114 protein-coding genes and 1 pseudogene (1 of these 115 cut by a window edge) are annotated in these 109,474 nt (G+C 73.2%); 58 read left to right on the top strand and 57 right to left on the bottom strand.

The window, feature by feature from the left end; all coding sequences use genetic code 11:
• Together ASG32_RS07430 and ASG32_RS07425 are read left to right on the top strand one after the other, a co-directional pair.
• Window positions 1–505 carry the 3' portion of a DUF1206 domain-containing protein gene (locus ASG32_RS07430; protein WP_056524065.1) on the top strand. It extends 347 nt beyond the left edge of the window, so 505 of the gene's 852 nt are visible here — the last part of the coding sequence; its start codon lies off the left edge, out of view; it ends in the stop codon at window positions 503–505.
• Window positions 506–603: 98 nt separating this feature from the next.
• Window positions 604–2,604 (top strand): SDR family NAD(P)-dependent oxidoreductase, encoded by a 2,001-nt coding sequence (locus ASG32_RS07425; RefSeq protein ID WP_056524061.1) that lies wholly within the window; start codon window positions 604–606, stop codon window positions 2,602–2,604.
• A gap of 43 nt (window positions 2,605–2,647) precedes the next feature.
• Here ASG32_RS07425 and ASG32_RS07420 read toward each other — a convergent pair whose 3' ends face one another.
• Entirely contained in the window at window positions 2,648–3,673 is a 1,026-nt protein-coding gene (locus ASG32_RS07420; protein ID WP_056524058.1) for a cyclase family protein, read from the bottom strand.
• Window positions 3,674–3,998: 325 nt separating this feature from the next.
• On the opposite strand from ASG32_RS07420, the pseudogene ASG32_RS34925 reads away from it, so the two are divergent.
• The 10 genes and pseudogenes from ASG32_RS34925 to ASG32_RS07375 form a co-directional block, all read left to right on the top strand.
• A pseudogene (locus ASG32_RS34925) lies at window positions 3,999–4,358 on the top strand (ABC transporter substrate-binding protein); the annotation flags it as partial.
• A 1-nt stretch (window position 4,359) separates the two neighbouring features.
• On the top strand, window positions 4,360–5,358 hold a 999-nt coding region (locus ASG32_RS07415), incomplete at its 5' end, for an ABC transporter substrate-binding protein (RefSeq protein WP_244491838.1).
• Between the two features lie 18 nt (window positions 5,359–5,376).
• A complete protein-coding gene (locus ASG32_RS07410; RefSeq protein ID WP_020095281.1) occupies window positions 5,377–6,252 on the top strand; it encodes a branched-chain amino acid ABC transporter permease in 876 nt (291 codons plus the stop codon).
• A 205-nt stretch (window positions 6,253–6,457) separates the two neighbouring features.
• Window positions 6,458–7,378 carry a branched-chain amino acid ABC transporter permease gene (locus tag ASG32_RS07405; protein WP_056524055.1) on the top strand — a complete coding sequence of 307 codons (921 nt, stop codon included), beginning with the start codon at window positions 6,458–6,460 and terminating at the stop codon, window positions 7,376–7,378.
• Window positions 7,375–8,880, top strand: coding sequence for an ATP-binding cassette domain-containing protein (locus ASG32_RS07400; RefSeq protein ID WP_056524052.1), 1,506 nt, complete (start codon window positions 7,375–7,377; stop codon window positions 8,878–8,880). The genes ASG32_RS07405 and ASG32_RS07400 overlap by 4 nt, the downstream gene beginning before the upstream one ends.
• Window positions 8,881–9,079: 199 nt before the next feature.
• Complete coding sequence (locus tag ASG32_RS07395; protein ID WP_056524049.1) at window positions 9,080–10,321, top strand: acyl-CoA dehydrogenase family protein; 1,242 nt, start codon at window positions 9,080–9,082, stop codon at window positions 10,319–10,321.
• Window positions 10,318–11,376 (top strand): phosphotransferase family protein, encoded by a 1,059-nt coding sequence (locus ASG32_RS07390; RefSeq protein WP_056524046.1) that lies wholly within the window; start codon window positions 10,318–10,320, stop codon window positions 11,374–11,376. The genes ASG32_RS07395 and ASG32_RS07390 overlap by 4 nt, the downstream gene beginning before the upstream one ends.
• A gap of 2 nt (window positions 11,377–11,378) precedes the next feature.
• Entirely contained in the window at window positions 11,379–12,155 is a 777-nt protein-coding gene (locus ASG32_RS07385; protein ID WP_056524043.1) for an SDR family NAD(P)-dependent oxidoreductase, read from the top strand.
• Window positions 12,156–12,303: 148 nt separating this feature from the next.
• Complete coding sequence (locus tag ASG32_RS07380) at window positions 12,304–13,074, top strand: SDR family oxidoreductase (RefSeq protein ID WP_056524039.1); 771 nt, start codon at window positions 12,304–12,306, stop codon at window positions 13,072–13,074.
• Window positions 13,071–14,843: a class I adenylate-forming enzyme family protein gene (locus ASG32_RS07375; RefSeq protein ID WP_056524038.1), complete on the top strand. Its 1,773-nt coding sequence runs from the start codon at window positions 13,071–13,073 to the stop codon at window positions 14,841–14,843. Before ASG32_RS07380 ends, ASG32_RS07375 begins: the two co-directional genes overlap by 4 nt.
• Here ASG32_RS07375 and ASG32_RS07370 read toward each other — a convergent pair.
• Window positions 14,810–15,424, bottom strand: a complete 615-nt coding sequence (locus ASG32_RS07370) for a hypothetical protein (protein ID WP_056524034.1) — start codon at window positions 15,422–15,424, stop codon at window positions 14,810–14,812. The two genes, ASG32_RS07375 and ASG32_RS07370, sit on opposite strands and share 34 nt — an antisense overlap.
• A gap of 270 nt (window positions 15,425–15,694) precedes the next feature.
• On the opposite strand from ASG32_RS07370, the gene ASG32_RS07365 reads away from it, so the two are divergent.
• The 4 genes from ASG32_RS07365 (at window position 15,695) to ASG32_RS07350 (ending at window position 19,809) form a co-directional block, all read left to right on the top strand.
• The gene (locus ASG32_RS07365; RefSeq protein ID WP_020095273.1) at window positions 15,695–15,940 is read left to right on the top strand and encodes a ferredoxin; all 246 of its coding nucleotides are present in this window, start codon (window positions 15,695–15,697) and stop codon (window positions 15,938–15,940) included.
• A complete protein-coding gene (locus ASG32_RS07360) occupies window positions 15,940–17,211 on the top strand; it encodes an FAD-dependent oxidoreductase (RefSeq protein WP_056524031.1) in 1,272 nt (423 codons plus the stop codon). The genes ASG32_RS07365 and ASG32_RS07360 overlap by 1 nt, the downstream gene beginning before the upstream one ends.
• A 105-nt stretch (window positions 17,212–17,316) precedes the next feature.
• Window positions 17,317–18,570: a cytochrome P450 gene (locus ASG32_RS07355; RefSeq protein WP_056524028.1), complete on the top strand. Its 1,254-nt coding sequence runs from the start codon at window positions 17,317–17,319 to the stop codon at window positions 18,568–18,570.
• Window positions 18,571–18,720: 150 nt separating this feature from the next.
• Window positions 18,721–19,809: a phytanoyl-CoA dioxygenase family protein gene (locus ASG32_RS07350; RefSeq protein WP_056524026.1), complete on the top strand. Its 1,089-nt coding sequence runs from the start codon at window positions 18,721–18,723 to the stop codon at window positions 19,807–19,809.
• A 37-nt stretch (window positions 19,810–19,846) separates the two neighbouring features.
• Here the strand turns inward: ASG32_RS07350 and ASG32_RS07345 are convergent, their stop codons facing one another.
• From ASG32_RS07345 to bchO, 5 genes are all read right to left on the bottom strand, one after another.
• Complete coding sequence (locus ASG32_RS07345; protein WP_056524024.1) at window positions 19,847–21,586, bottom strand: methyl-accepting chemotaxis protein; 1,740 nt, start codon at window positions 21,584–21,586, stop codon at window positions 19,847–19,849.
• A 218-nt stretch (window positions 21,587–21,804) separates the two neighbouring features.
• Entirely contained in the window at window positions 21,805–22,431 is a 627-nt protein-coding gene (locus tag ASG32_RS07340; protein WP_056524020.1) for an urea carboxylase-associated family protein, read from the bottom strand.
• 41 nt (window positions 22,432–22,472) lie between these two features.
• The gene (gene gntA / locus ASG32_RS07335; protein ID WP_056524017.1) at window positions 22,473–23,225 is read right to left on the bottom strand and encodes a guanitoxin biosynthesis heme-dependent pre-guanitoxin N-hydroxylase GntA; all 753 of its coding nucleotides are present in this window, start codon (window positions 23,223–23,225) and stop codon (window positions 22,473–22,475) included.
• 296 nt (window positions 23,226–23,521) lie between these two features.
• A complete protein-coding gene (locus tag ASG32_RS07330; protein WP_056524014.1) occupies window positions 23,522–24,307 on the bottom strand; it encodes a gamma-glutamyl-gamma-aminobutyrate hydrolase family protein in 786 nt (261 codons plus the stop codon).
• Between the two features lie 83 nt (window positions 24,308–24,390).
• On the bottom strand, window positions 24,391–25,299 hold the full coding sequence (bchO, locus tag ASG32_RS07325; protein ID WP_056524011.1) for an alpha/beta fold hydrolase BchO: 909 nt from the start codon (window positions 25,297–25,299) through the stop codon (window positions 24,391–24,393).
• Between the two features lie 210 nt (window positions 25,300–25,509).
• Between bchO and ASG32_RS34390 the strand changes: the two genes are divergently transcribed.
• Complete coding sequence (locus ASG32_RS34390; RefSeq protein ID WP_020095264.1) at window positions 25,510–25,656, top strand: hypothetical protein; 147 nt, start codon at window positions 25,510–25,512, stop codon at window positions 25,654–25,656.
• Between the two features lie 31 nt (window positions 25,657–25,687).
• Here the strand turns inward: ASG32_RS34390 and ASG32_RS07320 are convergent, their stop codons facing one another.
• The 16 genes from ASG32_RS07320 to bchF all read right to left on the bottom strand — a co-directional run bounded on the left by ASG32_RS07320 (window position 25,688) and on the right by bchF (window position 44,486).
• Window positions 25,688–27,376, bottom strand: a complete 1,689-nt coding sequence (locus ASG32_RS07320) for a magnesium chelatase subunit D (protein WP_056524009.1) — start codon at window positions 27,374–27,376, stop codon at window positions 25,688–25,690.
• Window positions 27,377–27,694: 318 nt separating this feature from the next.
• Window positions 27,695–28,711, bottom strand: a complete 1,017-nt coding sequence (bchI, locus tag ASG32_RS07315; RefSeq protein WP_056524006.1) for a magnesium chelatase ATPase subunit I — start codon at window positions 28,709–28,711, stop codon at window positions 27,695–27,697.
• A gap of 183 nt (window positions 28,712–28,894) precedes the next feature.
• Complete coding sequence (hemA, locus tag ASG32_RS07310; RefSeq protein ID WP_020095261.1) at window positions 28,895–30,112, bottom strand: 5-aminolevulinate synthase; 1,218 nt, start codon at window positions 30,110–30,112, stop codon at window positions 28,895–28,897.
• 112 nt (window positions 30,113–30,224) lie between these two features.
• Window positions 30,225–31,019, bottom strand: a complete 795-nt coding sequence (gene puhE, locus ASG32_RS07305; protein WP_056524002.1) for a putative photosynthetic complex assembly protein PuhE — start codon at window positions 31,017–31,019, stop codon at window positions 30,225–30,227.
• Between the two features lies 1 nt (window position 31,020).
• Window positions 31,021–32,109 (bottom strand): magnesium-protoporphyrin IX monomethyl ester (oxidative) cyclase, encoded by a 1,089-nt coding sequence (gene acsF / locus ASG32_RS07300; RefSeq protein ID WP_056523999.1) that lies wholly within the window; start codon window positions 32,107–32,109, stop codon window positions 31,021–31,023.
• Window positions 32,106–32,402, bottom strand: a complete 297-nt coding sequence (locus tag ASG32_RS07295) for a hypothetical protein (RefSeq protein WP_020095258.1) — start codon at window positions 32,400–32,402, stop codon at window positions 32,106–32,108. Before ASG32_RS07295 ends, acsF begins: the two co-directional genes overlap by 4 nt.
• Window positions 32,402–32,896: a photosynthetic complex assembly protein PuhC gene (gene puhC, locus ASG32_RS07290; protein WP_091682490.1), complete on the bottom strand. Its 495-nt coding sequence runs from the start codon at window positions 32,894–32,896 to the stop codon at window positions 32,402–32,404. The genes ASG32_RS07295 and puhC overlap by 1 nt, the downstream gene beginning before the upstream one ends.
• An 11-nt stretch (window positions 32,897–32,907) precedes the next feature.
• The gene (gene puhB / locus ASG32_RS07285) at window positions 32,908–33,558 is read right to left on the bottom strand and encodes a photosynthetic complex putative assembly protein PuhB (protein WP_020095256.1); all 651 of its coding nucleotides are present in this window, start codon (window positions 33,556–33,558) and stop codon (window positions 32,908–32,910) included.
• On the bottom strand, window positions 33,555–34,334 hold the full coding sequence (gene puhA, locus ASG32_RS07280; RefSeq protein WP_020095255.1) for a photosynthetic reaction center subunit H: 780 nt from the start codon (window positions 34,332–34,334) through the stop codon (window positions 33,555–33,557). The genes puhB and puhA overlap by 4 nt, the downstream gene beginning before the upstream one ends.
• Before the next feature lie 18 nt (window positions 34,335–34,352).
• Window positions 34,353–35,780: a BCD family MFS transporter gene (locus ASG32_RS07275; RefSeq protein WP_020095254.1), complete on the bottom strand. Its 1,428-nt coding sequence runs from the start codon at window positions 35,778–35,780 to the stop codon at window positions 34,353–34,355.
• Entirely contained in the window at window positions 35,777–36,526 is a 750-nt protein-coding gene (gene bchM, locus ASG32_RS07270) for a magnesium protoporphyrin IX methyltransferase (RefSeq protein ID WP_056523997.1), read from the bottom strand. Before bchM ends, ASG32_RS07275 begins: the two co-directional genes overlap by 4 nt.
• Window positions 36,527–36,542: 16 nt before the next feature.
• The gene (gene bchL / locus ASG32_RS07265; RefSeq protein ID WP_020095252.1) at window positions 36,543–37,436 is read right to left on the bottom strand and encodes a ferredoxin:protochlorophyllide reductase (ATP-dependent) iron-sulfur ATP-binding protein; all 894 of its coding nucleotides are present in this window, start codon (window positions 37,434–37,436) and stop codon (window positions 36,543–36,545) included.
• Complete coding sequence (locus ASG32_RS07260) at window positions 37,433–41,137, bottom strand: magnesium chelatase subunit H (protein ID WP_056523994.1); 3,705 nt, start codon at window positions 41,135–41,137, stop codon at window positions 37,433–37,435. Before ASG32_RS07260 ends, bchL begins: the two co-directional genes overlap by 4 nt.
• Window positions 41,112–42,704: a ferredoxin:protochlorophyllide reductase (ATP-dependent) subunit B gene (gene bchB, locus ASG32_RS07255; protein ID WP_056523991.1), complete on the bottom strand. Its 1,593-nt coding sequence runs from the start codon at window positions 42,702–42,704 to the stop codon at window positions 41,112–41,114. The genes ASG32_RS07260 and bchB overlap by 26 nt, the downstream gene beginning before the upstream one ends.
• A gap of 4 nt (window positions 42,705–42,708) precedes the next feature.
• Window positions 42,709–43,983 (bottom strand): ferredoxin:protochlorophyllide reductase (ATP-dependent) subunit N, encoded by a 1,275-nt coding sequence (locus tag ASG32_RS07250; protein ID WP_020095249.1) that lies wholly within the window; start codon window positions 43,981–43,983, stop codon window positions 42,709–42,711.
• Window positions 43,980–44,486 carry a 2-vinyl bacteriochlorophyllide hydratase gene (gene bchF, locus ASG32_RS07245; protein WP_020095248.1) on the bottom strand — a complete coding sequence of 169 codons (507 nt, stop codon included), beginning with the start codon at window positions 44,484–44,486 and terminating at the stop codon, window positions 43,980–43,982. The genes ASG32_RS07250 and bchF overlap by 4 nt, the downstream gene beginning before the upstream one ends.
• A 317-nt stretch (window positions 44,487–44,803) precedes the next feature.
• Between bchF and ASG32_RS07240 the strand changes: the two genes are divergently transcribed.
• The 9 genes from ASG32_RS07240 (at window position 44,804) to ASG32_RS32225 (ending at window position 53,770) form a co-directional block, all read left to right on the top strand.
• The gene (locus ASG32_RS07240) at window positions 44,804–45,694 is read left to right on the top strand and encodes a cobalamin B12-binding domain-containing protein (protein ID WP_056523988.1); all 891 of its coding nucleotides are present in this window, start codon (window positions 44,804–44,806) and stop codon (window positions 45,692–45,694) included.
• Window positions 45,695–45,723: 29 nt separating this feature from the next.
• Window positions 45,724–47,169 carry a transcriptional regulator PpsR gene (gene ppsR, locus ASG32_RS07235; protein ID WP_020095246.1) on the top strand — a complete coding sequence of 482 codons (1,446 nt, stop codon included), beginning with the start codon at window positions 45,724–45,726 and terminating at the stop codon, window positions 47,167–47,169.
• A gap of 353 nt (window positions 47,170–47,522) precedes the next feature.
• Complete coding sequence (chlG, locus tag ASG32_RS07230) at window positions 47,523–48,407, top strand: chlorophyll synthase ChlG (RefSeq protein WP_056523985.1); 885 nt, start codon at window positions 47,523–47,525, stop codon at window positions 48,405–48,407.
• Window positions 48,407–49,738: a BCD family MFS transporter gene (locus ASG32_RS07225; RefSeq protein ID WP_056523982.1), complete on the top strand. Its 1,332-nt coding sequence runs from the start codon at window positions 48,407–48,409 to the stop codon at window positions 49,736–49,738. The genes chlG and ASG32_RS07225 overlap by 1 nt, the downstream gene beginning before the upstream one ends.
• A gap of 4 nt (window positions 49,739–49,742) precedes the next feature.
• Window positions 49,743–50,969: a geranylgeranyl diphosphate reductase gene (locus ASG32_RS07220; protein WP_056523979.1), complete on the top strand. Its 1,227-nt coding sequence runs from the start codon at window positions 49,743–49,745 to the stop codon at window positions 50,967–50,969.
• Window positions 50,966–51,463: a TspO/MBR family protein gene (locus tag ASG32_RS07215; protein ID WP_056523976.1), complete on the top strand. Its 498-nt coding sequence runs from the start codon at window positions 50,966–50,968 to the stop codon at window positions 51,461–51,463. The genes ASG32_RS07220 and ASG32_RS07215 overlap by 4 nt, the downstream gene beginning before the upstream one ends.
• Complete coding sequence (locus ASG32_RS07210; protein ID WP_020095241.1) at window positions 51,463–51,834, top strand: hypothetical protein; 372 nt, start codon at window positions 51,463–51,465, stop codon at window positions 51,832–51,834. Before ASG32_RS07215 ends, ASG32_RS07210 begins: the two co-directional genes overlap by 1 nt.
• A gap of 78 nt (window positions 51,835–51,912) precedes the next feature.
• Complete coding sequence (locus ASG32_RS07205; protein WP_056524103.1) at window positions 51,913–53,472, top strand: c-type cytochrome; 1,560 nt, start codon at window positions 51,913–51,915, stop codon at window positions 53,470–53,472.
• 124 nt (window positions 53,473–53,596) lie between these two features.
• Window positions 53,597–53,770 carry a YqaE/Pmp3 family membrane protein gene (locus tag ASG32_RS32225; RefSeq protein WP_012318839.1) on the top strand — a complete coding sequence of 58 codons (174 nt, stop codon included), beginning with the start codon at window positions 53,597–53,599 and terminating at the stop codon, window positions 53,768–53,770.
• Window positions 53,771–53,774: 4 nt separating this feature from the next.
• On the opposite strand, the gene ASG32_RS07200 is transcribed toward ASG32_RS32225, so the two are convergent.
• Window positions 53,775–55,286: a murein L,D-transpeptidase family protein gene (locus ASG32_RS07200; RefSeq protein WP_056523973.1), complete on the bottom strand. Its 1,512-nt coding sequence runs from the start codon at window positions 55,284–55,286 to the stop codon at window positions 53,775–53,777.
• Window positions 55,287–55,727: 441 nt separating this feature from the next.
• Between ASG32_RS07200 and ASG32_RS07195 the strand changes: the two genes are divergently transcribed.
• Entirely contained in the window at window positions 55,728–55,979 is a 252-nt protein-coding gene (locus tag ASG32_RS07195; protein WP_056523970.1) for a DUF1640 domain-containing protein, read from the top strand.
• Window positions 55,980–56,036: 57 nt separating this feature from the next.
• Here ASG32_RS07195 and ASG32_RS07190 read toward each other — a convergent pair whose 3' ends face one another.
• The 5 genes from ASG32_RS07190 to ASG32_RS07170 form a co-directional block, all read right to left on the bottom strand.
• Window positions 56,037–56,768, bottom strand: coding sequence for a papain-like cysteine peptidase (locus ASG32_RS07190; protein WP_056523967.1), 732 nt, complete (start codon window positions 56,766–56,768; stop codon window positions 56,037–56,039).
• Window positions 56,765–57,727, bottom strand: a complete 963-nt coding sequence (locus ASG32_RS07185) for an acetyl-CoA carboxylase carboxyltransferase subunit alpha (protein WP_020095236.1) — start codon at window positions 57,725–57,727, stop codon at window positions 56,765–56,767. Before ASG32_RS07185 ends, ASG32_RS07190 begins: the two co-directional genes overlap by 4 nt.
• A gap of 137 nt (window positions 57,728–57,864) precedes the next feature.
• The gene (locus tag ASG32_RS07180) at window positions 57,865–59,073 is read right to left on the bottom strand and encodes a DUF2252 family protein (RefSeq protein ID WP_082557778.1); all 1,209 of its coding nucleotides are present in this window, start codon (window positions 59,071–59,073) and stop codon (window positions 57,865–57,867) included.
• Between the two features lie 131 nt (window positions 59,074–59,204).
• Window positions 59,205–60,578 carry a PleD family two-component system response regulator gene (locus tag ASG32_RS07175; RefSeq protein ID WP_056523964.1) on the bottom strand — a complete coding sequence of 458 codons (1,374 nt, stop codon included), beginning with the start codon at window positions 60,576–60,578 and terminating at the stop codon, window positions 59,205–59,207.
• Between the two features lie 170 nt (window positions 60,579–60,748).
• Window positions 60,749–61,120: a response regulator gene (locus ASG32_RS07170; RefSeq protein WP_007560977.1), complete on the bottom strand. Its 372-nt coding sequence runs from the start codon at window positions 61,118–61,120 to the stop codon at window positions 60,749–60,751.
• A 74-nt stretch (window positions 61,121–61,194) separates the two neighbouring features.
• Here ASG32_RS07170 and ASG32_RS07165 point away from each other — a divergent pair, with 74 nt between their 5' ends.
• Window positions 61,195–61,497, top strand: coding sequence for a DUF3572 domain-containing protein (locus tag ASG32_RS07165; protein WP_307188484.1), 303 nt, complete (start codon window positions 61,195–61,197; stop codon window positions 61,495–61,497).
• A 9-nt stretch (window positions 61,498–61,506) separates the two neighbouring features.
• On the opposite strand, the gene ASG32_RS07160 is transcribed toward ASG32_RS07165, so the two are convergent.
• Window positions 61,507–62,406: a cell envelope integrity EipB family protein gene (locus tag ASG32_RS07160; protein WP_056523962.1), complete on the bottom strand. Its 900-nt coding sequence runs from the start codon at window positions 62,404–62,406 to the stop codon at window positions 61,507–61,509.
• An 85-nt stretch (window positions 62,407–62,491) separates the two neighbouring features.
• Complete coding sequence (locus tag ASG32_RS07155) at window positions 62,492–64,396, bottom strand: ABC transporter ATP-binding protein (RefSeq protein WP_082557777.1); 1,905 nt, start codon at window positions 64,394–64,396, stop codon at window positions 62,492–62,494.
• Window positions 64,397–64,797: 401 nt separating this feature from the next.
• Between ASG32_RS07155 and ASG32_RS35770 the strand changes: the two genes are divergently transcribed.
• From ASG32_RS35770 to ASG32_RS07140, 3 genes are all read left to right on the top strand, one after another.
• Window positions 64,798–65,109, top strand: coding sequence for a helix-hairpin-helix domain-containing protein (locus ASG32_RS35770; protein WP_056523958.1), 312 nt, complete (start codon window positions 64,798–64,800; stop codon window positions 65,107–65,109).
• Window positions 65,110–65,270: 161 nt separating this feature from the next.
• Window positions 65,271–65,513, top strand: coding sequence for a type II toxin-antitoxin system VapB family antitoxin (locus ASG32_RS07145; protein WP_056523954.1), 243 nt, complete (start codon window positions 65,271–65,273; stop codon window positions 65,511–65,513).
• A gap of 11 nt (window positions 65,514–65,524) precedes the next feature.
• Window positions 65,525–65,920 (top strand): type II toxin-antitoxin system VapC family toxin, encoded by a 396-nt coding sequence (locus ASG32_RS07140; RefSeq protein WP_056523951.1) that lies wholly within the window; start codon window positions 65,525–65,527, stop codon window positions 65,918–65,920.
• 63 nt (window positions 65,921–65,983) lie between these two features.
• On the opposite strand, the gene trpB is transcribed toward ASG32_RS07140, so the two are convergent.
• Window positions 65,984–67,225, bottom strand: a complete 1,242-nt coding sequence (trpB, locus tag ASG32_RS07135) for a tryptophan synthase subunit beta (RefSeq protein ID WP_056523948.1) — start codon at window positions 67,223–67,225, stop codon at window positions 65,984–65,986.
• Window positions 67,226–67,367: 142 nt separating this feature from the next.
• Here trpB and msrA point away from each other — a divergent pair, with 142 nt between their 5' ends.
• The gene (gene msrA, locus ASG32_RS07130; protein WP_056523944.1) at window positions 67,368–68,096 is read left to right on the top strand and encodes a peptide-methionine (S)-S-oxide reductase MsrA; all 729 of its coding nucleotides are present in this window, start codon (window positions 67,368–67,370) and stop codon (window positions 68,094–68,096) included.
• Between the two features lie 147 nt (window positions 68,097–68,243).
• Here the strand turns inward: msrA and ASG32_RS07125 are convergent, their stop codons facing one another.
• Window positions 68,244–69,203, bottom strand: a complete 960-nt coding sequence (locus ASG32_RS07125) for a prephenate/arogenate dehydrogenase family protein (RefSeq protein WP_056523940.1) — start codon at window positions 69,201–69,203, stop codon at window positions 68,244–68,246.
• The gene (locus tag ASG32_RS07120) at window positions 69,196–70,311 is read right to left on the bottom strand and encodes a histidinol-phosphate transaminase (RefSeq protein WP_056523938.1); all 1,116 of its coding nucleotides are present in this window, start codon (window positions 70,309–70,311) and stop codon (window positions 69,196–69,198) included. Before ASG32_RS07120 ends, ASG32_RS07125 begins: the two co-directional genes overlap by 8 nt.
• Window positions 70,312–70,502: 191 nt before the next feature.
• On the opposite strand from ASG32_RS07120, the gene ASG32_RS07115 reads away from it, so the two are divergent.
• From ASG32_RS07115 to cysC, 7 genes are all read left to right on the top strand, one after another.
• A complete protein-coding gene (locus tag ASG32_RS07115) occupies window positions 70,503–70,796 on the top strand; it encodes a hypothetical protein (RefSeq protein WP_056523934.1) in 294 nt (97 codons plus the stop codon).
• A 171-nt stretch (window positions 70,797–70,967) separates the two neighbouring features.
• A complete protein-coding gene (locus tag ASG32_RS34380) occupies window positions 70,968–71,135 on the top strand; it encodes a hypothetical protein (RefSeq protein WP_020095222.1) in 168 nt (55 codons plus the stop codon).
• 121 nt (window positions 71,136–71,256) lie between these two features.
• A complete protein-coding gene (locus ASG32_RS07110; protein ID WP_056523931.1) occupies window positions 71,257–71,436 on the top strand; it encodes a hypothetical protein in 180 nt (59 codons plus the stop codon).
• A 162-nt stretch (window positions 71,437–71,598) separates the two neighbouring features.
• Complete coding sequence (locus ASG32_RS07105; protein WP_020095220.1) at window positions 71,599–72,804, top strand: homoserine O-acetyltransferase; 1,206 nt, start codon at window positions 71,599–71,601, stop codon at window positions 72,802–72,804.
• Between the two features lie 29 nt (window positions 72,805–72,833).
• The gene (metW, locus tag ASG32_RS07100; protein ID WP_056524095.1) at window positions 72,834–73,553 is read left to right on the top strand and encodes a methionine biosynthesis protein MetW; all 720 of its coding nucleotides are present in this window, start codon (window positions 72,834–72,836) and stop codon (window positions 73,551–73,553) included.
• Between the two features lie 550 nt (window positions 73,554–74,103).
• Window positions 74,104–75,225, top strand: a complete 1,122-nt coding sequence (locus tag ASG32_RS07095; protein WP_056523928.1) for a hypothetical protein — start codon at window positions 74,104–74,106, stop codon at window positions 75,223–75,225.
• 163 nt (window positions 75,226–75,388) lie between these two features.
• On the top strand, window positions 75,389–76,048 hold the full coding sequence (cysC, locus tag ASG32_RS07090) for an adenylyl-sulfate kinase (protein WP_056524092.1): 660 nt from the start codon (window positions 75,389–75,391) through the stop codon (window positions 76,046–76,048).
• Window positions 76,049–76,244: 196 nt separating this feature from the next.
• Here the strand turns inward: cysC and ASG32_RS07085 are convergent, their stop codons facing one another.
• Genes ASG32_RS07085 through ASG32_RS07075 form a run of 3 tightly spaced genes read right to left on the bottom strand, consistent with a single transcriptional unit; the run spans window position 76,245 to window position 78,592 of the window.
• Complete coding sequence (locus ASG32_RS07085; protein ID WP_056523925.1) at window positions 76,245–77,600, bottom strand: sensor histidine kinase; 1,356 nt, start codon at window positions 77,598–77,600, stop codon at window positions 76,245–76,247.
• Entirely contained in the window at window positions 77,597–78,265 is a 669-nt protein-coding gene (locus ASG32_RS07080) for a response regulator transcription factor (RefSeq protein ID WP_056523923.1), read from the bottom strand. The genes ASG32_RS07085 and ASG32_RS07080 overlap by 4 nt, the downstream gene beginning before the upstream one ends.
• Before the next feature lie 12 nt (window positions 78,266–78,277).
• On the bottom strand, window positions 78,278–78,592 hold the full coding sequence (locus tag ASG32_RS07075) for a PepSY domain-containing protein (protein WP_056523920.1): 315 nt from the start codon (window positions 78,590–78,592) through the stop codon (window positions 78,278–78,280).
• Between the two features lie 112 nt (window positions 78,593–78,704).
• Here ASG32_RS07075 and ASG32_RS07070 point away from each other — a divergent pair, with 112 nt between their 5' ends.
• Together ASG32_RS07070 and ASG32_RS07065 are read left to right on the top strand one after the other, a co-directional pair.
• Window positions 78,705–79,283 (top strand): thermonuclease family protein, encoded by a 579-nt coding sequence (locus tag ASG32_RS07070; protein ID WP_056523917.1) that lies wholly within the window; start codon window positions 78,705–78,707, stop codon window positions 79,281–79,283.
• A gap of 88 nt (window positions 79,284–79,371) precedes the next feature.
• A complete protein-coding gene (locus ASG32_RS07065; RefSeq protein ID WP_056523914.1) occupies window positions 79,372–79,626 on the top strand; it encodes a hypothetical protein in 255 nt (84 codons plus the stop codon).
• 59 nt (window positions 79,627–79,685) lie between these two features.
• Here ASG32_RS07065 and ASG32_RS07060 read toward each other — a convergent pair whose 3' ends face one another.
• The gene (locus tag ASG32_RS07060; RefSeq protein ID WP_056523911.1) at window positions 79,686–80,672 is read right to left on the bottom strand and encodes a catalase family peroxidase; all 987 of its coding nucleotides are present in this window, start codon (window positions 80,670–80,672) and stop codon (window positions 79,686–79,688) included.
• A 197-nt stretch (window positions 80,673–80,869) separates the two neighbouring features.
• The gene (locus ASG32_RS07055; RefSeq protein WP_056523908.1) at window positions 80,870–83,218 is read right to left on the bottom strand and encodes a transglycosylase SLT domain-containing protein; all 2,349 of its coding nucleotides are present in this window, start codon (window positions 83,216–83,218) and stop codon (window positions 80,870–80,872) included.
• 200 nt (window positions 83,219–83,418) lie between these two features.
• Here ASG32_RS07055 and dapA point away from each other — a divergent pair, with 200 nt between their 5' ends.
• From dapA to ASG32_RS07040, 3 genes are all read left to right on the top strand, one after another.
• Entirely contained in the window at window positions 83,419–84,318 is a 900-nt protein-coding gene (dapA, locus tag ASG32_RS07050) for a 4-hydroxy-tetrahydrodipicolinate synthase (protein ID WP_056523905.1), read from the top strand.
• Between the two features lie 15 nt (window positions 84,319–84,333).
• Window positions 84,334–84,807: an SsrA-binding protein SmpB gene (gene smpB / locus ASG32_RS07045; protein ID WP_020095208.1), complete on the top strand. Its 474-nt coding sequence runs from the start codon at window positions 84,334–84,336 to the stop codon at window positions 84,805–84,807.
• Between the two features lie 218 nt (window positions 84,808–85,025).
• Window positions 85,026–85,595, top strand: coding sequence for a peroxiredoxin (locus tag ASG32_RS07040; protein WP_056523902.1), 570 nt, complete (start codon window positions 85,026–85,028; stop codon window positions 85,593–85,595).
• A 4-nt stretch (window positions 85,596–85,599) separates the two neighbouring features.
• Here the strand turns inward: ASG32_RS07040 and ASG32_RS07035 are convergent, their stop codons facing one another.
• The 3 genes from ASG32_RS07035 to rpoZ all read right to left on the bottom strand — a co-directional run bounded on the left by ASG32_RS07035 (window position 85,600) and on the right by rpoZ (window position 89,492).
• Window positions 85,600–86,241, bottom strand: coding sequence for an NYN domain-containing protein (locus ASG32_RS07035; protein ID WP_020095206.1), 642 nt, complete (start codon window positions 86,239–86,241; stop codon window positions 85,600–85,602).
• Window positions 86,242–86,602: 361 nt separating this feature from the next.
• On the bottom strand, window positions 86,603–88,876 hold the full coding sequence (locus ASG32_RS07030) for a bifunctional (p)ppGpp synthetase/guanosine-3',5'-bis(diphosphate) 3'-pyrophosphohydrolase (protein WP_056524087.1): 2,274 nt from the start codon (window positions 88,874–88,876) through the stop codon (window positions 86,603–86,605).
• A 205-nt stretch (window positions 88,877–89,081) separates the two neighbouring features.
• Window positions 89,082–89,492: a DNA-directed RNA polymerase subunit omega gene (rpoZ, locus tag ASG32_RS07025; protein ID WP_010685409.1), complete on the bottom strand. Its 411-nt coding sequence runs from the start codon at window positions 89,490–89,492 to the stop codon at window positions 89,082–89,084.
• A gap of 313 nt (window positions 89,493–89,805) precedes the next feature.
• Between rpoZ and fabD the strand changes: the two genes are divergently transcribed.
• From fabD to fabF, 4 genes are all read left to right on the top strand, one after another.
• Entirely contained in the window at window positions 89,806–90,750 is a 945-nt protein-coding gene (gene fabD / locus ASG32_RS07020) for an ACP S-malonyltransferase (protein WP_056523899.1), read from the top strand.
• 30 nt (window positions 90,751–90,780) lie between these two features.
• Window positions 90,781–91,518 carry a 3-oxoacyl-[acyl-carrier-protein] reductase gene (gene fabG / locus ASG32_RS07015; protein WP_056523896.1) on the top strand — a complete coding sequence of 246 codons (738 nt, stop codon included), beginning with the start codon at window positions 90,781–90,783 and terminating at the stop codon, window positions 91,516–91,518.
• A 332-nt stretch (window positions 91,519–91,850) separates the two neighbouring features.
• Window positions 91,851–92,090: an acyl carrier protein gene (locus ASG32_RS07010; protein ID WP_007559070.1), complete on the top strand. Its 240-nt coding sequence runs from the start codon at window positions 91,851–91,853 to the stop codon at window positions 92,088–92,090.
• 183 nt (window positions 92,091–92,273) lie between these two features.
• Complete coding sequence (gene fabF, locus ASG32_RS07005) at window positions 92,274–93,536, top strand: beta-ketoacyl-ACP synthase II (RefSeq protein WP_056523892.1); 1,263 nt, start codon at window positions 92,274–92,276, stop codon at window positions 93,534–93,536.
• Window positions 93,537–93,844: 308 nt separating this feature from the next.
• Here the strand turns inward: fabF and ASG32_RS07000 are convergent, their stop codons facing one another.
• From ASG32_RS07000 to ASG32_RS06985, 4 genes are all read right to left on the bottom strand, one after another.
• Entirely contained in the window at window positions 93,845–94,558 is a 714-nt protein-coding gene (locus ASG32_RS07000) for a YidB family protein (RefSeq protein WP_056523891.1), read from the bottom strand.
• 75 nt (window positions 94,559–94,633) lie between these two features.
• Window positions 94,634–94,834 (bottom strand): hypothetical protein, encoded by a 201-nt coding sequence (locus ASG32_RS06995; protein ID WP_020095200.1) that lies wholly within the window; start codon window positions 94,832–94,834, stop codon window positions 94,634–94,636.
• An 84-nt stretch (window positions 94,835–94,918) separates the two neighbouring features.
• A complete protein-coding gene (locus ASG32_RS06990) occupies window positions 94,919–95,188 on the bottom strand; it encodes a hypothetical protein (protein ID WP_020095199.1) in 270 nt (89 codons plus the stop codon).
• A gap of 97 nt (window positions 95,189–95,285) precedes the next feature.
• A complete protein-coding gene (locus ASG32_RS06985; RefSeq protein WP_244491837.1) occupies window positions 95,286–97,301 on the bottom strand; it encodes a BON domain-containing protein in 2,016 nt (671 codons plus the stop codon).
• 199 nt (window positions 97,302–97,500) lie between these two features.
• Between ASG32_RS06985 and ASG32_RS06980 the strand changes: the two genes are divergently transcribed.
• The 3 genes from ASG32_RS06980 to ASG32_RS06970 all read left to right on the top strand — a co-directional run bounded on the left by ASG32_RS06980 (window position 97,501) and on the right by ASG32_RS06970 (window position 99,337).
• Window positions 97,501–98,490 (top strand): hypothetical protein, encoded by a 990-nt coding sequence (locus ASG32_RS06980; RefSeq protein ID WP_056523885.1) that lies wholly within the window; start codon window positions 97,501–97,503, stop codon window positions 98,488–98,490.
• A gap of 79 nt (window positions 98,491–98,569) precedes the next feature.
• Window positions 98,570–98,818, top strand: a complete 249-nt coding sequence (locus tag ASG32_RS06975; RefSeq protein WP_020095196.1) for a hypothetical protein — start codon at window positions 98,570–98,572, stop codon at window positions 98,816–98,818.
• A gap of 162 nt (window positions 98,819–98,980) precedes the next feature.
• Entirely contained in the window at window positions 98,981–99,337 is a 357-nt protein-coding gene (locus ASG32_RS06970; protein ID WP_056523883.1) for a hypothetical protein, read from the top strand.
• Window positions 99,338–99,364: 27 nt separating this feature from the next.
• Here ASG32_RS06970 and ASG32_RS06965 read toward each other — a convergent pair whose 3' ends face one another.
• The gene (locus ASG32_RS06965) at window positions 99,365–99,592 is read right to left on the bottom strand and encodes a hypothetical protein (protein WP_056523877.1); all 228 of its coding nucleotides are present in this window, start codon (window positions 99,590–99,592) and stop codon (window positions 99,365–99,367) included.
• Window positions 99,593–100,026: 434 nt separating this feature from the next.
• On the opposite strand from ASG32_RS06965, the gene ASG32_RS06960 reads away from it, so the two are divergent.
• The gene (locus ASG32_RS06960) at window positions 100,027–100,278 is read left to right on the top strand and encodes a hypothetical protein (RefSeq protein ID WP_056523875.1); all 252 of its coding nucleotides are present in this window, start codon (window positions 100,027–100,029) and stop codon (window positions 100,276–100,278) included.
• Between the two features lie 51 nt (window positions 100,279–100,329).
• On the opposite strand, the gene ASG32_RS06955 is transcribed toward ASG32_RS06960, so the two are convergent.
• The 3 genes from ASG32_RS06955 to ASG32_RS06945 all read right to left on the bottom strand — a co-directional run bounded on the left by ASG32_RS06955 (window position 100,330) and on the right by ASG32_RS06945 (window position 101,155).
• Window positions 100,330–100,572: a hypothetical protein gene (locus tag ASG32_RS06955; protein ID WP_020095193.1), complete on the bottom strand. Its 243-nt coding sequence runs from the start codon at window positions 100,570–100,572 to the stop codon at window positions 100,330–100,332.
• Window positions 100,573–100,654: 82 nt separating this feature from the next.
• Window positions 100,655–100,876, bottom strand: coding sequence for a hypothetical protein (locus ASG32_RS06950; RefSeq protein WP_056523872.1), 222 nt, complete (start codon window positions 100,874–100,876; stop codon window positions 100,655–100,657).
• A gap of 99 nt (window positions 100,877–100,975) precedes the next feature.
• Window positions 100,976–101,155: a hypothetical protein gene (locus tag ASG32_RS06945; RefSeq protein ID WP_056523869.1), complete on the bottom strand. Its 180-nt coding sequence runs from the start codon at window positions 101,153–101,155 to the stop codon at window positions 100,976–100,978.
• 124 nt (window positions 101,156–101,279) lie between these two features.
• Between ASG32_RS06945 and ASG32_RS06940 the strand changes: the two genes are divergently transcribed.
• Entirely contained in the window at window positions 101,280–101,471 is a 192-nt protein-coding gene (locus ASG32_RS06940) for a hypothetical protein (protein WP_020095190.1), read from the top strand.
• A gap of 95 nt (window positions 101,472–101,566) precedes the next feature.
• Here ASG32_RS06940 and ASG32_RS06935 read toward each other — a convergent pair whose 3' ends face one another.
• The 5 genes from ASG32_RS06935 to ASG32_RS06915 all read right to left on the bottom strand — a co-directional run bounded on the left by ASG32_RS06935 (window position 101,567) and on the right by ASG32_RS06915 (window position 104,002).
• Window positions 101,567–101,866, bottom strand: coding sequence for a PilZ domain-containing protein (locus ASG32_RS06935; RefSeq protein ID WP_020095189.1), 300 nt, complete (start codon window positions 101,864–101,866; stop codon window positions 101,567–101,569).
• A 242-nt stretch (window positions 101,867–102,108) separates the two neighbouring features.
• The gene (locus tag ASG32_RS06930) at window positions 102,109–102,291 is read right to left on the bottom strand and encodes a hypothetical protein (RefSeq protein WP_020095188.1); all 183 of its coding nucleotides are present in this window, start codon (window positions 102,289–102,291) and stop codon (window positions 102,109–102,111) included.
• Window positions 102,292–102,574: 283 nt separating this feature from the next.
• Window positions 102,575–102,949 (bottom strand): hypothetical protein, encoded by a 375-nt coding sequence (locus ASG32_RS06925; RefSeq protein ID WP_056523868.1) that lies wholly within the window; start codon window positions 102,947–102,949, stop codon window positions 102,575–102,577.
• An 86-nt stretch (window positions 102,950–103,035) separates the two neighbouring features.
• A complete protein-coding gene (locus tag ASG32_RS06920; protein ID WP_026605251.1) occupies window positions 103,036–103,311 on the bottom strand; it encodes a hypothetical protein in 276 nt (91 codons plus the stop codon).
• A 223-nt stretch (window positions 103,312–103,534) separates the two neighbouring features.
• Window positions 103,535–104,002, bottom strand: coding sequence for a MucR family transcriptional regulator (locus ASG32_RS06915; protein ID WP_020095185.1), 468 nt, complete (start codon window positions 104,000–104,002; stop codon window positions 103,535–103,537).
• Between the two features lie 318 nt (window positions 104,003–104,320).
• Here ASG32_RS06915 and ASG32_RS06910 point away from each other — a divergent pair, with 318 nt between their 5' ends.
• From ASG32_RS06910 to ASG32_RS06890, 5 genes are all read left to right on the top strand, one after another.
• A complete protein-coding gene (locus ASG32_RS06910) occupies window positions 104,321–104,527 on the top strand; it encodes a hypothetical protein (RefSeq protein ID WP_026605250.1) in 207 nt (68 codons plus the stop codon).
• 33 nt (window positions 104,528–104,560) lie between these two features.
• Complete coding sequence (locus tag ASG32_RS06905) at window positions 104,561–104,746, top strand: hypothetical protein (RefSeq protein WP_012318898.1); 186 nt, start codon at window positions 104,561–104,563, stop codon at window positions 104,744–104,746.
• A gap of 52 nt (window positions 104,747–104,798) precedes the next feature.
• Window positions 104,799–105,053 carry a hypothetical protein gene (locus ASG32_RS06900; protein WP_020095183.1) on the top strand — a complete coding sequence of 85 codons (255 nt, stop codon included), beginning with the start codon at window positions 104,799–104,801 and terminating at the stop codon, window positions 105,051–105,053.
• A gap of 141 nt (window positions 105,054–105,194) precedes the next feature.
• Window positions 105,195–105,428 carry a hypothetical protein gene (locus ASG32_RS06895; RefSeq protein WP_026605249.1) on the top strand — a complete coding sequence of 78 codons (234 nt, stop codon included), beginning with the start codon at window positions 105,195–105,197 and terminating at the stop codon, window positions 105,426–105,428.
• A 39-nt stretch (window positions 105,429–105,467) separates the two neighbouring features.
• A complete protein-coding gene (locus ASG32_RS06890; protein ID WP_056523866.1) occupies window positions 105,468–105,893 on the top strand; it encodes a hypothetical protein in 426 nt (141 codons plus the stop codon).
• Between the two features lie 16 nt (window positions 105,894–105,909).
• On the opposite strand, the gene ASG32_RS06885 is transcribed toward ASG32_RS06890, so the two are convergent.
• Complete coding sequence (locus tag ASG32_RS06885; protein WP_056523861.1) at window positions 105,910–106,884, bottom strand: sensor domain-containing diguanylate cyclase; 975 nt, start codon at window positions 106,882–106,884, stop codon at window positions 105,910–105,912.
• Window positions 106,885–107,193: 309 nt separating this feature from the next.
• Entirely contained in the window at window positions 107,194–109,221 is a 2,028-nt protein-coding gene (gene thrS, locus ASG32_RS06880) for a threonine--tRNA ligase (protein ID WP_056523858.1), read from the bottom strand.
• Window positions 109,222–109,474: the final 253 nt, after the last annotated feature.

Below are 109,474 nucleotides of genomic sequence, written 5' to 3'. Positions count from 1 at the left end.
GGCCTCGCTCAGCCTCGGCCTGGGCATGAGCGGCGGCGACGGCGTGCATGACGGTACCGCGTGGCTCCTGAGCAAGCCCTTCGGCCGCTGGCTCGTGGCCCTCGTCGGCCTCGCGGTCGTGGCGGGCGGATTCGGCTTCCTCGGCAAGGCGTGGCGCGGGGACGTCACCGACCGGCTCGCCCTCGACGCCCGGGCCCGGGACCGCTGGGCCGGCCCGATCGGCCGCTTCGGCTACGCGGCGCGGGGCCTCGCCTTCCTGATCATCGGCGGGTTCCTCGTGGCCGCCGCGTGGCACCAGCGCTCCTCGGATGCCAAGGGTCTGGCCGAGGCCTTCGCGCTGCTGCGCGCCCAGCCCTACGGCTGGATCCTCCTCGGGCTCGTGGCGGCCGGCCACGCCGCCTTCGGGGCCTTCGGGCTGATCCAGGCCCGCTACCGGCACATCGACGCCCCCGACATCGACCGGGTGGACGACGCGGCCGGTGCGGCGGCCCGGGCGCTGGGCTGAGGCCGGCGCCGCCTCCGGCCCCGCCTCCGGCCCTGGGCGGGCCGCGTTGACAGGGCCGGTGCCGCGGCGGATACCCCCGGGATCCCATCCGGCTCCCGATGCAGCAGCGCCTCTACAAGACCGCGGTGATGGTGACCCACGACCTCGCGGCGACCGCTGCCGCCGTGGTGCTCACCTTCCTGTTCCGCTTCCAGGGCGGCATGCTGGCCGAGCGTCTGCACGCCCTGCCCCTGCTGCTGCCGCCGTTCCTCGTCCTCGCCGGCCTCGTCTACGGCCGCTTCCGGCTCTACCGGACCAAGTGGCGCTTCGCCTCGTTGCAGGACCTCGCCGGCATCGTCCGGGCGGCCAGCGTCCTGGCCCTGGCGCTCCTGGTGATCGACTGGGTGCTGGTCTCGTCCGACCTCTACGGCTTCTACTTCTTCGGCAAGATCGCGATCCTGCTCTACTGGGTCCTGCAGATCTTCTTCCTGGGCGGTACGCGCCTGGCGTTCCGCTACCTGAAAGACACCCGCTCCCGGCAGTCGAGCGCGCGGGCCGCCACCGTCCCGACCCTGCTCCTCGGGCGCGGCGCCGACATGGACGTGCTGATCCGGGCGATCGAGGCGGGCTCGGTGCGCAAGCTCGCGCCGCGGGGCATCCTGTCGCCCCGGGCGGACGAGCGCGGCCAGTTCATGCGCGGCGTGCCGGTGCTCGGCGGCTTCCCGGATCTCGAGCGCGTGGTCGCCGACCTCGCCGCCCGCGGCGAGCCGGTGCGGCGGCTCGTGGCCGCCCCGAGCGCCCTGGTGCCGGAGGCGGCGCCCGACGACCTGATCGCCCGCGCCCGGCGCCTCGGCCTGCCCCTCGCCCGCGTGGTCGGCCTCGGCGAGGGCGTGCAGGGGCCGGAACTGGCGCCGCTGGAGATCGAGGACCTGCTGCTGCGGCCGACCGTCGCCATCGACCGGCCGCGCCTGGAGGCGTTCCTCGCCGGCCGCCGGGTCGTGGTGACCGGCGGCGGCGGGTCGATCGGCTCGGAGATCTGCCTGCGGGCCGTGGCCTTCGGGGCCGCGGCCGTGCTGGTGCTCGAATCCTCCGAGCCGGCGCTCCACGGCATCCTCAGCCACCCCGCGATCCTGGCCGCCGAGACCGCCGTGACGGGGGTGCTGGCCGATATCCGCGACCGTGAGCGGACGCACGCGGTGATCGCGGCGTTCCGGCCCGACTACGTGCTCCACGCCGCCGCGCTGAAGCAGGTGCCCTACCTGGAGCGGGACTGGCAGGAGGGCATCAAGACCAACGTGTTCGGCTCGATCAACGTCGCCGAGGCGGCGGTGGCGGCGGGCGCGCGGGCGCTCGTGATGATCTCCACCGACAAGGCGATCGAGCCGGTCTCGCAGCTCGGCGTCACCAAGCGCTTCGCCGAGATGGTCGCCCAGGCCCTCGACGCCGCGCAGTCGGCGCGGCCGGACCACCCGACCCGGCTGATCGCCGTGCGGTTCGGCAACGTGCTGGGCTCCGTGGGCTCGGTCGTGCCGGTCTTCAAGGCGCAGATCGCCCGGGGCGGCCCGGTCACCGTCACCCACCCGGACATGGTCCGCTACTTCATGACCGTGCGCGAGGCCTGCGACCTCGTGCTGACGGCCGCCTCGCACGCCGACGGCGAGGCCCGGACGGGCGCGGAGCGCGCCGCGGTCTACGTGCTCAAGATGGGACAGCCGGTGCGGATCGCCGACCTCGCCGAGCGGATGATCCGGCTGGCCGGCTTCGAGCCCGGCACCGAGATCGAGATCGCCTATACCGGCGCCCGGCCCGGCGAGCGGCTCAACGAGATCCTGTTCGCCCGCGAGGAGCCCCGGATCGCCCTGCCGGGCATCGACGGGGTGATGGCGGCGCGGCCGGTCTTCGCCGATCGGGACCGGCTCGACGCCTGGGTGGCGCGGCTGCGCGACGCCGTGGCGGCCGGCGACCGGGCGGCCGCCGAGGCCGTGTTCGAGGCGGCCATCCCGCATTTCCGCGAGCGCGCCGTCCTCCGCCCCGGGCCGCCCCAGGGAGTCGCGGAACCGGCCGCGGAGCCGGTCGGCGATCCGCCGCGCGCCGACGCCGCGCCCGTCGCGCTCGGCTGATCCGGGCGACCCCGGGAGCGCGCCGCGGGGCCGTTCCCGATCGTCACACCGTGGCGATCGGCGTCGTCGGCGAGCCGACGGCGCCGGGCAGGCGCAGCGGCGGGGCGGTGAGCAGGAAGCGGCTGCGGCCGCGGGCCCGCAGCCAGTCGGCGAGCGGCGTCAGGTGCCACAGCTCGCCGAGATTGACCCCGAGCTTGAACAGGCAGTGCTCGTGGAGCGGCAGCGTCGCGCAGCAGGCGGGGCCGGGGCCAGCCGGGTAGGCCTCCACCGCGTAGTTGTCGGCGATCAGCGCGCAGAGCCCGGTGCGGGTGATCCAGTCGAGGAGGCGCGGGTCGCGCCCGTCGAGGCCGGCGCAGAGGGTGTGGACGAGCTTCGGGTCCGGCGCGCCGCCCATGGCGATCAGCCGCTCGGCGAAGCCCGTGTGCAGGCAGACCATGTCGCCCGGCTCCACCACGACGCCGTCGGCCTCCAGGATCCGGGCGAGCTCGTCGTAGCCGACGCGTGTCCTGGCGTCGCCGAGATGGGCGCGCAGGTCGATCATCACGGCGCGGCCCTGCATGCCGGTCTCGGCGAGGCGCTCGATCCCGAGGCGCTTCGCCCGGGACGGCTCATCCGCCGCCTCCGGCGCGCTCGGCCCGACGATGTCGCGGCCGCCGCGGAACCCGTTGTAGAAGGTCGGCGCGGCGCCCGCCCCGTCCGCGTCGAACAGCGAGCCGACATGGGCGAGCGAGTCCCACTGCGTCGAGTATTGCAGGTGGATCAGCGCGCGGTCGTCGCAGATCACGTCGGTGGCGCCGTCGACCTCCTCGCAGACCGGGAAGTTCATGTTCGGCCGGCCGTTGGCGCGGCGCGTCGGGGTGATCTGCGGCGGGTGGCGGCGCGGGTTCAGGACGTTGCCGCCCGGCAGGTCCAGCGGCAGGCTGAGGCAGAAGGTGACCCCTTCGCGCACCTCGGCGACGCCCTGCAGCACCTTCTCGGGGGTGAGCAGGTTCAGGCGTCCCAACTCGTCGTCGGGGCCGAAATCCCCCCAGGTCGAGCCCTCGGGCCGCCGCGTCCAGCGCAGGGTCATGCCTGTGGTTCCCCTGGCCGTGCCGGCCGCGGAGCGGGCCGCTTCCCGAGGCTCCGGGGCCGCGGTCCGGGGCGAACCCCGGCCGCGGCCGAGCGTGCGTTCCTCACCGGACCGTGCCCTTCTTCGAGGCCGCCGGGCCCGCGCTTCGCAGGGCCGCGGCGAGCCTAGGATGCGGCGGCGCGCGGCGATACCCCGGGCGGAAAACGACTCGGTGCAAACGTCACCGGCCGGTCCCGACCGGCCCCTTGTGATCCGTCGGAGCGCGGGTACAGTCCGGGCCAAGCCCGCGAATATAAAATTCGGGCACTGGGATGAGGGAACGCCGATGTCCGAGACCGTGCGCGCCGCCGCCCGGGTTGCCCCGATTCGGCGCACGCTGCCCGCGCTGATCGCCGCGGGGCTGGTCGCCGCCGGGCCCGTCCGGGCCGCGGACCCGATCAAGATCGGGGTGATCGCCGAGGCGCAGTCGGTGGCCGGGGCCTCGATCCCGCAGGCCGTCCAGCTCGCCGCCGACGAGATCAACGCCAAGGGCGGCATCGACGGGCGCCAGATCCAGGTCGTCACCTACGACGACAAGTCCTCCGCCTCCGACGCGGTCCGCGCCTTCCAGCGGGCGGTCTCCGAGGACAAGGTCAACCTCGTCATCGCCAGCTACATCTCCGAGGTCGTGCTGGCGCTGATGCCCNTCCGACGCGGTCCGCGCCTTCCAGCGGGCGGTCTCCGAGGACAAGGTCAACCTCGTCATCGCCAGCTACATCTCCGAGGTCGTGCTGGCGCTGATGCCCTGGGCGGCCCGGCTCAAGACGCCGATGATCACGCCCGGCGCGGCCTCGAACGAGATCAGCGTCGCGGTCCACAAGGACTACGCCCGCAACAAGTACACCTTCCACGGCTACCTGACCTCGCACGCCCTGGCGCAGGCGGTGTGCGACTCGGCCAAGGAGGTGCTGGTCGAGAAGCTCAAGGCCAAGACCGCCGCGATCATGAGCGAGGACGCGGCCTGGACCCGCCCGCTCGACGCCGCCTACCAGGAATGCCTGCCGAAATCCGGGCTGAAGGTGGTCGAGCACGTCCGCTTCTCCCCGGACACGGGCGACTTCACGCCGATCTACAACAAGATCGAGGCGGCCAAGCCCGACCTGATCGTCACCGGCATCGCCCATGTCGGCGTGCAGCCGACCGTGCAGTGGCAGAACCAGCAGGTGCCGATCGCCATGACGGGGATCAGCGGCCAGGCGACCTCCTCGACCTTCTGGGCCAACACCAACGGCGGCACGCAGGGCGTGCTGTTCGACAGCGTGGCGGTGCCGGGCGTGGCGCTCACCGAGAAGACGATCCCGTTCGCCGAGGCCTTCACCAAGCGCTTCGGCGGCGCGCCGTCCTACGCGGGCTACATGGCGTACGACGCCACGCACTACGCGGCGGAGGCGGTCAAGCGGGCGGGCTCCACGGAGGCCGACAAGCTCGTCGACGCCCTGGAGAAGACCGACTACGTCGGCACCGTCGGGCGCCTGAAATTCTACGGCAAGGACGAGCCGTTCACGCACTCGATCCAGTACGGGCCCGGCCTCATGACCAGCGTTCTCGGGCAGTGGCAGAACGGCAAGCAGGTGGCGATCTGGCCGGCCACCACCGCCAACGGGACCATGATCCTGCCCCCTGCGGTGAAGGCGGCGGGACGGTAACCGGGCGGGGAGAGCGCGATGATCGGCCTCCAGATCCTCGTCGACGGTTTCGCGATCTCGTCCCTCTACGCGCTCGGCGCGATGGGCTTCACCCTGATCTTCGGGGTCTCGGGCGTCCTCAACCTGACCCACGGCGCCCTGATGGTCATGGCCGCGGTGGCGGCCTGGGCGGCCTCGGCGCTGTTCGGGCTCGGCTCCTACGCGGGCGCGGTGATCGGCATCCTGTGCGGGCTCGCGGGCGCGCTGGTCACCTACTTCGCGGTGGTCGCGCCGATCGAGCGCAGCCGGGCCATCCCGCGAGAGGAGAAGGAGATCTTCGTGCTCACGGGGACGCTGCTCTGGGGGATCATGATCCAGGAGCTGGTGGCCTACTTCTTCACCGACAACCCGAAGACCGTGCTGCCGATCGTCGAGGGCGTCTTCGAGATCGCCGGGGTGCGGACGCCGAGGAACCAGGTCTTCACCGCGGTGATCTGCTGGGTGGTGATCGGCCTGCTCTGGCTGTTCGTGAACCGGGCGCGGGCCGGCAAGGTCCTGCTCGCCGCCTCCATGAATCCGCGGGGCGTCACGCTGCTCGGCCACGACATGGGCAAGATCTACGTGGCGGTCTGGGCGATCTACGGCCTGCTCGCCGGCACCGCCGGGGTGCTGCTCGGGATGTTCCTCGGGGTGTCGTCGTACTCGGTGGGGCCGCTCACCGCGAGCGCCTTCTCGATCGTGGTGCTGGGAGGCCTCGGGAGCGTCACCGGCTCGCTGATCGCCGCCTACGTGGTGGGCTACCTCGAGACCGCCACCGCCTACCTGATCTCGCCGGCCTACCGGGTGATCCCGGCGCTGCTCCTGCTGGTCGCCGTCATGTACCTGCGCCCGCAGGGCCTGCTGGGGCGGCGGTGATGGTTCTTTTTGCACCTCGGGTGTCCAGCCCGCGCCCTCATCCTGAGGTGCGGCGAAGCCGCCTCGAAGGAGCCCTCCAGCCGGCCGCGCGATCCCTGGAGGCCTCCTTCGAGGCCGCTGGCGCGGCACCTCAGGATGAGGGGCGTGGGTGGGAAAGGCCTCTGCGCCGAACGAGCCGGATCGCTGCCGTGTGCGAGGCCACCCCATGAAGCTCCTCACCACTCCCGGCTTCTGGATCGCGGTCCTCGCCGTCCTGGCCGCCGCCACCCTGCCCTGGTGGGTCTCCGGCTACATCCTCGGCCTCCTGACCATCGCCTACTATTTCGGCGTGTTCTCCATGGCCTGGGACCTGCTCTTCGGCTTCGCCGGCGAGGTGAATTTCGGACCGACCTTCCTGATCGGCCTCGGGGCCTACGGCGCCGGCATCCTCAACAACCGCTACGAACTGCCGATCCCCTACTGCCTCGCGGCCGGGACCGTGCTGGCCGTGGTCGGCGGCCTCGCCCTGGCGCTGCCGGCGCTGAAGGTCCGCGGCCCCTATTTCGGCCTGATCACCCTGGTGGCGGTGCTGCTCCTGCAGAACATGATCGTGGTCTTCTCCGGCCTCACCGGCGGCGAGATCGGCCTGACCGTGCCGGACGTCATCTCGATCGACGCCGACACCAATTACTGGCTGGCGCTCGGCTTCATGGCGGTCTCGGGCCTGATCCTCACGGCCATCGCCCGCTCGCCCGCCGGGCTGATCCTCCAGGCCGCCGGCCAGGATCCGGTGGTGACCGGGGCGCTCGGCTTCAACGTCGCCAAGCACAAGCTCGCCGCCTTCGCGGTCAGCGCCGCCTTCTCGGGCCTCGCGGGCGGGCTGGTGGTCTTCTACATGGGCACCGCCTCGGTCGGCACGCTGATCAACACGTCGGTGGGCGTGCAGGTGATCATCGCGGCGGTGCTCGGCGGCCGCCGCACCATCGTGGGCGCGGCGCTCGGTGCCGTGTTCCTGATCGCGGCGGGCGAGCTGCTGCGGCCGCTCGGCGGCCTCTCGACCTTCGTGGTCTCGGCGGTGGCGCTCCTCGTGATCCTGTTCGTGCCCTCGGGGCTGCTCGGCCTCGGATCGCTCCGGAGAGCCCGATGACCGTCGCCGTCGCGCCCCCGCCGGCCGTGTCGCCCGTCATGGCCGAGCCCTGCCTCACCGTGCGCGGCCTGACCAAGCGCTACGGCGGCCTCGTCGCCGTCAAGAACATCGACCTCGACCTGCGCCCGGGCGAGATCCTCGGGCTGATCGGCCCCAACGGCTCGGGCAAGTCCACCGTGATGAAGCTGATCATGGGGCTGGAGCGGCCGAGCGCCGGCTCGATCCGCCTCGACGGCACGGAGATCGGCGGCATGCCGGCCCACCGGGTCGCCCGCTCCGGGATCGGCCTCGTGTTCCAGCACGCGCGGCCGCTCCAGCGGCAGACCGTGCTGGAGAACATCAGCCTCGCGCTCCTGCCCGACAGCCTGATCCGGCTGGCGGCCGATCCCCACGTGGCGCGGCGGGCGCGGGAGATCGCCGAGCGCGTCGGCCTCGGCGCGGTCGTCGACCGGCGCCCCGGCACCCTGCCCTTCGCGGATCTCCGCCGGCTGGAGCTCGCCAAGGCCATCGCCCGCGACCCCCGAGTGGTGCTGGTCGACGAGCCCTTCGCGGGCCTGACCGGCGGCGAGGTCGCGGCCTTCTCCGAGCTGATCCGCGGCTTCCGCGACGAGGGCAAGGCCGTGCTCCTTGTCGACCACAACGTGAAGAGCGTCGCGGCCATCGTCGACCGGGTCTTCGCCATGTATCTCGGCGAGCGCATCGCCGAGGGCTCTGCCGAGTCCGTGATGGCCGACCCGACCGTGCGCCGGGTCTATCTCGGCGGCAGCATCGAGACGGCGGCCCGGCCCGAGGCGGCGTTCAAGCCCGACTCGCTGCTCACCGTCGAGGGCGTCGACGTGCTCTACGGCAAGGCGCAGGCCCTGCGCGCCGCCTCGATCCACGTCCACGAGGGTGAGTTCGTCTCGGTGGTCGGCCTGAACGGCGCCGGCAAGACCACGCTGTTCAACGCCATCTCGGGCCTCGTGCCGCACACGGGCACGATCCGGTTCGACGGCCGGGACCTCTCCCGGATGAAGCCCGCCGCCATCGCCCGGGCCGGCATCGTCCAGGTGCCCGAGACCCGGGAGCTGTTCGGCGACCTCAGCGTGCGCGAGAATCTCGACCTCGGCGGCCAGCATTTCCCGAAGGCCGAGAGCGCCAGGCAGCGCGACTGGCTCTACGAGCTGTTCCCGATCCTCAAGGACCGCGAGTCGCAGAGCGCCCGCACCCTGTCGGGCGGCGAGCAGCAGATGCTGACCATCGCCCGGGCGCTGATGATGCGCCCGCGCCTCCTGATCCTCGACGAGCCGACGCTGGGCCTCGCCCCGGTGATCCTGGAGCTGCTGTCGAAGGCGCTGGAGAAGCTGCGGCAGACCACGCCGATCACGGTCCTGCTCGGCGAGCAGAACGTCACCTTCGCGCTCCCCCACGCCGACCGGGTCTACGTGCTGGAGCAGGCGCGGATCGTCTGGGAGGGACCGCCGCAGCGCTTCGCCAGCGAGATGGGATCGGCCTATCTGTGAGGGGCGGTATCCAATCCACGCCCTCATCCTGAGGCGGCGGAGCGCAGCGTAGCCCTCGAAGGAGCCCTCCAGGGATCGCAGCGCTCTCTGGAAACCTCCTTCGAGGCCCGCTGGCGCGGGCACCTCAGGATGAGGGTCTGGATCGGATGGGCCTCATCCTCGAATTCGCGCTTGCAGCGGCCTGAGCGGAGCGGACGCCGTGGATTTCAATCTCTCCCAGTCCCAGACCCACTGGCTGACCCGCGTCCGCGCCTTCATCGCCGACGCGATCCTGCCGGCCGCCGCCGCGGTGTCGGCCGAGCGCGCCGCGAGCCGCGAACCCTCCCCCACGATGGAGCGGCTGAAGGAGACGGCCCGTGCCGAGGGCCTGTGGAACCTGTTCCTGCCGCCCTCCGCCGAGCACGACACCGACGCCTATCGCGGCGCCGGCCTGACCAACCTCGACTACGCCCTCTGCGCCGAAGAGATGGGCCGGGTCGGGATCGCCTCGGAGGTGTTCAACTGCGCGGCGCCCGACACCGGCAACATGGAGGTGCTGCACCGCTACGGCACCGCGGCCCAGAAGGGCCGGTGGCTGAAGCCCCTGATGGCGGGTGAGATCCGCTCGGCCTTCCTGATGACCGAGCCGGAGGTCGCCTCCTCGGACGCCACCAACATCAGCACGTCGATCCGCCGCGACGGCGACCACTACGTCGTCGACGGCCGCAAATGGTGGTCGACCGGCGTCGGCGACCCGCGCTGCAAGATCGCGATCCTGATGGGCAAGACCGACCCGGAGGCCCCCCGCCACCGGCAGCAATCGCAGATCCTCGTTCCCATGGACACGCCCGGGGTCCGGGTGGAGCGCCTGCTCCCGGTCTTCGGCTACGAGGACGCGCCCAAGGGACACGGCGAGGTGGTGCTGGAGAATGTCCGCGTGCCGGCCGGGAACCTGATCCTCGGCGAGGGGCGCGGCTTCGAGATCGCGCAGGGGCGCCTGGGTCCGGGCCGCATCCACCACTGCATGCGCACCATCGGGGCCGCCGAGGTCGCGCTGGAGGCCATGGCGCGGCGCCTCGTCTCCCGGGTCGCCTTCGGCAAGCGGATCAGCGAGCAGTCGGTCTGGGAGCAGCGGGTCGCGGAGGCGCGGATCGACATCGAGATGACCCGCCTTCTCTGTCTGAAGGCGGCCGATATGATGGACAAGGTCGGCAACAAGGGCGCCAAGCTCGAGATCGCCATGATCAAGGTGGCGGCGCCCCGGGTGGCGCTGAAGGTGATCGACGACGCCATCCAGGCCCATGGCGGGGCCGGCGTCTCGGAGGATTTCGGGCTCGCCAAGATGTACGCCCATATCCGCACCCTGCGGCTCGCCGACGGGCCCGACGAGGTCCACAACCGGTCGATCGCCCGGCTGGAATTCGGGCGCTACACCAACAGAAGCGAGGCGGAGCGCGCATGAGCGACGCCGACATCTTCTCCGGCGTGAAGCCGATCGAGCCGCGCCACCGGATCGACGAGGCGCGGCTCGCCGCCTGGATGGAAGGGCATGTGCGCGGCTACGCCGGGCCGCTCACCGTGCAGCAGTTCCGCGGTGGCCAGTCGAACCCGACCTACCGGCTCGACACGCCGGGCCAGGCCTACGTGCTGCGGCGCAAGCCCTTCGGCCCGCTCCTGCCCTCGGCCCACGCGGTGGAGCGCGAGTTCCGGGTGATCGGCGCCCTCTACGGCGAGGGGTTCCCGGTGCCGCGCCCCTTCGCCCTGTGCGAGGATCCCGACATCATCGGCGCGGCCTTCTACGTGATGGAGGCGGTGGACGGCGCCGTGCACTGGGACGGGGCGTTGCCCGGCCTCGATCCCCACGCCCGCCACCGGCACTATGCCGGCATGATCGCGACGCTCGCTCGGCTCCACGCCATCGACCCGGAGGCTGCGGGGCTCTCCGATTACGGCCGGCCCGGCAACTACTTCGCCCGGCAGGTCGACCGCTGGACCCGCCAGTACCGCGCCGCCGAGGACGGGCGCCTGGAGGATGTCGAGCGACTGATCGCGTGGCTGCCCCGGACGGTGCCGGAGCAGCAGGGCGCCTGCGTGGTCCACGGCGATTACCGTCTCGACAACCTGATTTTTTCCCGCGACGGCGGCGTCAGCGCGGTGCTCGACTGGGAGCTGTCGACCCTCGGCGATCCGCTGGCGGATTTCAGCTACCTGCTGATGCAGTGGGAATTGCCCGCCGACGGGCGCAGCGGGCTCGGCGGCCTCGACATGACGGCTCTGGGCATCCCCACCCGTGACGAGGCGGTGGCGCTCTACTGCCGGGCTGCGAACCGGAAAAACCTGCCCGACCTCGACTGGTACTTCGCCTACAACCTGTTCCGGCTGGTCGGCATCCTCCAGGGCGTGGCGGCCCGCGCCAAGGCCGGCAATGCCGCGAGCGAGCACGCCGCCGCCATGGCGGCGCGCGTGCCGAAGCTCGCCGAAGCGGCCTGGCGCTTCGCCGAGCGGGCGGGGGCCTGAAGATGGAGCTGTCCGGCCGCGTCGTCGCCGTCACCGGGGCCGCGAGGGGCATCGGCCGGGCGCTCGCGGTCGCGGCCAGGGCCCGGGGCGCGACGGTCGTGGCCCTCGACCGGGACGGGGCCGGGGCGCAGGCCGTGGCGGCGGAACTCGGCGGGCGGGCCTTCGCGCTCGACGTGGGCGACGCCGAGGCGGTCAGTGCGGTCCTGGCGCGCATCGAGGCCGAGACCGGGCCGATCGCGCTCTACTGTTCCAACGCGGGCATCCTGGAGCGCGACCCCGATCCGGATCTGGCCACCTCCGCCGACCCGGAGAGCTGGGCGCGCGCCTTCGCGGTGAACGTGATGGGTCACGTCCACGCCGCGCGGGTGCTGGTCCCGCTCTGGCGCGCCCGCGGCGATGGCGCGTTCCTCGGAACGGTCTCGGCGGCCGGGCTCTTGAGCCAGATCGGCAGCGCCACCTACGGGGCGACCAAGCACGCGGCGCTCGCCTTCCTGGAGCATCTAGCTATCGCCCACGCCGAGGACGGGATCCGGGTCGCGGCCCTGTGCCCGCAGGGCGTCGATACCGCCATGCTGGGGGAAGCCAGCGCCGCGTCGCGCGACGGCGTGCTGGCGCCGGAGGCCGTGGCCGAGGCCGCGTTCGACGGGCTGGCGGCGGGGCGTTTCCTGATCCTACCGCACCCGCAGGTGGCCGAGTACGCCCGCCGCCGGGCCGAGGACCCCGAGCGCTGGCTCACCGGCATGGCGCGCCTGCGCCGCTCGATGCGGGTGGGGGCGTGAGGATGGGCGGCGCCCGGCGACAGCGTCCGCGGCCGGATGCGGCGCGGGTGCCCTCTCCCGTGCGGGAGAGGGGGCGCGTCGCGACCTTCCTATCCTGTGGAACGAGGATCGAAGCCGTTCGCCGCTTCATCCAGCGCGGAGGCGAGCCATGTCGCTGTTCGACCTGACCGGCAAGACCGCCCTCATCACCGGCTCGTCGCGGGGCATCGGACGGGCGATCGCCCTGCGGATGGCCGAGCACGGCGCCCGGGTGGTGATCTCGTCGCGCAAGCGCGAGGCCTGCGAGGCGGTCGTGGCCGAGATCGAGGCCGCGCGCGGCGCCGGCCGGGCGGTGGCGATTCCGGCCAGCATCTCGGTGAAGGAGGAACTGGAAACCCTGGTCGCCGAGACCGAGAGCCGGCTCGGCCCGGTCGACGTGCTGGTCTGCAACGCCGCCAGCAATCCCTATTACGGGCCGCTCGCCGGCATCTCCGACGCGCAGTTCCGAAAAATCCTCGAGAACAACGTCCTGTCGAACCACTGGCTGATCCAGATGGTCGCCCCCGGCATGGTGGCGCGGCGGGACGGCGCGATCGTGATCGTCTCCTCGATCGGGGCGCTCAAGGGCTCGCCGGTGATCGGCGCCTACAACGTCTCGAAAGCTGCCGACCTCCAGCTCGCCCGCAACTACGCGGTGGAGTACGGGCCCGCCAACGTGCGGGTGAACTGCCTGTGCCCGGGGCTGATCCGCACCGACTTCGCCCGGGCGCTGTGGGAGGATCCCGAGATGCTGGCCGCCACCACGGACGCCGCCCCCTTGCGCCGGATCGGCGAGCCCGACGAGATCGCGGGTGCGGCCGTGTTCCTGGCCTCGGCGGCCGGCCGGTTCGTGACCGGCCAGGCGCTCGTGATCGACGGCGGCGTGACCATCGCCCGATGAGCCCCGATCCCCGCATCCCCGCCGGCTGGCCGGCCCTGCCCTTCCGCGAGGCCGAGGCGCGGCTCACCGCCTCAGGTGGGCCCTTCGCCATCGCCACGGTGCCGATCCGGGGTGTGCCGACCCGGATCTGGGAGAAGGCCCCGCCGACGCTGGGCGATCTGTTCCGGATCGCGCGCGGCCACGGGGACAAGACCTTCGTGGTCTACCAGGACGAGCGCGTGACCTTCACGGGCTTCGCCCGCGCCGCCACCGCCTTGGCCCGGGCTCTGGTCGAGGCCGGCGTCCGCAAGGGCGACCGGGTCGCCATCGCGCAGCGCAACCTGCCCGAATGGCCGGTGAGCTATTTCGGCGCGCTGCTCGCCGGCGCCATCGCCACGCCGCTCAACGCGTGGTGGACCGGACCCGAACTCGCCTACGGCCTGCAGCATTCGGGCGCGCGGGTGCTGATCGCCGACGGCGAGCGCTTCGACCGGATCGCCCCGCACCTGCGCGAATGCCCGGCCCTGGAGCGGGTGTTCACCACCCGGACCGCGCCGGACCTCCGGGCGACGCCCCTCGCCGACATCGTCGGGCCGGTCCGGGACTGGGGCGCCCTGCCCGACCTGCCCCTGCCCGAGATCGCCCTCGACCCGGAGGACGACGCGACGCTGTTCTACACCTCCGGCACGACCGGCAAGCCCAAGGGGGCGGTCGGCACCCACCGGGCGGCCGCCACCACGGTGATGGCCTACCCCTACTCGGCGGCGCGCAGCGCCCTGCGCCGGGGCGAGGCGCCGCCGAAGCCCGACCCGGCCGCGCCGCAGCGGGCGGCGCTGCTGGTGATCCCGCTGTTCCACGTCACCGGCTGCCACGCGAGCCTGGGGGCGGCCCTCTACGGCGGCCACCGGCTGGTGATGATGCACCGCTGGGACGCCGCCGCGGCCCTCGACCTGATCGAGCGGGAGGGCTGCACCAGCGCGGGCGGCGTGCCGACCATCGCGTGGCAGCTCGCCAACGCGGCCCGGGAGGCCGGCCGGCCGCTGCCGACCCTCGAGGGCGTCACCTACGGCGGCGCCCCGGCCGCCGGCGACCTCGTGCGGGCGCTGGGCGAGGCCCTGCCGCGGGTCGTCCCGGGCACCGGCTGGGGCATGACCGAGACCTCGGCGACCTTCACCCACCACCAGGGCGAGGATTACCTCGCCCACCCGGAATCCTGCGGACCGCCCCTGCCGGTCTGCGAGGTGCGGATCCTCGATCCCCTCGGGCAGGATCTGCCGCCGGGCAGCGTCGGCGAGCTGTGCGTGAAGGGCCCGAACGTGGTCCGCGGCTACTGGGACGACCCGGCCGCCACTGCGGAGGTCCTCTCCGAGGGCTGGCTGCGCACCGGCGACCTCGCCCGCGCCGACGAGGAGGGCTTCCTGACCATCGTCGACCGGATCAAGGACATGCTGATCCGCGGCGGCGAGAACATCTACTGCTGCGAGGTCGAGAACGCCCTCTACGCGCACCCGGACGTGATCGACGCCGTGGTGCTGCCGGTGCCCCACCCGACGCTGGGCGAGGAGCCGGGCGCCATCGTGGTGCTGGCCGAGGGCGCCGAGACCGACCCGGAGGCGATCCGCGCCTTCGCGGCCGAGCGGCTCGCGGCGTTCAAGGTGCCGGTGCGGATCGAGATCTGGGACGGGCTCCTGCCCCGCAATCCCGCCGGGAAGATCCTGCGGGCGCCCCTGCGGGCGGTGTTCGCGGCGGGCTCAGCTCAGAACGGCTCGCCCTCGTCGTCCGGGCGATAGACTCGCAGGGTCCGGCCGTCGGGGAACTGCACCGTCCGGCGGTGGACCACGACGTAGCCGGCGGCCTGGGCGCTGCTCAGGCGGTCGAGGCGGTCGTCGGTGTAGCCCTGGGTGTAGCCCTGGGCGTAACCCGGCTCGTAGCCGTAGCCCGGCCCGTAATTGTAGGCCCGGTAGCGGGCGTAGCCCTCCGGGGGCGGCGGCGCGGCGGCGACGGCCTGCGGGGCGGCCCGGACGGACCGGGCCGGCGCCGCGGCGACGCGGGCCCGGCGCGGCGCGGCGGCGATCCGCTTGGGCGCCACCGCCGCGCGGGCGGCCTTCCGCTCCGGCGCGCGCCGGACCGCCACGGCCTTCCGCCGGGCGGTGGCCGGCCGGGTCTCGGTCGCGGCGGCCGGCGTCCCGGGTGGAGTCGCGGCGGACGGTGCCGGCGGGGCGGCCTTCGTGTCCGTGGCAGGCGCCTTCGGGGACCCGGCCTTGTGGGCCGGCGGATCCGTCCATGTCGTGGCGACGGTTTCGGCGGAGGCGCCGCCGATCCCGAGGACCAGCATGAGGGCGGCGAGGCTCGTTCGCGCACCGTGCGGCATGGCGCCCTCCTGTCATCGCGGGGTTTCGGACAGATCCGCGGAGCAGCGCGACAATAGATCGAACCGCTGCGCAGGGGAATCGCGTCGCTGCATTTCCACCAGGATCGCCGAAACACGTTTAATACGGATGACGCTCGGCGCCGGACGCGGCCGAGCCGTCCGACGACCGGTCGCGGGGGACGGCGCGCGCCGTCCCCCGCGACGTCCCCCGCGACGTGCCCCGCGACGAGAGCCCGCGGAACCCGCGGCGCCGCGCGCGGTTGCCCCGCCATGTCCGCCCCTGCCGATGCGTCCTCCGGCCCCCCGCCCGGCCTGCGGGTGAGCGTCGATCTCAACCTGTGCCAGGCCTATGCCCAGTGCTGCTACGCGGCGCCGCGGCACTTCCGCATCGAGGGGCACGAGGCCCTGTTCTACGATCCCGCCCCCGCGGCGCGGGACCGGGACGACATCGAGCGGGCACGCGTCGCCTGCCCGGTCCAGGCGATCCGGGTCGAGGATCCGGAGCGGGGCGCCTGATGGCGCGCGATTCCGAGCGCGTCCTGATCGTCGGCGCCGGCCTCGCGGCCCTGCGCGGGGCCGAGGCCCTGCGCGAAGCGGGTTTCTCCGGCGCGCTGACGATCGTCGGCGACGAGCCGCACCGCCCCTACGACCGGCCGCCGCTCTCGAAGCACGTCCTCACCGGCGCGATCCCCGCGGAGGCCACGACCCTGCCGGGGGTCGGCGTCCTCGCGGCGGAGTGGCAGCTCGGCAGCGCGGCGCGGCGCCTCGACCGGCAGGCGCGCACGGTCGGCCTCGCGGACGGGCGGATCCTCCCCTACGACCGCCTGCTCATCGCCACCGGCACCCGCGCCCGGCCCTGGGCGAACCCGCACGAGGGCCGCCTCCCCGGCGTCTTCACCCTGCGCGGGCGGGAGGACGCCGCCGCCCTGCGGCGGGCGCTGGCCGCCGGCCCCAACCACGTGCTGGTGATCGGCGCCGGCTTCATCGGCTGCGAGGTCGCGAGCCTGTGCCGGCAGCTCGACCTGCCGGTCACCCTGGTCGAGCCCGGCCCGACGCCGCTGGCCCGCATCCTCGGCAGCACCGTCGGGGCGTTCATCGGCGCGATCCACGAGGGCCACGGGGTCGCGCTGCGCTGCGGCCGCGAGGTCGAGTGGCTGGAGGGTCGGGACGGCCGGCTGGTGCGCGCCCACTTGGTCGACGGCAGCAGCCTCCCGGCCGACGTCGCCGTCATCGCCCTGGGGGCCGTGCGCAACACCGAGTGGCTCGACGGGTCCGGCCTGTCGGCGGATCCGGGCGGGGTCGATTGCGACGCGCGCGGCCACGTCCTCGATACCGAGGGCCGGCCCGACCCGCGCATCGCCGCCGCCGGCGACGTGGCGCGCTTTCCCCACCCCCTCTACGACGGCCGGCGCGTCGCCCTGGAGCACTGGAGCCACGCGGCGGCGCAGGGCGTCCATGCCGGCCGGCTCCTCGCCGGCGCGGAGCCTGAAGTCCCTTACGGCGCCCTGCCGACCTTCTGGTCGACGCAGGGCGACCTCGTGGTGAAATCCGTCGGCCTGACCGAGGGCGCCGACGCGGTGGCGATCACGCAGGGCGATCCGGCGGCCGGCCGCTTCGTCGCCACCTACGGCCGCGACGGGCGCTGCATCGCGGCGGTCGCGGTGGATTCCGCCCGCTGGCTGCCGGCCCATGCCGAGCTCGTGGAGGCTCGCGCGCCGTTCCCGCCCGGGGACGCCGCGACCGACCGGCCGAAGCGCGTCACGGTCCACGAGCCGGGCTTTCCGTAACACGTCGGGAAACGGAACCGGCCCATCGGGCGAAGCCTTTGTCGTTGCAGCATCTTTCCCGAAGGCCGGTGGCCGCCATCCGGGTCGATGCGTGAAGGAGACCGCATGCCCGACGCCACCCTCCTCGACCAGGTCAAGGACTTCGCCAACCGGCCGAATCCCTATCCGGTCTACGCGAAGCTGCGGGAGAATCCTGTCTCGCGCCAGGACGACGGCACCGAGGCGGGCACCTGGGTGGCGGCGACCCACGGCACCATCGCGCGCCTGCTGCAGGACCCGCGGGTCAGCTCCGAGACCCTGCCCCCGGCCGACCGGCCGCGCACCGGCAACCCCCTCACCGACCTGATCGTCAAGCCGCTCAAGGACTGGATGATGGACCGGCACCGGGTCTTCATCTTCCGCGACCCGCCGGACCACGACGCCCTGCGCTCGGCGGTGATGCACCAGTTCTCCCGCGAGCGCGTCCAGGCGATGCGCGCCCGCTCCGACCGGCTGGTGGCCGACCTGATCAACGAGAAGTGCGGTGCCCGGGAGATCGACGCGGTCGACGACCTCGCCTACCCGCTGCCCGTGACGGTGATCTGCGAGCTGTTCGGCGTGCCCCGGGAGGACGAGCCGAAATTCCACGGCTGGGCGACGCAGCTCGCCACCGCGCTGGAGCCCGACAGCCTGTCCGACCCCGAGATCCGCGCCGCGAACAGCCGGACCTTCGACGCGATCGGCGGCTACATGGGCGACCTGATCAGGGAGAAGCGCAGGCACCCGCAGGACGACATGCTGTCGGGCCTCGCCAACCACGCCACCCCGGCCGGCGTGAAGATGGGCGATTACGACCTGATCGCCACCTCGATCCTGATGCTGGTCGCCGGGCACGAGACCACCGTGAACCTGATCACCAACGGCCTGCTGACCCTGCTGCGGCATCCGGACGAGCTGGAGCGCCTGCGGCAGGACCCGCTCCGGGCCCCGCGGCTGATCGAGGAGCTGCTCCGCTACGAGCCGCCGGTGCAGTTCCGGACGCGGCGGACGCTGTCGCCCATCGACATCGCCGGGGTCACGATCCCCGAGGGGGCCGATCTCGTGCTGCTGCTGGCCTCCGGCAACCGCGACGCGGCCGTCTTCCCCGATCCCGATCGGTTCGAGCCGGACCGCAGCGGGATCCGCCATCTCGGCTTCGGCGGCGGCCTGCACTACTGCGTGGGCGCGCCGCTGGCCCGGTTCGAGGCCGAGGCGGCGCTCACCGCCCTCGCCCGCCGGCTGAAGGCGCCGCGCCTGGTCGAGGACCCGCCACCCTACCGGCCGGGCGCCGCCCTGCGCGGCCCGGAGCACCTGCGGGTGGCGATCGACGGGATCGCCTGAGCCGCGGGCGGACCGGACGGCCAACCCGAGCATCGATGAGACCGCCGACGCGACGAAGACGAAAGTCCGTCGCCGTAAAGTTGTTTGCCTCGCTAAAGTCGCGATCGTCCGGCCTGGTTACGCTGGAGACGGAACCGGCGGGTTGAGACGATGGCTCAGGGGTTTGCGCGCGCTGCATCGCTGGCGCGCACGGTGGGGACCACGGTGCGCAACCTCGCCCTCGGGCGCGACGACGTCCCGCCCCTCGCGCCCCACCTGCCGCCCGCGCCGTCCCACACGGTCGACGCTGACATCCCGGTCGATATCGGCTGCATCAAGGTGTTCCGGGCCGAGAGCTTCCCGGAATCCGGGCCGAGCCCCTGGCTCGACCGGCCCGACGCCCTCGACATCGTCGCGCGCCGCGTCGCGCGCCGGGAGATCACGCCCCGGCAGGCCGAGATCTGCCGGTCCTGGGTGGAGCACGGCTACTACGTCCTGCGCGGCGCGATCGATCCCGACACGATCGACGAGGTCTGGGCCGCCTACGAGGCCGCGATCGCCGGCGGCGACCTGACTCTCGCCCCCGAGAAGGCGGCGCCGGACGATCCCCATCCGGGCCGCTACCTCAACCCGCACCTGAAGGTCGAGGCGATCGACCGGCTGCTGAAGCACCCCGTGCTGATGAACTTCAGCAGCATGGTGCTGGGCCGCCCCGCGATCCCGTTCCAGACCATCGCGTCCCACAAGGGCAGCCAGCAATTCGAGCACTCGGACTCGATCCACATGACGACCTACCCGCTCGGCTACCTGGCCGCCTGCTGGGTCGCCATGGAGGACATCCACGCGGATGCGGGGCCGCTGGTCTACTATCCCGGCACCCACCGCCTGCCGTACCTGTTCAGCCACGACGTCGGCATCACCACGGACGAGTTCCGCGAGCGCGGCTACGGTGCCTATTCCGAGCGCTACGAACCGGCGATCAAGCAGGAGATCCGGGAGCACGGGGCGACGCCGGCCTACTTCACGGCGCGCAAGGGCGACGTGCTGTTCTGGCACGCGAACCTGCTGCACGGCGGTTCCGCGCGGGCCGACATGCAGCGCTCCCGCAAGGCCCTGGTGCACCACTACTTCGCGGAAGGCTGCATCTGCTACCACGACCTCTCGGCGACGACGTCGGCGGTGCACGGCCCCGTCGAGAGCCTGCCGACCTGCGGCGCGTCGAGCCCCGACATCGCGGTGCGCGAGCGGATCAGCCTGTAAGGGTGCGGGGTCGCCGGGCGGTCCGGCGACCCCGCCCTCAGGCGGCCTTCACGGCGGCCAGGAAGGTCGTGACCTCCTGGCCGAGGCTCGTCGAGTAGCGGGCCAGCTCCTGCGCGGCGCTGAGCACCTGGTCGGAGGCCGCGCCGGTCTCGCGGGCCGCCTGCCGGACGTCGGCGATGTCGGTGCTCACCGCCTGGGTGCCCTGCGCTGCCTGGGTGACGTTGCGGACGATCTCGCTCGTCGCCGCGCCCTGCTCCTCCATGGCGGCGGCCACGCTGAGCGCCACCGTGCGCATCTCGTCGATCGTGCCGCCGATCGTCCGCATCGACTCGACCGCCTGGCGGGTCTCGTTCTGGATGGCGGCGATCTGCGTCGCGATGGTCTCGGTCGCCCGGGCCGTCTGCGAGGCCAGCGCCTTCACCTCGCCCGCCACCACGGCGAAGCCCTTGCCGGCCTCGCCGGCGCGCGCGGCCTCGATGGTGGCGTTGAGGGCCAGCAGGTTGGTCTGCCCGGCGATCCCGGCGATCAGGCCCATCACCTCGCTGATCTGGTCCGTGCCGCGGGCGAGCACCTGCATCAGGGCGTTGGTCTGGGCCACGTCCGTGCCGGCCCGGTCGGCCATCGCGGAAGACTGGGCGACGCGGGACGCGATCTCGTTGATCGAGGCGGCCATCTCCTCGCTGGCCGCCGCCACGGTCTGCACGTTGCTGGAGGTCTGCTCGGAGGTCGCGGCGACGCGCACCGACTGGTCGGTGGTCCGCGCGGCGGTGCGCGTCATCTCCCGGGCCGTGGCCTCCATCTCCACCGCGGCCGCCGACAGGCCCTGCGTCAGCGCGCTGACCTGCGCGTCGAACCGGGCGGTGACCGTGTCGAGCATCTGGGCGCGGCGCATCTTCGCGTCGTTCTCCGCGACGGCGGCCGCGTCGGCGTCGCGCTTGGCGATCAGGGCGTCCTTGAACACCTGGACGGCGCGCGCCATGGCGCCGACCTCGTCGCCGCGGCGCTGGTCGGCGACCGTCACCGCGAGGTCGCCGTCCGCGAGGCCGCGCATCGCCGCGGTCAGGCGGGTGATCGGGCGCGACAGGCCGTTGCCCACGAGCAGGAGCAGCGCCAGGATCGGCAGGGCGAGGCCGGCGGACCAGAGGCCGATGGTGATCGCGCGGTCGCGCACGGCCGCGTGGACGTCGTCCCGGTACAGGCCGGTGGCGACGATCCAGCCCCACGGCTTGAACATCTGCACGCTCGCGACCTTCTCCACCGGCACGGACCCGCCGGGGCGCGGCTTCATGTAGTCGACGAAGCCGGAGCCGTCGCGCTTGGCGGTCTCGACCATCTCGGCGAAGTAGCGCTTGCCGCCGGGGACGTCGGTCTGGTCCACCACCTGCTTGCCGACGTTCTTGGCGTTGAAGGCGTTGGCGATCAGGTAGCCCCGGTCGTCGAGGACGAAGAAGTAGTCCTCGCTGCCGAAGCGCAGGGCGGTGATCGCCGCGAGCGCGGCCTTCTGCGCGTCGGCGACGGGCATCTGGCCTGTCCGGGCCTGCGCCTCGTAGTGGACGAGCAGGCTCTGCGCGACCTCGGTCAGGCGCTTGGTCATCAGCGCGCGGTCCTCGAGCGCCGAGCCGCGCATGTCGAGGAAGCTCAGGGCGCTGAGGGCGCCGATGGCCAGGAGCACCAGGGCCATCACGGCCGCGAGCTTGTGGCGAAGCCGGAGATCGGCGAGGCGCTGCCACGGCGCGGCACGGCGGGCGGGCGGGCGGCTGGTCTGCGTGGGGGTCATCCGAGCACCGGAAGAGGGGGCCTGCGGCCGGCGGGGACTCGCCGTGGGCGCCGTACGGCCTCAACCTCGTGCATTCGGGTTAGTAAATCGCAAAGACCTGCGGCCGTTCGCCGGCAGTCAGTGGGCGAATATCGATGTCAAGTCATCGAATGCGATACAGTCTACAGCTTTACATGGATCAATATCCGGATCGGGCCGGGGCCTTTGAGGGCCCGCAGCTAGGCGCTCACGCTGTAGTGGATCGGCTTGAAGCTGCCGTTGTTCGACTGCAGGGCCGAGCAGGCGGTGAGCCCGATGATCAGGTCGGTCTCGGCCACGAACACGATCCGGTCCCCCGCCCGGCTGAGGGGCGGCGCCACGGTGAGCGCCCCGGTCGCGCCGTCGATCGGCACGTTCATGAAGCAGTTGAACGCCACCGGGATCGCGTCCGGCGCGATGCCGTAGGGTGCGAGCGCCGCCGCGAGGTTGCCGAAGCAGCCGCGATGCGGGTTCGCGTCGCCGTAGATGATGCGGAACGTGTCGGCCGAGCACGGCGTCAGCAGAAAATCGTGCCGGCCGACCGTATCCTCGAGGATCCGCAGCAGGATCTTCGAGCGGTTCGAGTAGAGCGGGTCTCCGGTGGTGAGGTAGATCCGGCTGGCGTAGTCGAGGGTCCGGCCCGACGAGATCACCTCTCCCGTATCGTGGCGGTTGAAGGCGAGGAGGTCGGCCACCTGCTCCCCGCACGGGTCGATCACCGTGAGGCGCTGGCCCCGGTCGAGGGTGAAGGCGACGCCGGAGCGCGGCGCGATCGTCTGCACGTCGGCCTGGCACAGGGTGGGTTGGCACAGGGTGGGTTGGCACATGGGGGTGGCTCGCTCCGTACTGGGGACCGGATCCGACCGGCTCAGGCGCCGCTGCCCGGCAGCCCGCAATCGAAGGGCAGGGCTGGCGGGTTCCAGTCCCGGGCCTCCGGGGCCGGTGCCGGCCGGCCCTTCATCGGGCAGCGCCAGTCCGCGTCGACCGCGCGGCCGCTGTACTGGCGCGCCTCCGAGGCCTCGCCGTGGCGCGCCAGCATCGGGTTCACGCTGCCGGCGAGGGCCTCGTCGCGCTCCAGGATCGCGGCGCGCAGCTTCTCGTAGCGTCCCTCCGCCCGCAACCGCTCGAACTGCGCGTGCAGGTTGAAGACCAGGACCGGCGACGAGAAGCGCCGCGCCGGCCGGCTCGCCTGCGGGTGCAGCCCGACCACGAAGAACGCCTCGCCGCCGAAGCTCAGGGAGAAGTGCGGGTTGTCGGGATCCTCGGCCACGCGGGCGTCGTGGGGCTGGCCGAGCCAGGCGTCCTTGTCGGTCAGGGATTGCGCGCGCGCCCAGAGGTTGTGCTCGAACGCCTCCTCCGAGAGGTCGCCCGGCCCCTCGAACACGACCGCGAAGCTCTGGAACAGGTCGGGCTCCGCGCGGTACTGCGCCACGAAGGCGAGCAGCGCCGGGTAGATCCGCATGTCGTCCCAGCCCGAGGTGATGTCCCGGGCCACCACGATCCGCATCCGCCCGCGGGACAGGGCCGACTTGGCGCCCACGCAGGGGAAGGGCGGGTTCCGGATGAAGTCGCGGAAGGCCTCGGCACGGGGGTGCTCTCGGTCGTCGCGGGGGAGATGCATGCAGGGCCTGCCCGGTCTCTGCGCGGCCGGCCTCGAGGCGAGGCCGCCGCTGTTCGGGACTCCGGCAACACCAGCGGGCAGACGCTGTTCCGTCCTGCGACAGGTCGTCCTGGGGACAAGGTGAATCCTGCTGAGCGCGGGACAGTCGTGTCCCACCGATCCACCAATATTCCGTGGATGAGCGACGCTGGATAAACATAGGTTAAGGCAGGAAAGACTCGCCGTGCCGGCGCCGCTGCGGCGCTGTGCTGCCGGGCGGGCCGCGTGGACTGGGCCGGTCCGCCGCGCGGGAGGCTTCAGCCCCGCCCGGCCATTCGCGCCCGGAACCGCGTCGCCGCGGCGGCCCCGAAGGCCTCGAACAGGGTGCGGTTGATCGGGTTGGTCGCCGGATCGTGCTCGGCGTGCCACTGCACGCCCAGCGCGAAGCCCGCCGCGTCGCGGACGCGGATCGCCTCGACCGTGTCATCCTCGGCGAGGCCCTCGATCACGATCCGGCCGCCCGGCTCCAAGATGCCCTGGCCGTGCAGGGAGTTCACCCGGATCGTCTCGCGCTCCAGGAGGCGGGCGAAGGCGCCCCCGGGCGTCAGCCGGACCTCGTGACGGTCGGCGAAGATCAATTCCAGGTCCGGGTGGATCTCGCCGTTCGCGAGGCGCGGCATGCGGTGGTTGAGCCGGCCCGGCAGATCGCGGATCTCCGGGTGCAGGCTGCCCCCGAAGGCGACGTTCATCTCCTGGAAGCCGCGGCAGATGCCGAACAGCGGCACGCCCCCCGCCACGCAGGCCTCGATCAGGGGCAGCGCCACGGCGTCGCGATCCTCGTCGTAGGGCTCGTGCGCCGCGCAGGGCTCGGTGTTGAAGCGCGCCGGATGGACGTTGGCGCGGCCCCCCGTGAGCAGGACGCCGTCCACGGTGTCGAGGAGGTCCCCGAGGTCGGTGATCGTCGGGACGGCGGCGAACATCAGCGGCAGGGCGCCTGCCACCGCGGCGACCGCCCGCATGTTGTTCTCGCCGACGATCTGCGCCGGGAAGCGGCTGTCGATCAGGCGCGCGTTGCCGATGACGCCGATCACGGGTCTCGCCATCGTTCCGGCCGCTCCTCGATCCTGCCCTGCCCGCCGCGGCAGGCTCTACGACCCACGCAAGGCCGGCGCCAGTCCCGTCCGGCTCACGGCGGCGACAGAACGCCCGCGTCCGAAGCCTCGGCGCGGAGCACCTCGGCCACGCGCTCCGGCGCCTCCTCGTGGGCGAGGTGGCCCAGCCCCCGGATCAGGCGGACGCGGGCGTCGGGCATGCGGTCGCGCAGGGCGAAGGCGGTGTCCGGCAGGATGGCCTTGTCGTCGCCGCCGACGATCAGCAGGGTCCGGGTGGCGAGGCCGGGCAGCGCCCGGTGCAGCCCGGCGAGATCCCAGTTCGCCATCATGCCCAGCGCCCCGCGGACATGGCCGGCCCGGGCGAAGAGCCGCCGGTAGAGGTCGACCCCCTCCGGGTCGAGGCGCGAGCCGGTCCCCTCGATCAGGCGCCTGGCCGCGGACCGGTCCGCCGTCCAGGCGAAGATCCGGGGGGTGAAGGGGTTGAGGAACAGGAGGCGCGCCATGCTGGGGAACAGCAGGTTCGCCGCCCCCGGCAGCGGCGCGAGAGCGCCGTTGAAGGCCGCCAGCAGCCGGGGCGCGATGGCGCCGTCGAGGCACATCCGCGCGAGGACGGCGGCGCCGGCCGAGTGGCCGGCCGCCAGGACCGGCGGCCGGCCGAGCGCCGCAACGAGGCCCGCCACGGCCCGGGCCATGCCGGGCAGCGACAGGTCGGCGTCGGGCAGCGGGTCCGTGAAGCCGTGGCCCGGCAGGTCCGGGGCGATCACGGAGAAGTCGCGCGCGAGGAGCGGCGCCAGCCCGCGCCACGAATGCGTGGCCGCCCCGGTCCCGTGCAGGAGCAGCAGCGTCGGGGCGTCCGGAGACCCGTATTCCTGGACGTGCCAGCGGAGGCCGGCCGCCTCCACGAAGCGGCTGGCCTCCCGATGGGGCCAGTCCCGGCCCTCCACGGCCCAGTCGGGCCGGTCCGCATCGAAGCCGGTCAGCATGCGCGCGTATCCTGCACTGCGGCATAGCCGGACGATCCGGGGGCGACGGCGGCGCTATCGTTCATGGCCGGAAGTATTTCGTAACACTGAACAATCCTATGCGGCGGCCGCATGCCACCGGTGAGCGGAGACCGATTGCTGCGCTGCAACAGCAGCGGCATATCTCGGGCGAGCAAGAACAAGACGCGTCCACCAACTCCGGAGAAGGTCATGATCCTCTTCACCTCGTCGACCCAGAACATCGCCGCTCCGGTCTCCGGCGGCTGGAGCCTCAAGGCCATCGTCCGCGAGATGCTGAGCTCCTGGCTCGCCCACCACCAGCGCCTCGCCGACAGCGGCATCGGCGGCGACCTCTGACACCCTGTCGCGGGGGTGACGGGCGCGGCGCTCAGAGCGCCGCCCGCACCGCCGCGCTGAGCTGGCCGGCCTCGGCCCGGGGCAGCTTCAGGTAGCGGGCGCCCATCGCGTCCGCCACCGAACGGGCCTCGTCGCCCCGCGTGCCGGTATCGACCACGAGGGCCGGCAGCCCGGCCGCACGCAGGGCTCGGGCCGCCTGCAGGGCCTCCGCGCCCGCCCGGGCCCGTCCCCCCTCCCCCGACCGCGCGACGTTGGCGCGCCCGTCGGTCAGCAGCACGATCGCCGGCCGGCTGCCGCCGCGGCGCACGCCCAGAGCCACCGCGACCGCGGCGTCGATCCCCGCCGCGAGCGGCGTCCCGCCCCCGCCCGGCAGTCCCGAGAGCCCGCGCTTGGCGCGGGTGAGCGACCGGGTCGGCGGCAGAACGAGATCCGCGCCGGCGCCGCGGAACGCCACCAGCGCCACCCGGTCCCGCCGGACATAGGCCTCTGCCAGCAGCAGCTCGACCGCGCCCTTGGCCTCCGCCAGCCGCTCCAGGGCGGCCGAGCCCGAGGCGTCCACGCAGAACACCGTGGTGGTCTCGGTCCGCTGCTTGAGGATCCGGATCCGCAGATCGTCCCGCCGCACCACGATGCGGCGCGTCTCCCCCTCTACTCTGCGGATGGCCTGCCAGGGCGCCGCCGCCCGCAGGGTGGCGAGCAGGTCGAGCCGTCCCCGCCGCGGGTCGCCCCGCCGGCTGCCCACGGGGCGGCCGGTGCGGGCCGAGGCCGCCTGCCCGACCCGGCCGGCCTTCGCGGCCGGGAGACGCTGCGCGCCCGCCAGAAGCTGGTCGAGGAGGTTCGGCGGGATCGCGGCGCGCACCGCCTCCAGCACGACGTCGTCGGGCGCCTCTGCGGCCGGACCCGACGCCTCCTTCGCGTCGTTCGGCTCGGGCGGCTCCGCCGGCGCCTCCGCGGTCTCGGGGACGGGCTGCTCCGGTGCGGGCAGGCGCGTCGCCCGCGGCGCCAGGACGAGGCGCCCGGCCGCCACGATCGCCCCCTGGCCGATCGGCCCCTCTCCCGCGAGGGCGCGCGCCACGCGCGCCGCCAGGATCGGACCGCGCAGCGACGCGATCCCGAAGGCCTCGGCCAGGGCGCAGAGGCTCCCGACCGGGTCGGACTCCGGCGCGCCCGGGGCGGGTTCCGGCTCGGCCGCCGCGGTGTCCGCGAGGCCGAGCCCGCTCAGGTCCAGCCGGAAGGCGAGGCGATCGGCCAGCGCCTCGGCGACCGTCTCGTCCGCCACGCCCTCATCGAGGAGGATCAGGCCGAACCGGGCGCCGCGGTCCGAGACCGTACCGGTGTCGAGGGCGGCGGCGAGCCGCGACGCGGTGCCCGGAGGCAGACGCTCGGCCATGGGGACGACGACGATCCCGTCATCGGCCTCCGCCAGCAGGCCGGCCCGCGCGACGGGGCGGCCCGCAGCCAGGGTCGCGGCGAGATCCAGGCCGCCGAGCAGGCCGTCGTCGCCGATGCCGGGCGGCAGGCGCCGCCAGGGCGTTCCCGGGGGCAGCGCCGCCCGCACGCTGTCGAGCCAGCGCTCGCGCACGGGCCCGGCGGGGGCCCGCAGCACCGCGCCGCCGAGCCCGTGCGGGTCCGCGGCGAGAAGCCGGGCGGCCAGGCGGGCATCGGCCCAGGCGCAGGTCGGTGTCCCTCCCTGCTCTGCGGGACGGCGATGTTCAGGCATCGGCTCGAGCGGGGCGCGACAGGGCCCCGCTTCCGAGCGGGTGCCGAGGGTCAGACACGTCCATCGGACCGCGACGCGGGCGACGGAGCGCGACCGGCCCCCTCTCCCGGGCGGGAGAGGGTTGGGGTGCGGGATGCGGAGTTCCAGGACTGAGCAGACGCGCGCGATGCGTTCGGGCCGAGCCTCGTCCGGCCGGTCCCCGTCCTCCACCCTGTCCCGCGCCCGCACGGGAGAGGGGCCCCGCGCTCCGTTCCGCGCCGACTCGACCGACGTCGCGCGATGAACGCCCTCGCGCTCGGGGCGCGCGCAGCGGCGCCGTCACGCGAAGACCTCCGCCAGCGCCCGCTCCACCCGGGCGGTGGATCCGGATTCGTCGAGCGGGTTGCGCCGCAGCCGGTGGCGCAGGGCGGCCGGGGCGATGCGCCGGAGGTGATCGTCGGTGACCATCGCGGCGCCGTCGAGCGCCGCGAGCGCCCGGGCCGTGCGCATCAGGGTCAGTTCCCCGCGCAAGCCATCCGTTCCGAGGGCGAGGCAGAGCCGCGCCGCGCGCTCCAGGGCGGCATCCGGCACCGTGACCGATGGCAGGCGCTCCCGTGCCAGCAGGATTCTTTTTTGAATCTTTCGCTCTTCGCCTTCACGGGCAGCACAGAACCCCTCCGGGTCGCGCTCGTAGGCGTCGCGGGCGCGCACCACCGCGATGCGGGTGGGGATGTCCCTCGGCGTCGCGACCTCGCAGGCCAGCCCGAACCGGTCGAGGAGCTGCGGCCGCAGCTCCCCCTCCTCCGGGTTGCCGGAGCCGACGAGGACGAACCGCGCCGGGTGGCGGAGCGACAGGCCCTCGCGCTCGACCGTGTTGACGCCGGAGGCCGCCACGTCGAGCAGGAGGTCCACGAGGTGGTCCTCGAGGAGGTTGACCTCGTCGATGTAGAGGAAGCCGCGGTTGGCGCGGGCCAGCAGCCCCGGCTCGAAGGCCTTCACGCCGGCGCCGAGCGCCCGCTCCAGGTCGAGGGTGCCGACCACCCGGTCCTCGGTGGCGCCCAGCGGCAGGTCCACCACCGGCACCGGTTTTTTCTCGGACTTTCTCCGCGCGCCCGGCAGGCTCGCGCAGTGCGGACAGGTTTCTGCGGGACTTTCGGGATCGCAATTGTACGGGCAGCCGACCACCGCCCGCATCGGCGGCAGCAGGGCGGCCAGCGCCCGGATCGCCGTGGACTTGCCGGTGCCGCGGTCGCCGAAGACCAGCACGCCGCCGACCGCCGGGTCCACCGCCGCGATCAGCAGCGCTTGGCGCATCTCGTCCTGGCCGACGATGGCTGAGAAGGGGAAGGTGGGCACGCGATGACTCGATGCTGCGGGGGCATCCAACCCACCCCCTCATCCTGAGGTGCCGCAGCGCAGCGGAGGCCTCGAAGGAGGTCTCCAGAAGACGTGCGATGGCTGGAGGCCTCCTTCGAGGCCCGCTGACGCGGGCACCTCAGGATGAGGGCGAAGGTGGGAGAAGGGAACCCCCGCCCGCGCTTACTCCGCCGCCTTCTGCCGGAGCCCGATCCGGCCCCAGATCGTGGTGAGCGCCTCGACCAGATGGGCGATGTCGGCGTCGGTGTGCAGCGGCGACGGGGTGATCCGCAGGCGCTCGGTGCCGCGGGCGACCGTCGGGTAGTTGATCGGCTGCACGTAGATGCCGAACTCGTCGAGCAGGGTGTCGGAGATCCCCTTGCAGAGCACCGGATCACAGACCATCACCGGCACGATGTGGCTGTCGTTCGGCATTGTGGGGATGTCGGCGGCCTCCAGCGCCTGCCGGACCTTCGCCACCCGCTCCTGATGCCGGGCCCGCTCGACGCCGCTCTCCTTGAGGTGGCGGATCGACGCCGCCGCGCCCGCCGCGACGGCCGGCGGCAGCGAGGTGGTGAAGATGAAGCCCGACGCGAAGCTGCGCACGAAGTCGCAGAGTTTTTCCGACGCCGTGATGTAGCCGCCGTGCACCGCGAAGGCCTTGCCGAGCGTGCCCTCGATCACGTCCAGCCGGTGGGCGACGCCGTCCCGCTCCGAGATGCCGCCGCCGCGGGCGCCGTAGAGGCCGACCGCGTGGACCTCGTCCAGGTAGGTGAGTGCCCCGTGGGCCTCGGCCACGTCGCAGATCTCGGCGATCGGCGCGATGTCGCCGTCCATCGAGTAGACCGACTCGAAGGCCACCAGCTTCGGCCGGGCGGGATCGACCAGTGCGAGCTTGCGGTTCAGGTCCTCCGGGTCGTTGTGGCGGAAGATGTGGCGCTCGGCCCGCGAGAACCGGATCCCCTCGATCATCGAGGCGTGGTTCTCGGAATCGGAGAAGACCGCGCAGTTCGGCAGGCGCGACGCGAGGGTCCCCAGCGCCGCCCAGTTCGACACGTAGCCGGAGGTGAACAGCAGGGCCGCCTCCTTGCCGTGGAGGTCGGCGAGCTCGCGCTCCAGCAGCACGTGGTAGTGGTTGGTGCCCGAGATGTTGCGGGTGCCGCCGGCGCCCGCGCCGCAGCGGTCGATCGCCTCGTGCATCGCCCCGGTGACGGTCGGGTGCTGGCCCATGCCGAGATAGTCGTTGGAGCACCAGACCGTCACGGGCCGGGTGCCGGCCGCGTGGTGGTGGGTGGCGTGCGGGAAGTTGCCCGCGTGGCGCTCGAGGTCGGTGAAGACCCGGTAGCGGCCCTCGCGGTGGAGCCCGGCGATCTCAGCCCCGAAGAAGGTCTCGTAATCCATGTCGCCTCTCCCCGAACAAATCCTGCGGGTTGATCCCGCCTGTGACACCGGACTTCGCACAAGACCAGTTCCAGATTGGTGGACGTGCGTCGCCCGCTCGTGATCCCTCGGCCTACACGTGGTCCGGCGGCCCGGCCGCTTCCCCGGGCGCCCGGGCCGGCAGGCTCCAGCGCCACAGCTCCGCCGAGGGCAGCGGCAGCATCAGGAACCAGTGCTCCAGGGTGGCGAGCGCGGTCAGCGTCGCCAGGACCGTGAAGCCGATCAGCTCGTGCTCCAGCAGGTCGGCGCCGAGCGCCGCGCGACCGAGCAGGGCCGCCGCGATGGTCCCGAGGCTCACCGAGACCGGGAACAGCAGGTTCATCGGCTTCCGGGACAGGTAGCAGGCGAGGTAGCCGAGATGGTCCGGCAGGAACTCGGCGTGGAGGTTGCGCACCCCCAGGAACAGGTTGAGCCGCGCCGACAGGTTCATCACCACCAGCGTGCCGTAGGTCCACAGGGCGAAGCGGTTGGGGCTGCCCCAGACCAGCGCCAGGATCGCGAGGCCGCCGACCACGATGGCGAATTCGTGCCACAGGCTGGTGGCGAGCGCGGCGAAGAACCGGTCGAGCCCGCGCACGCTCGGCGCGCAGGCGACGGGCCGCGGGCCCGACAGGAAGCCCATGTAGTAGCTCATCTCCTGCCAGCCCCAGACGACGAGCGCCGCCGTGAAGGCCGTGTAGGCCCCCGTGGCGCTCGTGTCGGCGGCGCTGGACCGGATCGCCACCAGGGCGCCGGCGAGCAGCAGAGTCGCCCCGGCCATGCTCCACGGATGCGTCCGCCGCGGGGCGTGATCGAGCAGCAGGATCAGCCCGGTGGAGAACCACCAGAGCAGGACCGCGTACAGGACCGGGGCGGCGTAGGTCCCCATGCTACCAGACCGGCTGGAGGCGGATGTCGGCCGGCAGGGCGTTGGCCTTGACGGGCAGGAGATAGAGCCGCGCGAAGGTCACGGCCGCCTGGGCAGCGTGGAGGCCCTGCAGGGCCTTGCCGACGAGGCCGCCCCGCGCCTTGGCGTCGGCGATCGCCCGGGAGCAGGCGAGCAGCCGGTCGAGGCCCGCCTTGAACTTCGGGTTGTCGATATCGAGTTCCAGCGGGAAGGTCTGGCGGGAAATCTCCGAGGTGATCCGGAAGACCTTGAAGTCGTAGTCGCTGGGATCGACGCCGAGCGCGGCGTGGAAGGCCGGGCGGTGATGGTCGCGCACGTACATCGTGGCGAAGACGGCGAGCAGGAAGAACCGGATCCAGTAGCGGTTCACGCCGCTCGTCAGCTTCGGGTTGGCGCGCATCAGCAGCGCGAAGGCCTCGCCGTGGCGGAACTCGTCGTTGCACCACAGCTCGAACCACTTGAAGATCGGGTGGATGCGCCGCTCCGGATGCCGCTCCAGCTCGCGGAAGATCGTGATGTAGCGGGCGTAGCCGATCTTCTCGGACAGGTAGGTGGCGTAGAAGATGAACTTCGGCCGGAAGAACGTGTACTTCTTGGACTTGGTGAGGAAGCCCAGGTCCACGCCGATGCCGAAATCCTTGAGCGTGTCGTTGATGAAGCCGGCGTGGCGGGCTTCATCCCGGCTCATGAAGCCGAACAGCTCCTTGATGTCCTTGTTCTTCGCCCGCTTGCGCATCTCGGCGTAGAGGACGCAGCCGGAGAACTCCGCCGTGATGGACGACACGAGGAAGTCCAAAAACTCCTTCCGCAGCTCCGGCTCCATCTTCGACAGGTCGCAGTCGAATTCCTCGTTGCGGGTGAAGTGGCGCTTGTTCGGGTCCGAGCGCAGCTCGGCGATCAGGATGTCCCAGTCGCGCCGCACCGGCTCGACGTTCGTGCGGTCGAGCTCGTCGAAATCGGTCGTGTAGAAGCGCGGGCTGAGGAAGGTCGTCTCCTGTGCCGAACGGGTCGATTCATTGATCGGCGTCTTCGGGACGGGCTGGCCGGAGGGTGGCGGGACGGGTGCGTTCACAGCTTCCTCCTCTCGGAAAAGCTGACCTCGTAGAGTTCGGTCAGCTCGAGATGCGCGATGAGCTTGGTCCAGGCCCGCTCCAGCGCGCCGGCCCGCGTCACGGTGGCGGTGCGCCGCACGGTGAGGCGCTCGCCGTAGGGTACCGAGGTCGGCGCGTCGTGGACCTGGACCTCGTCGCCGGGCTCGATCTCGAAGCCGGCATCGAGGGTCACGTGCGCGTGCAGACTCTCGGGCGTCTGCTCGATCTCCACCGTGCAGGGCACGGTGACGGTGCGGCTGCCGAACAGGCCCATCACCGCGTCTCCGCGGCGGGGGCGCCCGGCGCGGGCATCAGCCGCGCGAAGGCCCCGGCATTGGTCGGCCCGAAGGCCTCCAGGGGCACCCGGCGGCCGGTGGCCTCGTCGGCCAGCGCGAGGCGGCCGTCGTCGTAGCGGGTCAGGCTGAAGGGCTTCTCGGGGCCGAGGCCTTCCCGCTGGCGGGCCTGGGCGAGGCCCCGCAGGGTCCCGCGCAGGAACCCGTCCTCGCCGGGACGGATCCAGGCGACGATGTGCCGGTCGGCGACGTCCCGCAGGGCGATCGAGCCGTCGACCTGATCCTCGGCGCGGAACTCGAGGCGCTCCACCACCTTGGCGGGCGGCAGGGCGACGAGGCCGACCTTCTCGCTCCGGCCGATCAGGACCGCCAGCATGGTGAAGCCCATCAGCGCGCCGGCGCCGATCATCAGCAGCGCCGGTGCCGGTCCCGCGACCGCCATGGCCCGGCCGGCGCCCTCCGCCCGCTCGCCCATCGTGCCCCTCCCTATTCGGCCGCGACGAGGCGGCCGGGATTCTCGTCCGCTCGGCCGAGACGCGCCACCCGAACCGGCGGCGCGGTGCCGTCGGCATGGGCCTCGAGGGCGCGTGCCAGCAGCGCCGCCGCGGCGTCCGCGTCCGGCACCGAGCGCAGCATGGGCTCGGTCCGGGCGAGATGCCAGGGCCGGACATGCGGCCAGATGTGAAGGTAGGCGATCCGGAGGCCCGGCCGCAACCGCAGCGGCAGGTCGCCGCTGCCATCCGTGAAGGCCCGCAGGGCCGCCGTCTCGATCTGCGCGAAGGGCAGGTTGTGGGTCACCGGCAGGGCGATGCCGGCCTGCAGCACGACGCGACGGTTGGTCACCGTGTAGAGCGTCGTCCGGTGGGTGAGCCAGGCGAGCAGCCAGAGCAGAGCGACGGCGCCGGCGCCGATCACCAGGGTCGGCGCCACCACCTTGATCGCCGCCGCGGGCGAGCCCGCCGCGAGGCCGAAGGCCACGGCGCAGACCGAGAACCACGCGATCACCAAGCGGGCGTGGAACACCCGGACCAGCAGGCCCGCGGTCGTCGGCGCACCCTGCCAGAGGATGCGCTCGCCCGCCGGCAGCGGGCCGGGCAGACCCCGCAGGGTGCCCTCGGGGAGGAAGTCGCCGCTCATATCAGGGGCTCCGCCCGGGCCGGCGTCGCGTAGAGCGTGCCGGCGCCGAAATACGAGATGATCCGCTCCTCCTCCAGGAAGGTCACGCTGTCGGGGTCGCGGGTGCTGGGGATGTCGGCGAACTGGCTCGCGAGCAGAGCCTCGGTCGTCACCGTCTTGGTGAAGCCGCCGGCCCGGCAGAACGTGGTCGGCATCAGCCGGCGCCCGCCCGTCGGGAGCTCGACCTCGTAGTAGCGGATCAGCGACTCGCCGCGGTCGACCCAGACGTCGCTGATCACGCCCGCGACCGCGTTGTCGGTGCCGAACACCGTCATGCCGATCGGGTTCGGGCCGTCCTCGTGGATGACGAAGTTCTTCGCCACCCGCAGGGGCACGATGCGGATCTCGTCGTCCCAGGTCCGGTCGTGCACGTCGTGCCGCAGCACCCAGGAGCCCGGGCCGACGCCGGCCTGGAGCGACGTCTCCGTGCGCTCGTAGGGGGCGCCCGGCCAGGGTTCGACCTTGCGGGCCGGGATCCCGGTCTCGATGTCGTCCCGGCCATGAACCGCCTGCGGCGCGTAGGTCGTCTCGCCGCCCGGCAGATGGAACGCCTTGGACCGGGGGATCAGGATCGGGTCGTCCGCCTTGCGGCGGCCGACCGTCTCGTTCTCCAGCGGGTAGCCCTCGCGCCGGTCCTCCCGGCGCAGCCAGAAGACCAGCCCCGCGAAGAAGAGGAAGAACGCGTAGAGTACGACCTGGGCGACGTCGACGTAACCCGTAAGTGCGCCGGTTGGCATGGCTGTCCTCCCCAAGTCTCAGGCTGTGCGGCCGGCGAGGCCGTCGGTGATGCTGTCTCGAACTCGTATCCGGGCGTCCTCACGCACCAGCGGTCCGAGCGCGAGCAGCGCGGCGAACAGCAGGGCGATCTCGATGTGGTAGACGATGAGGTAGCCGATGGCGGGCTCGTTCATGCCCTCGCCGAGCACCCCCGACTGGGCGATGGCGCCGCCGACGTCGCGCACGAGGCCGCTCGCCGCGATCGAGAGGCCGGCCGCGGTCGCCTGCACGGCGCCCCAGGCACCGAGGGCGAGCCCGGTATCCTCGGGGCCGGCGCGGTTCATCGAGGCGGTGAGCGTGCCGTGGGCGAACAGGCCGCCGCCGAGGCCGATCAGGCTCACGCCCGCGGCGAACAGGTCGGCCGAGGCGAGCGGGGCGGCGAAGACCACCGCCGAGAAGGCCAGGATCCCGATCCCGACGCCCACCGCGGAGACGCGGAACGGGTCGCCCCCGCGCCCGAGCCAGCGCGCCGCGACCAGCAGGCCGAGCCCGCCTCCGGCGGCCAGCAGCGCGGTCAGCGCCGTGGTGGCCGCCACCGAGAGGTGCAGGATCTGACCGCCGTAGGGTTCGAGCAGGATGTCCTGCATGGAGAAGCCCGCCGTGCCGAGGCCGATCGCCACGAGGCGTCGCCGGGCGGTGCCCTGCCCCGCATAGGCCTGCCAGGAGGACCGGAAGTCGCGCTGCGGTGCCGTCCGCGTCCGGTTCGGATCGCGGGGCTCCTGCTTCCAGAGGGCGAACCCGTTGAGGATGATCGTGACCAGTGCCGCGCCCTGGATCACCTGGATCAGCCGGACGGGTGAGAAATGGGCGAGGAACAGGCCGAACAGCACCGCGCTCGCCATCATGCCGAACAGGAGCGCCGCGCAGAGCAGCGCCACCACCTTCGGGCGCGCGTGCGCCGGGGCGAGGTCGGTGGCGAGCGCCAGCCCGACGGTCTGGGTCGTGTGCAGGCCCGCGCCGACCAGCAGGAATGCGAGCGCCGCCGCGAGGTTGCCGACCCAGAGCGGCCCGGTCGTGTCGCCCGACAGGATCAGCAGGGCGAACGGCATGATCGCGAGGCCGCCGAACTGGAGCAGCGTGCCGAACCAGATGTAGGGGACGCGCCGCCAGCCCAGCACCGAGCGGTGGGTGTCCGAGCGGAAGCCGACCAGTGCCCGCAGGGGCGCGAAGACCAGCGGCAGCGCCAGCATCATCGCGACGATCCAGGCCGGAACGCCGAGCTCGACGATCATCACCCGGTTGAGGGTGCCGATCAGCAGCACCGCGGCCATGCCGACGGTGACCTGAAACAGGGCGAGGCGGAGCAGCCGTCCCAGCGGCAGCTCGGCGGTGGCGGCGTCCGCGAAGGGAAGCAGCGCCGGGCCGAGGCGCATCAGGGCCTCGGTGAGCTTGCGGGCGGGGGTCATGGTCGCGCCCCGGGTGTCATTGGCCGACCATCCGCGCGGTGAGGCAGGGTGCGCGTCAGCGCCACCGCGTTCGACAGGTAGAATCCGCTGTTGATCCGGTGCGACCGCGCCCAGGCGAAGCCGTCGAGGGCCCTCTCCGAGGCGATCCGCCGCCGCAGCCCGCCCTCGGTCACCGGCACGATGGCGGGCGAGCGATCGCCGCGCGGGAAGAACTTCCCGGCCGCGTGCATCACCGTCAGGAGCGCCGTGCGCGGCGCTACGGTGAACAGCACCGAGCCGTCCGTGCGCGCGCCCAGCACCGCCAGCGCCCGGGCGATGTCGGCGGCGCGGTAGTGGATCAGCGAATCCATCGCCACGACGTGGTCGAACCGGCCGAGGGCCGGATCGAGCATGTCGCCCACCCGGAAATCGATGCGCCCCGCGCCCGCGATCGCCGGCAGCCGCTCCTGCGCCAGCCCGATCAGCGTCGGCGAGACGTCGATCGCCACCACCTCGGCGCCCCGCCGCGCAGCCTCGACGCTGAGCGCCCCGGTGCCGCAGCCGGCATCGAGCAGGCGTGAGCCCGTCATGTCGGCCGGCAGCCAGGACAGCAGCGTCGCCCGCATGGCGTCGCGCCCGGCCCGCACGGTGGCGCGGATCCGGCTCACCGGGGCGTCCGAGGTCAGGCGCGACCACGCCTCGACCGCGGTGCGGTCGAAGTAGGTGGTCAGCTCGCCCCGGCGGGCGTCGTAGCTGGCGCTGGCCATCGGTCGAACTCCAGACTCAATCGAAACCGAGGAACTCGAACAGGTCGCGGTCCTTCATGGGGATCGCCTCGCAGGGCTCGCCCCCGGCCCAGAGCGTCTCGGCGAGCCGCATGTACTCGGCGGTCACGGCGTCGAGCTCGGGCGAGGAATCCATCTCGAACAGGGTCGACTTCTTGAGCCGCGAGCGGCGGACCACGTCGAGGTCGGGGAAGTGGGCGAGGCGCTTCAGGCCGACCGCGTCGTTGAAGCGGTCGATCTCGTCGGTCTTGGCCGAGCGGTTGGCGATGACGCCGCCGAGCCGCACGCCGTAATTCTTGGACTTGGCATGGATCGCCGCGACGATCCGGTTCATCGCGAAGATCGAGTCGAAGTCGTTGGCGGTGACGATCAGTGCCCGGTCGGCGTGCTGGAGCGGCGAGGCGAAGCCGCCGCAGACCACGTCGCCGAGCACGTCGAACACGACGACGTCGGTGTCCTCCAGGAGGTGGTGCTCCTTGAGGAGCTTCACGGTCTGGCCGACCACGTAGCCGCCGCAGCCGGTGCCGGCGGGCGGGCCGCCGGCCTCGACGCACATCACGCCGTTGTAGCCCTCGACCACGAAATCCTCGACGCGCAGCTCCTCCGAGTGGAAGTTCACTGCCTCCAGGGCGTCGATCACCGTGGGGGCGAGGCGCTTGGTCAGCGTGAAGGTCGAGTCGTGCTTCGGGTCGCAGCCGATCTGCAGCACCCGCTTGCCGAGCTTCGAGAAGGCCACCGACAGGTTCGACGAGGTGGTCGACTTGCCGATCCCGCCCTTGCCGTAGACCGCGAAGACCTTGGCGGTCTCGATCTTCAGGTCGGGGTCGAGGGCGACCTGAAGGCTTCCCTCCTCCTTCCGGGCGACGACGGGATTGCGGATCGCGATGTTCATGCGGCCACTCCTGCGGTGACGCCTTCCAGGCGGTCCTCCAGCTCCTCCTCGGCCCGGTCGAGGGCGTCGCGCATCTCTGCGTCGGGGGTCCAGAAGCCGCGGCGGTGCGCCTCGATCAGCCTTTGGGCGACCTTGGCGGAGGCGGTGGGGTTCAAGGCGGCCATGCGCTCGCGCATGTCCTTGTCGAGGACGTAGGTCTCGGTGATCCGCTCGTAGATCCAGGGCTGGACCGCGTTGGCAGTGGCCGACCAGCCGACCGTGTTGGTCAGGTGGGTCTCGATCTGGCGGACGCCCTCGTAGCCGTGGCCGAGCAGGCCCTCGTACCATTTCGGGTTGAGCATCCGGGTGCGCGTCTCCAGCGCCACCTGCTCCTCCAGGGAGCGGACGCGCCCCTCCCCGCGGGTCTGGTCGCTGATGTAGATCGGCACCGACTCGCCCTTGGCCCGGGCCACCGCCCGGCCCATGCCGCCGAGCCCGTCGAAGTAGTGATCGACGGAGGTGACGCCGACCTCGACCGAGTCGAGGTTCTGGTAGGCCATGTCGACGGAAGCGAGCACCGCCTGCATCAGGGCGCGCTGCGGCGCCGGGCGGCCGGTGCGGCCATACGCAAAACTCTTGCGGCGCGAGAAGGTCTCGCAGAGTTCCGCGTCGTCGTCCCAGTTCCCCGAATCGACGAGGTGGTTGACGTTGGCCCCGTAGGCGCCCTCGGCGTTGGAGAAGACCCGGAGCGCCGCCGTCTCCAGGTCGCAGCCCTGCTCGGCCTGGATGGCGAGGGCGTGCTTGCGGACGTAGTTCTGCTCCAGGGGCTCGTCGGCGGTGGCGGCGAGGTACGAGGCTTCTGCCAGGAGCTTCGTCTGCAGGGGCAGGAGATCGCGGAAGATGCCGGAGAGGGTGACCACCGCGTCGATGCGCGGGCGGCCGAGGGTCTCCAGCGGGATCAACTCGGCGCCGCTCAGGCGGCCGTAGCCGTCGAAGCGGGGTGCCGCGCCGATCAGCGCGAGCGCCTGGGCGATCGGGCCGCCCTCGCTCTTGAGGTTGTCGGTGCCCCACAGGACCAGCGCGACGCTCTCCGGGCAGGGCTTTCCGTCGGCGGCGAAGCGCTCGAGGATCCGGGCGACCTGCCGGGCGCCGTCGGCCACCGCGAAGGCCGAGGGCAGGCGGTAGGGGTCGAAGCCGTGGAGGTTGCGGCCGGTCGGCAGCACGGCCGGGTTGCGCAGGATGTCGCCGCCCGCCACCGGCGGCACGAAGCGGCCGTCGAGCGCCCGCAGCAGCGCCGGAACTTCATGGTCGCGGGACAGCAGCCGGTCGGTCTCGGCGAGGTTCTTGAGTGTCTCGCGGTTGGTCTCGTCGGCGGAGAGGCCGGAGGCCTTGAGCGCCGCCTCGATCCCCTGCCCGGCCACCAGGGCCTCGATCCCGGCCCGCTCCGGCTTCACGCCATGCGCCGACTCGGCGAGCGCCAGGAGCAGATCGACCCGCTCCTCTTCCGGCGTCCCCTGCCCGACCACGTGCAGCCCGTGCGGGATCAGGGTCTGCTCCAGCTCCTGCAGCGCGGTCCAGAGGCCTGAGACCCGCGCCTCCAGATCGCCGCTCCAGGCCGGATCGGCCGCCACGAGGTCGACCGCCGCGCCCTGGTCCTGGATCAGGCGGGCCAGGGTCTCGCGCTCGCCCGCCGCCTCGGGGCCGAGGCCGCGCCAGCGCTCGATCGAGCTCTTCAGGTCGATCAGCCCACGGTAGAGCCCGGCAGCCGCGAGGCTCGGGGTGAGGTAGCTCACCAGCGTCGCGGCCGAGCGGCGCTTGGCGAGCGTCCCTTCGGACGGGTTGTTGGCCGCGTAGAGGTAGACGTTCGGCAGCGCCCCGATCAGCCGCTCCGGCCAGCAGGACTCGGACAAGCCGGTCTGCTTGCCGGGCATGAATTCGAGGGCGCCGTGGGTGCCGAAATGCAGCACGGCGTCGGCAGAAAAATCCTCGCGCAGGTAGCGGTAGAAGGCCGAGAACGCGTGGGTCGGCGCGAAGCCGCGCTCGAACAGCAGCCGCATCGGATCGCCCTCGTAGCCGAAGGCCGGCTGGACCCCGACGAAGACGTTGCCGAACTGCGCGCCCAGCACGAAGATCTCGGCGCCGTTGGTCTGGTGGCGGCCCGGCGCCGGGCCCCATTGGGCCTCGATCTCGGCGAGGTAGGGCTCGCGGCGCAGGTGATCCTCGGCCGGGATGCGGGCGTGGACGTTGGCCTGGGTGCCGTAGCGTTTGGTATTGCCCTCCAAGATCGCCGCGCGCAGGGCATCGACGTCTTCCGGGATCTCGACCGTGTAGCCGTCCGCCGCCAGGCCCTTCAGGGTGTTGAGCAGCGAGGCGTAGACCGACAGGAACGCGGCCGTGCCGGTGGCGCCGGCATTGGGCGGGAAGTTGAACAGCACCACGGCGAGCTTCCGCTCGGCCCTCGCGGTCCGGCGGAGGGAGACCAGACGTGCGACCCGCTCGGCGAGGCGGGCCGCCCGCTCGGGATGCACCCGCATGTCCCGGGCGTTGTCGCTGCCGGAGGTCGAGGACCGTCCGCCGAACACCATCGGGGCGGTGGCGCCATCGAGTTCGGGGATCGCGACCATCATGGTCGCCTCGACCGGCGACAGGCCGCGGTCGCCCGCCTCCCACTGCTCCAGGGTCTGGAATTCCAGCGCCTGGGCGGCGAGGTAGGGCACGTCGAGCCTGGCCAGCATCGACTCGGCGGCGGCGGCGTCGTTGTAGGCGGGGCCGCCGACCAGCGAGAAGCCGGTGAGCGAGACCAGCGCATCGATGCAGGTGCGCCCGTCCTTCATGAAGAAGGAATCCACCGCTGGGCGGTTGTCGAGGCCGCTGGCGAAGGCCGGCACGACGTCGAGGCCCTGCGCCTCAAGGGCGGCGATCACCCCGTCATAATGGGCGGTGTTGCCGGCGAGCACGTAGCTGCGCATCACCAAGAGGCCGACGCGGCCCTTCGCGCCCGTGAGGCGGGGCAGCCGTGACGGGTCGGCGCCGATCCGGCCGGGCAGCCGCGGGTGGTAGAGGCCGGTCTCGGGGTAGTCGAGGGGTGCGGGCGCCGCCGGGCCGTCACGCCAGGCGGCCCGCTCGCCGGCCGCGTAGCGGTGCACGAGGAAGCGCACCAGCGCGGCGACGTTCTCGTCCGAGCCCGCGAGCCAGTATTGCAGGGTCAGGAAATAGGCGCGCACGTCCTGGGCCGAGCCCGGGATGAAGCGCAGGATCTTCGGCAGCTTGCGCACCAGGGCCATCTGCCGTCCGGCATTGCCCTGCTGGCCCGGCTTGCCGCGCAGCTTCTTGAGGAAGTCGAGGGCGCTGCGCTTGGTGCCGCTCATGTCGAAGCGGCCGAGCTTCGTGGTCTTCACCACCTCGCCGGCCGAGAGGCAGCCGACCATCGCGTCGCAGGCGTCGCGCCGCGCCGCCAGCGCCGGCAGGATCGCCCGCACGTGCTCGTCCATGAACAGCATGGCCGAGAGCACGATGTCGGCCTGCGCGATGTCGGCCCGGCAGGCCTCCAGGGTCGCGGGGTCGTTGTCCCATTCGGCCGCCGCGTGGAAGCCCAGAACCAGCCCGGGCATCTCGGTCCGGAGGCGCAGGCGCGCCCGTTCCACCGCGCTCGCCAAGTGATTGTCGAGCGTGACGATGACGATGCGGATCGGCGGCCTATCGGCCGAAATGCGCTTTGGCATCGTAGAGGGTCTCGACGGTGATGAGCGGCAGATGCCGCTCCCGGGCGAAGGTCTCGGTGTTGGTGCGCGCCTTGCCCCGCACGAAGAACGGGATCTTCTTGAGTTCCTTCTCGGCCTCGGGCGACCACGCTGCGGCCCGGTCCAGAAGAATCGGAACGGGCGCCGGCGTCGGAGGGGTGTCGGCCGGCGCCCGTTCCGCGGCCTCGAACGCCCCGTCCGCCGGAGTCCCGTAGGACTTGCCGCCGAGATGCGAGGGGCCGACGCCGTCGTGAAATTCGGGATCCTCCCGGAACATGCCGAGGAGGTGCTCTTCGAGGCCCATCATCAGCGGATGGACCAGGGTGTCGAACAGGACGTTGGCGCCCTCGAACCCCATCTGCGGGGCGTAGCGGGCCGGGAAGTCCTGGACGTGCACCGGCGCGGAGATCACCGCGCAGGGGATGCCGAGCCGCTTCGCGACGTGGCGCTCCATCTGGGTACCGAGCACCAGTTCCGGCGCGGCCGCGCGGATCGCCGCCTCGACGTCGAGGTAATCGTCGGTGATCAGCGCCTCGATGCCGTGCTCGGCCGCCTCGGCGCGAACCTCGCGGGCGAATTCGCGGCCGTAGGTGCCCAGTCCCACGACGGTGAAGCCGAGTTCCTTGGCGGCGACCCGGGCGATACCGATGGCGTGGGTCGCGTCGCCGAACACGAAGACGCGCTTGGCCGTGAGATACGTCGAATCGACCGAGCGGGAGTACCAGGGCAGCCGCGAGCCGGGGCCGTCGAGCACCGGTGCCGGGTCGATCCCGGCGAGGCTCGCAACCTCCTCGACGAACCGGCGGGTGCCGCCGACGCCGATCGGGACGGTCTGCGTGAACGGCTGCCCGAAACTCTTCTTCAGGTAGTCCGCGGCCGACCGGGCGGTCTCGGGGTAGAGCACGACGTTGAAATCGGCCTCCCGGAGCCGGCCGAGATCGGCGGGCGTGGCCCCCAGCGGCGCCACGACATTCACGGCGATGCCGAGCGAATCGAGCAGCCGGCGGATCTCGATCAGGTCGTCCCGGTGGCGGAAGCCCAGCGCCGTCGGTCCCAGGATGTTGCAGAGCGGACGCTGCCCGGGTTCCCGCGCCGGATGCGGGGCGGGCGGACCGGCGAGCGCCCGGACGAGGCGGTAGAAGGTCTCCGACGCGCCCCAGTTCTCCTTCTTCTGGTAGGCGGGCAATTCCAGCGGGATCACCGGGATCGGCAGGTCGAGGGCCTTGGCGAGGCCGCCCGGATCGTCCTGGATCAACTCGGCGGTGCAGGAGGCGCCGACGATCATCGCCTGCGGCCGGAACCGCGCGTGGGCGGCCGAGACCGCCTGCTTGAACAGCTCGGCGGTGTCGCGGCCGAGATCCTGGGCGCGGAAGGTCGTGTAGGTGACGGGCGGGCGGGCGTCCCGCCGCTCGATCATCGTGAACAGCAGGTCGGCGTAGGTGTCGCCCTGCGGCGCGTGCAGCACGTAGTGCAGCCCGGACATCGCCGTGGCGACGCGCATCGCGCCGATATGCGGGGGACCCTCGTAGGTCCAGAGGGTGAGCTGCATGGCGCTACACCTCCAGCAGGGCGCGGCGCCGGAGCGGGCGCACGAACAACTCGGCGAGGTCGCCGGCCTGCTCGTAGCCCTGCACGGGCGTGAACAGCAGCTCGATCGACCACTTGGTCGACAGCCCCTCCGCCTCCAGCGGATTGGCGAGGCCGAGGCCGCAGACCGTGAGATCCGGCCGTTCCGCCCGGCAGCGGTCCATCTGGTCGTCGAGGCTCTGGCCCTCCGTCACCCGCGTGCCCGCGGGCAGCAGCTCGATCTCGGCGGCGAGATGCCCCCGGTGCAGGTACGGCGTCCCGACCTCCACGAGGTCCGCGCCGAGCTCCCGGGCGAGGAAGCGGGCGAGCGGAACCTCCAGCTGCGAATCGGGGAAGAAGAACACGCGCTTGCCGCCGAGCCTCTCGCGGTGGGGGGCGAGTGCGGTCTCGGCGCGGGCGCGGCCCGCTTCCGTGGCCTGTTCGAAGGCGGCCTCGGAGACGCCGAACGCCTCGGCGGCTGCCCGAAGCCAGCCGGTGGTGCCTTCGGCGCCCAGAGGGAACGGCGCGGGCAGCCGGCGGGCGCCACGCTCGTCGAGGGCCCGGGCCGTGTCGGTCAGGAAGGGCTGGGCCAGCAGATAGCGGGTGTTGCGCCCAACAGCCGGCATCGCGTTCGCCCGGCGGGCGGGCAGGAACCGGACATCCGCGATCCCCATCGCGGCGAAGAGCCGGAGAAACTGATCCTCCACCACGTCGGCCAGCGCCCCGACCACGAGGAGCGAAGGGACCGCCGTCTCGGCCTCGCGGGGCAGGTCGGGCACGAGGGCGGCGAGGCAGGCATCCTCCCCTTGCGTGAAGGTCGTCTCGATGCCGGAACCCGAGTAGTTCAGCACCCGTACGGGGGCGAGCCGTCCCGACAGGCGCTGGGCCGCCCGGGACAGGTCGAGCTTGATCACTTCCGACGGGCATGAGCCCACGAGGAACAGGAGCTTGATGTCCGGCCGGCGCTCGATCAGCCGGGTCACCACCCGGTCGAGCTCCTCGTTGGCGTCGGCGAGGCCGGCGAGGTCGCGCTCGTCGATGATCGCCGTGGCGAAGCGCGGCTCGGCGAAGATCATCACGCCGGCGGCGGACTGGATCAGGTGCGCGCAGGTGCGCGAGCCGACCACCAGGAAGAAGGCATCCTGGATCTTCCGGTGCAGCCAGACGATGCCGGTCAGCCCGCAGAACACGGCCCGCTGACCCTGCTCCTGGCGGAGCTCGATGCCGCCGCAGGGTGGCTGATGAACCAAGGGAGCGTTCACGGCAGCGCCTCCGCGAGGCGCGGCGCGCGACTTCCGGCACTCTCCATGCGCGCGGCCCGGAGCTTCAGGAGGAACTGGGCCGCGTTGATCACGTAGGTCGCGTAGGCCGCCAGCGCGAGGAGCAGCAGCGCCTGACCCCTGAGCGCGCCCGTGGCGAGGGCCGCGAGGTAGGCGGTGTGGAGAGCCAGCACCAGCATGCTGACCACGTCCTCCCAGAAGAAGGCAGGCGCGAAGAGCCACCGCCCGAACACGACCTTCTCCCAGATCGAGCCGGTGACCATGATCGCGTAGAGGGCCAGGGTCTTCACGACGACCGAGATCTCGGCCGCGCGCAGGCCGTCGTCGGTGGCCAGGGCGCGCAGCACCAGGACGAGGCTCACCAGGAAGATCGCGAACTGGAGGGGCGCCAGCACTCCCTGGACCACGGTCCAGAGCGACGAATCGCGCCGGCGCCGTTCGGCGGGCGTGTAGAGCGGTCGTGCCGGCCGGTCCTCGGGACCCATGCATCCGCTCCCTGGTCGTCGGCGGCGCCTCAGGCTCCGTCGTTGACAGAGGCTAGGGCGGGGGTCCGGGAAGTGTCAAGTGCGCTTGACGCTTTCACGGCATGACAGTGGCAGGGATATTTTTTCTTCGAATAAGATCATTGCCAAGATCGTCAGGAAGCGTATCGTCGGCCGTGGCGGCAGAGATTGCTGCCGTTCGGCTTGTCAGACTCAGGAACTGACGGACACGAAGAATAGACGGGCGAGCAACGCCACACCGAGCGCGCGAGCGGATCCGCCGGCCCGTCCGGGACGGGGCCGTCTCAGGGAGGATGCCGATGGGAAACTGGAGGCATTTCGGTGGCCGTCTGGATCACGGTCCGTCCGCGGCCGGCTGCAGCCCCGTGAGCGACGGGCTCCCCGTGTTCCGCGAGGCGGCCCTCGGCTGGCCCGACCTGCACCGGCCCGTGCCCGACGCGCTCGCCAAGGTCGTCGAGGCGGAGATCCTGCCCCGCCTGATGCTCGCCCACCGGCCCGCCGGCCGCGCCGTCCCGGCGGACCGGGCGCCGAGCGCGCGGGAGATCGCCGACTTCAGCGCCCTGCTCCTGGCCTCCGGCCCGGTCGACCTCGACGCCCGCGTGGACGCCCTGCGCGACGGCGGCCTGCCGCTCCCGCGCCTGCTCCTCGACCTGCTCGCCCCGGCCGCCCGGCACCTCGGCGCCCTCTGGGAGGAGGATGCCTGCGACTTCCTGGCGGTGACCGAGGCCCTCGGGCGGCTCCACACCGTGAGCCGCCGCCTCTGCGCCGAGCTGGAGAGCGAATCGGTCCCGGCCAACGGGCGCAGCGTCCTGCTGCTGCCCTGCCCGGGCGAGACCCACGTCTTCGGCCTGTCGCTGGTCGCGAGCTTCTTCCGGGAGGCCGGCTGGGACGTGACCACCGCGGTGCCCGGGCCGGGGGTCGACCCCCTGGACCTGCTCCGGTCCGACTGGTTCGACGTGGTCGGCCTGTCGCTCTCCTGCGACGTCCTGCTGCCGGTCCTGACGGCGACGGTGGCGGAGGTGCGCCGGGTCTCGCGCAACCGGGACGTCCGGGTGCTGGTCGGCGGCCCCTTCTTCGCGCGCCACGGCGGCGAGGCGGGGATCGTCGGGGCGGATGCCTGCGCGTCGGACGCGTGCCTCGCGCCCGCCGCAGCCGAAGCTTTGCTGGACAGACAGGCACTGGCCTGCTGAAAGGGCCTCAAACCGACTTTCACATTGCGGTGACCGTGACCCCTCAGCCCCGCCCCTCCCCGCAGTCGCCGCCCGCGGCCCTGCAGCAGGTGGCCGGCCTCCTCCAGGGCGAGGCGGTCGGGCGCATCGTCGCGGCGTCCGCGGACCTCTCCCTGGTGATCGACGCGGACGGGGTGATTCGGGACGCCACGGTCGGCGCCGACCTCGCGGCCGAGACCGTGGCGGGCTGGCTGGGCCGGCGCTGGATCGACACCGTCACGGTGGAGAGCCGCCCGAAGGTCGACGCCCTGCTGCGGGACGCCGGGGCCGACGGCATCACCCGCTGGCGCCAGGTGAACCACCCCTCGCCCGACGGCGCCGACCTGCCGATCCGCTACGCGTCGATCCGGCCCTCGGAGGGCGGCCCGATCCTCGTGCTCGGGCGCGACATGCGGGCGGTGGCCGCCCTGCAGCGCCGGCTGGTGGAGACCCAGCAGGCCCTGGAGCGGGACTACGACCGGCTCCGCGCCGCCGAGACCCGCTACCGGCTCCTGTTCCAGATCTCCGGCGAGCCGGTGCTGGTGGTCGATGCCGGCACGCGCCGGGTGGCCGAGGCCAACCCGGCCGCGGCGCGCCTCCTCGGGCGCCCGGCCAAGCGCATCGCCGGGCAGGACGCCGTCGAGCTGTTCGACCCCGCCAGCACCCGGGCCCTGGAGGCGCAGTTCGCCGCCCTGCGGGCGACCGGGCAGGCGGGCGAGATCCGGGCGGCGCTGCAGCACGGGCGCGGGGAGGTCACGGTCTCGGCCTCGCTGTTCCGGGGCGAGGGCGGCGCGAGCGCGCTGCTGCAGCTGGTCGCCGACCCGGCGACGGCGGCGCCCGGGCCCGACCAGGAGGCGCCCACCGCCGCGGTGATCGAGGCGATGCCGGAGGGCTTCGTGGTCACCGATTCGGCGCGGCGGATCCTCATGGCCAACGCCGCCTTCCTGGAACTGGCGCAGCTCGCCACGGTGGGCCAGGCCCGCGGGCGCACCCTCGACCACTGGCTCGGCCGCGACGAGACCGAGGCGCAGGCGCTGTTCGCGACCCTCGTCGACCACGGCGCCGTGCGCCGCTTCGCCACCGTCGTCCGCGGCGCCTACGGCGGCATGGAGGACGTGGAGGTCGCCGCCGTGTCGGTGGCCGGCGCCCGCCCCTGCCTGGGCTTCGCCATCCGGTCGGGCCCGCGGCGAATCGCCGAAGGGCGCCCCGGGGTCGGGCGGGAGGTGCCCCGCTCGGTGGAGCAGATGACCGAGCTGGTCGGCCGGGTCTCGATGAAGACCCTGGTGCGCGAGACGACCGACCTGATCGAGAAGCTCTGCATCGAGGCGGCCCTGCGGATCACCCGGGACAACCGGGCCTCGGCGGCCGAGATGCTCGGCCTGAGCCGGCAGGGCCTCTACGCCAAGATGCGGCGCTACGGCGTCGGCGACCTGGACGGCCCGGTCGAGGACATCTGAGGATCCGGGCGCGGGCCTCCGGGCGCGGCGGGACCCATCCCATCCCATCCCATCCTTATCCCATCCCCCGAAGGTGCGCGCGGCGGGGCCCGCCGGCCCCCCTCGGATCCCGGCACCGAAGGCCTCGAAGATCCCGGAATCGTCCTCGCGGACGGGGGTCGCCGGGAGCGCCCGGGGCGCCGCCGGAGCGCCGGAAAGCGCCCGCGCGGGCGGTCCCGCCGGCACGGTTTTTCGGTGTTTCGGATAATGTATTTCTGGTCCGCCGGTGTATTTATTCGACAAACGTCGCGCACATGCTGGCGCGCGGTGTAAATCTGGCTTGACACCCGGTCGGGCGCCGGTAGCCTCCCGTCATGACCGCTACGCCCGCCCCGAGCGCAGTCATCGAGCTGCTGAAGCCGCTCACGTGGTTTGCGCCGATGTGGGCCTTCGCCTGCGGGGTGATCTCCTCGGGCCAGCCGGCCAGCGGCCAGTGGCCGGTGATCGCCGCCGGCATCCTGCTGGCCGGCCCGCTGGTCTGCGCCACCAGCCAGGCCGCCAACGACTGGTTCGACCGCCACGTCGACGCGATCAACGAGCCGAACCGGCCGATCCCCTCCGGGCGGATCCCGGGCCGCTGGGGGCTCTACCTCGCGCTTGCCTGGACGGCGCTGTCGCTGGCGGTGGCCGCCGCGCTCGGGCCCTGGATCCTCGGGGCCGCGCTGTTCGGGCTGGTGCTCGCCTGGATCTACTCGGCGCCGCCGGTGCGGCTGAAGCGGAACGGCTGGTGGGGCAACGCCGCGGTGGCGCTCTGCTACGAGGGGCTGCCCTGGTTCACCGGCGCCGCCGTCATGGCCGCCGCCCTGCCCGACCGGCGGGTGCTCCTGGTGGCGCTGCTCTACGCGGCCGGGGCCCACGGCATCATGACCCTCAACGACTTCAAGTCCGTGGAGGGCGACCGCCGGATGGGGCTGCTGTCGCTGCCGGTGCAGATGGGCTCCGAGCGCGCCGCGCGCTTCGCCTGCCTGGTCATGGCCCTGCCGCAGGTGGCGGTGATCGCGCTCCTCGTCGGCTGGGAGCGCTACTGGCACGCCGGCCTCGTCGCCGCGCTGCTCGCCGGGCAGTTCGCCCTGATGGCCCGGTTCCTCGAGAATCCCCGGGAGCGGGCGGTCTGGTACAACGGCACCGGCACCACCCTCTACGTCCTCGGCATGCTGGTCTCGGCCTTCGCGCTGCGCCCGCTGGTGGGAGGGGCGTGATGGCACCGGACCCCGGCACGGGCCTCGGCTGGCCCCAGATCGTCCGCCTCGGCCTCGTCCAGACCGCGCTGGGCAGCGTCGTCGTGCTGATGACCGCCACCCTCAACCGGGTCATGGTGGTGGAATTGGCGCTGCCCGCCCTCGTGCCGGGCCTGCTGGTCGCCCTGCACTACGCCGTGCAGGTCCTGCGCCCGCGCTGGGGCTACGGCTCCGACCGCAGCGGCCGGCGCACCCCCTGGATCGTCGGCGGCATGGCGGCCCTCTGCCTCGGCGGGTTCGGCGCCGCCTGCGGCACCGCGCTGGCGGCCGAGAGCCTCGCCCTGGGGCTGGCGCTCGCCGCCCTCTCGTTCCTGTGCGTCGGCATGGGCGTCGGCGCGGCCGGGACCTCGCTCCTCGTCCTGCTGTCGGGCGGCGTCGCGCCGGCCCGGCGGGGCGCGGCCGCCACCGTCGTCTGGGTGATGATGATCGTCGGCTTCGCCGTCACGGCGCCGCTCGCCGGGCACTTCCTCGACCCGTTCTCCGGCCCGCGCCTCGCGGCGGTGTCGGGCACGGTCTCGCTCGTCGCCTTCTGCGTGGCGGCGCTCGCGGTCGCCGGCGTCGAGCGCCGCCTGCCGGTCCGGGCGCCCGAGCCCGCGGAGGCGCGCCGCCCGTTCTTCACCGTGCTGGCCCACGTGCTGGCCGACCCCGTGAGCCGGACCTTCACGATCTTCGTCTTCGTGTCGATGCTGGCCTACAGCGCCCAAGAGCTGATCCTGGAGCCCTATGCCGGCCTCGTCTTCGCGATGAGCCCCGGCGCCACCACCAAGCTCGCCGGCCTCCAGCACGGCGGCGTGCTCGCCGGCATGCTGCTGGTGGCGGCGGTGACGCTCCTCGCCCGCGGCACCGTCCTCGCCTCCCTGCGGCTCTGGATCGGGATCGGCTGCGCCGGCTCGGCCGCCGCCCTCTTCGCCCTGGCGAGCGGCGCGGCGGCGGGATCGGACTTCCCCCTGCGCGCGACCGTCTTCGCCCTCGGGGTGGCCAACGGCGCCTACGCGGTCGCCGCCATCGGCTCGATGATGGCGCTCGCCGGCCGCGGCGACGCGCGGGAGCGCGGCACCCGCATGGGCGTCTGGGGCGCCGCGCAGGGCGTCGCCTTCGGGGCCGGCGGCTTCCTCGGGGCCGTGGCGGTCGACGCCGTCCGGCTCGTCACCGCCGAACCCGTCCAGGCCTACGCGGCGGTCTTCGCCGCGGAAGGGTTGCTGTTCCTCGTCGCGGTCGTCCTGGCGGCGCGGCTCGAACCCGCTCCGGCACCGGACACGGTGCCGCTCGATCCTGCCTTCAGCGTGAGGTGAGGCCATGGCCCGGTTGGACGATGGCGGCCCCGGCCGCGACAGCTACGACGTCGTCGTGGTCGGCGGCGGCCCGGCCGGCGCCACGGCGGCGACCGACCTCGCCCGGGCCGGCCACGCGGTGCTGCTCCTCGACAAGCCCGGCCGGATCAAGCCCTGCGGCGGCGCGATCCCGCCCCGGCTGATCCGGGACTTCGCGATCCCGGACGCGCTCCTGGTGGCGAAGATCCGGTCCGCCCGGATGGTGGCGCCGAGCGGCAAGGCCGTCGACATGCCGGTGGGCGAGGGCTTCGTCGGCATGGTCGACCGCGAGCACTTCGACCCGTGGCTGCGCGAGCGGGCCGCGGCGGCCGGCGCCGACCTGCGCGCGGCGGCCTACGACCGGATCACCCGGCCCGACGACGGGCCGCCGCTGGTCCACTTCACCACCGGCGCGGGGGCCGGCCTCGCCCGCCACGCCGTCCGGGCCCGCCTCGTCCTCGGCGCCGACGGCGCCTGCTCGCCGGTCGGCCGCGCGGAGGTGCCGGGCCACGCCAGGATGCGGCAGGTCTTCGCCTATCACGAGATCCTGCGGGTCCCGGAGGCCGGCGCCCCCGGGGCCGGGTCGGTCGACGCCACCCGCTGCGACGTCTACTACCAGGGCCGCCACTCGCCGGACTTCTACAGCTGGATCTTCCCCCACGGGGACACGCTGAGCATCGGCACCGGCAGCGCGCGGAAGGGGTTCTCGCTGCGCTCCTCGATCCGGGCCCTGCGCGCCGCCACCGGCCTCGACCACGCCGAGACCGTCCGCCGCGAGGGGGCGCCGCTGCCGCTGAAGCCCCTGAAGCGCTGGGACAACGGCCGGGACGTGCTGCTCGCGGGCGACGCCGCGGGCGTCGTCGCGCCGGCCTCCGGCGAGGGGATCTACTACGCGATGCTCGGCGGCCGGCTGTCGGCCGAGGCCGCCGCCGCCTTCCTGCGGACCGGGGACGCGCGCGCCCTCGCGGGCGCGCGGAAGCAGTTCATGAAGCTGCACGGGCGCGTGTTCTGGATCCTCGGGATGATGCAGTGGGTCTGGTACCGCAGCGACGGCCTGCGCGAGCGCTTCGTCTCGATCTGCCGGGACAAGGACGTCCAGCAGCTCACCTGGGACAGCTACATGAACAAGGAGCTGGTCCACGCGAAGCCGGCCGCCCACGCGCGGATCTTCTTCAAGGACCTCGCGCACCTGTTCCGCTGGGTCTCGCCGTGAGCCTCGCCGCCGCCGATCTGGGACCGCCCGTGGTGGCGGCGGTCGCCGCCGTGCTGGTGGCCGTGGCCGGCGGCGTCGCGACCACGACGGACACGTGGTACCGGCGCCTGCGGGTCCCGGCCTGGAAGCCGCCGGACTGGGCCTTCGGCCCGGTCTGGGCGGTGATCTTCGCGCTCACCACCACGGCCGGCGTGCTGGCCTGGAACGGCGACGCCGACCCCGTCGCCCGGGGCGTCCTGCTGGCCGCCTACGCGGTGAACGGGGTGCTCAACATCGCCTGGAGCGTGCTGTTCTTCCGGTTCCGCCGGCCCGACTGGGCGCTGGCCGAGGTCGCGGTCCTGTGGCTGTCCATCGCCGTGCTGGTGCTGGTGACCGGCCGGGTCTCGGGCGCGGCGGGGCTCATGAACCTGCCCTACCTCGCCTGGGTCAGCGTCGCCGCCTGCCTGAACCTGCGGATCGTCCGCCTCAACGGGCCGTTCGCGGAGCCCGCCTGATGGGGGCGCTCCTCGACCCGGTCCTCGGCCCCGCCTTCGCGTCGGGCCGGATCGTCGACGGGATCCTGCTGCTGGTCGCCCTGGAGGCGCTCGCCCTCGCGTGGCTCGCCCGCCGGGGCGGCCCGCCGCTGCCGTCCCTGCTGGCCAACCTCGCCTCCGGCGCCGCGCTGATGCTGGCCCTGCGGGCGGCGCTCGTGGGGGCCGGCTGGGTCGCGGTCGCAGGGTGGATGCTCGCCGGGCTCGTCGCCCATCTCGCCGACCTCGGCCTGCGGGTCCGGGCGGCCACGGCACAACGCCGCAGCGCGGCGCCGGCCGGAACAACGCCCGCGACGGCCGCGTTCACGCGCGTCACAAGTTTCAAACAGCTCTAAAATCGGGATGGGAGACGCGGCATGCAGCGCACGAGAGCCCTCTCCTCCGGCCGCGCGGCCCCGACGCGGCTGGCCCCGATGCGGGCCGCCTCCTTCCTCGCGGGCCTGCTCCTGGCCGCGCCGGCGCTGGCGCAGGACGGCTCGGCCGACCAGATCGAGCGCGGCAAGTACCTCGTGACGATGGGCGACTGCGCGGCCTGCCACACGGCGCCGGGCGGCAAGTACCTCGCCGGCAACTACGCGCTGAACATGCCCTTCGGCGTGATCATGACCCCCAACCTCACCCCCGACAAGGAGACGGGCCTCGGCAACTGGAGCTACGCCGACTTCGACCAGGCGTTCCGGCACGGCTACAGCAAGAACGTCGGCTACCTGTACCCGGCCTTCCCGTTCGCGTGGTTCACCAAGGTCACCGACGAGGACACCAAGGCGATCTGGGCCTACCTCCAGTCGGTCCCGGCCGTGAACGAGAAGCGGAAGGAGAGCCAGATCCCGTTCCCGTTCAGCGTCCGCACCGCGCTGGTGACGTGGCGGACGGCCTTCTTCACCGAGGAGCGCTTCAAGCCCGACCCGAAGGCCAGCGCCGAGGTGAACCGCGGCGGCTACCTCGTGGAGGGGCTCGGCCACTGCGCCATGTGCCACAACGAGAACAAGCTCGTCGGCAACTCGAGCTTCGCGGGCCGGTTCGGCGGCGGCGTGATCGACGGCTGGTACGCCCCCAACATCACCCCGGACGGCCACCAGGGCATCGGCGCCTGGACCGACGAGCAGGTGGTGACCTACCTCAAGACCGGCACCGCCCCGGGCGACCGGCCGGGCGTCGCCGCCGGGCCGATGCGCCAGACCATCATGGAATCCCTCTCCAAGGTGAAGGAGGAGGACCTGAAGGCCATGGTGGCGTACCTGCGCACCGTGCCGGCCAAGCAGACCTACAAGCCGAAGGACCTCACGGCCTTCGACACGCCCGACGCGCCCGGCGCCTCCACCTACCTGACCTACTGCTCCTCCTGCCACCAGCCCGACGGCAAGGGCATCGAGGGCGCGGTCCCGGCGCTCGCCGGCAACACCTCGGTCCAGTCCGAGGGCCCCGAGACGGTGCTGCGGGTGATCTACGGCGGGCTCGGCGCCCAGAGCGGGCTCGCCCCGATGGTGGCGATCGGCCAGCAGATGACCGACGTCGAGGTGAAGAACGTCACCGACTACATCCGCAATTCCTGGGGCAACAAGGCGCCGGTCGTGACCGGCGAGAAGGCCTCGGAGGCGCGCGCCGCCACCAAGACCATGCTGGCCGGCACGGCGCCCTGCGCGGAGATCGAGCAGGACAAGCTCAAGGCCGCCTTCGACAAGATCGGGCTGCAGGCGAGCCTGAAGGGCCTGAAGCAGCAGGACTTCGTCCCGACCCTCGCCCGGCTGGTGCAGCAGGTGAAGGCGGAGCCGACCGGGGTCACCGACGACGACATCGTCAACGGCCTGACCACGGCCTTCTGCAAGGTCGGCCGCGACGACCCGCAATACGGCAACCCGAGCTGGCCCGCGGTGATCGGCACCTTCGCGAACGTCGCCTACAGCCAGGTGAAGCACCCGGAGAAGCAGGCCGCCAACGTCCCCTCCGCCACCACGCCGCCGGCGAAGAACTGAGGCGCCGCCCCGCGGCCCCGGCCTGCCGGGGTCTTCGGGGCCGGTTCGGGGTCAGATCGGGCGGAACGGATAAAACCGTGTTTCGTTGGAGCCGGGACGTGCCGACCTCACGCCCGGAGTCCCCGTGTCCAGCCTCGTCCGCATCCTGCTCGCGATCTTCTTCCCGCCGATCGCCGTGCTCGTCACCACGGGCTTCGGCCTTCAGTTCCTGCTGAACATCCTGCTGTGGATCCTGGGCTGGCTGCCCGGCACGGTCCACGCCCTGTGGCTGATGAACCGCGACCGGCCGCTGGTCTGAGCCGTCAGGGCTTCCGGCCCTCGGGCTCGCCCTTCCGGAGGGCGGGCTTCTCCGCCTTCGCGTCGGCCTTCGACTCACCCTTGCCCTCGACCTTCGCGGTCTTCACCGCGTGGGCCCTGGCGGCCTTCGGCGCGACCGTCTCGGCGTGGGCGACCTTCGCCGGCTCCGGCGCCGCCGCGGGCACGACCGCCGGGGTCGCGGGCGCCGCCGGGGCCGGCTTGTCCTTCGCGAAGAGCTGGTCGAACAGCTTCTGGTAGCTGCTCGCATCGCCGTCCGCGTCCGCCACCGCGATGCGGGCGGGCTTGTCGGGCAGGGCCGCCGTGGTCTCGACCTGCGCGCCGGGATCGGCGCGGTTCGCCATCAGTGTCGTGGGCGTCGTGGGCGTCGTGGGCGTGGCGGGCTCCCGCCCGTGCCCCTTGCCGCCGGCCTTCGCGGCGCGGGTCGCGGCCGCCGGCTCGGCGCCGGCCAGCATCGTGGGCTGGCCCTTCGGCGCGAGCTCGATCTCCTGCGGGCCGGCCGCCAGGGTCTCGGGCCGGCTCACGTCGCCGAGATTGTGCCGGCCGTACTCCTTGGCGTCGTAGGGCAGGACCGTCTCGGTGCCGCCGAGGCTCGCGAAGGCGCTGGCGTTCTGCGGGCGGAAGACCGGGTTCTGGCCGCCGTCCTGGTACACGACCCGCACCGCCGGCGTGCCCTTGGCGACGAGGTCGGCGACCGCGTGCGTGTCGCGCGCGCTCTTCTCGGCCACCAGCGGGTCGACCCGCGGCTTGCACGAGCCGGCGGCCGCGTCGGCCCCGCCGAACACGTACTTGGTCCCGCACTGGCCGACCTTCGGCTCCTCGTGCAGGGCCTCGAAATAGTCGGACCCCTCCTTGAGGTTCTGCCAGAAGGCGATGTTCGGGTCGTTGCGGAACTTGGCCATGTTCTCGGCCGTCATCCGGAACGGGTAGGACTGGAACTGGAAGCTGCGCTGGCCGCCGATGAACGCGTCGCGGGCGACGGCGTAGATCTCCGCGATGGTGGCGTCGGTCATGGCGAAGCAGCCCGCCGACGAGCAGGTGCCGTGCACCATCAGGTACTTGCCGGTGCGCCCGTTGGCCCGGTCGACGGCGTTCGGGAAGCCCGTGTCGAACGAGAGATAGTACGACGAGTTCGGGTTCATCAGGCCGGGGGTGATCGTGTAGAAGCCCTCGGGCGCCTGCCGGTCCCCTTCCCGGGTCTTCGGCCCGAGCTGGCCGGACCAGCGGCAGATCGGGTAGGTCTTCAGGAGGGCGTAGCGGCCGTCGCTCCCCCGCTTCCAGATCTCCATCTCCGCCTCCTTCTTGAAGGTGCGGATCAGGATCGGGTCGGAGGGCTGCATCCCCTTGGACTGCATCAACGCGACGGTCTGGGGGGCGATCGGCGCGAGGCTGCGCGCGCTCGGGCCGTTGATCCCGGAACCGTCCTGGCAGGCGGCGAGCGACAGGGCCAGCAGGGACGCCGCCGCCAGCAGTCGCGCGGTCGCGAGACGCGCCGTCATGGGGAACCTCGATCGTCTTACGCGCGCCCGCGGGCCTTGCTGGCCGCGTCGGGTGCCACTCCCCAACCCAATAGGCTCGTTAAGCTTGCGCCTTCCTTACCGCAAGGACCCGGCTGCAACACTGGATTGTTCTCGGGTGTGGAGAGCCCGCGCATGCGCGCTATCCACAGCGCGCCGCGGCGGGGTCGCGGGACGGCGCCGTTCGAGCCGCAGGGCCGCGCGGCGATCCATGCTGTGCTCGTGCGCGGTCCCGCCTGCGGTCCGGCCTGCCGGCCCGGTGCGCGGACCGGTGGACTCCCTGGCGGAGCGGACGCGTGCGACCGCGCCGGGCGCCCAACTTTGAGCTGCTTGCCTCGGCGGGATGAAGGCGCCACGTTCGCGGAGGCTGCCATCCGGATTCGGCCGATCGAGCCGGACGGCTCGAACACGCGAACGTCGCCCATGACGGCCCTCTCGCTCGACACGCACGCCCTCGTCCGTCGCCTGCGGGCGACCGGCCTGTCCGAGGATCAGGCCGAGGCGATCACCGCGGCGATCCGCGAGAGTCGGGATTCCGATCTGACGAACCTCGTCACCAAGACCGATCTGGCCGAAGCGAAGTTCGACATCATGAAATGGGTGACCGGCTCGATCGGCTTCCAGACGATCGTCATCGTCGGCGCGATCGTTGCCCTGTCGCGCGCCGCGCATTGACGGCCGCCCCGGGAGCCGACCGGCCGCCGCCCCGCAACGTCGCCCCCGGGCGCCCGCTCAGCCGAACAGGACCGGTCGCCGCGCCGCCTCGGCGCGGATGATCGCCACCAGCGCCGCGTCGTCGGCCGGGTCGGCGAGCCGCAGGCCGACCGGCTCCGAGGGCGTCTGCACGGCGAGCCAGCGCAGGGTGGGCCGGAGGTCGAGCGCCTCGACCACCGCCATGCGCGGGTGCCCGGTCTCGAGCTGCACGAAGGTCAGGTGGTTGCGGCTGGCGCGCTGCCCGAGCAAGTCGTCGATCGCCTCGACCACGTCGCGGGGCGTGTGCAGATGGGTCATCATCCAGAGGCGGTTGTCGGTGCCCGGCGTGTCGAGGGCCCGGCGCAGCCGGCGCACGCCCTCGGTGAGGAAGGCGTAGTCCGCCTCGCTCGTCGCCGGGTCGTGGTGGTTGAACACGCACTCGAGGCCGTGCCGCTCCCGGTAGAGGCGGTGGCGCCCCCGCCAGATGCCGGGGCCGCGCCGCTCGGCCTCCGGGATGCTCTCCAGCTGGCCCCGGTCGACGAGCGCCGCGAAGTCGTCGGCGAGGCAGTCCCGGGCCATGCCGGGCATGGAGAAGATCCAGTCGAGGGGACCCGACCACTGGCGCAGGTCGAGCGTCTTGAGGACGTGCGCCATCTGGCAATTGCAGCCCAGGGAGACGTGGTTGTGCCGGCCCGGCTCCCGCGCGTCGCGCCGGCCGAGCAGCCGGCCGAGCGCGCCGAACAGGCCCCCCGTCGCCCCGGGCTCGCTCACAGGGTCCGGCCGATCGCCAGGAACTTCTCGGCGCGCCGGTCGCGGACCTCGACGGGCGAGAGGCCGTCGAACTGCGCGAGGGCGTCGGCGATGGCGTCGCCCGCGGCCCGGATCGCCGCCTCGCGGTCGCGGTGCGCCCCGCCGGTGGCCTCCGGGATGATCGCGTCGATGACGCCGAGCCGCAGCAGGTCCTGGGCGGTGATCTTCATGGCGGTCGCGGCGTCCGACGCGCGGCCCTGGTCGCGCCACAGGATCGAGGCGGCGCCCTCCGGCGAGATCACCCCGTAGATCGCGTGCTCCAGCATCAGCACCCGGTTGGCGGTGGCGAGCGCGATCGCGCCGCCCGAGCCGCCCTCCCCGATCACCACGGCGACGTTGGGCACGCCGAGCGCGAGGCAGGCCTCGGTCGAGCGGGCGATGGCCTCGGCCTGGCCGCGCTCCTCCGCCTCGATGCCCGGATAGGCGCCGGCGGTGTCCACGAAGGCGAGGACCGGCAGACCGAACCGGTCGGCGGTCTCCATGAGCCGGACCGCCTTGCGGTAGCCCTCGGGCCGGGCCATCCCGAAATTGTGGCGCAGCCGCGCCTCGGTCGTGGCACCCTTCTCCTGGCCGAGCACCAGGACCGGCCGGCCGCGGAACCGGCCGAACCCGCCCAGGATCGCCTCGTCCTCGCCGAAGCTGCGGTCGCCGGCCAGCGGCGTGAACTCGGTGATGAGCCCGTCGCGATAGTCCACGAAGTGCGGCCGCTGCGGGTGGCGGGCCACCTGGGTCTTCTGCCAGGGGGTCAGATTCGCGTAGATCTCGGCGAGCGCCTGGCCGGCCTTGGCCTCGAGCCGGCCGACCTCCTCGGCGATGGAGACCGCGCCGTCGCGCGCGCTCACGGCGCGCAGCTCCTCGAGCTTGGCCTCCAGCTCGGCCACCGGCTTCTCGAAGTCGAGGTAGGTGCGCGTCACCGCCATCGTATCACAGGTCTTCCCGGGGTCCGCCGCGCGAGAGGCGGCGGGCGGGAGGTGTTGGCGATGGCGGGGATGGTGTCAACCGGCGGCGTGGCGGAAGCGCCCCGGGTCCGGGCCGGTCCGGGCCGCGTCAGGCCGCGTCAGGCCGCGTCCAGCGCCTCCCGGGCGATCCGGCGGCAATGCTCCAGGTAGCCGCGCTGGTGCGCGCCCATCAGGTCGGTGACCACCGACCAGAGCCAGCCGGGGGCGTCGGGGCCCGGGCCAGGCGCCCGCACGGCGTCGATCCAGGCCCGGCGGTCGGCCGTGCCCATCTGGCGGCCGTGGGCCCGGCCCAGGATGGCGGCGAGGTGCCGGGAGACGCGGACCGCCTCGCCGCGGGAGAACTGCTCGGCGTCGATCTTGAGATCCTGCGGCAGCAGCTCGCGGACCGTGACGGGCGTGCCGCCGATGTGGCCGGCGACCATCCGGTCGCCGAGGTTGGGCGACAGCGCCCGCGCGCCCGCGACGACGCGTTCGGCGTGGTCCGACGGCACCGCGATCCCGGCGGCGGCCGGCGCGAGGTGCGGCACCGCCTCCTTGACGTCGAGCAGGGCGAGGTTCGGACGGTCGCCGCCCAGCACCTCCACCAGGGCGGCGTAGCGCAGACGCCCGAGGGAGCTGCAGCCCTTGATCCAGTAGGCGGCGTCGAGCAGCCGGATCTCGGCGTCGTCGGCCGCGCTGCCGAGCGCCAGGACGAGGCGGCGGATCTCCGGGTCGCGGATCAGCGCCGTCAGCGCGTCCTGCTCGTCGGCGTCGAGGTCGAAGAACCGGCTGCCCCGCGGGAGCCGGGCGGCCTTGCCCTTCAGGCGCTCGCGCGAGAGGTGGCGCCAGCGCCGGCCGAGCGCCCGCCGCTTCGTCGTGACGACGATCTCGGACGGGTCGACGCCCCGCTCGGCCCCCTCGGGATCGGCGATCCCGTCGGCGTAGCCGTCCGCCATGGCGTCCATCATCCGGGCGGTGACGATGCCCGGCAGGGTCGCGTTGAGCGCCGCGGTGACCAGGGAGAGCGCGAGCCGGACGAGGTCGAAGGCCGGGTTCGCCACCACGGTCTGGTCGAGGTCGCGGATCTGGATGTCGATCCCGCCGTCCGGGCCGGCGAGCGCGCCGAGATTGCCGAGATGCGCGTCGCCGCAGATCCAGACGGGCGGCCCCTCGGGCAGGGTGCCGGCCGGCATCCCGGCGAGCAGCTCGTAGAACCGCGCCGTGCTGCCGCGGACGTAGGCGTGCGGCGAGGACGCGATCTTGCACAGGCGGCGGTGGTTCAGCACGCTCGCGTCGCGGCCGGATCGTGCCGGTACCTGCATGTCCATGGGTTCGGTCCCGCGCGCCGCTCCGCCGGCCTCGACGGGCCGGCCGAATCCGATAACACGGCGAGGCCGGCCTTATTCATCCGCGCGCGCGGGCGCGCGTATTGACGCGGGGACGCCTGTCAGGCCGCCGGTCAGGCCGCCTGCGACTCGACCCTGTTCCGGCCCGCCGCCTTGGCCCGGTAGAGGGCGAGGTCGGCCCGGCGGAGCATGTCGGCGGGGCCGAGATCCTCGCCGCGGCGCACGGCGACGCCGATCGAGACCGTCACCGACACGGTCCGGGTCGCCCCCTGCACGGTGAACGGCACCGCCTCGACGCGCTCGCGGATGCGCTCGGCGATGCCCTGCGCCTCGACGAGGCCCGCCTCCGGCAGGATCACCACCACCTCCTCGCCGCCGTAGCGCGCCACGATGTCGATCGGCCGCGTGTGCTGGCGGACCCGCTCGGCGAAGCCGCGCAGCACCTCGTCGCCGGCCTCGTGGCCGAAGCTGTCGTTGATCCCCTTGAAGTGGTCGATGTCGAGGATCAGCGCGGCGAGGCTCGCCCGGCGGGCGGCCTCGTCGCCGAACAGGGTGCCGAGGTGGCTGTCGAGGTAGCGCCGGTTGTGCAGGCCGGTGAGCGCGTCGGTCACGGCCATCTGCAGGGAGGCCTGCATCGCCCCCCGGAGCGCGTCGGTGAAGCGCTTGCGCTTCACCTGGGTGCGGACCCGGGCCATCAGCTCGTTGCGGTCGACCGGCCGCATCAGGAAGTCGTGCACGCCGAAATCGAGGCCGCGGACCACCCGGGCGCGGTCGTACTCCTCGGCGAGCATGATCAGCGGCATCGCCCGGGTCCGGTCGAGGGACCGGAGCTGGCTGCACAGGCGCAGGCCGTCGAAGCCGGTGAGGTCGAGGCTCACGAGGGCGAGGTCGAAGGACTCCTCGGCGGCGCGGCGCAGGGCCTCCTGCGGGTCGGGCTCGACCGTGACCACGTGGTGCTGGCGCAGGGCCCCGGCGAGGCGCTCGGCCGAGCCGGGCCGGTCCTCGATCAGCAGGATCCGGGCGTCGAGGCCGGTCTCGGCGGTGGCGAGCGCCAGGGGATCGCCGATCCCGAACTCCCGGGAGGCGAGCGCGCGCTGGCGCAGCTCGTCCGTCACGGCCTTGAGCCGCACGAGGCTGCGCACCCGGGTGAACAGGGCGGTGTCGTCCACCGGCTTGGTCAGGAAGTCGTCGGCCCCGGCGTCGAGGCCGCGCAGGCGGTCCGCGGGCTGGTCGAGGGCCGTGACCATCACCACCGGGATGTGGGCCGTGAGGGGGTTGTTCTTGAGGTGCCGGCAGACCTCGAACCCGTCCATGCCGGGCATCATCACGTCGAGCAGGACGAGGTCGCAGAGGCCCTTCTCGCAGATCGCGATCGCGTCCCGGCCGTTCATGGCCGCGAGCGTGTCGAAATATTCCAGGCCGAGCTTCGTCTCCAGAAGCCTGACGTTCGGGAACAGATCGTCGACGATCAGGACACGGGCCGACATGGTTCCTCGTGCGGGCGCGGGTGAGCGGCCCGGACCGGGCGCCGTGTGCCGTGGGGGCGCGCCGCCGGTCGGCCGCCGGGGCCGGGGCGGACACGACGGGACGGACGGTTGAACCGGTCACCCGGCCCGGCGCGGCCGGGGGTCCGGTTCAACGGCACGCCTCGCCGGCGTCAACGCGGTTCAAGATAGGCCCGAACCGTTGCCAAAAACTTCGCGACCGAGATCGGCTTCGACAGGTAGGCCTCGCAGCCGCCCTCGCGGATCCGCTCCTCGTCGCCCTTCATGGCGAAGGCCGTGATGGCGATCACCGGGATGCTCTTGAGGTCGTCGTCCTCCTTGAGCCACTTCGTCACCTCGAGGCCGGAGACCTCGGGGAGCTGGATGTCCATGAGGATCAGGTCGGGGTGATGGGCGCGCGCCAGCTCGATCGCCTCGATGCCGTGGGCGGTCTTGAGCGTCGCGTAGCCGTTCGCCTCCAGGAGATCGTTGAACAGCTTCATGTTCAACTCGTTGTCCTCGACGATCAGCACCGTCTTCTTCATGATCCGTTGTCCCGGTGCGCGCCGATCATGATTAGCGGGCCGTGAAGCCCCTCCGTCACCTTTGTAGCGTTCACATGTTGATGAATGGCAAACCTCTTCAAGGGCATGAGTCGGCCGAACGGCTCGCCCTGGACGTTCTGTTGTGGATCGCTGGGGACGACGACCGTCTCCTGCCCTTCCTGGCGGCGAGCGGCCTGAGCCCCGACACGCTCCGCGCGAGCGCCCGGGAGCCGGCCTTCCTGGTCGGCGTCCTCGACCATGTCATGGGCGACGAGAACGTGCTCGTCGCCTGCGCGAACGGCCTCGGGATCAAGCCGGAGCGGATCGCCGCGGCCTGGCAGGCGCTCTCGCCGCGGCCGGACGACGCATGGGCGTGAGGCGGGGCCTCAGGGCGTGCAGCCCTTGCCCGCCTCCCTGTCGGCCCGCCCCGCCTTGGCGTCGATGTCGAGGGCGGTCATGTCGCCCAGGATGGCGAAGTCGCCGTAATCGAGCTTGAGCGCGCCGCTGACGCCGTTCTCGTAGAGGTCGAAGCCGAGGGTGTAGATCGGCGTCCGCTCCCCGGCGCCCTCGGTGTAGTAGCTGAGGCGGACCGGCCAGCGCGGCATGGTGGCCAGCGACCCGTCGCGCAGGGGCTTGTCGCGGGTCGAGCCGGAGGCCGGGGCCGGGCCGGTCGCGGCGTGGCCGATCACCGCGAAGGTGTCGTAGACCTTCCGGCCGTCGTCCGAGCCGTCGAAGACCTTGACCGCGAGGGTCGACTGGCCGGCCCGCGCCGCCTCGATCAGGCGGCGCATGTGCTCGCTCGGGAACAGGACCGGCCCCTCCACGGTGAACGGCTTGGGGCCGCCCTTCAGCTTCACCGTCAGGGCGTCGCCCTGCTCGGAGGCGGTCCCGTCCACGGGGGCGGCGGGCTTGTTGTTGGTGAGCGTCGTCGTCTTGAACCGGAACTCGCGCCCCTGCCCGCCCTCGAAGGTGGTGCTGCGCATGTCGGACAGGCGCGCGCCGGTCTCGCCGGAGGACAGCTCCGTCACCTGGCGGGTCTGCATCGTGTAGCCGCGGCAGGCGTCGCCCCGGAAGTCGATGACGATGCGCCCGCGGGCGCTCTCCACCGAGCGGGTGCCGCCGCCCTCGGCCAGCGACAGGTCGTAGACCGCGCGGTGGTTGGCGAGCACGATCTCGGGCGCCGGCGGCTTGGCCTCCGGTTCGGGCCCGGCGGGCGGGGCCGCGCGGGCGGGCCCGGCGCAGACGAGAAGGCCGGCCGTCAGCAGTGGGAAGAGGCGCAGGCGCATGGACAACCCCGGTTCGGTCCGCCGCAGATAGCAGGCTCAGGGAATCGGGCAATGCTTGGGCCGCCCCGGCGACGCGCCGGCCGGCCTACCGGTAGCCCTCGGCCTGGAGGGCGAACAGCTCGGCGTAGCGGCCGCCCCGGGCCATGAGGGCGGCGTGGCTGCCCTCCTCCAGGACCCGGCCGCCCTCCAGGACGAGGATGCGGTCGGCCATGCGCACGGTGGAGAAGCGGTGCGAGATCAGCACCGTCGTCCGCCCGGCCGACAATTCCCGGAACCGGGCGAAGACGTCGTGCTCGGCCCGGGCGTCGAGGGCGGCGGTCGGCTCGTCCAGGATCAGGATCTCGGCCTCGCGCATGTAGGCCCGGGACAGCGCGACCTTCTGCCACTCGCCCCCGGAGAGGTCGAGGCCGCCGGCGAAGCGCTTGCCCAGCGGCTGGGCGTAGCCCTCGGGCAGGCGCTCGATCACCGGGGCCGCGAGCCCCCTTGCCGCCGCGGCCGCGATGCGGTCCGCGTCGTCGGCGGCCGCGATCCGGCCGACCGCGACGTTCTCCCCGGCGGTGAGGTCGAAGCGGACGAAGTCCTGGAAGATCGCCCCGATCCGCGCCCGCAGGTCGTCGAGGTCGTAGGCGGCCAGCGGCACGCCGTCGAGGAGCACGCGGCCCTCGTGCGGGTCGTACAGCCGGGTCATCAGCTTGACGATCGTGGTCTTGCCGGCGCCGTTGCCGCCGACCAGCGCTACCGTCTCCCCGGCCCGGACGGCGAAGGATAGGTCGCGCAGCGCCCAGACCTGCGTGCCCGGGTAGCGGTAGCCGACCCCCTCGAAGACCAGCCCGGAGCGGATCGGGCTCGGCACCGGCGCGGGCCGCGCGGGCGAGCGGATCTGCGGCCTGATCGCGAAGAAGGCGTAGAAGTCCTCGAGGTACTGCGCCTGGCCGGTGATCTGGGTCAGCCCGAGGAGCAGCCCCTCCAGGCCGCCGCGCAGCCGCTGGAACGCGCCGGCCAGGAAGGCGAGGTCGCCCACCGAGAAGGCGCCCGCCACCGTCCGCCAGACGATCACCGCGTAGGCGGCGTAGTAGGCGAGCGTCCCGAGGCTCGCGAAGGCGAAGCCCCAGCCGGCCCGGGCGACCGCGAGGCCGCGGTTCTCGGCGAGCAGCCGCCCCGCCACCGCGGCGTAGAGCCCGGTGAGGTAGCCCGCGAGGCCGAAGAGCTTGATCTCCTTGGCGGTCTCGACGCTGGCGCCGAGGTAGCGCAGGTAGTCGATCCGCCGCCGCTCGGGGCTGCGGATCCAGGCGAGGCGGTAGCCGGCCTTGGTGAAGTGCCACTCGTTGAGCACCGCCGGGACCAGGGCGGCGGCGATCAGCACGACGAGCCAGGGCGTGAAGGCCGCGACCCCGACCGCCAGGGTCGCGAGGGTCAGGAGGCCCTGCAGCTGGCCGAACACCGTGCCGATGAGGCCGGTGCGGCCGCTGACCTGCCGGCGGGCCCGCTCCAGCCGGTCCTGCTGGGCGCTGTCCTCGAACTGGGCGAGGTCGAGCTCGGCGGCGTGCGCCATCAGCCGCAGGGAGGCCGCGTTGGCGTAGAGGTCGCCGATCAGGGTCTCGACGAGGCTCGAGAGCCGGCCGGTCAGGTCCGAGAGCAGGGCGAGGCCGAACTCGGCGGCGACGAGGCCGGCGAGCCGCGCCCGGCCGGGATCGGCGAGCCACGAAGCGAGCCCCGCCTCCGGCGCCGGCCGGGCGTGCTCGGCCACGATCCCGTCGAGGATGAGCTTGGCGAGGTAGAGGGTCAGGACCGGCAGGCAGGCCGCCACGAGGCGCAGCGACAGGCTCGCCGCCAGCAGGCGCGGGCTCGCGGCGGCGATCTCCCGGAACAGGGTCGGCAGGTAGCGCAGGGCGCCGACGCGCGCGCCCAGGCGCTCGCCCAGGCGCTTGCCGAGTCGCTCACCCAGCCGCCGACGCAGTCCCGCCCCCGGCCGCGGTGCGGGCCCGCTCATACCCTGGGGATGACCCGCCGGGTTTCGGGCGTGGATTGGACGACGTGCAAGGATATCATTAACTGTAGATGCATATAGTTTTAATCCTCGTCGAGTGGTGCGTGCTCAGCGGTCCTGCAATCCTCAGAGTTTCGGTTCTCCTCATCATTGCCGGCATCCTCGCGGCGGTGGTGCAGGCCCTGCTGCCGAGCCCCGCGCCCGGACCGGCGACTCCGCCCGCGTCCGCTCCGGAGACACCGGCGCCCCCCCAGCCCTCGGCGACGGTCCGGCGCGTCGAGCCGCCTCCTGCGGCTCCAGCGGCTCCTGCGCCGCCGCCCGCCCCGGCCGCTCCGTCCGCCCCGCCCGCGGCGGCGGTCGAGCCCGCCCCCGCCCCGCCCGGTGGCGCTCCGGCGCCGACGCGGATGCCCTCCGACGCGACGGCCTTCCCCGCCGAGCCGCCCCCGCGGGAGGCGCAGCCCGATCCGTCGGCGCAGGAGGCGGCCGGTCAGGCCGAGGTCGACCGGGCGGAGGACAGCGCCGGTCCCCGGGCCCTGGCCATCCTCGATCTCAACACCGCCTCGGTGGCGGATCTCAATCACCTGCGCGGCGGCGGCGCCATCGGCCGGGCGATCGTCGCCAAGCGGCCCTACACGTCGGTGGAGCAGCTGCTGTCGAAGCGCGTGCTCAGCCGGCCGGTCTACGAGAAGATCAAGGATCAGGTGACTGTGCGGTGACTGTGCGGTGACTGTGCGGTGACTGTGCGGTGACCGTGCGGTGACCGTGCGGTGACCGTGCGGTGAGCGGCCGCGGCCCCGCGACCCGCTCCGGCCCGCTCCGTCTTGCGGCGTCCGAGGATATAAATTAGCGCTGTGCGGGATATCCCAGGGGTCCGCGCATGCCGCTCTACGTCAAGGATCCGCAGGTCGACGCCCTCGCGGCCCAGCTCATGGCGTTGCTGGGCACGAGCAAGACCGACGCGGTGCGCCGCGCGCTTCAGAACGAGATCGCCCGCCAGACGAACCGGCCCGATCTCGTCGCGCGGACAGCTGACTTCGTCCGTGCCCTGCACGAGCGTGCCGGCCCGGACCGGAAGCCCGCCGACGCGGCGTTCATCGACGGTCTGTACGAGCGCACCTGAGGCGGGACCCGATGTTCGTGGATGCGTCGGCCCTCACGGCGATCCTCACCGACGAGACGGATGCGGCCGCCCTGGCGGCCCGGCTTCAGCGGGCGCTGCGCCGCGTGACGTCGCCCCTGGCGGTCTGGGAAACCGGCGTGGCCTTGGCGCGCCACCTCGATCTCCCGGTCCCGGCCGCCCGCGAGGCGGTGCACGCCTATCTCGACCTCGCCGGCATCGAGATCGTGGCCGTCCCGCCGGAGGCCGAAGCGGGCGCGCTGGACGCCTACGACCGCTTCGGCAAGGGCCGGCACCCGGCCGGCCTGAACTTCGGCGACTGCTTCGCCTACGCCTGTGCCCGCGCCCACGGCATCCCGCTGCTCTACAAGGGCAACGACTTCCCGCTCACGGACATCGAGACCGCCTGAGGCCGACGGTCCGCGCGCGGGACAGGCGGGGCGCGGCGGGCGGAGGACCGCCGCCGCGCGCCCTCAGATCTTCGTGCCGAAGATCTCGGCCACCTGCGGGATGTCCTTGTCGCCGCGGCCCGACATGTTGAGCACCATGAGGTGCTCGGCCGGGCGCTGCGGCGCGAGCTCCAGGATCTTGGACAGGGCGTGGGCCGGCTCCAGGGCCGGGATGATCCCCTCCAGCATCGAGCAGAGCTTGAACGCCTCCAGCGTCTCGGAATCGGTCGCCGACAGGTAGGTGACCCGCCCCATCTCGTGCAGCCACGCGTGCTCGGGACCGATGCCCGGGTAGTCGAGGCCCGCCGAGATCGAGTGGGCGTCGGCGATCTGGCCGTCGCCGTCCATCAGCAGGTAGGTGCGGTTGCCGTGCAGCACGCCCGGCCTGCCGCCGGTCAGCGAGGCCGCGTGCAGGCCCGACTGGACGCCGTGGCCCGCGGCCTCGACGCCGAAGATCTCGACCTCGCGGTCGTCCAGGAACGGGTGGAACAGCCCCATGGCGTTCGAGCCGCCGCCGATGCAGGCGACGAGGGAATCCGGGATCCGGCCCTCCTGGGCGATCATCTGCTCGCGGGTCTCGCGGCCGATCACCGACTGGAAGTCCCGCACCATCGCCGGGTACGGGTGCGGGCCCGCCACCGTGCCGATGCAGTAGAACGTGTCGGCGACGTTGGTGACCCAGTCGCGCAGCGCCTCGTTCATGGCGTCCTTGAGGGTCTTGGTGCCGGATTCCACCGGGATCACCTCGGCGCCGAGCATCTTCATGCGGAAGACGTTCGGCGCCTGCCGGGCGACGTCGACCGCGCCCATGTAGACGACGCACTTGAGGCCGAAGCGCGCGCACAGCGTCGCGGTGGCGACGCCGTGCTGGCCGGCGCCGGTCTCGGCGATGATCCGCGGCTTGCCCATGCGGCGGGCCAGCAGGATCTGGCCCAGCACGTTGTTCACCTTGTGGGAGCCGGTATGGTTCAGCTCCTCGCGCTTGAAATAGACCTTGGCGCCCTGCCCCGCCGGCGCCTTGGCGCGCAGGTGCTCGGTGAGGCGCTCGGCGTAGTAGAGCGGGCTCGGCCGGCCGATATAGTGGGTGCCGTAGCTCTCCATCTCGGCCTGGAAGGTCGGGTCCTGCTTGGCCGCGTCGTAGGCCGCCTCCAGCTCGAGGATCAGCGGCATCAGCGTCTCGGCGACGAAGCGGCCGCCGAAGATGCCGAAGCGGCCGCGCTCGTCGGGGCCGGTGCGGAAGGAGTTGGGCTCGGGGGCGATGGTCACGGGACGGATCCTGCGCGCGCGTGTCGATCTGTTGCCGGGTGCCTAGACCCATGCGGCCGCCACCGCAATGCGGCCAGCCGCGCGCGTAACCGGATCGGGCGCCGGCGCGAACGGGCTGTCAGCATCCGGCAGGAGGTTGACCATGGCCCTTCGCGACACGCTCCGCACCCTCTCCCGCCCGGTCCTAGGGGCGGGGCTCGGGCTCGGGCTCGCGGCGGCCGTCCTTCTCCCCCGGCTCCCGGCCTTCGCCGAGGAGGCGCCCCGGCGCCTGCCGGAGGCCGCGACTCGCTCCGCCGAGCCGCCGGGGCCGCGCGTGGCCGTCTTCGCCGGCGGCTGCTTCTGGGGCGTGCAGGGGGTGTTCCAGCACGTGCGCGGGGTGAGCGGCGCGGTGTCGGGCTACGCCGGCGGCACCCGCGCGGAGGCCGACTACCGCACCGTGAGCGGTGGCGGGACGGGCCACGCCGAGGCCGTGTCGGTCACCTACGACCCTTCGGTCATCCGCTACGACGAACTCCTGCGGATCTTCTTCTCGGTGGCCCTCGACCCGACCCAGGTGGATCGCCAGGGACCCGATGCCGGGCGCCAGTACCGCTCGGCCCTGTTCCCGCAGGATGCCGACCAGGCGCGCGTGGCGCGGGCCTACATCGCCCAGCTCGACGCGGCCCAGGCCTACGCGCGGCCGATCGCCACCCGGATCGAGCCGGGCGCCGCGTTCTACCCGGCGGAAGGCTACCACCAGGATTACATGGCCCTGCACCCCGGCCACCCCTACATCGCCGCCAACGACGCGCCGAAGCTCGAGGCCCTGAAGCAGCTGTTCCCGGAGCGCACGGCCGCGCAGCCGGTGCTGGTCAACCGCCCACCGGCTTGAGCGCTCCCCGTCATCGCGAGCGCAGCGAAGCGACCCAGGGCAGCGCGACATCCCTCACAGCGTAGAGCCACCCTGGATTGCTTCGCTGCGCTCGCAAAGACGACGTTGAGCGACCTGGTGTGCGTGAGGGTCGGTCCGCCGCCTTCCCTATTCCTCCGGCGGGCGCGGCCGGCCGAAATCCGGGGCCGCGGTCTCCTGGCCCTGCGCCACGATGCTGCGCCGGATCGCCCGGGTGCGGGTGAACATCGCGTGGAGCGCGTCGCCGTCGCCCCAGCGCACCGCCTTGGCGAGCGCCGACAGGTCCTCGTTGAACCGGCCGAGCATCTCCAGCACCGCCTCGCGGTTGTTGAGGAAGATGTCGCGCCACATGGTCGGGTCGGACGCCGCGATGCGGGTGAAGTCGCGGAACCCGCTCGCCGAGAACTTGATCACCTCGGACTGCGTCGCCGCCTCGAGGTCGGCCGCGGTGCCCACGATGTTGTAGGCGATCAGGTGCGGCAGGTGGCTGGTGATGGCGAGCACGTGGTCGTGGTGCTCGGCGCTCATCGTCTCGACGTCGGCGCCCATCCCAGCCCACAGGGCGCGGACGGTCTCGATCGCCGCCGGGTCGGTGCCCTCGGGCGGGGTCAGGATGCACCAGCGGCCCTGGAACAGGGTCGCGAAGCCCGCGTCCGGCCCCGAGAACTCGGTCCCGGCGATCGGGTGCCCGGGGACCAGCGCGACGCCCTCGGGCAGGTGCGGCCGGACCGCCGCCACCACGGCGCCCTTCACCGAGCCGACATCCGACACGATCGCGCCGGGCTTGAGATGCGGTGCCATCTCGGCCGCCGCCGCCCCGATCGCGCCCACCGGCACGCACAGGATGACGAGGTCGGTGCCGGCGGCGCCCTCCGCCGGGTCGCCCGTGACGACGTCGGCGATGCCGAGCTCGCGCACCCGGGCGCGCACGGCCGCGTCGCGGTCCACCGCCACGATGGTCCGGGCGAGGCCGTAGCGGCGCGCCGCCCGGGCGATCGAGGAGCCGATCAGCCCGAGGCCGACGATGGCGAGGCGGCCGACGGCGGGCGCCTCGGTCCCGGGCGCCCCGGCCACGGACGTCTCAGCCATGCCGGCCCCGCACGAACTCGCCGAGCGCGGCCAGGAAGGCTTCGTTCGCCTCGGCCCCGGCGACCGTCACCCGCAGGGCGTTGGGCAGGCCGTAGGCGGTGACCCGCCGGGTGATGAGGCCGCGCTCGGTCAGGAACGCGTCCGCGTCCTCCGCCGAGCGGCCCGGCGCGTCGGGGAAGTGGATCAGCAGGAAGTTCGCGACGCTCGGCGTGACCTCCAGGCCGAGCGCGCGGGCGCCCTCGGTGAGCTTCGGCAGCCACTCGGCATTGTGGGCGGCGGCGGCGGCCATGTGCGCCTCGTCGGCGATGGCGGCCGAGCCCGCGGCGATCGCCGGGCCCGAGACGTTGAACGGGCCCCGGATCCGGTTGACCGCGTCCGCCACGTGCGCCGGCGCGACCATCCAGCCGATCCGCACGGCGGCCAGCCCGTGGATCTTCGAGAAGGTGCGGGTCATCACGACGTTCTCGGCCTCGAGGGCCAGCTCGAGCCCGGCCGAGTAGTCGTTCGCGCGGACGTACTCGGCGTAGGCGCCGTCGATCACCAGCAGCACGTGCGGCGGCAGGCCGGCGTGGAGGCGGCGGATCTCGTCGAAGGGCAGGTAGGTGCCGGTCGGGTTGTTGGGGTTCGTGACGTAGACGATCCGGGTCCGGTCGGTGACCCGGGCCAGGATCGCGTCGACGTCGACGGTGAGGTCGCGCTCGGGCGCGACCACCGGCTCGCCGCCCGAGGCCAGGATGGCGATCCGGTAGACGAGGAATCCGTGCTCCGAGTAGATCCCCTCGGTGCCCGGCCCGCCATACGCGTAGGCCAGCAGCGACAGGAGCTCGTCCGAGCCCGCGCCGCAGACGATCCGCTCGGGGTCGAGCCCGTAGCGCCGGGCGATGGCGGTGCGCAGCACCGTGGCGCGCCCGTCCGGGTAGGTCTCGAGCTTGGCGGTCGCCGCGTGGAGCGCCGCGAGCGCCGCCGGGCTCGGGCCGAGGGGCGTCTCGTTGGAGGACAGCTTGTAGACCTTGCCGCCCCCGGGCCGCCCGCTCTTGCCGGGCACGTAGGTGTCGATCGCCAGGACGCCGGGACGCGGTTCCGGACGGGCGGGTCGGGGGGCGGACATTGCGGTGCGACTCGGGATGCGCGGGGTTCGGTCGGTTCCGCGTCCGTCTACAGCATTTCCTCGGCCGGTGAACCCGGGGCCGACTCCGGAGGTGGCGGCCCGACCCTGCCGGGGCGACTTGTCCGGCCCCACGGAGTCGTGCCTGTATGCCGACGCTCCGCCGACAGGCGCCCACCACGAAGGATCCCCGCATGCCCCTCGAACGCTACCTGGACGGCGGCGCCCACATCCTCCCCGCCGACGACTCGCTGATCCGCTTCGCCATGACGAACGGCCAGCGGGTGATCGCGGTCGAGGTCCCGGTTCCCGTGCTGCGCCAGCAGTTCGGCGGCGCCGACCTCGCCCCCCTGGAGCTGTTCGCCCGCAATCAGGCGGTGATCGAGGCCGCGGCGAGCCAGGCCTACGACCGGACCGAGACCCCCAACGACCTCCTCGATCTGGGCCCGGAGGATTTCGACACCCGGCCGGCCTCGGCCAGGACCTGATCGGCGGGACTTGATCGGCGGGACTTCAACCAGCGCGATCCATCCGGGGCGCCGCGGCAAATCGGCGACGCGCAAATGCCGCGGGGCACTCGCCACGTTTCGGCCTGTTGAACCGGGAGAACAGGGGCGCGTCGGGCGTGCCCCGACCCGCAACCCCTGGATGGATCGACGATGCCCGGTGACCTGATCCCCTGCAGCCTCTTCCTGATCGGGATCCTCGTTTCGGTCGCCGCGGATTGCCGCTTGCGGCGCGCCGAGGCGGCGCCCTGGGCCAACGGCTGCATCACGGCCGCCGGCGCCGCCCTGGTCTTCGCGGCCTGCGCGGCCGCCATGCGCTGAGGCGCCGGCTGAGGCGTCGGCGAGGAACCGTCAGACACCGGACGGACTTTCCCAGCGGCAACCGGGGGCGCGCCGAGACGCGCGGCGCCCCCGGTCGCGCGGCTGTCCGGGCGAGGTTCCCATGGTTTCGATGCAGGCCCTGATCGGCTGCGGTCTCGTGCTCGCCGGCATGCTGATCGAGAGCGCGGCGAGCCGGCACTGGCGGGCGGGCGTCCGCGCGGACCGGCTGGACGTCCGGGCCGCCCTCGCGCTCGGCCTGCCCGCCCTGGGGCTCGCCGTGATGGCCGCCCCGATCGCGTGAGCGACCCGACCGGGCCTGACCGTCCGGCCCGCCCGCGTTGACGCTCGGCCCCCCGCGCATTACCTCGGCGGGGCTGGCCGCGTCGGGCGAGTGCGGCGCGTCAGGCGATCCCGTGCTCTCCCGGTTCGGATCCGAACCGATACACGGTCGTCAAGACCCGCCATGGACACCCAAACGGACACGGCCCTGAGGCCGGACCCGATCGACGAGCCGGCGCGGCGCGCGTCCGAGCGCTCGCAGGCGCTCGACCCGCGGAGCCCGGTGGCGCGCTTCGCCGCCGACACGCCCCTGCTCACCGACGCGGGCGTCGAGCTCGCGCCGTTCCAGATCGCCTACCAGACCGCCGGCACCCTCAACGCCGCGCGCTCGAACGCGGTCCTGATCTGCCACGCGCTGACCGGCGACCAGTACTTCGCCCACACCCACCCGGTGACCGGAAAGCCGGGCTGGTGGGAGACCCTGGTCGGCCCCGGCAAGCCGATCGACACGGACCGCTACTTCGTCGTCTGCTCGAACGTCATCGGCTCGTGCATGGGCTCCACCGGCCCGGCCTCGATCGACCCGGCGACGGGGCGGCCCTACGGGCTGAACTTCCCGCTGGTGACGATCCGCGACATGGTCCGGGCCCAGGCGATGCTGCTGGAGCATCTCGGCATCCGGGACCTGTTCCTGTGCATCGGCGGCTCGATGGGCGGGATGCAGGTGCTGCAATGGGCGGCGCTCTATCCCGAGCGCGTCTTCGCCGCGATGCCGATCGCCACCGGCGCCCGCCACTCGGCGCAGAACATCGCCTTCCACGAGGTCGGCCGGCAGGCGATCATGGCCGACCCCGCCTGGGCGGACGGGCGCTACCTCGAGGCCGGCACCCGCCCCGCCAAGGGGCTCGGCGTCGCCCGGATGGGCGCGCACATCACCTACCTGTCCGAGCCGGCGCTGCACCGGAAGTTCGGCCGGCGCTTCCAGGGCGGCACGGCGCCAACCTTCTCGTTCAACGCCGATTTCCAGATCGAGAGCTACCTGCGCCACCAGGGCCTGAGCTTCGTCGAGCGGTTCGACGCCAACGCCTACCTCTACCTGACCCGGGCGATGGACTATTTCGACCTCGCCGAGGACCACGGCGGCGTGCTCGCCAACGCCTTCCGGGGCACCAAGACCCGCTTCTGCGTGATCTCGTTCACCTCGGACTGGCTGTTCCCGACCCGCGATTCGCGGGCGATCGTGCACGCGCTCAACGCCGCCGCGGCGCCGGTGGCCTTCGTGGAGGTCGAGAGCGACAAGGGCCACGACGCCTTCCTGCTCGACGAGCCGGCGATGTTCTCCGCGGCCCGCGGCTTCATCGACGCCGCCGCCCGGGCGCGCGGGCTGTGACGCGGATGGCGAGCGGCGGGCCCGGCAAGATGACCTTCGGCAAGCTGCCCCTGGGCAAGATCTCCTCGGGCAAGATCCGGCACAGCGCCCCCTGGGAGGGCGCGGACGCCCTGCCCCACGCGGCCGAGGGCGGCGGCGCCCGCGTCGACCACCTCGTCGTGCTCGGCCTCGTCCCGGCCGGCGCCCGGGTGCTCGACATCGGCTGCGGCGACGGCTCGCTGCTGGCGCTGCTGCGCGACCGCCGCGGCATCGACGGGCGCGGGATCGAGCTGTCCCGCGAGGGCGTGAACGCCTGCCTCGCCCGGGGCCTGTCGGTGATCCAGGGCGACGCCGACACCGACCTCGCCAACTACCCGGACGGCGCCTTCGACGTGGTGGTCCTGTCCCAGACCATCCAGGCGACCCGCAATCCCCGGGTGGTGCTGGAGCACCTGCTGCGCATCGGCCGGCAGGTGATCATCTCGTTCCCGAATTTCGGGCACTGGCGCGTGCGCTCCGAGCTGGCCTTCCGCGGGCGGATGCCGGTCACCGAGATCATGCCGGACGCGTGGTGGGAGACGCCCAACATCCACCACTGCACGATCCGCGACTTCGTCGGCCTGTGCCGCCTGATCGGCGCGCGGATCGAGCACGCCACGGCGCTGGACGCCCGCGGCCGGCCAATGCGGTTCTCCATGCCCTGGTGGGTCTGGAACCTGTTCGGCGCGCAGGGCGTGTTCCTGCTCCGGCGCGAGGATGCCGGGCCCTAGAACCGCTCCCGAGCAAGGCGAGGCGGTGGCGCGTCGAGCCCGTGCCGGACGAGGCGCGGGTCCCCTCTCCCGTGCGGGAGAGGGACAGGGTGAGGGATCAGCTCCGTCCGGACGAGGCACACCCCCGTCGCGCCGTGATGGCTCGCTCGACCTCGAAGCGTCTTGTCCCTCACCCCGACCCTCTCCCGCACGGGAGAGGGGGCGTGGCGCGGATGTCTCGACCGGGGTCGTCGTCCTTCCCAACCGTTGCAACACGATCGGAGCGGCCCCAGCATCGCGCCGCTGTTGTCCGGCGCTCCAGGGTCGCCGCGCGGCGCTGTCTCTCCCGTGCGCACCCGCGGCGCCCCGGCCCGGCGATTCCGCAATCCGTCTGAAATAGAGCAGAAACGGAGCTTGGCTATTTCTGGTCGCGTTCCCGTGATCGGACCGTGATTACGGATTCGTCCGGCGTTCATCCCGAGACGTGCGGGTCCACGAGGGGTCGTGGACTGTGCCCGGCTGCGCGGAAGACTTGCCGCAACCGCGAATTCCAGCAGGGTCGACAGGACACGTGCGCCGCGCGATCGTTCACATCGGGATGCCCCGAACCGGCTCCACCGCGTTCCAGGAGGTGCTGGCCCGCCTGCGCCCCCGCCTCGCCGCGGCCGGGATCTGCTACCCGAACCTCGCCCCGCCGGGCGCCCCCGGCAGCGACGACGTCAACCACTACCGGCTCGGCCAGGCGCTGGACCGGCGCCGCGGCGCCGCGGAGCGCCGCGAGGCCCTCGCGCGGCTCGACGCGATCCTGGCCGCCACGCCGGCCGACACGGTCCTGCTCTCCTACGAGGACTTCTCCGTCCAGCGCCCGTTCTGGCGCGTTCCCGAGATCCTGTTCGACCTGTTCGCGCGCCGTGGCTTCGCCCTGGAGGCGGCGCTCGTGGTCAAGCCGCAGGCCGAGCAGCTGGCCTCGGCCTACGCCCTGCGGGCGCAGGTCGTCGCCGAGGGCCGCACGTTCCGCGGCTTCCTGCGTTCCGAGGGCGGGTCCCGGCGCTACGACTACGCGGACCGGCTCGAGCCCTGGCGCCGCGCCGCCGCGGGGCGCGTCACCGCCCTGCCGTACCGCGACCGGCGATCCGACGCGCCGCTGCTGGCGCGGCTGGTCGACGGGCTCGGGCTGGGCGAGCGCCTCGCGCCGCTCCTCGGCCCGGCCGACCTCGCCTACCGCACCAACCGGAGTTCCGGGCCGGTCGCGGTCGAGGCGTCGCGCCGCCTGTACCGGCTCGGCGTGCACCGGCAGGTGACCGGGCATCGCCGGCTGCTCGGCCACGTCCTCGACGACTGGGCCTGGGCGCGGGGGCTCGACGCGGAGCGGTTCCGCGGCGACGCCCCGGAGGGGCTGGCCCGCGTCGCGGCGCGCTACGCGGCCGGGAACGCGCGCTTCGCCGCCGCCTGCTGGGGGCAGAGCTGGGACGCGGTGATCGCGGCCGCGCCCGCCGCGCCGCCGAACGAGCTCGCCACCGGTCCGATCGCGCCCGAGACGGAGGCCGCGGTCGAGGCGCTGGTGCGGGCGGCGGCGGCGCGGGCCGCCTTCCGGTCCCCGCCCGCGTGGCGGCGGCGGACGGCCCACATCCTGGAGGAGTGCCGGGAGCGCCTCGGCGAGGCCGTCGGCTACCCGGTCTGGCGCGTGCCGTAGGGGCCCGCGCGTGTCGATGTCCGAGAACCGGCGGCCGCCCCCGCGGACGCCGCCCCAGGCGTGTGACCAGGCGGTGGACCAGGCGGTGGACCAGGCGGTGGACCAGGCGGTGGACCAGGCGGTGGACCAGGCGGTGGACCAGGCGGTGGACCAGGCGGTGGATATGTGCGTCGTGCAGAAGATCCCGCAGACGATTCCGGCCGGCCTCCCTCCGGGCCCCGTGACCTGGCAGCCCCTCCAGGCGCGGGAGGCGCGCTGGGCGCGCCTCGGCCAGGTGCCGGTGATCGCGTGGCTGACCGGCCTGTCGGGGGCGGGGAAGTCGACGCTGGCGGCGGAGGCCGACCGGACCCTGGTCGCGGGCGGCCGGCACAGCGCGGTCCTCGACGGCGACAACCTGCGCCACGGGCTCAACGCCGACCTCGCCTTCTCGCCGGAGGACCGCGCCGAGAACGTCCGGCGCACCGCCGAGGTGGCGCGGCTGATGGCCGAGGCAGGGACGGTGGTGATCGTCTCGCTGATCTCGCCCTACCGGGCCGACCGGGCGCTGGCGCGCCGGATCGCCGGCGACATCCCGTTCCTGGAGGTGTTCGTCGACACGCCACTGGGCCTGTGCGAGGCCCGGGACCCGAAGGGACTCTACCGGCTGGCCCGCGCCGGCCGCATCCCGGGCTTCACCGGCATCTCGGCGCCCTACGAGGCGCCGGAGCGGCCGGACCTGACGATCGCCACCGAGGGCCGCGGCACCGCGGCCTGCGCCCGCGCCCTGAGCGCGCGGCTGATGCGGCTGAGCCGGGCGGGCGCGGGTGCGAGGCCGGGGCGGTGAGCGTGAGATTCCCGACGCGCACACCGGGTCCTCCCAGCCATCCCCTCATCCTGATGTGACCGCGAAGCGGGGCTCGAAGGAGGGTTCCAGCCGGCCGCGCGATCCCTGGAGCCCGCCTTCGAGGCCTGCGCTTCGCTCCGGCACCTCAGCCGGCACCTCAGGATGAGGGCGCGAATTGGGAGGCGCCTGGCTCGCCCTACCCGCCCGGCCAGCGCAGCTCCGCCCGCAGGCCGCCCAGTTCCGAGCGGCCGAAATCGAGCCGGGCGCCGGCGGCCTCGGCGACGTCGCGGGCGATGGCGATGCCGAAGCCGGTGCCCGGCCGGCTCTCGTCCCAGCGCTGGCCGCGCCCGATTCCCGCGATGGCCGCGGCGCTCATGCCGGGGCCGTCATCCTCGACGGCGAGACCCGGCTGGCCGGCGTCCGTCCCGGCTTCCGTCCCGGTGATCCGGACCCGCCGGTGCGCCCACTTCCGGGCATTGTCGAGGAGGTTGCCCAGCACCTCCATCAGCTCGCCCTCCTCGCCCGGATAGGCGAGGGTCCCGGGCACCGCCACGGCCCAGTCGAGGGACCCGCCCTCCGGCAGCCGCCGCAGGGTCGCGACGAGGCGCTCCGCCACCGGGGCGACCGGGCAGGACCGCCGCCGCAGGTCGCCCGCGGCCGCGACCCGCGCCCGGGCCAGCGCCCGCTCCACCTGCCCGCCCATGGCCCGCGCCTGCTCGGCGATCTCGGCCGCCAGCGCCGGGTCGGCCCGCCCGGTCCGGCGCGCCAGCGCGTCCAGCACCGCCAGCGGCGTCTTGAGGCCGTGGGCCATGTCGGCGGCGGCGTCGCGGGCGCGGACCAGGGCGCGCTCCTGCGCGTCGAGCAGCCGGTTGAGATCGGTGACCAGCGGCCGGACCTCGTCGGGGAACTGCTCCGGCAGCCGCGCCCGCCGCCCGGCATGGACCGCCAGGAGCTCCGCCTGCAGCACCCGGAACGGGCCGAGCGCCCGGTGCACGAACAGGCCCATCGCCAGGGTCAGGACGACGAACAGGGCGACGAGCGCCGGGACGAGCAGGCGCAGGAAGGTGGTCCGGCTCGCCGCGAGGCCGCGCCGGTCCTCCGCTACCGCGACCCGCAGCGCGGTCTCGGCGCCCGGCGCGCCGATCTGCAGCGGCCGCACCACCGCGATGAGCCGGCCGCCGTCGGGCCCGGTCGTGTCGAGGGTCGCGGGGACCTGCGCGCCCGCCCCGGCCGGTCCCAGATCGAGGCTCCTGTCCCAGAGGGAGCGCGAGCGCAGCGCGCGCGATCCCGCCTCGACCTGCCAGTACAGGCCGCCGTAGGGCGTGGCGAAGCGCGGGTCCGGCAGGTCCCGGGACAGGGTCGGCGTCCCGTCCGGCGCGAGGCCCACCCGGCCGGCGATGAGCTTGGCGGTCCGGTCCAGATCCGCGACGGTGCGGGCGTCGAGCACCCGGTCGAGGATCACCGTGAGGCCGATCCCGGCGAGCACCAGCGCCAGCGCGATCAGCGCGGCCGCCGCGAGGCCGAGCCGCAGGCGGAGGGAGTCGCGCCTCACGGCCCGTCCGGTCCGGCGATCAGGTAGCCCTGGCCGCGGCGGGTCTCGATCACCCCGGGCCCGATCTTGCGGCGCAGGCGCGTCAGGAGCGCCTCCAGGGCGTTGGCCTCGCGCTCGGTCCCGACGCCGTGGAGGTGGTCGAGCAGCTCGCCCGCCGGCACGACCTGCCCCGGCCGGTGCAGCAGGAAGGCCAGCAGCCGGTATTCCAGGGCGGTCAGCTCCGTGGGCCTGCCGTCGACGCTGACCGCGCGGGTGCGGGTGTCGAGCTCGACCGTGCCGGCGCGCAGCACCGGCGCGGCGTGGCCGGCGGTGCGCCGCAGGATCGCCCGCAGCCGCGCGACCAGCTCCTCCATGCGGAACGGCTTGGCGAGGTAGTCGTCGGCGCCGGCGTCGATGCCCTCGACGCGCTCGCGCCAGCCGTCGCGGGCGGTGAGGATCAGGACCGGCAGGGCGACCTCCGCAGCGCGCAGGCGGCGCAGCACGCCGAGCCCGTCGAGCCGCGGCAGACCGAGATCCAGCACCATCGCGTCGTAAGGCTCGGTCTCGGCGCGGAACCACGCCGCCTCGCCGTCCGCCACCACGTCGGCGACGTAGCCGGCCCTCTCCAGCCCCTGCCGGATGTCCGCCGCGATGCGCGGCTCGTCCTCGACGATCAGGACGCGCACGGGCCGGCCTCCTCAATCATCGTCGTCCTCGTCCAGGATCTTCAGCGTGCCGGCATCGACCTTCACGGTCCGGCGCTTCCCGTCGGGCCCGAGGATGCGCAGCTTGTACAGCCAGTGCCCGTCGTCGCGCTTGAGGTCGACCGACACGACGTCCCCCGGCACCGCCGACCGGGCCGCCGCCAGCACCACGTCGAGGGGTCGGATCTCGCCGCTCTCCAGGGCCCGGCGGGCCCGGTCGGCATCCTCGGCGGCGTGCAGGGGCCCGCCCGCGAGGGCGGCCAGCAGGCCGAGGGCGAGAACGAGGCGGCGGGGCGGGAACGGGCTCATGCGGGCGCAGGCTAGGCCGCGCCGCCTGACGGGACGCTGACAGCCGGCGTCAGGGTCGCGGGGCGGGGCTTCGGCACAAGGGTCGCCATAGCCCTTCCGGAGACCTGAGACCATGTCGCTCTACGTCGGTATCCTCCTCGCCTGCGCGGCCGGCCTGGCCGGCACCCTCCTCTGCCCGGACGACAGGAGCGGCCGCTCGCGCCTGCCGCTCCTCGCCGCGCTCCTGATCGGCGGCCTGTCCTGGCACGCCCCCGCCCGGGCCGGCGAGATCCTGCGCGGCCCCGCCCAGGTGATCGACGGCGGCACGCTGCGCGTCGGCGCGCGGCAGGTCAGCCTGTTCGGGATCGCCGCGCCGGAGGCGGACGCGACCTGCGCGGATGCCCAGGACCGGTCCTACCCGTGCGGCCGCGACGCCGCCCGGGCGCTCGCCGATCGGATCGGCGGGGCGGCCGTCGCCTGCGAGTCGCGGGGCGAGGCGGGCGCGGCGCTCTGCCGGGTCGGCGAGGCGGATCTCGGGGCCTGGATGGTGGCGCAGGGCCTCGCCCTGCCCGACCGGGACCTCGCGCCGGACTACGCGCCCGCGGCGGACCGGGCCTGGGGGCGCCGCCTCGGCCTGTGGTCGGGGGTGTTCCAGGATCCCGCCGAGCGGCGGGGCCGGCGCGCCGCCGCCGCGCTCGGCGCCGCCGGGTGACAGGCCGGTCGTCAGCGGGAACGCTGCCGGGCACACCCGGTTGGACCGGCAAGCCCGTCCGGGGCGCACGAGGACTCGCGGAGGCCCCATGAGGTTCCTGAACCGTACGATGCTGCTCGCCGCCCTGCTCACCTGCGCGGCGGGGGCCGCGGGTGCCGCAGAGGGCCGGGGCAAGGCCGAGGGACGCAAGGATGCCGGCGCGCCCACGACCAGCATGGGCGCGGGCGGCCTCAGCGGCACCGGCGCCACCCGGGACGGCGCCCGCACGGGCCCGGTCGAGGGCAAGGGGCAGCCGGGCGGCGCGAAGCCGCCCTCCGCCCCGAAGGACGGGACGGGCCGCTGATCCGCTCCGGCACCTCGGGATGAGGCGACGGGTCGGGGATTCCGCCCGGCCGGGCCGCGCTACTGCGAGCGGCGGCTGAACGAGACCGCGTAGGCCTGGACGCGGGCGTCGATCAGCGGGTCGTCCGAGACCTCGATCCCGTCGGTCAGGTTGTTCGGCATGAACAGCAGCGCCTTCTCGGCCTCGGCGCTGTCGGGCACGACCTTGCTCACCGTCACGGTGCCGAGATCGACCGTCTTCCGGTCGTCCGGCCAGGGCTTGGTGGCGTCGTTCGTCGGGTCACCCGGCTCGGCGAGTTGGGCCAGCATCCGGAACCTCGCCGGAGTCTTGGCGACCCGCGGGCCGATCTCGGCCATCAGGAAGTTCGGATCGCGCTTGGCCGCCTCCTCGGGCGGGAGGATCTCCTCGCCCTCCACCGGCACGAAGCGGAACCGGAACGGCTGCCGCTTGCCGGCGGCGTCCACCAGGATGAAGGCGTTGACGCCGTTGTAGGTCTGCCGGGCGAGGCTCGACGGGGTCCTGGCGGTCCCGCCCGCGGTGGCGGCGGCCGGGTGGGCGGCGGCGAAGCGCTCCAGCGCGGTCGGATGGGCCGCCTTCGGGCCGCTCTCGGCGGCGGCCTTCAGGAGGTCGCGGAACTCCTCGCCCGTGGCGACCGGGAAGTACTTCAGCGAGTTCGTGACGACGTCCATCTCGGAGCCGTCGCTCAGCTTGAACTTGAGCGCGAGGCCGTGCGGGTTGGCGTCGGCCGCGCCGTCCGGGATGGTCGGGACGCCGGTGGCGTCCGAGAACCGGATCGTCACCGGCACCGCCGGCCCCTGGAACAGGGAGGCCTTGCTGATCTTCGCCGCCTCGGGCGACGGGGTGAAGCTGCCCTCGGCGACCACGCCCTTGGCGTGGTTGGCCCGGGCGCCCGGATGCTTGCCGAACAGCGTGTTCATCACGTCGATCGTCTGCTCGGCGGTGGAGGCCTCCTGGGCCAGGGCCGGGGCGGCGGCCGCGAGCGCGGTGCTCAGCAGGAGGGCGAAACCCGATCTCGAACGCAGCATGGGAACCTCTCGGCAGCGCGGGCTCTCGGGAGCCGGTCAATGCGGACCGGCCCATCTTCTAGGGAGCGAGGCAGCGAGGGCACAACCAAAAGCTATGCCGCGGCGGAGCTGGGGTGTGGGTTACGTCGCGGCGGCAGGCCGCAGATCGAGAACTTCGTCTCTGCTTCGCTCCGCTCGCAAAGACGGTGAGGAGCCCGCTACCGCGCGCCGCGGTGGAGGTCGCCCTCGATCAGCAGGGCGCTGCGGCTGTCGAGCCGCGAGCGGTAGACCTGCAGGTTCTCCATGACCCGCTGCACGTAGTTGCGCGTCTCCGTGAAGGGGATGCGCTCCACCCAGTCGATCACGTCGACGTCGCCCTTGCGCGGGTCGCCGTAGGCGTCGATCCACTTCTTCACGTTGCCGCCGCCCGCGTTGTAGGAGGCGAAGGCGAGCACGTAGGAGCCGCGCCAATCCTCCATCAGCTCGCCGAGATGGGCCTGGCCGAGCCTCGCGCAGTAGGCGGGGTCGCTGGTCAGGCGGTCGACGTCGAAGGCGGTCGAGACCCGGCGGGCGGTGCGCTGGGCGGTGGCCGGCATCATCTGCATCAGCCCCCTTGCGCCGACGCCCGACTGGGCGCGCGGGTCGAACTGGCTCTCCTGGCGGGCGATGGCGTAGACCATGGCCCGCTCGACCTGCGGGACCGCCGTGAAGGTCTCGTAGGTGGGAATGCCGATCGTCGGGTAGGCGTGGGCGTCGAGCGGAAGGCCGCGCTGGACCGCGAGCTTGCCGATCGCCACCAGGGCGCGGGCGTCCTTCATGTCGGTGGCGAGGTCGCCGAGCGCCTGGAGCTCGCGCGAGTCCGAGAGGTCCCGGGCGGCGTCGATGTAGAGCGGCAGGGCCAGCTCCTTGATCCCGGCCTCGCCGAGCAGGCGCAGGGCGCGGATGGAGAGCCGCCCGTCGAAGGCCTGGCGCTCCGCGCCCTCGAGGTCGGCCGGCGCCCGCAGGGGCAGGCTGGTCTGGCCGAGCCGGGCCCGGGCCACCTGGCCGTAATAGGCGATCGGCTGCAGGGCGGCGCGCTCGTAGAAGCGCTTCGCCTCCTCCGACTGGCCGAGCGCCTCGGCCGCCCGTCCCTGCCAGTAGGCGGCCCGCGCCACCGAGATCGGGCTCTCGGCGATCGCCGCCACCCGGGCGAAATGCTGCGCGGCGGCGGCGGGATCGCCGGCGAAGCGGAGCGCGATCCAGCCGGCGTGGAACTCGGCCTCGATGCGCTTCTCGGGCGAGCGCGCCGCCGGCTGGCTCGCCACCGCGTAGGCGGTCTTGGCATCGCCGAGGTCGAGGAGCTTGCGCGCCACGATCCGGCGCTCGATCCACCACTCGTCGCCGTCGACCAGCACGTCCGGGTTGCTCGGCGCCGTCGCGAGCACGGCGGCGGCGGCTTCGGCCTTGTCGGCCCGGCGGAAATACTGCGCCCGGGAGAAGATGTAGGACGCGTCGCTGCGCAGCGACGGCGGAACCGCGGCGAGCGCGGCCGCGGCGCCCGAGGACTTGTCCTCCACGGCCCGGCGGGCGCGCACGAGGCTGGCATAGGCGCCGCCCGCGTAGCCGGCGGCCCGGCCGGCGCTCTCCCAATCGTCCTTCAGGAGCGCCCGCTCCATCCGGTAGCGGTGGTCGACCCGGGTCAGCGCGTCCGGGAAGGCGTCGAGCACCTTCGCTTCCAGGCTCCGCCCGAAGCTCTCGGTGCGCCAGAGGTCTCGGATCATCTCGGCGGCGTCGGCGTCGCAGCCGTCGGCGCGCAGGGCCAGCGCCAGAGCGAACTTGCCCGGCGCGCTCACCGGCTTCGACGTGGCGAAGTAGGCCCGGACCGTCGCGGGCGCCTTCTTCTCGGAGAGCAGCGCCTCCTCGGCCCGGCGGCGCAGCAGCGGACCGGCCGGCCAGTCCGGATTGGCCCGGACGAAGGCCACGGTGCGGTTGAAGCCGATCCCGGCGCCCGCGCGGATCGCTACCCACTCGAGCAGCGCCTTCGCGGCCGGGTCGGTGAAGCCGTCGCGCATCCGGTCGCCGTCGGCGACGCGGCCCTTCCGGTAGAGGTCGATGGCGCCGCGCAGCAGCGTCGGGTCGGTGTCGCCGGAGATCTTCGGGCGCGCGGGATCCGGCACCTCGGGCACCGGGGCCGCCGGGGTGACCGTGGCGTCCGGCAGCGGGAAGGCCACCGGCGCGTCGGGGTCCGCGGAGGCGTAGGCCGAGGCCGCGGCCGGCAGCGTCCGGGCGGGCTCCTCGCCCTTGTCGTCGCCGCTCGAGGCGTGGACCGGGTCGAGCTTCAGGGCGTCGGCCGCGACAGGGTCGCTCGCCTTCACGGCCTGCGCGCCCCGGACCTGGGCGGTCGAGAGGGCGGCGTCGCTCGCCGGCGGCGCGGGCTGCGTGGCCGGCGGCGTCGCGGGCGCGTCGGTGCCGGCTTGGCCGGCTTGGCCGACCGGGCCGGCGAGCGCCACGCCGACGGTGGCGACGAGCGCGGCGGCGGTGAGGGACGTGCGCTTCGGGGCCGGATGCGAGGCCGCGGGTCGGATCACGATTCCCCCCTACTGATCACCGGAGCGGGAAAGGCCGAGGATCGGGCCGTGACCATTAAGATCGCGTTAACCGTCCCCACGATCTGTTTGCGCGCCGTGACGCGACCGCCTATGTCTGCCGGTCCGTGCCCGTACGATGCGGACCACGCGCGGCGCCGAGACCGCCGAAATCCCAGCTGGGACCCTTTGGGACGCCTGAGATGACCGAGATGACCGGGAGCCGCCTGCGGGGCTCGCTCACCGCGCTTGTGACGCCCTTCCGCGACGGGGCCTTCGACGAGGCCGCCTTCCGGAAGTTCGTGCGCTGGCAGATCGAGCAGGGCAGCCACGGCCTCGTGCCCACCGGCACCACCGGCGAGAGCCCGACCCTGACCCATTCCGAGCACGACCGGGTGGTCGAGGCCTGCATCGACGAGGCGGGCGGGCGCGTGCCGGTCGTGGCGGGCGCGGGCTCCAACTCCACCGCCGAGGCGGTCGAGCGGGCGCAGCACGCCGAGCGCGCGGGCGCCGACGCCGTCCTGGTTGTGACGCCGTACTACAACAAGCCGACGCAGGCGGGCCTCTACGCCCACTTCAAGGCCGTCAACGACGCGGTCGGCATCCCGATCATCATCTACAACATCCCGCCGCGCTCCGTCGTCGACATGAGCGTCGAGACGATGGCCCGGCTCTTCGAGCTGAAGAACATCGCCGGCGTGAAGGACGCGACCGCCAAGATCGATCGCGTCAGCCAGCAGCGTCAGGCCATGGGCGCGAGCTTCGTCCAGCTTTCGGGCGAAGATGCGACGGCGCTCGGCTACAACGCCCACGGCGGCCACGGCTGCATCTCGGTGGTGGCGAACGTCGCCCCGCGCCTCTGCGCCGACCTGCAGGAGGCGACGCTCGCGGGCGACTACGCCAGGGCGCTGACCCTCCAGGACAGGCTGTTCCCCCTGCAGACGGGCCTGTTCGCCGAGGCCAACCCGGCGCCGGTGAAGTACGCCCTGTCGCGGCTCGGCCACATGACCGACGAGCTGCGCCTGCCGCTGGTGCCGGTGACCGAGCCCACCAAGCGCATCGTCGACGACGCCCTGCGCCACGCCGGCCTGCTGGTCGACTGAGGGAAGTCACGCATCATGGCCCCGAAACCGGAGCCCAGTCGGCGCATCGTCGCCGACAACCGCGCCGCGCGCTATCACTACACGATCGAGGACACGCTCGAGGCCGGCATCGCGCTGACCGGCACCGAGGTGAAATCCCTGCGCGGCGGCAAGGCGACGATCGGCGAGGCCTATGCCGGACCCTCCGGCAACGACCTGATGCTGTTCAACGCCTACATCCCAGAATACCTGGAGGCGAACCGCTTCAACCACGACACCAAGCGCCCGCGCCGCCTGCTGCTGCACCGCCGCCAGATCAACAAGCTGATCGGCGCGACCCAGCGCCAGGGCTACACGGTGGTGCCGCTGAAGATCTACTTCAACGACAAGGGGCGGGCGAAGGTCGAGCTCGGCCTCGGCAAGGGCAAGCAGGCCCACGACAAGCGCGAGGCGGTCAAGGAGCGCGACTGGCAGCGCGACCGGGCGCGGCTGCTGCGGGACCGGGGCTGAGGCCGGGCCGTCATCGCGAGCGCAGCGAAGCGACCCAGGGCAGCGCTACGCCGCGGGCGTGGTGCCGCTGGATTGCTTCGCTCCGCTCGCAAAGACGATCGTTCCGACAGGGGGGGGCGCAGGCCGTGATGCGCTCGCCTTGCGCTGACCGCGCGATGTCACAAGATCCCGGATTGGCCGGTGCGGCGTCCCGAGCCTGCGATCCTGCGGAGCGACCCATGCCCTCCACCCACGATACCCTGCCCGACGACCTGCCGGTCCCCGTCGACGACGGCGCGGCCGATCATCTGCGCGGGATGCGCCTGCCCGACGTGGCGCTCACCGCCACGGACGGCCGCACGGTCTCGCTGGCGCGGCTGCCGGGCCACACCGTGGCCTACGCCTACCCGCGCACCGGCGAGCCGGGCCGGCCGGGCCTGACGCCCGACTGGGACGCCATTCCCGGCGCCCGGGGCTGCACGCCGCAGGCCTGCGATTTCCGCGATCACCACGCCGCGCTGACGGCCCGGGGCGTCGCCCAGGTCTTCGGCCTCTCGACCCAGACGAGCGCCTACCAGCGGGAGGCGGCCGAGCGCCTGCGCCTGCCCTTCCCGCTCCTGGCCGACCCGCACCGGGCCTTCGCGATGGCGGCGCACCTGCCCACCTTCGAGGCCGGCGGCCAGGTGCTGCTGCGCCGCCTCACCCTGGTGATCGACGACGGCGTCGTGAGCGAGCTGTTCTACCCGGTCTTCCCGCCGGACCGGAGCGCCCGGCAGGTCCTCGACTGGCTCGACGGGGCCGGCGCCTGAGGCGCTACTCCTCCTCGGCCTCCGGCTGGCGGATGCCGTAGCGGTTCTCCAGGCCCGGATTGGCCCTTCCCTCCCCGCGGTAGCGGGTCGGCGCCTCGCCGGAGGCCCGCGCCGGGCGCTCGCCGGGCTCGCGCCCGATCCGGCCCGCGAGGCTCGCGAGGTCGACGAACTCGTCGGCCTGCCGCCGCAGCTCGTCGGAGATCATCGCCGGCTGGGTCTGGATCGTGGAGATCACCGTCACCTTCACGCCGCGCCGCTGCATCGCCTCGACGAGGGAGCGGAAATCGCCGTCGCCGGAGAACAGGATCATGTGGTCGATGTGCGGGCTGAGCTCGAGGGCGTCGATCGCCAGCTCGATGTCCATGTTGCCCTTGTACTTCCGCCGCCCCATCGAGTCCGTGAACTCCTTCACGGGCTTGGTCACGACGCGGTAGCCATTGTAGTCGAGCCAGTCGATCAGCGGCCGGATCGAGGAGTATTCCTGATCCTCGATCATGGCCGTGTAGTAGAATGCCCGCAGGAGGTTCTCCCGCGACTGAAATTCCTTGAGCAGCTTCTTGTAGTCGATGTCGAAACCGAGGGCCTTGGTGGTGGCGTAGAGGTTGGCGCCGTCGATGAAGATGGCGCTGCGCTGGGTGACTGGCATGAACAGGTCAGGTCCCGAAAAATCGTGGGTGACAGGAAATCGTCTGAACAATCGGTCAGGGTTCGCCCGGGGCGAAAGGCCGGGGCGCGTGGCCGGGACGGTGCGCCGCGACCGCGGCCACCACGCTCTGCAATCCGGGGTGGACCGGCGCGGCCGGAGGTCCGCGCGACCCCCGCCCCGGCCGCCGGACCATTCGTTTCAAACCGGCCCGTGTCAAGCAGAGCACGAGATTGTGCGGGCGTGAAAAACTGGATCCGCGGGACGGATTAATTGACCGTAACCGGGCTTCATCATGGAATTGGTGGTTTACGGAAGTTGATCCTGTAAACCTCAGATGCGTCGCGCCCCGCGACCCTCGGCCTCAGCCGTTCACGCGCTCGACGCTGTTGACCGGGCGCTTGCCGCGCAGTTCGGCGATGATCGCGTTGAGATGCTGGAGATCCCAGACCGACAGGTCGATGGTGATGTCGGTGAAGTCCTGGGTTCGCCGCTTCATCGAGATGTTGTCGATGTTGCCGTCGTGGTCGGCGATCACCTGGGCGATCTGGGCGAACACCCCGGGCTCGTTGATCGACTTGAGCGCCAGCCGGGCGGGGAAGCGCTCGCCGCCGAGCGCCTCCGTGTCCCAGCGGACGTCGAGCCAGCGCTCCGGCTCGTTGTCGAAGGCCGCGAGTGCCGCCGACTGGATCGGGTAGACCGTCACGCCGACGCCGGGGGTCAGGATGCCGACGATCCGGTCGCCCGGGACCGCGCCGCCGTTCGGCGCGAAGGTGACCGGCAGGTCGCCCGCGAGGCCGCGGATCGGGATGGCGTCGCTGCGATCCGCGTCCTCCCCCTCCTTGCCGCCTTCCTTGCCGCCCTCGGCGCCCGGGAAGGTCAGCCGCATGGTCTGGTCGGAGGAGCGCACGAGCCGGCCGGCGCCGCTGGCGGCGCCCTGCGCGGCGGAGGGCCGGCGCTCGTCGCGGTGGTCGGGATAGACGGCGCGGACGACGTCGCCCGAGAACATCTCGCCCCGCCCCACGGCGGCGAACACGTCCTCGGTCGTCGCGCGGGCGAGCCGCGGCAGGGCGCCCCGGAGCTTGTCCTCCGAGAAGGTCTTGGCGGCGCGCTCGAAGGCCCGGTCCAGGATCTGCCGTCCGAGGCCGGCATATTGCCGCCGCACGGCGGTGCGGGTCGCCCGCCGGATCGCCGCGCGGGCCTTGCCGGTCACCACGAGGGATTCCCAGGCCGCCGGGGGCGAGGCCCCGTCTGAGCGGCTGATCTCGACCTCGTCGCCGTTGGCGAGTTCGTGCAGCAGCGGCGCCATTCGGCCGTTGATCTTGGCGCCCACCGCGGTGTTGCCGACGTCGGTGTGGACCGCGTAGGCGAAGTCGATCGGCGTCGCGCCGCGCGGAAGGGCGATCAGCCGGCCCTTCGGGGTGAAGCAGAACACCTGGTCCTGGAACAGCTCCAGCTTGGTGTGCTCCAGGAACTCCTCGGGGCTGTCGCCCTCGGCGAGGAGCTCGATGGTCCGGCGCAGCCACTGGTAGGCGCCGCTCTCCGCGGCGAGCCGCGGATGCACGCTGCCCTCGGCGCGGGCCGGGTCCTTCACCAGCTCGGTGCCGATCTCCTTGTAGTGGGCATGCGCGGCGATGCCGTACTCGGCGATGTCGTCCATGGCGCGGGTGCGGATCTGCAGCTCGACGCGCTGGCTCTTCGGCCCGATCACCGTGGTGTGGATCGAGCGGTAATCGTTCTGCTTCGGGGTCGAGACGTAGTCCTTGTACCGGCCCGGAACCATCGGCCAGCTGGTGTGGACGATGCCGAGCGCCGCGTAGCAATCCTGCACGGTGTCGACGACCACGCGGAAGCCGAAGATGTCGGAGAGCTGCTCGAAGGCGACGGACTTGCGCTCCATCTTCGACCAGATCGAGAACGGGCGCTTCTGCCGGCCGCTGACCTCGGCGGTGATCCCCTGCGCGCCGAGCTTCTCGGTCAGCACCTGCGCGATGGTCTCGACGACGGTCTCGGACTTGGCGGAGAGCCGCGTCAACCGCTGCGTGATGGTGGCGTAGACCTCCGGCTCCAGGTTGCGGAAGGCCAAGTCCTCCAGCTCCTCGCGCAGCTCCTGCATGCCCATGCGGCCGGCGAGCGGCGCGTAGATGTCCAGCGTCTCCTGCGCGATGCGGTGGCGCTTGTCCTCCCGCATGTGCTGGAGGGTGCGCATGTTGTGCAGGCGGTCGGCGAGCTTGACCAGCAGCACCCGGACATCCGCCGCGACCGCGAGCAGCAGCTTGCGGAAGTTCTCGCCCTGCGCGGCCTGCTTGGAGACGAGGTCGAGGCGCTTGAGCTTGGTCAGGCCGTCGACCAGGGCGCCGATCTCCGGCCCGAACAGCCGGCGGATCTCCTCGAGCGTCGCCTCGGTGTCCTCGACGGTGTCGTGCAGCACCGCGGCCACGATGGTGGCGTCGTCGAGGTGGAGGTCCGTGAGGATCGCCGCCACTTCGAGGGGGTGGGCGAAGAACGGATCGCCCGAGGCGCGCTTCTGCGTGCCGTGCGCCTGCATGGCGTACACGTAGGCGCGGTTGAGCAGCGCCTCGTCGGCGGCCGGGTTGTAGCGCTTGACCCGCTCGACGAGCTCGTACTGGCGCATCATCCGCCGGGACGGGACCGGCGCGTCCGGGGCCGTGCGCGGGGCCGGGATCACGCGCGACGGTTCCGCGGCCGCCGGGACGGCGCCAGCCCCCGGCGGCGGGGCCGCACCGGATGCCGGCGGGCCGGCCACGGAACGAGAGAACCCGGCGTCTCCGCCGGGTCCGGACTCTGTCAGGTCGCGCCCATCCAGGCCCACGTGTCCAGGCTCACTCGCCCTCGTCGTCGGTCTCGACCGGCGGGGCGAGGTTCTCGAGGCCGCGCAGCAGGTCCTCCTCGCTCATGCGGTCGAACTGGACCGCCGCGTCGTCGCTGGAGGATTGCGGCGCCACCGCGGCGGCGGCCGGCGAGCTCGACAGCAGCGGCACGGTCTCGGCCTCGGGCTCGTCCACCTCGACGTACTTCTGCATCGAGTGGATCAGCTGCTCCTTGAGGTCGTCGGCCGTGATGGTCTCGTCGCCGATCTCGCGCAGGGCCACGACCGGGTTCTTGTCGCGGTCGCGGTCGATGGTCAGCGGGGCGCCGGCGGCCAGGAGGCGGGCCCGGTGGCTCGCCAGCAGCACCAGCTCGAAGCGGTTCTCGACCTTCTCGATGCAGTCTTCGACGGTGACGCGCGCCATGCGGGGCGGCTCCTTGGGCTTGAGCGACGGGTGATGTCGGGTATGGCGCCACTCTACACCGGATGCCGTTGTGCAACAAGCACAGCGGGTTGCGCGGGGCGCGCGTCCGGCGCGAACCCGGCGCGCGTCCGGCGCGCGTGCCGGTCCGGTCGGGCCGGACGCCGAGGGGCCGGAGGACCGCGTCGCTGCGGCATATGGTGCGGCGCATTGTTGACACCCAGCGCCGCGGGTGCGAGTGCGCGCGCCATTCCAGAGTTTCGGCCGACACGGGCGGCGTTCGCGCGCCGCGCGGCGTCGGCGACCAGGACGCAACATGCGCGCACTCATCTTTCCGGGCCAGGGCAGCCAGGCGGTCGGCATGGCGCGGGACCTCGCCGAGGCCTTCCCGCAGGCCCGGGCCGTGCTCGACGAGGTCGACGCCGCCCTGGGCGAGAACCTGTCGCGGCTGATGTTCGAGGGGCCGGTCGAGGCGCTGACCCTCACGACCAACGCCCAGCCGGCCCTGATGGCGGCGAGCCTCGCGGTGCTGCGCGTGCTGGAGGCCGAGCGCTGCCTCGACCTCGGGCGCGACGTCGCCTGCGTGGCCGGCCACTCGCTCGGCGAGTACGCCGCGCTCGCGGCCGCCGGCAGCCTGACCGTCGCGGACGCCGCCAGGCTGCTGCGCCTGCGCGGCGAGGCCATGCAGGCGGCCGTCGCGCCGGGCGCCGGCGCCATGGCGGCGCTGATCGGCACCGATCTCGAGGCCGCCCGGTCCGTCGCCGAGGCGGCGGCCGACGAGGCCGGCGACGGCGCGGTCTGCGACGTCGCCAACGACAACGGCGGCGGCCAGGTGGTGCTCTCCGGCGACCGCGCGGCCGTGGAGCGCGCTGTCGGCATCGCCACCGGCCGCGGGATCAAGCGCGCCGTGATGCTCAACGTCTCGGCGCCGTTCCACTGCCGCCTGATGGCCCCGGCCGCCGAGGCCATGGCCCGGGCGCTCGCCGCCGTCGCCCTGGCGGCCCCGCGCGTCACCCTCTACGCCAACGTCGCGGCCGCCCCGGTCACCGATCCGGAGGCGATCCGCGCGGCCCTGGTCGAGCAGGTCACCGGCACCGTGCGCTGGCGCGAGAGCGTCGCCGCCATGGCGGCCTCCGGCGTCGACCGGTTCTACGAGCTCGGCGCCGGGAAGGTGCTGACCGGCCTCGTCAAGCGCGTCGCCCCCCAGGCGAGCGCCGCCGCAATCGGCACCCCCGCCGACGTCGCCGCCTTCGCGCTCTGACCCGCGCGCTCTGATCCGACGGAGTCCCGCATGTTCGACCTCACCGGCCGCAAGGCCCTCGTCACCGGCGCGACCGGCGGCCTCGGCCAGGCGATCGCCCGGGCCCTGCACGCGCAGGGCGCCGCCGTGGCGCTCTCGGGCACGCGGCCCGCGGCCCTGGAGGCGCTCGCGGCCGAACTCGGCGAGCGCGCCAGCCCGGTCGCGGCCGACCTGTCCGACAAGGACTCGGTCGAGGGCCTCGTCCCGGCCGCCGAGGCCGCGATCGGCCCGCTCGACATCCTCGTGAACAATGCCGGCATCACCCGCGACAACCTCTTCATGCGGATGAAGGACGAGGAGTGGGAGCAGGTGATCGCCGTCAACCTCACCGCCGCCTTCCGCCTGTCGCGGGCCGCCGTGAAGGGCATGATGCGCCGCCGCTCCGGGCGGATCGTCAACATCGGCTCGGTGGTCGGCAGCACCGGCAATCCCGGCCAGGGCAACTACGCCGCCGCCAAGGCGGGGCTCGTCGGCATGACCAAGGCGCTCGCCGCCGAGGTCGCCTCGCGGGGAATCACCGTCAACTGCATCGCCCCGGGCTTCATCAGCTCGCCCATGACCGACGCCCTCAACGAGAAGCAGCGCGAGGGCATCCTCGCCCGCGTGCCCGCCGGGCGGCTCGGCGAGGGGTCGGAGGTCGCGGCGGCCTGCCTCTACCTCGCCTCCGCGGAGGCGGGCTACGTCACCGGCCACACGCTGCACGTGAATGGCGGGATGGCCATGTACTAGAGCGCGTATACCGGTTCCCGGCCGGCGGGAACGGCGCGCGAATCACCCCCGCCGACACGCAAGTGCCACACCCATGAAGGCTTTCTGAACGGGCCCTCGCCAGCGCTGGAACCCTGTGCTACCACGCCCCGCAGCCGTACAGGGGGTTGACGGTTCAGCGGGTTTTCAGTCCAAGGCCCTCCGGCGGGGGCGTCCCGGCTCACGCGCCGGTTCACCTCAGAAGCACGCGCGATCGGACACCGGCCCGTCACAACAAGCCCGCAGGGGCGCGACGCGGCCACGGCACCACCCCGAGAAGACTGACAGACCAGAAGGACGAGGACGGAAGACCGATGAGCGATATCGCTGAGCGCGTGAAGAAGATCGTCGTCGAGCACCTGGGCGTGGAGCCCGAGAAGGTGGTCGAGAGCGCCAACTTCATCGACGACCTCGGTGCCGACAGCCTCGACACCGTCGAGCTGGTCATGGCCTTCGAGGAGGAATTCAACGTCGAGATCCCGGACGACGCTGCCGAGACCATCCAGACGGTCGGCGACGCCGTGAAGTTCCTGGAGAAGAACTCCGCCGCCTAAAGGCGCCGGGGACCGGGTTTGACGCGGCGCGGGTGAGGCGAAACAGCCCCCGCGCCGTTATGCGTTTCAAGGCTCGGAGTCGTGACGGGGCCCGCGGGGACCGATTCTGCCTCCGAGCGAGTTAGGACGATGCGCGACCGCGGCGGTGCCGGCGGGGCGGCGCCTCAAGACGGGACAGGGCACATGCGGCGGGTGGTGGTCACGGGTCTGGGGATGGTCACGCCGCTCGGCTGCGGGGTGGAGCACACCTGGAGCCGGCTGATCGCGGGCGACAGCGGCGCCGGCCCGATCCGCGGCTTCGAATCCGCCGACCTGCCCTGCCGGATCGCCGCGCAGGTCCCGTTCGGCGACGGCACCGACGGCACCTTCAACCCCGACCTCGTGATGGAGGTGAAGGAGCAGCGCAAGGTCGACCCGTTCATCGTCTACGCGATGGCGGCGGCCGACGAGGCGCTGAAGGATGCCGGCTGGCTTCCTAAGAGCCACGAGGACCAGTGCGCCACCGGCGTGCTGATCGGCTCCGGCATCGGCGGCATCGGCGGCATCTACGACGCCTCCGTGACCCTGCACGAGAAGGGCCCGCGCCGGATCTCGCCGTTCTTCATCCCGGGCCGGATCATCAACCTCGCCTCCGGCCAGGTCTCGATCGCCCACGGCCTCAAGGGCCCCAACAACGCCGTGGTGACGGCCTGCTCCACGGGCGCCCACGCCATCGGCGACGCGAGCCGCCTGATCGCGCTCGGCGACGCCGACGTGATGGTGGCGGGCGGCGCCGAGTCGCCGGTGAACCGCCTGTCGATCGCGGGCTTCTCCGCCTGCCGGGCCTTGACCACGGGCTTCAACGACACGCCCGAGAAGGCCTCCCGCCCCTACGACCGCGACCGCGACGGCTTCCTCATGGGCGAGGGCGCCGGCATCGTGGTGCTGGAGGAGTACGAGCACGCCAAGGCCCGCGGCGCGAAGATCTACGCCGAGGTGGTGGGCTACGGCCTCTCGGGCGACGCCTACCACATCACCTCCCCCTCTCCGGACGGCGACGGCGCCTTCCGCTGCATGACCGCCGCGGTGAAGCGCGCCGGGATCTCGCCGTCCGAGATCGGCTACATCAACGCCCACGGCACCTCGACGCCCATGGGCGACGAGCTGGAGCTGAAGGCCGTGGAGCGCCTCCTGGGCGACGCCGCCGCGAGCGCGACCATGTCGTCCACCAAGAGCTCGGTCGGCCACCTGCTGGGCGCCGCCGGCTCGGTCGAGGCGATCTTCTCGATCCTCGTCCTGCGCGACAACGTCATCCCGCCAACGCTCAACCTCGACAACCCCTCCGTCCAGACCAAGATCGACCTCGTGCCATTCGAGGCGAAGCGCAAGCAGGTCGACGTGGTGCTGTCGAACTCCTTCGGGTTCGGCGGGACGAACGCGTCGCTGGTGATGCGGCGGGTCGCGTAGGCGCGTCGCCGTCCGACCGCGACACCGGCCGCACCTCGTCCCGACGCTCCGACTTCCGTCCGACATGCGGAATGCGGCCTCCGAACGGGCGATCGTGCCCGCCGAGGCTGCTCCCGAAACCCGCGTCGCTGGGTCCGGATCCGTGCGCGCTGCGGGCGAGAGCCCGCGCGCACCGAGATCCTGACCTCCCGCGCGGCATCCGCGACGGAGGGCGTCTTCGAGCGCGCGCAGCGCCCGGGCCCTTCAGGATGCCGTCGTGATCGGGATCCGCGGCGGGCGCGCCGCGCGGCCCCTGACCCCGTGCCCGGCTACCATCCCCGCCGCTCCGCCTCGCCCGGCACCCGCCCCTGCGGCGTGAGCGTGTGCACCACCTCCGGCAGCGCCTGGGCGAGCTGCGACAGCAGGGTCTCGCGGTCCATCCCGGTCTGCTGCTGGAGGGTGTCCACCGTGTCGGGGCCGAGCGCCCGGGCGAGCTGGTCCGGGGCCACCGGGCGGTTGGTGCCGTGGCCGATCCAGGACTCGATCACGTCGCCGAGGCCGCCCTGGCGGAACCGGTCGACCAGCCCGTCGAGGCCGCCGAGGTCCCCCTGCCCGTCCGGGGCGGCGCGGCTCGGCGGCGGGGCGTCGCCGGGGCCGTCGAGCATGCCGGAGAGGTCCGAGAAGTCGCCGGGCGGCAGGGACGGGTCCGACGGCCCGCCCGGGCCGCCGTCGCGGCGGCCGCCGTACTGGTCCCAGCCGCCGATATCGCCGCCCTCTTCCGGAGGACGGCGCCCACCGGCATCGGCGGGGTGCTGGCCGGGATCGCGCCCGTAGGGTCCGGCGCCGCCGGAGCGGTCGGCCTCGGGGCCGGGCTCGCCCTGGCGCCCGCGGCCGAAGATGTCGCCGAAGCCGCCGCTGGCGCCCTTGGCGAGCAGCAGCATCAGCAGCGCCTTGACCAGGGGCGACATGCCCCCGGACCCCTGCTTCTGCCCGCCGAACACCTGACCGAGCACGCCGCCGATCGCCGATTCGAGCAGTCCCATGCGCGTCTCCCCCCTAGGCCCGGGCCGGACGGGCCCGGGCGAACAACATTCCGGGGCGGGCGCGGGTTGCCTCGCTCAGCGGGCCGGCGTCGCGAGCGCCGCCTGCGCGGTGCCGCCACCGGTCGTGGCGTCGGCGGGCTCGACCAGCGGCACCGTCGCGGCCGAGAGGATCAGTCCGGCCAGGAACAGGCCGGTGGCGGCGGCGCCGGCGCGGGGGCGCGGCAGGCGAACGGCGCGGCGTCGCGCGGGATGGGGACGGTCGACGGTCCTGGGCATCGCGGCCTCTCCGGGTTCGGGGCGGGCCCTGGGGCCCTTTCTGCCGGAAAAACGCCGTCGGGGGGCGGAGAGGTTCCCGCGCCGTCAGGTCCGGCCGGCGAGGCGGCGTCCCAGCGCCCCGAGCAGGCAGGCCGCGCAGTAGACCGGCAGCATCAGGGCCGCGCCGTCGAGCCACAGGCCGGGCAGCCCGGGCACGAACCCGGCGATCGCCGCCGCGGCCACGAGTCCCGCGACCACGCAGAGCCCCAGCGAGGCGGCGAGGCGGTCCGGCCAGCCGACCAGCGCGCCGACCACGAGGCCGAGCGCGGCCGCCCCGGCGAGCCCGGGCCAGAATCCGGCGAGCAGCAGCGTCACGGCCGTCCGGCCTCCCTGCGGGCGCGATGGTGGCGCGCGGCCGGGCGCGCGGATGGGCGCGGCCCGGCTGGCGGGCGCGCGGCGGAGCGGATCTCCCTCACGGCAGCAGCGCGAAGACGACGGGGCCGGCCGGCCCGTCCGGCCCGGCCGTGACCTGCTCCGGCCGGGCTCCGGCCTGAAGGAGGTACTCCACCACCGCCTGGGCGCGCAGGCGCGGCAGGTCGACCGGCGGCTCGTCGGGGGCCTCGGCGGGCTTCTTCGCCGCCGCCTTGCCGGGCGCGGCCGGCTCCTTCCTGGCCGCGCCCGCCTTGCTCCGATCCTTCGTCGCGTCCTTGGCCGCGTCCTTGGCCGCGATTTTGGCCGCGTGCGTCGCGGCTTCCTTGGGCGCCGGGGCCGGCGACGCGGGGGTGGCGGGCTTGGCGGCGTCGGCGACCCGGGTCGGCTCGGCGGTCGCCCCCTCCCCCGCTGCCGGTCCGGCGGCCGGGGTCGCGGGCGGCTTCGCCGGGTCGGCGGGGCCGGAGACCGCGACGCGCAGCGACGGGCAGGTCTTCGCCAGGGCGGCCAGCGCGTCGAGGGTCGGGTAGAAGGCGGGCGTCAGCACGGCGCCGCCCGCGGGGAAGTGCAGGTCCGCCCCCGCCAGGGCGGCGGTGAAGTCGGCGCGGCAGGTAGCGGGGTCGCGCCGCTCCGCCGCGTCCCGGGCCGTGACGCTGGCCTGCCCAGTCCAGCCCGGGGGCAGCGCCTCGGCGAGCCGGTCGGGGGTGCGCGCGGCGCCCTCCCGGTAGAGGCTCTCGCCGGTGAGCGTCACGACGCGGTCCGAGACCGCGACGGTCCCGTCCGCGAGGTTCGTCACCAGCGGGGCGGCGGCGGCCAGCGCGTCCCCGAGATCCGGCGGGGCGCCGTCGGCGAGGCGGGTGCGGTCGATGACCGGCTCCCGGAACAGGCGCGGGCGCAGGGCGGCCAGTACCCGCTCCCGGGTCGCGGCGTCCGGCAGGTGGCCGGTGAGGGTCACGGCGTCGGCGGTCCGGCGGATCGCCACCCGGTAGGGCGAGAGCGGCCGCGCCGTGAGCGCCACCCGCCCGGCCGCCACGCCGGCGGGCCGGCCCTCGCGCATCAGCGCCTCGGCGTCGGGGAGCGCCTGCCCGTCGATGGCGTCGCCGGTCACCGAGACCGCCCCGTCCCGGAACACGACCTGCCCGGACTGGATCAGCTCGGCGAGCTTGAACGCGAAGGCGATGAGGCTCTTCGGGTCGATCGCCGGGTCGAGCCCCCGGGCGGCCAGGAGCCGGTCCTCCACGGTGCCGCCCGCGGCGGCCTCGGTGGCGGCGCGCAGGGCGGCCTCGCGGTCGGCCGCCGAGGGGGCGAAGCCGTCGAGGACGATGCCCCGGCCCGATTTCTCCACGGCGAACCGGTACACGGCCACCTTCGGGGGCAGGATCTCGACCCGCCCGACGCTGAACCCCTCCGGCGGGTCCGACAGGGCGGCCCGCAGGGCCTCGTAGGCCGGCACGTCGAGGGCCTCGCCCGACAGGCTGAGCACGGTGTCGCTGAGCGCCGCCCGCCCGCCCTTGGCGAGGCCGGAGAGCCGGGCCGCCAGGAACGCGGCCGCGCCGGCGAAATCCGGCGGCGCGCCCCGGGCGGCCCGGGCGGTGTCGTCGAGGGCGGTGCCGGGATCGAGGGCGCCGGCGATCCGCGCCTCCAGGGCCCGCCGGCCGATCTCCACCGGTCGGCTGCCTTCGAGGGCGATCCGGTTCTGACCCGTGCGGATCGCCGCCCACTGGAAGGGCGCGGCGGTCTCCACGATGCCGAGTTCGGAGACGATGCGGCGCGGGCCGTCGAGGGCCGCGAGGCGGGACAGCACGGTGGCGCGCTCGGCGACGTCCGGCGCCTCGCCGGCGGCCACGAGGTCGCGCCCGACGGCCTCCAGGCGCAGCCACGGCTCGCCGGTGGCGGTGGCCGTGCCGGCGGCGATCGCCGCGCCCTCCGCCGCGAGGCCGTCGGCGATCCGCGGGGCGGCGTAGAGGGTCGCGCTCGCCCAGATCAGCGCGAGGGCCGGAAGGCCGGCGAGCCAGCCGGCGCCGCGCAGGCCTTGGGCGAGAGTTTCGGGCAACGGCACGGTCGCAGGTTCGGGCGCGGGTCGGGACGTGGGGGCAGGCGGATCCGGTGCCGAGAGCACACCGTCTTTCCGGCAGCATGAAGGCCGGCGGCCTCCTTTCTCCCACGGGTCAGCGCCGCGCCGCGTCCCCGCGCCGCCGGAACCGGCCGGACGCCCTCCGGTTTCCGAGCCATGCCCCGTCCCCGCTGAGGAGCGTGCCATGCGATCCATCCTCGCCGCCGCCCTGCTGCCGGCGATCGCCGTCCCGGCCGGGGCCCAGAGCCTGTCGGCATCGCTTGAGCCGATCACCCCCGTCGCCAATCCGGGCCAGCTGAGCCTCGGCGGCAGTTCCACCACCGGGCCGTTCCCGACCGTCTCGGCGCAGACCGGCGGCCTCGTGAATGCCGGCCAGCTGAGCTTCGGCGGGGGCGGCGGCGGTGGCGGCGGCCGCATCGGCGCGTCGGGCGGCCTCTCGGCCGGGACGACGCTCGGCGCCACGACCGCTGGTTCGGGCGCGACGGGCCAGCTCGGCGGCCTGGGATCCACCGCGACCGGCGGTGCCGGCGTCACCGGCACGACCCTCGGGACCGGCGGGACGATCGGCGCCACCGGTGCCCGCAGCGGCCTCAGCGGCGCGTCCCGCACGGGCCTGGGCTCGACCGCGGGGAGCCTCCTGACACCGACCCTCGGAACGGGCGGTCTCGGGGGTGGGTCGGGCCTGTCCCCCGGCCTGGGCACCGGGCTCTCGGGAGCCGGCCTCGGCGCAGGTGCCGGCGCAGGCGTCGGAGTAGGTGTCGGCACGGGCCTCAACGCTGCCGGAAGCCTCGGCTCCTCGCTCGCGACCGGCTCGTCCGGCGTCGCGTCGGCCGGTCTCGGCAGCGGCGTGGCCGCGTCGGGCATCGGCGCGACGGGCGCCACCCTGTCCCCCGGCGGTCTGTTCGGACTGTTCGGGCTCGGGACCGGAACGGCCGCGAGCGGGGCCACGGCCGCGACGATTTCCGGGACGGGCGGCGCCGGCACGGGCGGCGCCGGGATCCCCGGGACGCCCGGGCTGCCCGCGGACGATCCCGCCCAGGCGGCCCGCACCCTGCCGACCGGCGGCGGGGCGATCGGCGGTGCCGGGATCGGCGGCGCGGCGGCCGCGCCGGTCCGGACCGGCGACCTCTGCGGCGGGCCCTTCGCCGAAGCCTGCCTCGGCCAGGGGTTCTGAGCGGCCTCCGGGGCCGGAACCGCGCCGAACCGCTGCCGTTCCTTCTGTGCCGGCACCTCGGCCGGGACAGGAGACAGAGATGAACGTCATGCTGGGCCGCGTCTCGCTCGCGGCCGCTCTCGTGATCGGCGTCTCGGGCGCTGCCCTGGCGCGCGATGCCGGGCCGAAGGCCCACGGCGCCAAGGGCACGGCCGGCCTGCACGGGATCGGCTTCAACGAGCCGAAATTCCGCTCGGACCTGCGCACCGGCAAGGAGCAGCCCTACACGTGGCCGGTGAGCGACCGCTATCGCCCGGTCTCGCAGCCCTTCTACGGTCGAGCCTACTGAGCCGCCCGGCGCACGCTCCGCCGAATGGATGAGTGGCGGCGCCCCGCTCCGCCGCGCACAACCGGGGCCGGCCCCGTTCCGTCATCGGAGCGGGCGCCGACCCGGCGATGGCCCAGAGGCACGGGGTCCGTGGCGTGCCGGCTCCCGAGGCAGGAGAGTGTGATGCATCCGCTGAACCGGCGCGTCGTCGCGGTCCCGGCCGTCGCGCTTCTGGTCGTCGCGCCCCTGCCGGCGCGCGCGGGCGAGTTCGCGCAGGTCCCGCCGGTGCCGGGCATGGCCCTGACCCTGCCCGATCCCGGCATGGCCAACGGGGCGCCCGCGCCCGCTCCGACGGCGGCACCGGCCCCCGCCGCGGCCAAGGAGCCGCCCGCTCCGGTCAGGGCGGCCTCCGTTCCGGCGGTCGAGCGCCGGTTCCGGGGCCTGGGCAGCGGGCTCTCGTCGATCGACAGGCAGCTCCCGAACCAGCGCACCGGCCAGCGTCACCAGCACGTGGTCCGCGACATCTGCATCGGCTGCTGATCCGATCCGCCTCCGGCGCGGCGCCGGCTAGTGCGGCGCCCGCGCTCGGGAATTCGCCTGGATCCAGCGCGGCGAGAGGATGTCGCCGGCCTCGGTGATGATCCAGGGTTGGGCCTCGCCGGATTCCATCGCCGCGATCGCGACGGCGAGGGCCTCGCGCAGGGTCGCGAACGGCCGCCCCTCCGCGGCACGGGCCGGCGCGCCCTTGGGCCAGATGGTCAGTTCGGCTCGTCTATCGAGGTCGGAGGGCGTCATCGGCGCTCTCGTGGTGCTGCGTCGGGATCTCGTGCGGGACGTGCGGTTCTAGCGTGCCTGTGTGACGCGGGTCTGGCGCCGCGATCTCTGATTCGTGTCACGGGCCGCTCACGGGCCGCGACGCCAACAAGGCTCGCGCTCGCCCGACGATTTCGATCGATCCGAGGGCACTCGCGAAAAACAAATGAGACGCTCCTCAAGTTTGATTTGAGAACGTGCCGGTGGAAGTTTAGTTCATTTGCATCGAATGCATGGCGCGCGGGATCGGTGCCTGAATTCAGGGCTGAGAATTCCCGGGAAACACTGCAGTACCGTGCCGTCCTGGCGATATGGTGCAATGCGAAAAACGCATGCCGCGACGCACAAATCCGTGGTCTCATGCGCTGGTCGATCGCATCCCGCGGTCGACACCGCGATCGAACCGGAGACGCACCATGCGCACGATCCTCATCCTCGCGTCGGCCGCGCTCACCTCGGCGGCCTTCACGGGCCTCGCCGCCGCCGACGACCGCCTGCACCTGACGCCGCCGCTCTATCGCGATCAGGCCCGGCCCGCCCAGCAGATCCGCGCGATCCACGATCTGACCACCACGCCCCAGCCCGTCGCCGCGCCGGCGACCGTCAATCGGACGGTCTCGTCCCTCGGCCGGCCGATCGTCCAGGCCGCCGTCGAGGCGAGCCGCTGAGCCGGCTGCCGGAGACGGAGCGCCCCGGGCGGCTCCGTCTCCGGCCGACGCTCAGACGATGTGCAATTCCTGCGCGGCCACCGACGGTTCCACGCCGCGACGGATCAGGCGCCGCGTCCGCGCCCGCTGATCCCGCGCGGTGCTGAGGGCGGTCCCCGCCGCGCGGTACCCCTCGAACCACAGATCCGCCCACGCATACTGCGCCGCCATCGCGAGCAGGACGGCGTTCTCGGCCTGTCTCAGGCCCAGCCGCAGGCTCTCATCCGCCAGGCGGCCAACCTCCCCGTACATCATCTCCAACTCCGCGTCCGAACACGGCCGGCAGCGCCGCGAAGGGCCGCCGGCCACCCGCCCAGAGGCCGCTCGGCTCTCCCGCTCAGTGCGACGCCGCCCCGGCGGCGTCGCGAGCCGCGGCCGCCGCTTCCCGGGCCGTATCCTGCCCTCGCACCACTTTCGTGCGGACCGTGTCGGGCGCGCGCCGCGCCGCTCCGACGACGCTTCCGAAGGCCGTCCGGGCCTGCGCGAGACCGGTCCCGGCGACGTCGCGGATCTGGGTCGGGACCTCGTGGCCCGACGACTGTGCCATGCACTGTGCCATGCGTGGTCTCCTGTCGGCCGCCATCCGGGTGCGGCCGGCCCGTTTGTGCGTCGCACATGGACCGGCATCCAGGGATCGCCCGCGCGTCGGCGCGACCGGTCAGATCTCCGTCTCGCGCCGGACGATCGCCTCTTCCCCGCTGCCCTTCTGCGCGAGGCCGACCTCGGGATCCTCGGTCGGGATCGTGGCCGGCGCCGCCTTGACGCGCTCCGCCGGAGGCTCGTCCACCTCGCGCGCGTCCGGTCCGCGGCTCGTCGGGTCTGCGGTCTCGCGCGTCATGCGGTCTCTCCCTGCCTGCAGCCAACGCGACGGGGCGTGTGCGGGTCCCGGGGCTCCGTCACGATGGCGGGAGGCGCGACGCGGATCGCGGCTCTATATGGGAGGTGCGAGCAGGGAGAGTGGTGTGTTCACCGTCAAGGGGATTGATCCGTCCGGGCGCGTCATGACGTTCGCCTGCGGGACGGACGAGCAGGCGATGGAGAAGACCTGGGAGCTGGCCCGGCGCGGCTTCCGCGAGATCACGGTCGCCGATCCGAAGGGCAAGGAACTCTCCGCGGCCGCCTTCGAGCGCTCGCTCAACATCGACTGGGAGTGACACGCGTCGGCGCGCGCCGGGAGCCCCGCCGCCCCCGACCCTGCCGACGACACTCTGGCCGCGCCGAGCGCCGGTCGACCCGAGGCAGGCGCCTGTCAGGTCGCCTCGAGTTCGCGCCAGAGGTTCGCGCGGCCCGACCGCGCCGTCTCGGGGATGTCGGTCGTGGCGCCGATCTCCTCCGCCTTGCGCCAGATGGCGCGGCAGACGAGGATCTCGCTGCTCGCATCGATGCTGAGGATGAAGCTGTCCGGAACGATCTCGGCATCCGGGAGCGCGACCCGCACGCCGCCGGCCGACCGGTCGTAGACGATGCACGGCAAGCTTCGATGCTCGTCGACCGAGATGCTGCCGGTCTCGTTGAGAAGCGTGCGTGGAGCGCTGCGTCGTTCGAACATCACCGCCTCGAGAACCTCTGCCCGACAGGATCGGTCACCCGGGTTCAAGGGCGGTTTGCGAAATGCCTCGAATTGTCGGGAAGCTGCCGTCCCTGTGAATTCTGCGCTCTTCTTGCGCGCTCGGCCGGATGCCGGATCCGCGGAGCACCGACGCCCGCGGAGCGACCGGGGCGACGGAGCCGCAGGGACGGAGACGGCCTCGGTCGGACCGCTCGGCGCGTGTGACCGGCCTCAGGATCGACCTACTCGGTCACGACCTCGACGAGGGTGGTGAGAAAGCCCAGCGCGACGGCCCCGATGCCGCCCATGAAGGCCGCATCCCACCCGGCGAACTCCCTCGACTGGGGCGCGCGCAGGAAGGCGAACAGCGTCACGGCGGCCCCGCAGACGACGAGAGCGAGGGCCAGCAGGATCGATCGAGACATGGCGTTTCCCTATGCGCCGGTCTCGCGGCCCTTGAGGGCTCTTGTAAACGGACGAGTGCGACCGGCTTGATCTGTTCAGTCTCGTCCGTCGTCGAAGCATGACAGACGAGAGCACGGTGAACAAGGCGCTCATCTGTTCTGCACTGCGGAACAGCGGCCGGAATGCCGCTCTCATCTGATCCGCGCGCCGGACTGACGCCGCGCGCGGCCAGGGCTGCCCTTCACGAGGGGCATCGACCGGCCGGCCGCGGGGAGTGCCCCGCCGGGACGGGATCCGGCGCGGTCAGTCGATGAAGACGCGGACGCCGTCCGTGTTGAGCAGGTCGCGCTGGTCGGCGCACCATTGCTCCGGTCCGACCGCGGCGATCTCGTCCGCGACCCGCCGGCCCTCCTCGGCGATGGCGTTCCGGGCACGCTGGTGGCCGAGGCCGGCGTCGAGGGCTCGGCGGACCGTGCGGGACAGGCCCTCGGACACCGTGTCGTCGATGGTGTAGTGCTTGCGGCAGTGCAGGACGATGCCGGCCTGCGCGCCGACGATCCGCACGAGACCCCGGATCGTCTCCGCGCGCTTGGTGTCGTCTGCCTCCTCGGCAGCCCGGGCGGTGCCCGGCACGACCGCCGTTCCCAGGAGGGCGGCGAACAGCAGGGCGCGAGTCATCCGGGGCATTCCTTCTGGCCGATGCCGGAGCCGTCTCCGGAACGCCGCACCGGGCGGGCCGCGCCCGCCCCGTCAGATCCGGCCGGTCACTTCCGGGCGGCCATCAGGTCGTGAGTCAGGACGGTCAGCTTGCCGATCAGGTTGCTGATATCGGAGCCCTTGCAGGACCATTGCGTGCCGACCGCCTCGCCATCGGCCGAGACGGAGACGACCGCCACCGAGCGCAGGCGACCCTCGCGGGCCAGGGCCAGCTGATCCTGCAGCACGGCGATGATCGACGCGGTGTCCTCGTCCACGACCGCGGGCGCGATATGCGCCGGGAACGGCACGACCGAACTCGTCATCGTCTGCTCTCGCTTCATCTCGCCGACCCCTTCGGTAGCATCCTCGGGCCCCGGCGTGCGCATCAGCTTTGTGCAGAGTGTGGCAGCTTGTCCGTGTCCCGCGATGTCCTGGACGTGTGTGGCGACGATGCAACGGTCTCGGCGCGGCTCCGGGCCGCGCGGCGGCACGAGGCGCCGGGCTCCGCGGCGCTTCGTTACGAGGGGGCCCCGCCGAGCGGGGCGCCCCCGGAGGTCGTCATCCTCAGGCGGCCTTGCGGCCCTTGCGCTCGCGCTCGGCCATGGCGCCGGGCTGGCCCAGGCCGATCGCCTTGGCGAGGGCGGAGCGCTGCTCGGCGTAGCTCGGCGCGACCATCGGATAGTCCGCCGGCAGGCCGTAGCGGTCGCGGTAGCTGCGCGGATCCAGGCCGTGGCTGGTCAGGTGGCGCTTCAGCGTCTTGTAGGTCTTGCCGTCGATGAAGCTGACGATCCCGTCGTGCCGGACCGACTTGCGGATCTGGGCCGCGCTCGGCTTCTCGACCTCGGCCTGCGGAACCGCCCCGATCTCCGCCGTCAGAGTCCCGGTGACGAGCCCGCTGATCGCGCCGTGGACGCGCGCGATCAGGGCCGGCAGCTCCGCGGCCGGCACCGGATTGTTCGACACGTAGGCGGCGACGATATCGCCCGCCAGCTCGATGAAGTTGGAGTTGGGCCCTGTGGTTTCTTCTGACACTGTAAGATTCCTGGTGTGCCCCTCGCCCGGGATCTGCTACTTTTGAGAACTGAATGCAAGTTACAAAACCGTTGGCGGGCCGCTTCCGGTGCATGATCGGGGTGCCCGCCGCGGAGATCGGGCGGCCATTTCTGGCGATTTCCGGCGGAGTATTTCCGAGCGCCGTCCGAGGCGGCCTATCGACTGCGGTAGAGTTTCCGCTCTGCAGAACGACCAGAACGTGCATCTGGCGGACTTGAAGTCGGTCCGGCCCGGCCGGTGGGCCGTTCCGCCGTCATCCGCGGTGACGCGGCGCCCCGGTCGTGGCATGGCGCGGCCATGCTGATGCTCGCCCTCCTCATCGCCCTGCTGGCCGTCGTGGTCGCCATGTTCGTCCTGCGGCGGTGGACCGGGCGGCTGGCCTCGCTCGCGACGCTCCTGGCCGGAGCGATCATGGTCCTGTGGCTCGCCGAGGTCGGCCTGCTTCCCGGGACGCAGGGCCCGTTGACGGCGTACCGCCCCCTCGTGCCCGGGCTCGACCGGTAACGGTTCGGTAAGCGTACCGGCGGAGCATGGGGCATGCCCACGCTCTCCGCCCCGCGCCTGCTCACGTTCCTGGTGTCGGCCGTGCTGATCGGCCTCGCCGTGGCCAGCCTCTACACGCGCATCCCGATGGTCGGAAAAACCGTCGTGGCGCACCGGCAATGGTTCTTCATCGGCGCCTACGCCCTGCTCGCCCTCGGGGTGACCACCCGCAGCCTGTAGCGGACCGCGCCGCGGTCCGTTCGCCACCGCCCGCCGCGCCGACGAGGCCGGAATGGCCCTGAAGACCACCTACCTCGTGCAGCCGTTCGAGCTGCACCGGAACCGCCTGCGGCCGGCCCGTCAGGAGCCCGCGCAGAGCGAGTTCGGCGCCCTCAAGAAAGCGGAGGCGCTGGCCGCCCGCATGCCGGGCGCGGCGGCCCTCAGGGTCGTGGCCGACGACGAGACCGGGGAACTCGAGGGCGTCACGATCCTCGGCCAGTTCGGGACCGTTCCGGACGATTTCGCCGAGAGCCTGCTGGGGGGCTGACGCCGTCCGCGGGCGCCGGCTTACATCCGGCCGCGTCTGGGGGTGCGACACGGGCGACCTCCGATTGCGGCCCTCCGGAAACTACGTAGAAACAGCGGAGACAGATCCTTGCGAGCTCCGGCGCTCGCCGAGCTCGCATCCGTGCCCCGCTATTTCATCGACCTCCACGACGGCGCCAACTTGGTTCGCGACCGCGACGGCTTCGATCTTCCGGATCTCGCCGCGGCGCGGGCGCAGGCGGTGCGGATCCTGACGCGGCTCGCGCAGGGCTTGACCGATCCGATGGAGCGGCAGGATTACGTGCTCGCCGTGCGCGACGAGCAGGGCGCGGTCCGCCTGCGCCTGCGGCTCTCCTACGATGTCGAGGGCGGCTGACGGCCCGGCCGCGCGCGGGTCGGGAAAGCGGGAGATCGCATGCGACGCTCAACAGGTCTGACCGGCCCGCTCGCGGCGGCGCTCCTGCTGCTCGTCGCCGCCGGACCGGCAGGGGCGCAGACCGCGCCGCCCCCGCCCACGGGATCCGCCGCGGCGACGGCCGACAACGCCGTGCTGCTGACGGTCTTCCTGCGCCACGACCAGTCCCGCCCGCTGGCGGAGCTGAACGCGCAACTCGCCAGGCAGGGCTTCTACAAGGCCTTCCCGCCGCCGGGCATCGAGGTCGTCTCGTGGAACGTCGTCATGGGGATCGGGCAGATCATCGTCCTGCGGCTGCCCGCCTCCCGCCTGCGCGAGGTCAACCGCGTCCTGGAGGACACCGCCTGGGGCGCGTACCGGACCGAGTTCTTCCCGACCTACGATTACAGGGCCGTGGGCCTCGCGGAGCACGAGAAAGCGCGCTGAGGCCGTCCCGGCCGCCTCAGGTCGGGGCCGCGGCGCCCGGACCGACCGGCCCGAGATCCAGCGCGTCGTCCCACAGGTAGGGGTGGCCGAGGCGCTTGGCCGCGTACATCGCCGCGTCCGCCCGCTCCACCAGGGCCTCAGCCCGGGTGGCGTGCAGCGGCGCGCAGGCCACGCCGATCGCCGCGCCGATGCGGATCGGCGATCCGGTCCCGAGATCGTACGGCTCGGCGAGGCGCGCCTGGAGGCGCAGGGCGAAGCCTAGGGCCGGCGCCGGCGCCGCGTCGCCGAGCAGGATGGTGAACTCGTCGCCCCCGAGCCGCGCGGCGCAATCCCCGGCGCCCAGCGCCGCCCGCAGGCGCTCGGCCAGGTGTCGCAGGAGCGCGTCGCCCACCGCGTGCCCGTGGCGGTCGTTCACCGGCTTGAAGCCGTCGAGGTCGAGGCACAGCAGCGCGCAGGGCGCGCCGTCGAGGTCGGCCAGGGTCCGGTCGAGCCGGGCCGCGAACAGGTGGCGGTTCGGCAGGCCGGTCAGCGGGTCGTGGTGGGCCATGTAGCGCAGGAGCGACTCCGCCCGGCGGCGCTCGGTCACGTCCTCCCACAGGGCGGTCCAGCCGCCGCCGGCCTGCGGGTGCAGCGTGATCGCGACCTGGCGCCCGTCCGCGAGCGTCTGGACCACGGCGTCGGTCGCGCCCCGGGCGAGGAGCCGCCGCGCCGCCCAGAGGCCGCAGGGATCCCGGTCGGCCGGGACCGCCCCCGCGGCGCTCGCCGCGCCCACCGCCCGGGCATGCATGCCGGGCCGGATCCGGTTCGCGGGCGGGCCGAACAGGCGCCGGAACCCGTCGCTCACGAACAGCAGCCGGTCGGCGGAATCGAACAGGCACAGGCCGTGCGGCAGCGAGTCCAGCGCCTGGACGATGCCGGGTCCGAGCTTGCGCCCGCGGCCGAGTCCGTCCTGGCGCCGGGCGCAGGCCGCCTGCCGGTGGCGCCGCGCCAGCCTCGTCGCCGCCCTGCCCGCCTCCGCCGCCGTGGCCGGTCCCCCGAAACGCCCGACAGCGTCGTCGGGCGATCGCCGGAACGTGCCGGCTCGGAAATTAGTCTCCGGTCTTCATAGAATGGGATTCCTTTCGCCAGCCTTGACGAAAGTCGTGCGCGTTGAGCGATCTTCGCGGAGATTGACCATCCGCAAGTTGAGGTGGTGATCGCGGCGCGCGAACTCTGTCGGTCGACGGGTCCGCGCGGTCGGGCCGCGCCGCCGTCCCGGGTGCCGCCGCACGGTCCCGGGACGGCGTCTATCGGCGGCGCGTCAGGGCGCGTCGTGCGGGCCGTGATGGCCGTCGAGCACCGTGTCGCTGGTCGGGACCGTCGCGGCGACGGCCTCGGCGCGGCGGATGTCGGGCGCGGTCGCCTCCTCCACGAAGGCCGCCACGGCCTCGCTCAGCGGCAGCGTGCGGGTCTGCTGGCTGCCGAGCCGCCGGATCGAGACCGTGCGCTCCTCCGCCTCGCGGCGGCCGAGCGCCAGCAGCACCGGCACCTTGGCGAGCGAGTGCTCGCGGACCTTGTAGTTGATCTTCTCGTTGCGCAGATCCGCCTCGACCCGCAGGCCGGCGCGCTCCAGGGTGCGGATGACGTCCCGGGCGTAGGGATCGGCCTCGCCGGTGATCGTCGCCACCACCACCTGGACCGGCGCCAGCCACAGGGGGAAGTGCCCGGCGAAGTGCTCGATCAGGATGCCGGTGAAGCGCTCCATCGAGCCGCAGATCGCCCGGTGGACCATCACGGGCGGCTTCCGGGCGCCGTCGGCGTCGATGTAGAAGGCGCCGAACCGCTCGGGCAGGTTGAAGTCCACCTGCGTGGTCCCGCATTGCCAGTCGCGGCCGATGGCGTCGCGCAGCACGTACTCGAATTTGGGCCCGTAGAACGCGCCCTCCCCCGGGTTGACCGCCGTCTTGATCCGGCCGGCCGACTGCTCCTCGATCTGCGCCAGCACGCGGGTCATCACGTCCTCGGCGTGGTCCCAGAGGGCGTCGGAGCCGACGCGCTTCTCGGGCCGGGTCGAGAGCTTCACGACGATCTGGTCGAAGCCGAAATCCGCGTAGGTCGAGAGGATCAGGTCGTTGATCTTCAGGCACTCGTCGGCGAGCTGGTCCTCGGTGCAGAAGACGTGGGCGTCGTCCTGCGTGAAGCCGCGCACGCGCATCAGCCCGTGCATGGCGCCGGACGGCTCGTAGCGGTGGACGATCCCGAACTCGGCCATGCGCAGGGGCAGGTCGCGGTAGGATTTCAAGCCGTGCTTGAAGATCTGCACGTGGCCCGGGCAGTTCATCGGCTTGAGGGCGAACCAGCGCTTGTCCTCGGCCTCCTCGCCCGCGGACTGCGCGGCGAACATGTTCTCCCGGTACCAGCCCCAGTGGCCGGAGGTCTCCCACAGGGCCTTGTCGAGGATCTGCGGGGCGTTCACCTCGGCGTAGTCGCCGCGCAGGCGCCGGCGCATGTAGGCGATCAGCTCCTGGAAGATCGTCCAGCCCTTGGCGTGCCAGAAGACGACGCCCGGCCCCTCCTCCTGGAAGTGGAACAGGTCCATCTCGCGGCCGAGCCGTCGGTGGTCGCGGCGCTCGGCCTCCTCCAGCCGGTGCAGGTAATCGTCGAGATCGGCCTGGTTCGCCCAGGCCGTTCCGTAGATGCGGGTCAGCATCGGGTTGTTCGAGTCGCCGCGCCAGTAGGCCCCCGCGACCTTCATCAGCTTGAAGGCGGTGCCGACCTTGGCCGTCGAGGTCATGTGCGGGCCGCGGCAGAGGTCGAACCAGTCGCCCTGGCGGTAGATCTTCAGGTCCTCGCCCGGCGGGATCGCGTCGACCAGCTCGACCTTGAAGCCCTCGCCCTTGCCGGCGAACAGCGCCCGCACGTCCTCGCGCGTCCAGACTTCCTTCGTGAAGGGCGCGTCGCGCGCGATGATCTCGCGCATCTTCGCCTCGATCTTCGGGAAGTCCTCGGGCGTGAACGGGGTCTCGCGATGGAAGTCGTAGTAGAAGCCGTTCTCGATCACCGGGCCGATCGTGACCTGCGTCTCCGGCCAGAGCGCCTGCACGGCCTCGGCGAGCACGTGCGCGCAGTCGTGCCGGATCAGCTCCAGGCTGCGCGGGTCGGTGCGGTCCAGGAACTCGATGCGGGCATCGCGGTCGATCGGGTCGTCGAGGTCGGCGACCGTGCCGTCGAGCGCCATGGCGACGGTGCGCTTGGCCAGCGACTTGGCGATGCCCTCGACCACGGCCCGGCCGGTCGTGCCGGCGGCGATCTCCCGCGTGTTGCCGTCGGGGAAGGTGAGAATCGGCATGGTACGAGCGTCTCCGGGCTCAGTCCTGCATACGGGGCAGGTAAGCGGTTTCGAGGGAGCGGCCGTGTAGACCGATTTCTCGGGCGAGGGAACAACGGTGCGGCGCAACTTCACGCATCCCTGCCCTTCGTCCGCCGTTCGGGTGCGCGTGATCGTCCCCGCGCGCGCGTGGCGCCGGGGGCATGGCCCGGGAGGCGAGCACGAGGGACGCGGGACGCCGCGGGAACCCAGGTGTCGGCCAAGTACGCGCGGG

It is taken from the genome of Methylobacterium sp. Leaf361, assembly GCF_001424445.1.
Taxonomy (GTDB): domain Bacteria; phylum Pseudomonadota; class Alphaproteobacteria; order Rhizobiales; family Beijerinckiaceae; genus Methylobacterium.
Note: the sequence above shows the minus strand (reverse complement) of the source record. Positions and strands in the feature narration are given on the sequence as shown.

Coding starts and splice junctions, on each gene's coding strand:
- smpB (WP_020095208.1), top strand. CDS start 84,334: ATGGCCCCGAAACCGGAGCCCAGTCGGCGCATCGTCGCCGACAACCGC.
- ASG32_RS07160 (WP_056523962.1), bottom strand. CDS start 62,406: ATGCGCCTGCGCCTCTTCCCACTGCTGACGGCCGGCCTTCTCGTCTGC.
- fabF (WP_056523892.1), top strand. CDS start 92,274: ATGCGGCGGGTGGTGGTCACGGGTCTGGGGATGGTCACGCCGCTCGGC.
- ASG32_RS06960 (WP_056523875.1), top strand. CDS start 100,027: ATGCGCACGATCCTCATCCTCGCGTCGGCCGCGCTCACCTCGGCGGCC.
- ASG32_RS06900 (WP_020095183.1), top strand. CDS start 104,799: ATGGCCCTGAAGACCACCTACCTCGTGCAGCCGTTCGAGCTGCACCGG.
- bchM (WP_056523997.1), bottom strand. CDS start 36,526: ATGGCCAGCGCCAGCTACGACGCCCGCCGGGGCGAGCTGACCACCTAC.
- bchL (WP_020095252.1), bottom strand. CDS start 37,436: ATGAACATCGCGATCCGCAATCCCGTCGTCGCCCGGAAGGAGGAGGGA.
- ASG32_RS07225 (WP_056523982.1), top strand. CDS start 48,407: ATGGCACCGGACCCCGGCACGGGCCTCGGCTGGCCCCAGATCGTCCGC.
- ASG32_RS07205 (WP_056524103.1), top strand. CDS start 51,913: ATGCGGGCCGCCTCCTTCCTCGCGGGCCTGCTCCTGGCCGCGCCGGCG.
- metW (WP_056524095.1), top strand. CDS start 72,834: ATGACCTTCGGCAAGCTGCCCCTGGGCAAGATCTCCTCGGGCAAGATC.
- ASG32_RS07360 (WP_056524031.1), top strand. CDS start 15,940: ATGGCGCGCGATTCCGAGCGCGTCCTGATCGTCGGCGCCGGCCTCGCG.
- gntA (WP_056524017.1), bottom strand. CDS start 23,225: ATGCATCTCCCCCGCGACGACCGAGAGCACCCCCGTGCCGAGGCCTTC.
- ASG32_RS07040 (WP_056523902.1), top strand. CDS start 85,026: ATGCCCTCCACCCACGATACCCTGCCCGACGACCTGCCGGTCCCCGTC.
- ASG32_RS06905 (WP_012318898.1), top strand. CDS start 104,561: ATGCCCACGCTCTCCGCCCCGCGCCTGCTCACGTTCCTGGTGTCGGCC.
- ASG32_RS06955 (WP_020095193.1), bottom strand. CDS start 100,572: ATGATGTACGGGGAGGTTGGCCGCCTGGCGGATGAGAGCCTGCGGCTG.
- ASG32_RS06935 (WP_020095189.1), bottom strand. CDS start 101,866: ATGTTCGAACGACGCAGCGCTCCACGCACGCTTCTCAACGAGACCGGC.
- ASG32_RS34380 (WP_020095222.1), top strand. CDS start 70,968: ATGCCCGGTGACCTGATCCCCTGCAGCCTCTTCCTGATCGGGATCCTC.
- chlG (WP_056523985.1), top strand. CDS start 47,523: ATGACCGCTACGCCCGCCCCGAGCGCAGTCATCGAGCTGCTGAAGCCG.
- ASG32_RS06975 (WP_020095196.1), top strand. CDS start 98,570: ATGAACGTCATGCTGGGCCGCGTCTCGCTCGCGGCCGCTCTCGTGATC.
- ASG32_RS07140 (WP_056523951.1), top strand. CDS start 65,525: ATGTTCGTGGATGCGTCGGCCCTCACGGCGATCCTCACCGACGAGACG.
- ASG32_RS07110 (WP_056523931.1), top strand. CDS start 71,257: ATGGTTTCGATGCAGGCCCTGATCGGCTGCGGTCTCGTGCTCGCCGGC.
- fabG (WP_056523896.1), top strand. CDS start 90,781: ATGTTCGACCTCACCGGCCGCAAGGCCCTCGTCACCGGCGCGACCGGC.
- puhC (WP_091682490.1), bottom strand. CDS start 32,896: ATGGGCGAGCGGGCGGAGGGCGCCGGCCGGGCCATGGCGGTCGCGGGA.
- ASG32_RS07405 (WP_056524055.1), top strand. CDS start 6,458: ATGAAGCTCCTCACCACTCCCGGCTTCTGGATCGCGGTCCTCGCCGTC.
- ASG32_RS06950 (WP_056523872.1), bottom strand. CDS start 100,876: ATGGCACAGTGCATGGCACAGTCGTCGGGCCACGAGGTCCCGACCCAG.
- bchF (WP_020095248.1), bottom strand. CDS start 44,486: ATGGGTCCCGAGGACCGGCCGGCACGACCGCTCTACACGCCCGCCGAA.
- ASG32_RS07000 (WP_056523891.1), bottom strand. CDS start 94,558: ATGGGACTGCTCGAATCGGCGATCGGCGGCGTGCTCGGTCAGGTGTTC.
- ASG32_RS06910 (WP_026605250.1), top strand. CDS start 104,321: ATGCTGATGCTCGCCCTCCTCATCGCCCTGCTGGCCGTCGTGGTCGCC.
- ASG32_RS07070 (WP_056523917.1), top strand. CDS start 78,705: ATGTCGCTCTACGTCGGTATCCTCCTCGCCTGCGCGGCCGGCCTGGCC.
- ASG32_RS06945 (WP_056523869.1), bottom strand. CDS start 101,155: ATGACGCGCGAGACCGCAGACCCGACGAGCCGCGGACCGGACGCGCGC.
- ASG32_RS06920 (WP_026605251.1), bottom strand. CDS start 103,311: ATGAAGCGAGAGCAGACGATGACGAGTTCGGTCGTGCCGTTCCCGGCG.
- hemA (WP_020095261.1), bottom strand. CDS start 30,112: ATGGATTACGAGACCTTCTTCGGGGCTGAGATCGCCGGGCTCCACCGC.
- dapA (WP_056523905.1), top strand. CDS start 83,419: ATGACCGAGATGACCGGGAGCCGCCTGCGGGGCTCGCTCACCGCGCTT.
- ASG32_RS07065 (WP_056523914.1), top strand. CDS start 79,372: ATGAGGTTCCTGAACCGTACGATGCTGCTCGCCGCCCTGCTCACCTGC.
- ASG32_RS07120 (WP_056523938.1), bottom strand. CDS start 70,311: ATGTCCGCCCCCCGACCCGCCCGTCCGGAACCGCGTCCCGGCGTCCTG.
- ASG32_RS07400 (WP_056524052.1), top strand. CDS start 7,375: ATGACCGTCGCCGTCGCGCCCCCGCCGGCCGTGTCGCCCGTCATGGCC.
- ASG32_RS07350 (WP_056524026.1), top strand. CDS start 18,721: ATGGCTCAGGGGTTTGCGCGCGCTGCATCGCTGGCGCGCACGGTGGGG.
- ASG32_RS07125 (WP_056523940.1), bottom strand. CDS start 69,203: ATGGCTGAGACGTCCGTGGCCGGGGCGCCCGGGACCGAGGCGCCCGCC.
- ASG32_RS07075 (WP_056523920.1), bottom strand. CDS start 78,592: ATGAGCCCGTTCCCGCCCCGCCGCCTCGTTCTCGCCCTCGGCCTGCTG.
- cysC (WP_056524092.1), top strand. CDS start 75,389: ATGTGCGTCGTGCAGAAGATCCCGCAGACGATTCCGGCCGGCCTCCCT.
- ASG32_RS07370 (WP_056524034.1), bottom strand. CDS start 15,424: ATGCCGCACGGTGCGCGAACGAGCCTCGCCGCCCTCATGCTGGTCCTC.
- ASG32_RS07155 (WP_082557777.1), bottom strand. CDS start 64,396: ATGAGCGGGCCCGCACCGCGGCCGGGGGCGGGACTGCGTCGGCGGCTG.
- ASG32_RS07220 (WP_056523979.1), top strand. CDS start 49,743: ATGGCCCGGTTGGACGATGGCGGCCCCGGCCGCGACAGCTACGACGTC.
- ASG32_RS07030 (WP_056524087.1), bottom strand. CDS start 88,876: ATGATGCGCCAGTACGAGCTCGTCGAGCGGGTCAAGCGCTACAACCCG.
- ASG32_RS07195 (WP_056523970.1), top strand. CDS start 55,728: ATGACGGCCCTCTCGCTCGACACGCACGCCCTCGTCCGTCGCCTGCGG.
- thrS (WP_056523858.1), bottom strand. CDS start 109,221: ATGCCGATTCTCACCTTCCCCGACGGCAACACGCGGGAGATCGCCGCC.
- ASG32_RS07340 (WP_056524020.1), bottom strand. CDS start 22,431: ATGTGCCAACCCACCCTGTGCCAACCCACCCTGTGCCAGGCCGACGTG.
- puhE (WP_056524002.1), bottom strand. CDS start 31,019: ATGGGGACCTACGCCGCCCCGGTCCTGTACGCGGTCCTGCTCTGGTGG.
- ASG32_RS07345 (WP_056524024.1), bottom strand. CDS start 21,586: ATGACCCCCACGCAGACCAGCCGCCCGCCCGCCCGCCGTGCCGCGCCG.
- ASG32_RS07145 (WP_056523954.1), top strand. CDS start 65,271: ATGCCGCTCTACGTCAAGGATCCGCAGGTCGACGCCCTCGCGGCCCAG.
- ASG32_RS07240 (WP_056523988.1), top strand. CDS start 44,804: ATGGGAAACTGGAGGCATTTCGGTGGCCGTCTGGATCACGGTCCGTCC.
- ASG32_RS07200 (WP_056523973.1), bottom strand. CDS start 55,286: ATGACGGCGCGTCTCGCGACCGCGCGACTGCTGGCGGCGGCGTCCCTG.
- ASG32_RS07355 (WP_056524028.1), top strand. CDS start 17,317: ATGCCCGACGCCACCCTCCTCGACCAGGTCAAGGACTTCGCCAACCGG.
- ASG32_RS07175 (WP_056523964.1), bottom strand. CDS start 60,578: ATGTCGGCCCGTGTCCTGATCGTCGACGATCTGTTCCCGAACGTCAGG.
- ASG32_RS07275 (WP_020095254.1), bottom strand. CDS start 35,780: ATGACCCCCGCCCGCAAGCTCACCGAGGCCCTGATGCGCCTCGGCCCG.
- ASG32_RS07425 (WP_056524061.1), top strand. CDS start 604: ATGCAGCAGCGCCTCTACAAGACCGCGGTGATGGTGACCCACGACCTC.
- ASG32_RS07035 (WP_020095206.1), bottom strand. CDS start 86,241: ATGCCAGTCACCCAGCGCAGCGCCATCTTCATCGACGGCGCCAACCTC.
- ASG32_RS07180 (WP_082557778.1), bottom strand. CDS start 59,073: ATGGACATGCAGGTACCGGCACGATCCGGCCGCGACGCGAGCGTGCTG.
- bchO (WP_056524011.1), bottom strand. CDS start 25,299: ATGCTGACCGGCTTCGATGCGGACCGGCCCGACTGGGCCGTGGAGGGC.
- ASG32_RS06995 (WP_020095200.1), bottom strand. CDS start 94,834: ATGCCCAGGACCGTCGACCGTCCCCATCCCGCGCGACGCCGCGCCGTT.
- fabD (WP_056523899.1), top strand. CDS start 89,806: ATGCGCGCACTCATCTTTCCGGGCCAGGGCAGCCAGGCGGTCGGCATG.
- ASG32_RS07115 (WP_056523934.1), top strand. CDS start 70,503: ATGCCCCTCGAACGCTACCTGGACGGCGGCGCCCACATCCTCCCCGCC.
- ASG32_RS07330 (WP_056524014.1), bottom strand. CDS start 24,307: ATGGCGAGACCCGTGATCGGCGTCATCGGCAACGCGCGCCTGATCGAC.
- ASG32_RS07060 (WP_056523911.1), bottom strand. CDS start 80,672: ATGCTGCGTTCGAGATCGGGTTTCGCCCTCCTGCTGAGCACCGCGCTC.
- ASG32_RS07320 (WP_056524009.1), bottom strand. CDS start 27,376: ATGCCTGAACATCGCCGTCCCGCAGAGCAGGGAGGGACACCGACCTGC.
- ASG32_RS07105 (WP_020095220.1), top strand. CDS start 71,599: ATGGACACCCAAACGGACACGGCCCTGAGGCCGGACCCGATCGACGAG.
- ASG32_RS07375 (WP_056524038.1), top strand. CDS start 13,071: ATGAGCCCCGATCCCCGCATCCCCGCCGGCTGGCCGGCCCTGCCCTTC.
- ASG32_RS07390 (WP_056524046.1), top strand. CDS start 10,318: ATGAGCGACGCCGACATCTTCTCCGGCGTGAAGCCGATCGAGCCGCGC.
- rpoZ (WP_010685409.1), bottom strand. CDS start 89,492: ATGGCGCGCGTCACCGTCGAAGACTGCATCGAGAAGGTCGAGAACCGC.
- ASG32_RS07260 (WP_056523994.1), bottom strand. CDS start 41,137: ATGCCAAAGCGCATTTCGGCCGATAGGCCGCCGATCCGCATCGTCATC.
- ASG32_RS35770 (WP_056523958.1), top strand. CDS start 64,798: ATGCCCTCCGACGCGACGGCCTTCCCCGCCGAGCCGCCCCCGCGGGAG.
- ASG32_RS06890 (WP_056523866.1), top strand. CDS start 105,468: ATGCGACGCTCAACAGGTCTGACCGGCCCGCTCGCGGCGGCGCTCCTG.
- ASG32_RS07420 (WP_056524058.1), bottom strand. CDS start 3,673: ATGACCCTGCGCTGGACGCGGCGGCCCGAGGGCTCGACCTGGGGGGAT.
- ASG32_RS07410 (WP_020095281.1), top strand. CDS start 5,377: ATGATCGGCCTCCAGATCCTCGTCGACGGTTTCGCGATCTCGTCCCTC.
- ASG32_RS07170 (WP_007560977.1), bottom strand. CDS start 61,120: ATGAAGAAGACGGTGCTGATCGTCGAGGACAACGAGTTGAACATGAAG.
- ASG32_RS07385 (WP_056524043.1), top strand. CDS start 11,379: ATGGAGCTGTCCGGCCGCGTCGTCGCCGTCACCGGGGCCGCGAGGGGC.
- ASG32_RS06965 (WP_056523877.1), bottom strand. CDS start 99,592: ATGACGCCCTCCGACCTCGATAGACGAGCCGAACTGACCATCTGGCCC.
- ASG32_RS07365 (WP_020095273.1), top strand. CDS start 15,695: ATGTCCGCCCCTGCCGATGCGTCCTCCGGCCCCCCGCCCGGCCTGCGG.
- ASG32_RS07380 (WP_056524039.1), top strand. CDS start 12,304: ATGTCGCTGTTCGACCTGACCGGCAAGACCGCCCTCATCACCGGCTCG.
- ASG32_RS07010 (WP_007559070.1), top strand. CDS start 91,851: ATGAGCGATATCGCTGAGCGCGTGAAGAAGATCGTCGTCGAGCACCTG.
- puhB (WP_020095256.1), bottom strand. CDS start 33,558: ATGAGCGGCGACTTCCTCCCCGAGGGCACCCTGCGGGGTCTGCCCGGC.
- ASG32_RS06930 (WP_020095188.1), bottom strand. CDS start 102,291: ATGTCTCGATCGATCCTGCTGGCCCTCGCTCTCGTCGTCTGCGGGGCC.
- ASG32_RS06925 (WP_056523868.1), bottom strand. CDS start 102,949: ATGACTCGCGCCCTGCTGTTCGCCGCCCTCCTGGGAACGGCGGTCGTG.
- msrA (WP_056523944.1), top strand. CDS start 67,368: ATGGCCCTTCGCGACACGCTCCGCACCCTCTCCCGCCCGGTCCTAGGG.
- ASG32_RS06980 (WP_056523885.1), top strand. CDS start 97,501: ATGCGATCCATCCTCGCCGCCGCCCTGCTGCCGGCGATCGCCGTCCCG.
- ASG32_RS07165 (WP_307188484.1), top strand. CDS start 61,195: ATGTTGATGAATGGCAAACCTCTTCAAGGGCATGAGTCGGCCGAACGG.
- ASG32_RS07185 (WP_020095236.1), bottom strand. CDS start 57,727: ATGGCGGTGACGCGCACCTACCTCGACTTCGAGAAGCCGGTGGCCGAG.
- ASG32_RS07295 (WP_020095258.1), bottom strand. CDS start 32,402: ATGGGCCTGTTCGGCAGCCGCACCGTCACCGTGCCCTGCACGGTGGAG.
- ASG32_RS34390 (WP_020095264.1), top strand. CDS start 25,510: ATGATCCTCTTCACCTCGTCGACCCAGAACATCGCCGCTCCGGTCTCC.
- bchB (WP_056523991.1), bottom strand. CDS start 42,704: ATGCAGCTCACCCTCTGGACCTACGAGGGTCCCCCGCATATCGGCGCG.
- puhA (WP_020095255.1), bottom strand. CDS start 34,334: ATGCCAACCGGCGCACTTACGGGTTACGTCGACGTCGCCCAGGTCGTA.
- ASG32_RS07210 (WP_020095241.1), top strand. CDS start 51,463: ATGGGGGCGCTCCTCGACCCGGTCCTCGGCCCCGCCTTCGCGTCGGGC.
- ASG32_RS06970 (WP_056523883.1), top strand. CDS start 98,981: ATGCATCCGCTGAACCGGCGCGTCGTCGCGGTCCCGGCCGTCGCGCTT.